This window comes from Paenibacillus amylolyticus, assembly GCF_051136285.1.
GTDB classification, from domain to species: domain Bacteria; phylum Bacillota; class Bacilli; order Paenibacillales; family Paenibacillaceae; genus Paenibacillus; species Paenibacillus amylolyticus_F.
In genome coordinates this window covers 1,614,803-1,730,145 of record NZ_CP194938.1, presented here as the reverse complement: position 1 = coordinate 1,730,145, position 115,343 = coordinate 1,614,803, and the positions used below count along the sequence as shown (strand labels likewise).

Annotated in this window: 105 protein-coding genes (2 of these 105 running past the window's edge); 77 read left to right on the top strand and 28 right to left on the bottom strand. The window is 45.3% G+C overall.

The genetic code is table 11. From position 1 onward, the window contains the following. Positions 1–176: the 3' end of an FMN-dependent NADH-azoreductase gene (locus tag ACR8BL_RS07630; RefSeq protein ID WP_434752047.1), read on the top strand. 490 nt of this gene lie to the left of the window's left edge; the window shows 176 of its 666 coding nt (coding positions 491–666); the start codon falls outside the window, past its left edge; it ends in the stop codon at positions 174–176. 152 nt (positions 177–328) lie between these two features. On the opposite strand, the gene ACR8BL_RS07625 is transcribed toward ACR8BL_RS07630, so the two are convergent. Continuing rightward, positions 329–1,114, bottom strand: coding sequence for a DUF2161 domain-containing phosphodiesterase (locus ACR8BL_RS07625; RefSeq protein WP_434752046.1), 786 nt, complete (start codon positions 1,112–1,114; stop codon positions 329–331). Positions 1,115–1,474: 360 nt separating this feature from the next. On the opposite strand from ACR8BL_RS07625, the gene ACR8BL_RS07620 reads away from it, so the two are divergent. The 5 genes from ACR8BL_RS07620 (at position 1,475) to ACR8BL_RS07600 (ending at position 12,191) form a co-directional block, all read left to right on the top strand. Continuing rightward, entirely contained in the window at positions 1,475–3,370 is a 1,896-nt protein-coding gene (locus ACR8BL_RS07620) for a PrkA family serine protein kinase (protein WP_434752045.1), read from the top strand. Positions 3,371–3,610: 240 nt separating this feature from the next. After that, positions 3,611–4,606, top strand: coding sequence for a protoglobin domain-containing protein (locus ACR8BL_RS07615; RefSeq protein WP_434752044.1), 996 nt, complete (start codon positions 3,611–3,613; stop codon positions 4,604–4,606). A gap of 140 nt (positions 4,607–4,746) precedes the next feature. Then, positions 4,747–5,778 (top strand): LacI family DNA-binding transcriptional regulator, encoded by a 1,032-nt coding sequence (locus tag ACR8BL_RS07610; RefSeq protein WP_434752043.1) that lies wholly within the window; start codon positions 4,747–4,749, stop codon positions 5,776–5,778. Positions 5,779–6,147: 369 nt separating this feature from the next. Further along, on the top strand, positions 6,148–9,414 hold the full coding sequence (locus tag ACR8BL_RS07605; protein WP_434756629.1) for an endo-1,4-beta-xylanase: 3,267 nt from the start codon (positions 6,148–6,150) through the stop codon (positions 9,412–9,414). A 293-nt stretch (positions 9,415–9,707) separates the two neighbouring features. Further along, positions 9,708–12,191: an EAL domain-containing protein gene (locus ACR8BL_RS07600; protein WP_434752040.1), complete on the top strand. Its 2,484-nt coding sequence runs from the start codon at positions 9,708–9,710 to the stop codon at positions 12,189–12,191. Between the two features lie 89 nt (positions 12,192–12,280). Here the strand turns inward: ACR8BL_RS07600 and ACR8BL_RS07595 are convergent, their stop codons facing one another. Together ACR8BL_RS07595 and yhbH are read right to left on the bottom strand one after the other, a co-directional pair. Next, positions 12,281–13,717, bottom strand: a complete 1,437-nt coding sequence (locus ACR8BL_RS07595; RefSeq protein ID WP_434752039.1) for a SpoVR family protein — start codon at positions 13,715–13,717, stop codon at positions 12,281–12,283. Next, on the bottom strand, positions 13,714–14,880 hold the full coding sequence (yhbH, locus tag ACR8BL_RS07590) for a sporulation protein YhbH (protein ID WP_434752038.1): 1,167 nt from the start codon (positions 14,878–14,880) through the stop codon (positions 13,714–13,716). Before yhbH ends, ACR8BL_RS07595 begins: the two co-directional genes overlap by 4 nt. 232 nt (positions 14,881–15,112) lie before the next feature. Here yhbH and ACR8BL_RS07585 point away from each other — a divergent pair, with 232 nt between their 5' ends. From ACR8BL_RS07585 to ACR8BL_RS07545, 9 genes are all read left to right on the top strand, one after another. Further along, entirely contained in the window at positions 15,113–16,477 is a 1,365-nt protein-coding gene (locus ACR8BL_RS07585) for an MFS transporter (RefSeq protein ID WP_434758339.1), read from the top strand. 291 nt (positions 16,478–16,768) lie between these two features. Further along, the gene (locus ACR8BL_RS07580; protein ID WP_434752036.1) at positions 16,769–18,037 is read left to right on the top strand and encodes a sulfotransferase family protein; all 1,269 of its coding nucleotides are present in this window, start codon (positions 16,769–16,771) and stop codon (positions 18,035–18,037) included. Next, complete coding sequence (locus ACR8BL_RS07575) at positions 18,034–19,965, top strand: asparagine synthase-related protein (RefSeq protein ID WP_434752035.1); 1,932 nt, start codon at positions 18,034–18,036, stop codon at positions 19,963–19,965. Before ACR8BL_RS07580 ends, ACR8BL_RS07575 begins: the two co-directional genes overlap by 4 nt. A 36-nt stretch (positions 19,966–20,001) precedes the next feature. Then, a complete protein-coding gene (locus ACR8BL_RS07570) occupies positions 20,002–20,139 on the top strand; it encodes a paeninodin family lasso peptide (RefSeq protein ID WP_251502676.1) in 138 nt (45 codons plus the stop codon). 138 nt (positions 20,140–20,277) lie between these two features. After that, a complete protein-coding gene (locus ACR8BL_RS07565; protein WP_434752034.1) occupies positions 20,278–21,225 on the top strand; it encodes an aldolase in 948 nt (315 codons plus the stop codon). Further along, the gene (locus tag ACR8BL_RS07560) at positions 21,222–21,521 is read left to right on the top strand and encodes a lasso peptide biosynthesis PqqD family chaperone (RefSeq protein WP_434752033.1); all 300 of its coding nucleotides are present in this window, start codon (positions 21,222–21,224) and stop codon (positions 21,519–21,521) included. Before ACR8BL_RS07565 ends, ACR8BL_RS07560 begins: the two co-directional genes overlap by 4 nt. 4 nt (positions 21,522–21,525) lie before the next feature. Beyond that, on the top strand, positions 21,526–22,008 hold the full coding sequence (locus ACR8BL_RS07555; protein ID WP_434752032.1) for a lasso peptide biosynthesis B2 protein: 483 nt from the start codon (positions 21,526–21,528) through the stop codon (positions 22,006–22,008). Beyond that, complete coding sequence (locus ACR8BL_RS07550) at positions 21,998–23,194, top strand: nucleotidyltransferase domain-containing protein (protein WP_434752031.1); 1,197 nt, start codon at positions 21,998–22,000, stop codon at positions 23,192–23,194. Before ACR8BL_RS07555 ends, ACR8BL_RS07550 begins: the two co-directional genes overlap by 11 nt. A gap of 20 nt (positions 23,195–23,214) precedes the next feature. Beyond that, entirely contained in the window at positions 23,215–25,032 is a 1,818-nt protein-coding gene (locus tag ACR8BL_RS07545) for an ABC transporter ATP-binding protein (protein WP_434752030.1), read from the top strand. A 120-nt stretch (positions 25,033–25,152) separates the two neighbouring features. Here the strand turns inward: ACR8BL_RS07545 and cysC are convergent, their stop codons facing one another. Further along, on the bottom strand, positions 25,153–25,791 hold the full coding sequence (cysC, locus tag ACR8BL_RS07540) for an adenylyl-sulfate kinase (RefSeq protein WP_434752029.1): 639 nt from the start codon (positions 25,789–25,791) through the stop codon (positions 25,153–25,155). Between the two features lie 148 nt (positions 25,792–25,939). On the opposite strand from cysC, the gene ACR8BL_RS07535 reads away from it, so the two are divergent. Further along, on the top strand, positions 25,940–26,347 hold the full coding sequence (locus ACR8BL_RS07535) for a hypothetical protein (protein ID WP_434752028.1): 408 nt from the start codon (positions 25,940–25,942) through the stop codon (positions 26,345–26,347). A 99-nt stretch (positions 26,348–26,446) separates the two neighbouring features. After that, positions 26,447–27,226 carry a delta-lactam-biosynthetic de-N-acetylase gene (gene pdaA, locus ACR8BL_RS07530; RefSeq protein ID WP_434752027.1) on the top strand — a complete coding sequence of 260 codons (780 nt, stop codon included), beginning with the start codon at positions 26,447–26,449 and terminating at the stop codon, positions 27,224–27,226. Positions 27,227–27,402: 176 nt separating this feature from the next. Here the strand turns inward: pdaA and ACR8BL_RS07525 are convergent, their stop codons facing one another. Next, entirely contained in the window at positions 27,403–28,251 is an 849-nt protein-coding gene (locus ACR8BL_RS07525) for a DegV family protein (RefSeq protein ID WP_434752026.1), read from the bottom strand. Positions 28,252–28,362: 111 nt separating this feature from the next. Next, positions 28,363–28,836 carry a hypothetical protein gene (locus ACR8BL_RS07520; protein ID WP_434752025.1) on the bottom strand — a complete coding sequence of 158 codons (474 nt, stop codon included), beginning with the start codon at positions 28,834–28,836 and terminating at the stop codon, positions 28,363–28,365. Positions 28,837–29,009: 173 nt separating this feature from the next. Between ACR8BL_RS07520 and ACR8BL_RS07515 the strand changes: the two genes are divergently transcribed. Further along, positions 29,010–29,396 carry a DUF423 domain-containing protein gene (locus ACR8BL_RS07515; RefSeq protein ID WP_434752024.1) on the top strand — a complete coding sequence of 129 codons (387 nt, stop codon included), beginning with the start codon at positions 29,010–29,012 and terminating at the stop codon, positions 29,394–29,396. Between the two features lie 125 nt (positions 29,397–29,521). On the opposite strand, the gene ACR8BL_RS07510 is transcribed toward ACR8BL_RS07515, so the two are convergent. Then, on the bottom strand, positions 29,522–30,118 hold the full coding sequence (locus tag ACR8BL_RS07510; RefSeq protein WP_434752023.1) for a hypothetical protein: 597 nt from the start codon (positions 30,116–30,118) through the stop codon (positions 29,522–29,524). Positions 30,119–30,361: 243 nt separating this feature from the next. Here ACR8BL_RS07510 and ACR8BL_RS07505 point away from each other — a divergent pair, with 243 nt between their 5' ends. From ACR8BL_RS07505 to ACR8BL_RS07455, 11 genes are all read left to right on the top strand, one after another. Further along, on the top strand, positions 30,362–31,435 hold the full coding sequence (locus tag ACR8BL_RS07505; RefSeq protein ID WP_434752022.1) for an RNA dependent RNA polymerase: 1,074 nt from the start codon (positions 30,362–30,364) through the stop codon (positions 31,433–31,435). A gap of 199 nt (positions 31,436–31,634) precedes the next feature. Next, complete coding sequence (locus ACR8BL_RS07500) at positions 31,635–32,177, top strand: hypothetical protein (RefSeq protein WP_434752021.1); 543 nt, start codon at positions 31,635–31,637, stop codon at positions 32,175–32,177. 79 nt (positions 32,178–32,256) lie between these two features. After that, positions 32,257–32,877: a hypothetical protein gene (locus tag ACR8BL_RS07495; RefSeq protein WP_434752020.1), complete on the top strand. Its 621-nt coding sequence runs from the start codon at positions 32,257–32,259 to the stop codon at positions 32,875–32,877. 31 nt (positions 32,878–32,908) lie between these two features. Continuing rightward, positions 32,909–33,481: a hypothetical protein gene (locus tag ACR8BL_RS07490; RefSeq protein ID WP_434752019.1), complete on the top strand. Its 573-nt coding sequence runs from the start codon at positions 32,909–32,911 to the stop codon at positions 33,479–33,481. Positions 33,482–33,485: 4 nt separating this feature from the next. Beyond that, the gene (locus ACR8BL_RS07485) at positions 33,486–34,202 is read left to right on the top strand and encodes a hypothetical protein (RefSeq protein ID WP_434752018.1); all 717 of its coding nucleotides are present in this window, start codon (positions 33,486–33,488) and stop codon (positions 34,200–34,202) included. Further along, entirely contained in the window at positions 34,202–36,457 is a 2,256-nt protein-coding gene (locus ACR8BL_RS07480) for a discoidin domain-containing protein (RefSeq protein WP_434752017.1), read from the top strand. The genes ACR8BL_RS07485 and ACR8BL_RS07480 overlap by 1 nt, the downstream gene beginning before the upstream one ends. Positions 36,458–36,513: 56 nt before the next feature. Continuing rightward, a complete protein-coding gene (locus tag ACR8BL_RS07475; protein ID WP_434752016.1) occupies positions 36,514–37,707 on the top strand; it encodes a discoidin domain-containing protein in 1,194 nt (397 codons plus the stop codon). A gap of 54 nt (positions 37,708–37,761) precedes the next feature. Then, positions 37,762–39,114: a LamG-like jellyroll fold domain-containing protein gene (locus tag ACR8BL_RS07470; RefSeq protein WP_434752015.1), complete on the top strand. Its 1,353-nt coding sequence runs from the start codon at positions 37,762–37,764 to the stop codon at positions 39,112–39,114. A gap of 61 nt (positions 39,115–39,175) precedes the next feature. Beyond that, positions 39,176–41,398, top strand: a complete 2,223-nt coding sequence (locus ACR8BL_RS07465) for a LamG domain-containing protein (protein WP_434752014.1) — start codon at positions 39,176–39,178, stop codon at positions 41,396–41,398. Positions 41,399–41,616: 218 nt separating this feature from the next. Continuing rightward, positions 41,617–43,368, top strand: a complete 1,752-nt coding sequence (locus ACR8BL_RS07460) for a CBM96 family carbohydrate-binding protein (protein WP_434752013.1) — start codon at positions 41,617–41,619, stop codon at positions 43,366–43,368. Positions 43,369–43,652: 284 nt separating this feature from the next. After that, positions 43,653–43,955 (top strand): YunC family protein, encoded by a 303-nt coding sequence (locus ACR8BL_RS07455; protein ID WP_434753045.1) that lies wholly within the window; start codon positions 43,653–43,655, stop codon positions 43,953–43,955. A gap of 149 nt (positions 43,956–44,104) precedes the next feature. On the opposite strand, the gene mtnA is transcribed toward ACR8BL_RS07455, so the two are convergent. Then, positions 44,105–45,169 (bottom strand): S-methyl-5-thioribose-1-phosphate isomerase, encoded by a 1,065-nt coding sequence (gene mtnA, locus ACR8BL_RS07450; RefSeq protein ID WP_434752012.1) that lies wholly within the window; start codon positions 45,167–45,169, stop codon positions 44,105–44,107. Between the two features lie 24 nt (positions 45,170–45,193). Then, a complete protein-coding gene (gene mtnK / locus ACR8BL_RS07445) occupies positions 45,194–46,411 on the bottom strand; it encodes an S-methyl-5-thioribose kinase (protein WP_434752011.1) in 1,218 nt (405 codons plus the stop codon). 298 nt (positions 46,412–46,709) lie between these two features. Here mtnK and ACR8BL_RS07440 point away from each other — a divergent pair, with 298 nt between their 5' ends. The 9 genes from ACR8BL_RS07440 (at position 46,710) to ACR8BL_RS07400 (ending at position 54,558) form a co-directional block, all read left to right on the top strand. Next, positions 46,710–47,171 carry a Dps family protein gene (locus tag ACR8BL_RS07440; protein WP_434752010.1) on the top strand — a complete coding sequence of 154 codons (462 nt, stop codon included), beginning with the start codon at positions 46,710–46,712 and terminating at the stop codon, positions 47,169–47,171. Positions 47,172–47,273: 102 nt separating this feature from the next. Beyond that, positions 47,274–47,852, top strand: coding sequence for a DUF1802 family protein (locus ACR8BL_RS07435; protein ID WP_434752009.1), 579 nt, complete (start codon positions 47,274–47,276; stop codon positions 47,850–47,852). Between the two features lie 391 nt (positions 47,853–48,243). Then, the gene (gene sufC, locus ACR8BL_RS07430; RefSeq protein WP_434752008.1) at positions 48,244–49,026 is read left to right on the top strand and encodes a Fe-S cluster assembly ATPase SufC; all 783 of its coding nucleotides are present in this window, start codon (positions 48,244–48,246) and stop codon (positions 49,024–49,026) included. 24 nt (positions 49,027–49,050) lie between these two features. Further along, positions 49,051–50,355, top strand: a complete 1,305-nt coding sequence (gene sufD / locus ACR8BL_RS07425) for a Fe-S cluster assembly protein SufD (RefSeq protein WP_434752007.1) — start codon at positions 49,051–49,053, stop codon at positions 50,353–50,355. Then, positions 50,352–51,572 (top strand): cysteine desulfurase, encoded by a 1,221-nt coding sequence (locus ACR8BL_RS07420; RefSeq protein WP_434752006.1) that lies wholly within the window; start codon positions 50,352–50,354, stop codon positions 51,570–51,572. Before sufD ends, ACR8BL_RS07420 begins: the two co-directional genes overlap by 4 nt. Beyond that, on the top strand, positions 51,562–51,993 hold the full coding sequence (gene sufU / locus ACR8BL_RS07415) for a Fe-S cluster assembly sulfur transfer protein SufU (RefSeq protein ID WP_434752005.1): 432 nt from the start codon (positions 51,562–51,564) through the stop codon (positions 51,991–51,993). Before ACR8BL_RS07420 ends, sufU begins: the two co-directional genes overlap by 11 nt. A gap of 20 nt (positions 51,994–52,013) precedes the next feature. Continuing rightward, positions 52,014–53,411: a Fe-S cluster assembly protein SufB gene (sufB, locus tag ACR8BL_RS07410; RefSeq protein WP_434752004.1), complete on the top strand. Its 1,398-nt coding sequence runs from the start codon at positions 52,014–52,016 to the stop codon at positions 53,409–53,411. Between the two features lie 152 nt (positions 53,412–53,563). Then, entirely contained in the window at positions 53,564–54,277 is a 714-nt protein-coding gene (locus ACR8BL_RS07405) for a M23 family metallopeptidase (protein WP_434752003.1), read from the top strand. A 140-nt stretch (positions 54,278–54,417) separates the two neighbouring features. Then, on the top strand, positions 54,418–54,558 hold the full coding sequence (locus ACR8BL_RS07400; protein WP_167375722.1) for a hypothetical protein: 141 nt from the start codon (positions 54,418–54,420) through the stop codon (positions 54,556–54,558). Between the two features lie 86 nt (positions 54,559–54,644). Here the strand turns inward: ACR8BL_RS07400 and ACR8BL_RS07395 are convergent, their stop codons facing one another. Then, the gene (locus ACR8BL_RS07395; protein ID WP_434752002.1) at positions 54,645–55,691 is read right to left on the bottom strand and encodes an HD-GYP domain-containing protein; all 1,047 of its coding nucleotides are present in this window, start codon (positions 55,689–55,691) and stop codon (positions 54,645–54,647) included. 125 nt (positions 55,692–55,816) lie between these two features. Then, positions 55,817–56,560: a molybdenum cofactor biosynthesis protein gene (locus tag ACR8BL_RS07390; protein ID WP_434752001.1), complete on the bottom strand. Its 744-nt coding sequence runs from the start codon at positions 56,558–56,560 to the stop codon at positions 55,817–55,819. A 119-nt stretch (positions 56,561–56,679) separates the two neighbouring features. Here ACR8BL_RS07390 and ACR8BL_RS07385 point away from each other — a divergent pair, with 119 nt between their 5' ends. The 7 genes from ACR8BL_RS07385 to ACR8BL_RS07355 all read left to right on the top strand — a co-directional run bounded on the left by ACR8BL_RS07385 (position 56,680) and on the right by ACR8BL_RS07355 (position 63,428). Next, the gene (locus ACR8BL_RS07385) at positions 56,680–58,110 is read left to right on the top strand and encodes a bifunctional metallophosphatase/5'-nucleotidase (RefSeq protein WP_434752000.1); all 1,431 of its coding nucleotides are present in this window, start codon (positions 56,680–56,682) and stop codon (positions 58,108–58,110) included. 69 nt (positions 58,111–58,179) lie between these two features. Further along, positions 58,180–59,301 (top strand): HD-GYP domain-containing protein, encoded by a 1,122-nt coding sequence (locus tag ACR8BL_RS07380; RefSeq protein ID WP_434751999.1) that lies wholly within the window; start codon positions 58,180–58,182, stop codon positions 59,299–59,301. A gap of 216 nt (positions 59,302–59,517) precedes the next feature. Next, positions 59,518–60,654 carry a radical SAM/CxCxxxxC motif protein YfkAB gene (yfkAB, locus tag ACR8BL_RS07375; RefSeq protein ID WP_434751998.1) on the top strand — a complete coding sequence of 379 codons (1,137 nt, stop codon included), beginning with the start codon at positions 59,518–59,520 and terminating at the stop codon, positions 60,652–60,654. Between the two features lie 54 nt (positions 60,655–60,708). Continuing rightward, complete coding sequence (locus ACR8BL_RS07370) at positions 60,709–62,055, top strand: hemolysin family protein (RefSeq protein ID WP_434751997.1); 1,347 nt, start codon at positions 60,709–60,711, stop codon at positions 62,053–62,055. 255 nt (positions 62,056–62,310) lie between these two features. Then, a complete protein-coding gene (locus tag ACR8BL_RS07365; protein WP_434751996.1) occupies positions 62,311–62,589 on the top strand; it encodes a spore coat associated protein CotJA in 279 nt (92 codons plus the stop codon). After that, positions 62,558–62,836, top strand: a complete 279-nt coding sequence (locus ACR8BL_RS07360) for a spore coat protein CotJB (protein WP_434751995.1) — start codon at positions 62,558–62,560, stop codon at positions 62,834–62,836. The genes ACR8BL_RS07365 and ACR8BL_RS07360 overlap by 32 nt, the downstream gene beginning before the upstream one ends. Before the next feature lie 22 nt (positions 62,837–62,858). After that, positions 62,859–63,428, top strand: a complete 570-nt coding sequence (locus ACR8BL_RS07355; protein ID WP_434751994.1) for a manganese catalase family protein — start codon at positions 62,859–62,861, stop codon at positions 63,426–63,428. An 80-nt stretch (positions 63,429–63,508) separates the two neighbouring features. Here ACR8BL_RS07355 and ACR8BL_RS07350 read toward each other — a convergent pair whose 3' ends face one another. The 3 genes from ACR8BL_RS07350 to ACR8BL_RS07340 are packed head-to-tail and all read right to left on the bottom strand — an operon-like array spanning position 63,509 to position 66,492. After that, on the bottom strand, positions 63,509–64,147 hold the full coding sequence (locus ACR8BL_RS07350) for an ABC transporter ATP-binding protein (RefSeq protein WP_434751993.1): 639 nt from the start codon (positions 64,145–64,147) through the stop codon (positions 63,509–63,511). Positions 64,148–64,177: 30 nt separating this feature from the next. Further along, positions 64,178–65,692, bottom strand: coding sequence for a hypothetical protein (locus tag ACR8BL_RS07345; RefSeq protein WP_434751992.1), 1,515 nt, complete (start codon positions 65,690–65,692; stop codon positions 64,178–64,180). Then, the gene (locus tag ACR8BL_RS07340; protein WP_434751991.1) at positions 65,692–66,492 is read right to left on the bottom strand and encodes a hypothetical protein; all 801 of its coding nucleotides are present in this window, start codon (positions 66,490–66,492) and stop codon (positions 65,692–65,694) included. The genes ACR8BL_RS07345 and ACR8BL_RS07340 overlap by 1 nt, the downstream gene beginning before the upstream one ends. 173 nt (positions 66,493–66,665) lie before the next feature. Between ACR8BL_RS07340 and ACR8BL_RS07335 the strand changes: the two genes are divergently transcribed. Next, the gene (locus tag ACR8BL_RS07335) at positions 66,666–66,809 is read left to right on the top strand and encodes a hypothetical protein (protein WP_434751990.1); all 144 of its coding nucleotides are present in this window, start codon (positions 66,666–66,668) and stop codon (positions 66,807–66,809) included. 16 nt (positions 66,810–66,825) lie between these two features. Beyond that, on the top strand, positions 66,826–67,041 hold the full coding sequence (locus tag ACR8BL_RS07330; protein WP_434751989.1) for a hypothetical protein: 216 nt from the start codon (positions 66,826–66,828) through the stop codon (positions 67,039–67,041). Positions 67,042–67,190: 149 nt separating this feature from the next. On the opposite strand, the gene ACR8BL_RS07325 is transcribed toward ACR8BL_RS07330, so the two are convergent. The 4 genes from ACR8BL_RS07325 to ACR8BL_RS07310 all read right to left on the bottom strand — a co-directional run bounded on the left by ACR8BL_RS07325 (position 67,191) and on the right by ACR8BL_RS07310 (position 70,793). After that, entirely contained in the window at positions 67,191–68,183 is a 993-nt protein-coding gene (locus ACR8BL_RS07325) for a 3-oxoacyl-[acyl-carrier-protein] synthase III C-terminal domain-containing protein (RefSeq protein WP_434758338.1), read from the bottom strand. 62 nt (positions 68,184–68,245) lie between these two features. Next, positions 68,246–68,587: a hypothetical protein gene (locus tag ACR8BL_RS07320; RefSeq protein ID WP_434751987.1), complete on the bottom strand. Its 342-nt coding sequence runs from the start codon at positions 68,585–68,587 to the stop codon at positions 68,246–68,248. Between the two features lie 188 nt (positions 68,588–68,775). Then, positions 68,776–69,144 carry a carboxymuconolactone decarboxylase family protein gene (locus tag ACR8BL_RS07315; protein WP_434751986.1) on the bottom strand — a complete coding sequence of 123 codons (369 nt, stop codon included), beginning with the start codon at positions 69,142–69,144 and terminating at the stop codon, positions 68,776–68,778. A gap of 11 nt (positions 69,145–69,155) precedes the next feature. Then, positions 69,156–70,793, bottom strand: coding sequence for a thiamine pyrophosphate-binding protein (locus tag ACR8BL_RS07310; RefSeq protein WP_434751985.1), 1,638 nt, complete (start codon positions 70,791–70,793; stop codon positions 69,156–69,158). Between the two features lie 404 nt (positions 70,794–71,197). Between ACR8BL_RS07310 and ACR8BL_RS07305 the strand changes: the two genes are divergently transcribed. From ACR8BL_RS07305 to ACR8BL_RS07265, 9 genes are all read left to right on the top strand, one after another. After that, complete coding sequence (locus tag ACR8BL_RS07305; protein ID WP_434751984.1) at positions 71,198–72,166, top strand: Gfo/Idh/MocA family protein; 969 nt, start codon at positions 71,198–71,200, stop codon at positions 72,164–72,166. Positions 72,167–72,199: 33 nt separating this feature from the next. After that, on the top strand, positions 72,200–72,886 hold the full coding sequence (locus tag ACR8BL_RS07300) for an HAD family hydrolase (protein ID WP_434751983.1): 687 nt from the start codon (positions 72,200–72,202) through the stop codon (positions 72,884–72,886). Between the two features lie 287 nt (positions 72,887–73,173). Then, positions 73,174–74,064 carry a carbohydrate ABC transporter permease gene (locus tag ACR8BL_RS07295; RefSeq protein WP_311279140.1) on the top strand — a complete coding sequence of 297 codons (891 nt, stop codon included), beginning with the start codon at positions 73,174–73,176 and terminating at the stop codon, positions 74,062–74,064. Positions 74,065–74,086: 22 nt separating this feature from the next. Further along, positions 74,087–74,968: a carbohydrate ABC transporter permease gene (locus ACR8BL_RS07290; protein WP_434753044.1), complete on the top strand. Its 882-nt coding sequence runs from the start codon at positions 74,087–74,089 to the stop codon at positions 74,966–74,968. Positions 74,969–75,085: 117 nt separating this feature from the next. Next, the gene (locus ACR8BL_RS07285) at positions 75,086–76,831 is read left to right on the top strand and encodes a cache domain-containing sensor histidine kinase (RefSeq protein WP_434751982.1); all 1,746 of its coding nucleotides are present in this window, start codon (positions 75,086–75,088) and stop codon (positions 76,829–76,831) included. Between the two features lie 14 nt (positions 76,832–76,845). Further along, positions 76,846–78,453: a response regulator gene (locus tag ACR8BL_RS07280; RefSeq protein WP_434751981.1), complete on the top strand. Its 1,608-nt coding sequence runs from the start codon at positions 76,846–76,848 to the stop codon at positions 78,451–78,453. A gap of 129 nt (positions 78,454–78,582) precedes the next feature. After that, on the top strand, positions 78,583–79,983 hold the full coding sequence (locus ACR8BL_RS07275; RefSeq protein WP_434751980.1) for an ABC transporter substrate-binding protein: 1,401 nt from the start codon (positions 78,583–78,585) through the stop codon (positions 79,981–79,983). Positions 79,984–80,075: 92 nt separating this feature from the next. Next, positions 80,076–80,411, top strand: coding sequence for a cupin domain-containing protein (locus ACR8BL_RS07270; RefSeq protein ID WP_434751979.1), 336 nt, complete (start codon positions 80,076–80,078; stop codon positions 80,409–80,411). Beyond that, complete coding sequence (locus ACR8BL_RS07265) at positions 80,408–82,318, top strand: alginate lyase family protein (RefSeq protein ID WP_434751978.1); 1,911 nt, start codon at positions 80,408–80,410, stop codon at positions 82,316–82,318. The genes ACR8BL_RS07270 and ACR8BL_RS07265 overlap by 4 nt, the downstream gene beginning before the upstream one ends. Before the next feature lie 118 nt (positions 82,319–82,436). On the opposite strand, the gene ACR8BL_RS07260 is transcribed toward ACR8BL_RS07265, so the two are convergent. Genes ACR8BL_RS07260 through ACR8BL_RS07240 form a run of 5 tightly spaced genes read right to left on the bottom strand, consistent with a single transcriptional unit; the run spans position 82,437 to position 88,781 of the window. Continuing rightward, the gene (locus ACR8BL_RS07260) at positions 82,437–83,615 is read right to left on the bottom strand and encodes a YheC/YheD family protein (RefSeq protein ID WP_434751977.1); all 1,179 of its coding nucleotides are present in this window, start codon (positions 83,613–83,615) and stop codon (positions 82,437–82,439) included. Positions 83,616–83,652: 37 nt separating this feature from the next. Beyond that, the gene (locus tag ACR8BL_RS07255) at positions 83,653–84,759 is read right to left on the bottom strand and encodes a YheC/YheD family protein (RefSeq protein ID WP_434751976.1); all 1,107 of its coding nucleotides are present in this window, start codon (positions 84,757–84,759) and stop codon (positions 83,653–83,655) included. After that, the gene (locus ACR8BL_RS07250) at positions 84,759–86,132 is read right to left on the bottom strand and encodes a YheC/YheD family protein (RefSeq protein WP_434751975.1); all 1,374 of its coding nucleotides are present in this window, start codon (positions 86,130–86,132) and stop codon (positions 84,759–84,761) included. The genes ACR8BL_RS07255 and ACR8BL_RS07250 overlap by 1 nt, the downstream gene beginning before the upstream one ends. A gap of 52 nt (positions 86,133–86,184) precedes the next feature. Further along, positions 86,185–87,384 (bottom strand): YheC/YheD family protein, encoded by a 1,200-nt coding sequence (locus tag ACR8BL_RS07245; RefSeq protein ID WP_434751974.1) that lies wholly within the window; start codon positions 87,382–87,384, stop codon positions 86,185–86,187. Positions 87,385–87,413: 29 nt separating this feature from the next. Beyond that, a complete protein-coding gene (locus tag ACR8BL_RS07240; RefSeq protein WP_434751973.1) occupies positions 87,414–88,781 on the bottom strand; it encodes a YheC/YheD family protein in 1,368 nt (455 codons plus the stop codon). Positions 88,782–89,014: 233 nt separating this feature from the next. Between ACR8BL_RS07240 and ACR8BL_RS07235 the strand changes: the two genes are divergently transcribed. From ACR8BL_RS07235 to ACR8BL_RS07225, 3 genes are all read left to right on the top strand, one after another. Continuing rightward, positions 89,015–89,362 carry a YlbF family regulator gene (locus ACR8BL_RS07235; protein ID WP_434751972.1) on the top strand — a complete coding sequence of 116 codons (348 nt, stop codon included), beginning with the start codon at positions 89,015–89,017 and terminating at the stop codon, positions 89,360–89,362. Between the two features lie 113 nt (positions 89,363–89,475). Next, the gene (locus tag ACR8BL_RS07230; RefSeq protein WP_434751971.1) at positions 89,476–89,763 is read left to right on the top strand and encodes a hypothetical protein; all 288 of its coding nucleotides are present in this window, start codon (positions 89,476–89,478) and stop codon (positions 89,761–89,763) included. A 202-nt stretch (positions 89,764–89,965) separates the two neighbouring features. Then, on the top strand, positions 89,966–91,300 hold the full coding sequence (locus tag ACR8BL_RS07225; protein ID WP_434751970.1) for a DRTGG domain-containing protein: 1,335 nt from the start codon (positions 89,966–89,968) through the stop codon (positions 91,298–91,300). 149 nt (positions 91,301–91,449) lie between these two features. Here the strand turns inward: ACR8BL_RS07225 and ACR8BL_RS07220 are convergent, their stop codons facing one another. The 3 genes from ACR8BL_RS07220 to ACR8BL_RS07210 all read right to left on the bottom strand — a co-directional run bounded on the left by ACR8BL_RS07220 (position 91,450) and on the right by ACR8BL_RS07210 (position 92,703). Further along, positions 91,450–91,770, bottom strand: a complete 321-nt coding sequence (locus ACR8BL_RS07220; protein ID WP_434751969.1) for a YtpI family protein — start codon at positions 91,768–91,770, stop codon at positions 91,450–91,452. Positions 91,771–91,858: 88 nt separating this feature from the next. Continuing rightward, positions 91,859–92,347, bottom strand: coding sequence for a hypothetical protein (locus ACR8BL_RS07215; protein ID WP_123067379.1), 489 nt, complete (start codon positions 92,345–92,347; stop codon positions 91,859–91,861). Positions 92,348–92,373: 26 nt separating this feature from the next. After that, positions 92,374–92,703, bottom strand: a complete 330-nt coding sequence (locus ACR8BL_RS07210; protein WP_090920214.1) for a YtrH family sporulation protein — start codon at positions 92,701–92,703, stop codon at positions 92,374–92,376. Between the two features lie 173 nt (positions 92,704–92,876). On the opposite strand from ACR8BL_RS07210, the gene ACR8BL_RS07205 reads away from it, so the two are divergent. The 10 genes from ACR8BL_RS07205 to ACR8BL_RS07160 all read left to right on the top strand — a co-directional run bounded on the left by ACR8BL_RS07205 (position 92,877) and on the right by ACR8BL_RS07160 (position 104,124). Continuing rightward, on the top strand, positions 92,877–93,104 hold the full coding sequence (locus ACR8BL_RS07205; protein ID WP_434751968.1) for a hypothetical protein: 228 nt from the start codon (positions 92,877–92,879) through the stop codon (positions 93,102–93,104). Further along, entirely contained in the window at positions 93,037–93,270 is a 234-nt protein-coding gene (locus tag ACR8BL_RS07200) for a hypothetical protein (protein WP_434751967.1), read from the top strand. The genes ACR8BL_RS07205 and ACR8BL_RS07200 overlap by 68 nt, the downstream gene beginning before the upstream one ends. 161 nt (positions 93,271–93,431) lie before the next feature. Further along, entirely contained in the window at positions 93,432–97,727 is a 4,296-nt protein-coding gene (locus ACR8BL_RS07195) for a DNA polymerase III subunit alpha (protein WP_434756627.1), read from the top strand. Between the two features lie 516 nt (positions 97,728–98,243). Continuing rightward, positions 98,244–98,732 (top strand): phosphatidylglycerophosphatase A family protein, encoded by a 489-nt coding sequence (locus ACR8BL_RS07190; protein ID WP_434751964.1) that lies wholly within the window; start codon positions 98,244–98,246, stop codon positions 98,730–98,732. Between the two features lie 284 nt (positions 98,733–99,016). Further along, positions 99,017–99,205 (top strand): glutamate decarboxylase, encoded by a 189-nt coding sequence (locus tag ACR8BL_RS07185; protein ID WP_090920220.1) that lies wholly within the window; start codon positions 99,017–99,019, stop codon positions 99,203–99,205. Between the two features lie 342 nt (positions 99,206–99,547). Next, the gene (accD, locus tag ACR8BL_RS07180) at positions 99,548–100,441 is read left to right on the top strand and encodes an acetyl-CoA carboxylase, carboxyltransferase subunit beta (RefSeq protein WP_434751963.1); all 894 of its coding nucleotides are present in this window, start codon (positions 99,548–99,550) and stop codon (positions 100,439–100,441) included. Then, positions 100,442–101,545 (top strand): acetyl-CoA carboxylase carboxyltransferase subunit alpha, encoded by a 1,104-nt coding sequence (locus tag ACR8BL_RS07175; protein ID WP_434751962.1) that lies wholly within the window; start codon positions 100,442–100,444, stop codon positions 101,543–101,545. It begins immediately after the preceding gene. 106 nt (positions 101,546–101,651) lie between these two features. Beyond that, positions 101,652–103,079: a pyruvate kinase gene (gene pyk / locus ACR8BL_RS07170; protein ID WP_434751961.1), complete on the top strand. Its 1,428-nt coding sequence runs from the start codon at positions 101,652–101,654 to the stop codon at positions 103,077–103,079. Positions 103,080–103,211: 132 nt separating this feature from the next. After that, positions 103,212–103,718 (top strand): acyl-CoA thioesterase, encoded by a 507-nt coding sequence (locus ACR8BL_RS07165; protein WP_434751960.1) that lies wholly within the window; start codon positions 103,212–103,214, stop codon positions 103,716–103,718. Between the two features lies 1 nt (position 103,719). Then, on the top strand, positions 103,720–104,124 hold the full coding sequence (locus ACR8BL_RS07160) for an FxsA family protein (protein WP_090920522.1): 405 nt from the start codon (positions 103,720–103,722) through the stop codon (positions 104,122–104,124). 124 nt (positions 104,125–104,248) lie between these two features. Here the strand turns inward: ACR8BL_RS07160 and ytvI are convergent, their stop codons facing one another. After that, entirely contained in the window at positions 104,249–105,367 is a 1,119-nt protein-coding gene (ytvI, locus tag ACR8BL_RS07155; protein ID WP_434751959.1) for a sporulation integral membrane protein YtvI, read from the bottom strand. 493 nt (positions 105,368–105,860) lie between these two features. On the opposite strand from ytvI, the gene citZ reads away from it, so the two are divergent. The 4 genes from citZ to ACR8BL_RS07135 all read left to right on the top strand — a co-directional run bounded on the left by citZ (position 105,861) and on the right by ACR8BL_RS07135 (position 109,931). Continuing rightward, positions 105,861–106,973 (top strand): citrate synthase, encoded by a 1,113-nt coding sequence (gene citZ, locus ACR8BL_RS07150; RefSeq protein WP_434751958.1) that lies wholly within the window; start codon positions 105,861–105,863, stop codon positions 106,971–106,973. A gap of 147 nt (positions 106,974–107,120) precedes the next feature. Then, positions 107,121–108,413 (top strand): NADP-dependent isocitrate dehydrogenase, encoded by a 1,293-nt coding sequence (gene icd, locus ACR8BL_RS07145; RefSeq protein ID WP_434751957.1) that lies wholly within the window; start codon positions 107,121–107,123, stop codon positions 108,411–108,413. A 15-nt stretch (positions 108,414–108,428) separates the two neighbouring features. After that, a complete protein-coding gene (gene mdh, locus ACR8BL_RS07140; protein WP_434751956.1) occupies positions 108,429–109,370 on the top strand; it encodes a malate dehydrogenase in 942 nt (313 codons plus the stop codon). Positions 109,371–109,505: 135 nt separating this feature from the next. Further along, entirely contained in the window at positions 109,506–109,931 is a 426-nt protein-coding gene (locus tag ACR8BL_RS07135) for a hypothetical protein (RefSeq protein ID WP_434751955.1), read from the top strand. A 292-nt stretch (positions 109,932–110,223) separates the two neighbouring features. Here ACR8BL_RS07135 and ACR8BL_RS07130 read toward each other — a convergent pair whose 3' ends face one another. Continuing rightward, on the bottom strand, positions 110,224–111,783 hold the full coding sequence (locus ACR8BL_RS07130; protein WP_434751954.1) for a histidine kinase N-terminal 7TM domain-containing protein: 1,560 nt from the start codon (positions 111,781–111,783) through the stop codon (positions 110,224–110,226). Between the two features lie 354 nt (positions 111,784–112,137). On the opposite strand from ACR8BL_RS07130, the gene ACR8BL_RS07125 reads away from it, so the two are divergent. From ACR8BL_RS07125 to pnpS, 4 genes are all read left to right on the top strand, one after another. Further along, positions 112,138–113,010: an SDR family oxidoreductase gene (locus tag ACR8BL_RS07125; protein WP_434751953.1), complete on the top strand. Its 873-nt coding sequence runs from the start codon at positions 112,138–112,140 to the stop codon at positions 113,008–113,010. 16 nt (positions 113,011–113,026) lie between these two features. Continuing rightward, positions 113,027–113,161, top strand: a complete 135-nt coding sequence (locus ACR8BL_RS07120) for a hypothetical protein (protein WP_434756625.1) — start codon at positions 113,027–113,029, stop codon at positions 113,159–113,161. Between the two features lie 275 nt (positions 113,162–113,436). Then, a complete protein-coding gene (locus tag ACR8BL_RS07115) occupies positions 113,437–113,538 on the top strand; it encodes a hypothetical protein (RefSeq protein WP_434751952.1) in 102 nt (33 codons plus the stop codon). A 133-nt stretch (positions 113,539–113,671) separates the two neighbouring features. Beyond that, a protein-coding gene (gene pnpS / locus ACR8BL_RS07110) for a two-component system histidine kinase PnpS (protein ID WP_434751951.1) crosses the window boundary here: on the top strand, positions 113,672–115,343 show its 5' portion. The gene runs 158 nt beyond the window's last position; only the first 1,672 of its 1,830 coding nucleotides appear in the window; the start codon lies at positions 113,672–113,674; the stop codon falls past the right edge of the window.

The following is a 115,343-nucleotide window of genomic DNA, read 5'->3' as shown; positions in this document are numbered from 1 at the left end:
AGCCTATGGCATCTGCTGAAATGTCCGTTCGTTATGTAACGAACGTACTTGGCTTCTGGGGTATCCAGAACCCTGAGGTTGTAGTTGTGGAAGGTCACAATGCTTCTCCTGATCGTTCCCAAGAAATCGTGGAAGCTGGTTTGAAATTGGCTAAAGAAGTAGCAGCAAGCTTCTAATTCAATTTCGATATCGGTTTAATTAAAACGCCTGTCGTCTCCAAGGAGATGACAGGCGTTTTTTTTCTATTTACGAATGCCGGCACACGGGCTGTACATTCATCTCGGACGAAGGTAAGCCCACAAGGGTTCCGGATCGTTCATCGGATCATTCAATTTTTGCTGATGTTAAGGAGATAACGTTCGGTGACCTCGGCAACCTGAGGTTGTTCATTAGTTGAATCCTGCAACATAAGTTCATGTTCGGTTAATGCCTCCATGCCTTTGATGGTGAGCATATACTTTCCGCGGGAAACACGTTCAAACCAGTTGTAATAGTTTTTTTGCAAAATAGCTGCCGCTGAGCCTACACCGGTCTGCCGGGCAAGAGTCGTTGGTGAAGACTCACCAATGGTTCTTAGCGCAGCTGCGACACGTATAGCTTTTTCCCTATAGGCTGTCATCAGCTGGCGGCCAGTACTTCCGCCTATGTTATAGTCTCCGCTTCGTTCATCAAATTCCTTAAGCAGACGCTGACGGCGTATACCGCTTTTTCGAGCTGCCGGGATGGATCTGCCAGTACCGGATATCACGGAGGGTTCGCATAATACTTCAATCAGAGGTGCTTTGGTTTTGAAAAAGGTGACCGTTAATAGCCCCAGACCAAGCTGACTGCACAGCGTAGTCAGTTCGCCCCAGCGCTGGTTGACGGCTCCACGTTTGCTCCGGTTACGCTCCACCGCCAGATATACGAGTGGGCTGAGTTTTAGGCGCTGCATGCCCTGCAATAACAAGGAGAGGTTAAACGTTTTTTTCATCTCCACAATAAGGGGTTCAGTTTGATCCGCTCTAACTCCGACGAGGTCACAATGTTTAACCTCTGCCTTGACATCAAAGCCGCGCTGTTCAAAAAAAGTTTTGACAGGGGAATATAGTTCCGTTTCATACTGCACAGCCATATATTCTGCTCCTTTCCTGAAGTTGTCTAGCCGTCTGCATTACGTTGTTCCGGTTTCCTTTAATAGAACCACATTATATCATATTCATGCTTTTTTTTCTGAGGTCACGAGATGTCTGAGAGGACTGCATATGCATAAAATTCAGGGTCAAGGTTTGAAAAAAAGAGGTCAACTTATCCAAGTTGCCGCATAGGTATGTAATACACTTTTCACATCCATACAAGATCATTGGAACAAGGGTAGCGGGACTAAGCCGGACCGCAGAAGGGTATTCAAGCAGGAGCTGCAATTCTATTGATTTCTTCATACCATTCGGAATGGTTGACAATCACACTAAAGGAGCCATGGGAGGTACCAAGCATGAATATTTTTGAACGCGTTGCTGAATATCGGGCAGAGAGTGACCGTTTGTCATGGAACGGAACATTTGAAGATTATATTGCACTGCTGAGAGAGGACCCGACTCCGGCAATGACGGCTCACGCGCGAGTGTATCAGATGATTGAATCGTTTGGGGTAGAAGAGGTCGGGGGACACAAGCGGTACAAATTTTTTGAGCAGGAGATCTTCGGACTAGATCGTTCCATTGAAAAACTGGTGGAGGAGTATTTTCATTCGGCTGCACGCCGTCTGGATGTACGCAAACGGATATTGCTGCTGATGGGGCCGGTCAGTGGAGGGAAATCCACGCTGGTGACACTATTGAAACGGGGCCTGGAACAATTTTCACGTACGGAAAAGGGAGCAGTATACGCTATTAAGGGATGTCCGATGCATGAGGAGCCGTTACATCTCATTCCGCTGGAGCTTCGGGCCGATGTGGAGAAAGAGATCGGTGTGCGCATTGAGGGCAATCTGTGCCCTTCCTGCCAAATGAGACTTCGCACCGAATTTGGCGGGGATATCAGCAAGGTTCCGGTGGAACGGGTCATCATCTCTGAAGATAACCGGGTAGGGATAGGTACATTCAGTCCGTCAGACCCGAAATCTCAGGATATCGCTGATCTTACAGGCAGCATCGATTTCTCCACGATTACCGAATTTGGATCAGAATCAGATCCACGGGCGTATCGTTTTGACGGGGAGTTGAATAAGGCTAATCGGGGGTTGATGGAATTCCAGGAGATGTTGAAATGTGATGAAAAATTTCTGTGGAACCTGTTATCTCTGACGCAGGAAGGTAATTTTAAGGCAGGGCGCTTCGCACTGATTAGTGCAGATGAGATGATTGTGGCACATACAAACGAGTCTGAGTATAAGTCTTTTATTTCGAACAAGAAAAACGAGGCTTTGCAGTCACGGATGATTGTCATGCCGATTCCGTATAACCTGAAGGTGTCGGAAGAAGAAAAAATATATGCGAAACTGATTCAACAAAGTGATATGAAACATGTGCACATCGCGCCGCATGCGCTACGTACAGCGGCTATATTTTCTATACTTACCCGATTGAAGGAAACGAAAAAACAAGGCATGGATCTGGTGAAAAAAATGCGGATGTACGACGGCGAAGAGGTTGAAGGTTATAAAGAAGCCGATCTGCGAGAAATGCAAAATGAATATTTGGACGAGGGCATGTCAGGTATTGACCCACGGTACGTCATTAACCGGATATCCAGCGCTTTGATTAAGCAAAATCTTCAGTGCATTAACGCGCTGGATATCTTGCGTGCCATTAAGGATGGGCTCGATCAGCATGCTTCAATTACCAAGGAGGAGCGTGAGCGGTATTTAAACTTTATCGCCCTGGCACGTAAAGAGTATGATGAACTTGCGAAGAAGGAAGTGCAGAAGGCTTTTGTTTATTCGTTCGAAGAATCTGCCAGAACATTGTTTGAAAATTATCTGGATAATATTGAAGCGTTCTGCAACTGGTCCAAAATCCGTGATCCGCTGACAGATGAGGAGATGGATCCGGATGAACGGCTGATGCGTTCCATTGAGGAGCAGATTGGGATCTCCGAAAATGCGAAGAAAGCATTCAGGGAAGAGATTCTCATTCGGATCTCGGCATACTCCCGTAAGGAGCGCAAGTTTGAATACAGCAGCCATGACCGTTTACGGGAAGCGATTGAGAAAAAGTTGTTCGCTGATCTCAAGGATATCGTCAAGATTACGACTTCTACGAAAACACCGGATGCTACACAATTAAAACGGATGAATGAAGTTATCAAACGTCTCATTGAAGAACATGGATATACAGCTGCAAGTGCCAATGAATTGTTAAGATACGTAGGAAGTTTGCTTAACCGTTAACCTGCAGCACCATTCCGAATTAGGTCCTGAAGATTTGTTGTGAGGCTCCTTCGCAACAGGTTCAGGGCCTTTTAATATTAAAATAATCCATTTAATATAAATATTTTACAATTTAATATAATTAATCCCACATTAAATAGTTCTTAGGGTATATGTGTGTTTAGGTATTTTAGTCTATAATCAATTAAAATTGTTTTAATTTTGGTTAAAAAAGTTATTGAGGAGTTGATCCGATCGGATATGAGCAGCATTTCGGCAGAAAGGCAAAAACAACTGGATTATGTGGGGTTAACTGCACAGGATTTGAAACTACTGGCTGATCATCGGCCTGTCTTCAAAAAAGTTGTTGAAGAAGTGGTGGATCACTTCTACAAGCATGTTGGGAAGTATCCTGAATTAATAGAATTGATCGCCCGGTTTTCCAATATTGAACGATTGAAGGAAACACAGCGGATGTATTGGCTATCCATGACAGACGGCATCGTGGATGATGCATATATTGAACAACGTATCACCATTGGATTAGTTCATTCGCGCATTGGACTGACAACCAACTATTATCTCGGTGCTTACATGGCCTATCTGGATATCGCTACCACTATATTTAAACAACTTATCCCTGATTCGTGGCACTACGTCATTCATGCATTAAGCAAAATGTTCAATCTGGATTCGCAGCTCGTTCTGGAAGCTTATGAAAAAAAAGAAAAAGAGCAGCTTCACCAGCTTGCTGCAGATCAGGAAGGTACACTGCAAGCGATCACACAGATTACACAGGAGCTTACCGGTATGATTACGGAGTTGAATGAAAATGCACTATCCATCTCCGCTGTAGCAAAGGAAACGGTTGTTTCCCAGGATCAGGCGCATGTGTTATTGGAAGAATTAACTGGAGGAATGCAGCAGATCGAAAAAATGGGTGAGCTGATTCGTGAAATTTCGGATCAAAGTCACCTTGTCGGTTTGAACGCTGCAATTGAAGCCGCGCATGCCGGAGAGTTCGGACGTGGATTTGAGGTGGTTGCAAGTGAAGTACGCAAGCTGGCGGCAAGCTCCAGAGATGCGCAAAGCAAAATCCAATCCAATCTGAATCAGATCATGGAAATCTTAAAAAGAGTGCAGCAGGAGTCTGATCGTACGTCGAGTGGGGCGCGAAGTCAGGCCTCGCGTTCATCAGAGCTTGCCGTGTTTGCGACAGCTATGGAGAAGCTTGCCACGGATTTGAGTAAATTGTAGAAGTCACAATAACCTCGGGTATGCTCGGAACTTCCATACCGTTTCTGGCTGTAATAAGCTATAATGGATAGACAAACCTGCTGATGTTATAGTTAATATAGCCGGAGACAGGCGATTTATAAAGAGGTCGAGGTGATGAGATGGCTTCTATCCATGATGTGGCCAAAGAAGCGGGAGTATCTGTTGCAACCGTTTCCAAAGTATTGAACGACTATCCGGATGTTAGTGAAAAAACACGTAAAAAAGTGAATATAGCTATCGAACTATTAAAATATCAACCCAACGTGGTTGCTCGTGGACTGGTTAAACGCCGTTCATGGACAGTGGGGGTACTGCTTACCGTTCCGTTTACGAATCCGTTTGTATCCGAGTTGCTTGAAGGTATCAAAACAGCCTTAGAAAATAGCGGTTATGATCTTGTTCGATTATCAACACGATTTGATGACCCTACATATTCATTCATCAAGCACTGCCGCAGCCGAAACGTGGATGGCGTTGTCGTTTTCGGGGAAGGGCGGGAAAATAAAAGCATTCAGGAACTGGTCTCAGCAGAGATTCCAACGATGTTCATTGATACTGATCTGTTTGGTAAACGTGCGGGCTACATTACGACAGACAATGTGAACGGCGTTGCTATGGGGGTTAAGCATCTTTATGAGCTTGGACATCGCAAAATTGCCTACATTTCAGGTACGCTTGGACCTGCTGTAGCTAACCTTCGTTTGGACGGATACAAAGAAGGGCTTCGTCAATGCGGTATTCCTTATGCGACAATTTATCTGGAAGTCTGTGACTATTCATTTGATGGCGGTGCCAAGGCAGCCCGGCGATTGATGGCTCTTCAGGAACAGCCTACAGGCATCATCTGTGCCTCGGACATGTCTGCTTTTGGCGCAATTCATGAGATTGAGAAGCATGGATTCCGTGTACCGGAGGATATTTCCGTGGTCGGATTTGACAATACGTATTATGCTGAAGTGTTCAAGCCGGGTCTAACAACGGTGAATCAGAATATCTTCACCATTGGCATTCGAGCTATAGAATATCTGATTGCAATGATTGAAAATCCATCGTATACTCCTCCTGTCGTGACGGAACCATCCAATTTGATTATCCGCCAGACAACAGCACCAGTTAATGAAATGGATCCAGAAGTACCCGCACAGCCTTAGCTGTGCTTTTTTTAACCGGATTTTTCTGAAACATTGGAACGAAAAGACAGAGATTGTGAACAAAAGTATAAAAAGAGGGGGGAGGACACTAAATTTCCATATTTACAGTAAAAGGCATCATAACATAAATTTGAATATGTAACCGCTTACTTATAATGTAAGGCAGGTTCCCCAGGGTGTAATCAGGCTCACTTAAGGAGGTTAAGGTCCGTGCATTGAATGTTCCTGATCCCATCCGTGCGACATGATTTTGTTGCCAGTTAACAGACCAGCAGAGGATATCCATGCATGCAGAAAGTGCGTTGTGAAATGCCCGATGTTTGACCGCGTTACAGGATGGATGACGAAATTCAAGAAGGAGGAGTTTACGTGCGGGGAAAATGGTTGAGATTATGCTTGGCAGCTGTTATGATCTTAAGTTTGCTGCCAGGTATCGGAGCAGGAGAACAGAAGGCAAGTGCAGCAAATGCGGGTGATATTCTGTTGACTCATTCGTTTGAGGACGGTACGACTCAAGGTTGGACAGCCCGGGGTGGAGTTACGGTTGCAGTGACTGGAGACCAAGCTTACCAGGGGACACATGCACTGAAAACAACGGGCCGTACTGAAAATTGGAACGGACCTTCACTGTCATTGACAGATGTGGTAAATAAGAATGCTGTCGTCGAAATCTCTGGCTATGTGAAACTGGTTGCAGGTTCAGCCCCCGCTAATCTGAAATTCACCGTGGAACGCCGCGATGGCAACGGGGATACGCAGTATGATCAGGTTAACGCAGCCGAGCAAGTAACTGATCAGAAATGGGTGAAGCTGCAAGGTCAATACAGCTATGAACAAGGCAGTGCCCTGCAGTTATATCTGGAAAGCGCGGATGCGACTTCTGCTTATTTGTTAGACGAGTTCCAGATCCGTCTTGTTACACCTGCCCCGGAGAATCCGGGTGTACCAGGAGAACCGGGCAAGAGTTTGTTCAAGGCTGATTTTGAAGATGGAAATATCGGAAAGTGGCGTGCACGTGTTAATGAAAAGCTGGAAGTCGTTAGCGGTATCGGACACAATAGTAACCGCAGTTTAAAAACCTCTTCTCGAACAGAGACATTTCATGGACCGCTGGTAGAGGTGCTTCCTTACTTGCAAAAGGGAAGTACAGTTCATGTCTCCTTCTGGGCGATGTATGATGAAGGGCCTGCAACACAGGTGATCAATGGCTCATTGGAGAAGGAATTTAACGGTGACTCCGCTAAACTTGAATATGCAACCTTTGCTTCCACTACGCTCAATAAAGGCCAGTGGAAGAAGATCGAAGCAGATGTCATTGTGCCGGCAGAAAGCACTGGTGTAAGTGGGTTCCGTATGTATGCCGAGACACCGTGGAAGCAGTCTTCCGAAGTCACAGAGACAGATACTATTCCGTTCTACATCGATGATGTGCAGATTACTGTAACGGAAGCGATCGCGATTGAGAAGGAAATACCGGATTTGGGGAAAAAGCTTGGTACATCCTATGCCCTAGGGGCTGCGATTGATCAGACGGCTCTGAACCCTCAGGACCCGCACTCTGAGCTGCTGAAGAAACATTTTAAAAGTATTACAGCGGGCAACTTCATGAAAATGGATGCAATGCAACCAACAGAAGGTAATTTTGTCTGGTCTGAAGCGGATCGACTGGTTAACTTTGCTGCAGCGAACAATATGGAAGTCAGAGGTCATACGCTGCTCTGGCACAGTCAAGTGCCGGATTGGTTCTTTACCGATCCAAATGATGCATCGAAGCCGGCTACGCGTGAGCAGCTTCTGAAACGCATGAAAACACATATCCAAACGATTGTGAGCCGTTACAAAGGCAAAGTGCATACGTGGGATGTGGTCAACGAAGTCATCTCGGACGGAGGCGGACTGCGTGATCAGGCGAGCAATTCGAAATGGCGGGATATCATTGGCGATGTAGACGGCGACGGAGATGACAGTGACTACATTGAACTGGCTTTCCGTTATGCACGTGAGGCTGATCCTGACGTGGTACTGGTGATCAATGATTACGGAATTGAAGGCAGTGTCAGCAAAATGAATGATATGGTCAAGCTTGTAGAAAAGCTGCTGGCTAAAGGAACACCGATTGATGCTATCGGTTTTCAAATGCATGTGTCGATGTATGGACCGGATGTAAAACAAATTCGTGAAGCATTCAACCGGGCTGTTGCTCTGGGCGTTCACATTCAAGTGACAGAGCTGGATATGTCCATTTACTCCGGAAATTCTGAGCAGGAGAAACCTGTAACGGATGAGATGATGCTGGAGCAGGCTTATCGTTACCGGGCGTTGTTTGATCTGTTCAAAGAGTTTGACGATCGTGGTGTCATGGACAGTGTAACGTTATGGGGACTTGCGGATGATGGCACATGGCTGGACGATTTCCCTGTCAAAGGTAGAAAGGATGCACCACTCTTATTTGATCGTAAGCTGAAAGCCAAACCGGCTTATTGGGCGTTGGTTGATCCGGCATCCCTGCCTGTGTATAGAAATGAATGGACAGCTGCACAATCCAAAGTGTCTTTGCCTGATCGTAAAGGGCAGGAAGATACTCTCTGGGGAGCTGTGAAGGCACAGCCGTTCTCACATGTAATCGAAGGTACGGCGGGCACTACAGGCGAAGTGAAAACAGTATGGGACGGAAAAAAACTGAATCTGCGTATTGAAGCCAAAGATGCCACACGTCTGAAGGGTGACCAGGTAGAGGTTTTTATCAGTCCGGAAGATCAGGCAGCTAGCAAGAAAAATAACACACCGAAAGATGGACAATACGTCTTTCATCGGGATGGCGGCAAAGGCAAAGGCAAAGATCAGAAGTTGTATCAAGTGAAGGAGAATAAAACAGGGTATATTGTTTACGCATCGTTGCCGTTCTCCTCAGCTGATCTGACCGAAGGCAAAGTATTATCTCTGGATTTCCGTATCACGGATAAACAGCCTACTGGTAAAACTTCCATTATTGTCTGGAATGATACAAATAATCAGCAACCACAGAAAAAGGAAAGTCGGGGCAAGCTCAAGCTGGGTCCTGCATTGAAACAAGTCAAAGTGTCGTACGGAACTCCTGTTGTAGATGGTAAGGAAGATAAGGTATGGAAAAAAGCGGTGACCATCACAACGGATGTTAAGGTTGCAGGAAATGCTGGTGCCAAGGCAAAGGCGAAATTGCTGTGGGATGAAAAATATCTTTATGTACTCGCAGATGTCAAAGATCCTTTACTGAGTAAAAAAAGTGCGAATGCACATGAGCAGGACTCCATTGAGCTATTCGTTGATCTGAATAAAAATCAGACCAGCAATTACGAGGATGACGATGCACAGTATCGGGTTAATTTCGACAATGAAGTTTCCTTCGGAGGCAATGCTCGCAAAGAGTTATTCAAGTCGAGTGCACGTCTGACCAAGGATGGATATGTAATTGAGGCAGCCATTCCATTGGAAAATGTTAGCTCCAAGCAAAGTAAATGGATTGGTTTCGATCTACAGGTGAATGATGACGGTGCAGGGGATGGCAAGCGCAGCAGTGTCTTCATGTGGAGTGATCCTTCGGGCAATTCGTACCGCGATACGTCCGGATTCGGCAGCCTGCTGCTGGTGAAAAAATAACGTTGCTGATCAAGCTTATGATCAGTATGTTTAATGAAGTGTGTAAAGGAGCGATTCCGGTATAAACGGACTGTGCTTCTGGAAATAAGTGTTGATTTTAGTGGCTGGGACGTTTAGACTATAGACATTCATCATAAACGGGTTTCAAATGTATGCCATTCGGTTTATGACTAAGTCGTTGGTCGCGAAGTCAAATGATACGGAGGGAGTGCCTGTCATCCAGACAGCGCACTCGCTTCTTTTTTTACATTTACATACATATGAGGATCAGCCCAGCTGAAAGGACAGAGTGAGTGGAGCACATACATGGCACGTACAACCTACAACTTGTTATTTTATCCTATATTATTGCATCGTTAGCTTCTTATGCAGCACTTGATCTTGCAGGCCGTGTATTTCTGACGAGCGGAAGGGCGCGTCACTTGTGGGTTGCTTGCGGGGCAATCTCCATGGGACTGGGTATCTGGTCGATGCACTTTGTCGGCATGATCGCTTTTGTGCTGCCTATGCATGTTTCCTATTCTATGGATAAAGTGATCTTGTCCGTTTTATTAGCAATTGTTGCCTCGGGGGTAGCATTGGAGTTTGCAGGTCGTCGCTCTAACCAGATGAGCAAACTTGTCATTGCTGGATTGCTGCTGACTGCAGGCATCACCTCGATGCATTATGTGGGGATGGCAGCGATGTCGATTCCGATTACATACCAGCCGGCCCTTGTAACGTTATCTGTTCTGATTGCTGCACTTGCTTCCTATGCAGCGCTGTGGCTGATGTTTTTTTTCAATCGCCCTGAATCCAAGCACCATTGGATCTATAAAATTGGTAGTGGACTTATTATGGGTTTAGCGATTACAGGTATGCATTATACCGGGATGGCCGCAGCTCATTTTCATCAAGCTCAAATGATTCCTGAGAGTTTAAGCAGACAGGTGGAGTCCGAAGTTCTTGCTTATCTGATTACAGCGGGTACATTTGTCACAATTGGACTAACGCTATTTGGTAATGTTATCAATCAACGGATGATCCAGAAAGATCAACGGATTCGTGAGAACGAACAGTGGTATCAAGCGTTATACCATAATCATTCGGATGCCATTATTTCCGTGGATCGAGAAGGTATTATTAAAGGTATCAATGCTGTAGTGACCACGATCACCGGATACCCGGAAAAAAAGGTGATTGACCATCCAATTAATCAGATTATTGAGCAGATCAATGTACAATGTGCAATTAATGATACGGTTCACGCATGGGACAATCAGGATCTGGAACAGCGGCATTACATGGCAAAAATGAAAAATACACGAAATGAACTTCTCGACCTGAGTATTGCAGTCATTCCGGTTATTATTGATGCAACCCATGTCGGCAGCCATATTCTGATTAAAGATATTACGGAAGAGAGACAAGCTCAGGAAAACATTCGTCACCAGGCCTTGCATGATCCGCTCACAGGGCTGCCTAATCGACGCAAGTTGGATGAAGTGCTTGCTTCTACTATATATACCTGTGAGGAACAACAGCATAAGTTTGCTGTGATGGTTATGGACATAGACCGCTTCAAAATAATCAATGACTCCCTGGGTCATTCCATCGGGGATGTATTTCTCAAGGAAGTTAGTAACCGGATCGTAGCAACAATCGAAGCTTCACATCCACAGGCGATGTCTAGTGTTACGCTGGCCCGGATGGGCGGCGATGAGTTCACGGTGGTGGTTACGGGGGAACAAGCCAATGAGAAGCATGTCGTTCAACTTGCAGAACAGATTGTTGAAGCAATCCAGCAGCCCTATCGTTTAAAAGAAAATGATTTTTACGTTACAGCCAGCATCGGCATTGCCATGTACCCTGAACATGGGGTTGGAACGGATGCCTTGATTAAACATGCGGACTCCGCCATGTATGAAGTGAAGAAAAATGGCAAGAACGGCTACCGGTTCTATACGGCTCAACTCGACTCTGAGCTCTATGAACGAATTGAACTGGAAGGTTATCTGCGGAAAGCACTGAAGCGGAATGAAATGGTGCTGTACTATCAACCGCAGATTCGTACCCTGGATAGCCGAATGATTGGAGTTGAGGCTCTAATTCGCTGGCAGCATCCGATTAAAGGGCTGCTAGCACCCAATGTGTTTATCCCGCTGGCCGAAGAGACCGGCATGATCTATGAGATCGGCAATTGGACGCTTCGTGAAGCCTGTAGACAGATGAAGCTGTGGCATGGCAGCGGCGGGCCGCTCATCCCGGTATCTGTGAATTTGTCCAGCCAGCAATTTCACCAGCCCGACCTGGTAGAGCAGGTCAAAAATGCTTTGATCGAGTCCGGGCTTGATGCCAAATATCTGGAGCTGGAAATTACGGAGAGTATGATGATGGATGCAACCATATCCACGGCTATTCTAAATGAACTTTCCGCTCTAGGTGTGAAGATCAGTTTGGATGATTTCGGGACGGGATACAGCTCATTAAGCTACCTGAAACATTTCCCGATTCACAAGCTCAAGATCGACCGGTCCTTTGTCACGGATATTACCGAGAGTCACAGCGATCAGGCGATCGTAGCCACGATTATCTCGATGGCCCAGAATCTCAAGATGGAAGTGATCGCGGAAGGCATTGAAACGAAAGGGCAACTCGATATTTTGATGCAAAATGATTGCCGGGAGATTCAGGGTTATTATTTCAGCCGACCTTTACCGGCAAGCGAAGTGGAGAACATTTTCTTTGTGCCGCTGCGTTTGCTTGGAGAAAGTAATACGGTGTTTCATTCTGTGTAAACGGCCAAGCGGCAAGTTCCCTACCTGTATCGGGAACTTGCCGCTTTTTTGATTTTTTTATGATATGACCGAATGCCCACCACTTCCGCCTATAAAAACTTGCGGTGGTGCTTTTTGCCGTCATAGGTGAACCAGATGGGTTTATCCTCCACACGGGTCTCCACATGCACCGTTCGTCCCCAGAGTCGATATAGATAGGGGAGTGTGCGCTCCATGTATTTCAGATCCAGTTCGATGCCCTCGTATTGATGTTTCAACACGAGTTCGCCGGTACGTAAGTAGTCTGCGTCCTGTACAACCAAATACGGGGAGCCACCGTTCACACGGGAGAATACAAGCTGGTCGCGGATGTTTTCCCAAGACTTGTCGGTGATTTTCCAGTCGGGCCCTTTTTTCTCGAACACATAGAGGTCGAGATCCTCGGTTAACTTTTTGGTCATGTAGTTGCGGATAAAGGAGGTGTCCGAATCAAACTCGCGCACCTCGAACATTTTGGCCCGGCCTTGACCAGACTGGCGTCCCCATCGCTCCTGCTCCTCACGGGTGGGGTGATCCCAGCGGCGTTCAATATCTTCAAAGATTTTCAGTCCCAGGTAATATGGATTCAAACTTTGCTTGGACGGCTGTACAACAGAAGAGTTTAGCTTGGCAAATTCGATCGTATCCTCACTGCTTAAGTCGAGTTCTCTTATAATACGTTGATGCCAGTAGGAGGCCCAGCCTTCGTTCATGATTTTGGTTTCCATCTGCGGCCAGAAATAGAGCATCTCTTCCCGCATCATACTCATAATATCCCGCTGCCAGTCGGTGAGGATCTCCGAGAACTCCTGAATGAACCACATAATATCCTTCTCCGGCTCCGGTGGGAAGTGATGCACCTGCAAGCTGTCCGTGGGCTTTTCCTCGGCCTGCAGATTGTCTAGCGACCATAGATCGTCATATTGACCTTCCGGTTTAGGTGGTTTCTCACCACGCTGTTCCCGGATTTTCATCTCCATGTAACGCTGTTTGTCAAGATGACGAGGTTTGATGAGCTGCGGGTCCACATGTTCCTGAATGGCGATCACCGCATCGATGAAGGATTCAACAGCCTCTGTGCCATATTCCATCTCATAGTTGCTGATCCGATCTGCCGTGGCAGCCATACTTTCCACCATATTGCGATTGGATTTGGAGAAGCGGGCGTTGTTTTTGAAAAAGTCGCAGTGTGCGAGCACATGGGCTACGATTAATTTGTTCTGAATCAGAGAGTTGCCATCCAGCAGGAAGGCGTAGCAAGGGTTGGAGTTGATGACGAGTTCATAGATTTTGCTCAGGCCAAAATCATATTGCATTTTCATCTTATGAAAGGTTTTGCCGAAGCTCCAGTGGCTGAACCTCGTTGGCATGCCGTAAGCACCAAAGGTGTAAATGATATCCGACGGGCAGATCTCGTAGCGCATCGGGTAATAGTCGAGGCCGAATCCATCGGCAATCTCCATAATTTCAGCAATCGCGTATTCCAGTTCGCGGATCTCATCGGTCATCCCAGGCTGCCTCCTTCTCTTTTTTGAAAAAAGCTGCGGAGCGCTTTGTATACTTCGCCTTTTTCCTTGATCACGTAATACATAAACTGATCGATCTTAATGTGGCGATAGGCCGACATGAGTGTACTACTGCGGTTGTATTGGTTCACTTCGCCATAACCAAACATGTTGCTACGCTTCATTAGTTCGCCGATTAACTTCACACACCGCTCATTATCCGAGGTCAGATTATCGCCGTCTGAGAAATGAAAAGGGTAGATATTGTAGCTGGCAGGTGGATAACGACTATCAATGATATCCAGTGCCTTCATATATACAGAGGAGCAGATTGTACCGCCGCTTTCGCCGCGAGTGAAAAATTCCTCTTCCGTCACTTCTTTGGCTTCCGTGTGGTGAGCCAGAAACACGATTTCGACTTTCTCATACTGACGGCGCAGGAAACGGGTCATCCAGAAAAAAAAGCTGCGAGCGCAATATTTTTCAAAGGATCCCATGGAGCCGGACGTATCCATCATGGCGATAATAACGGCATTGGACTGGGGAATGATTTTGTCTTCCCACGTCTTGTAACGCAGATCATCGGGACTGATGTGATGAATGCCCGGATTGCCTGTTGTTGCATTGCGGCGCAAATTCTCCAGTATCGTACGTTTCTTGTCAATGTTGGACTGCATGCCTTTTTTGCGAATATCGTTGAAGACCACCGTATGTGTCTCGATCAGATCCTTATCTTTTTGCTTCAAGTCCGGCAATTCAAGCTCTGCAAACAAAATATCTTCCAATTCCTCGATGCTGATCTCGGCTTCCACAATATCGTGACCAGGCTGATCACCAGCTTTTTCACCCTTGCCTGGCTTCTGGGAAGCAGGATCACGGCCAATGACATCACCGACCTGACTGTCGCCGTCCCCTTGACCGACATGTTTTTGCTTTTGGTAGTTATACACAAAACGGTACTCATCCAGACTGCGGATGGGGACCTTGATGATCTGTTTTCCATCGGACATGATAATATTTTCTTCGGTAATCAGATCGGGCAGATTTTGCTTAATGACATCTTTCACCTTTTGCTGATGGCGCTGCTGGTCCTGGTACCCTTTGCGGTGAAGCGACCAATCTTCCCGGGATACGACGAACGAGTAAGGCTGGTGTGAATTTGACATGTAGGCACCCCCCATTGATTACGCGGCACAGTTTGGCCTGTCGGTAATTAAGTATATTCACGGGCGGGGACGATATGTGATTCGATCTCAACTAAAATGAATGAATTGCACTGGATTCGCTTTGTGATAGGCTGGAGCAAGGTACATGTTAAATTTTACAAAGATCATGATCAAATGTGGTATCTTTCCTTTACAATAGAGAACAAAGACTGATTCTGAGCATCGAACTCTGATGCGTGTAAAGGAAGGATTACGTGTGGATAAACGTGCAGTAAAAGCCTGGATTATGTATGATTGGGCCAATTCAGCTTATGCAACAACCGTACTGGCTGCTGTACTGCCAGTCTTCTATGCTTCTGTGGCTGCGGCGACAGTCGATAAGGATACGGCGGCATCCTACCTGGCTTATACACATTCCATAGGAATGTTATGTGTGGCGCTGTTAACGCCGCTGCTGGGAACACTGGCTGATCTATCGGGACGAAAAGGGGACTTCCTACGAGTTTTTGCAATAACAGGCATTGTGGCGACGTTAGGTTTCAGCGTAATTGGGGAAGGCGACTGGCTGCTTGCGTCTGTCCTGCTGGTGTTATCCACGATTGGTTTTGCGGGCGGAAATACGTTCTATGATGCGATGCTACCAGATCTGGTTCCTGCGGAACGAAGAGATATGGTGTCCTCCAAAGGTTATGCGTATGGTTATATTGGCGGGGGACTCCTCCTTGCAACCAATCTGTTAATGATTCAACAGCCAGGCTGGTTTGGCATGCCGAATACCCTCGCAGGTACGCGACTTGCATTTATCTCGGTTTCGCTGTGGTGGCTGTTGTTCTCCCTTCCAATCTTCCGTTATGCTCCTAGACGGCCAGTCTCGCCTGAGTTTCCTGCATCCTGGACCGGTTACACAAAGGTTGGCGTACGCAGATTACGGCAAACCTTCGGGCAGATCCGACGTTTTCCACAGCTGCTTCGGATGCTGGTGGCATTCTGGTTTTTCAATGACGGGATCAACACTATTATTCTGATGGCAACGATTTATGGGACAAGCATTGGCATTGGCACATCAGATTTGATGCTGGCCCTGCTGCTTACGCAATTTATCGGTTTTCCATGTACACTGCTGCTGGGTGCATGGGCGCAACAGTGGGGAGCGAAGCGAGTTTTGCTGGTGAGTTTAAGCGTGTATATTTGTATCGTTATTCTTGGTTACTTTATGACTCAAGCTCTTCATTTTTATATCCTCGCAGGGCTAGTTGGCGTTGTGCAGGGCATAAGTCAATCAACGGCACGTTCTCTGTTTAGTAACCTGATGCCGGCTGGACGAACGGGTGAGTATTTCGGATTTGTTAATATTACGGGGAAATTCGCTTCGATCTTTGGGCCATTTGTATTTGGTTATGTTGGACAAATTACAGGGTCCACGCGTTGGGGCATTCTGTCACTGATCTTTTTCTTTGTAGCAGGCATCGCGGTATTGTTGACAGTACAGGTACAGAAAGGCTTGCAGGATGCTCGGTCAGCGGACCAGGAGGAGCTGGAACGTATTCAAAGTCATGGCACGGCGGGAAAAGGGAACGGAGTCACATTTAGCAGTTAAGTATGGTCTGATTTTATCTTCTTGTCTTACCTGGGCTTTCAGGCACTGTTCACGACTGAACAGATGTCTGGGGGTTTTTTATGTTGTTCCGATTCAGAACTCAGGCAGCAAATAAATTATGAAAAAGTGAAAATAAAAGATTGACACGATACATTTTGTATCATAGAGTAAAAGCATGAATACATATTGTATCTTTGAATGTCGAAATCCCCTGTCATAACCAGGCAAAGATTACACGGTCGATCCGATCCCACCGCATATTCTTATAAATATACAGAGGAGAGGCTGCCATTGATAGATACGCAAGGAAACGGACTGATTTTTTTACTATGCATTCCCCGTAGCGGCAGTTCGTTATCCACCGTTATGTTGCAAAATCATAGTCGCATATTTGCCACTCAGGAGATGTGGTTTCTGATGAATCTCGTAGATTTGTCCAAGGCTGACTCTCGCGCTTACGGTGGCAGTTCCATTATCCGTCAATTTTATCAAGCGATGGTGTCCGAAGATGTTTTCGAAAAGGCATGCAGAGGCTTTGCTCTTGAAATATATAATGGATTCCTGGAAGGGAGCGGAGCAGACTTCATCGTTGATAAATCTCCGCGTTATTATTATATGCTGGAATGGCTGGATCGGTTGTTTCCGCAATCCAGACGCATTCATCTTCAGCGTAACCCCCTTTCTGTAGCGGCATCCTTTAAAAAAGTAAATCGCCATACCGGCGAAAGTTTTGATCTGATTCAGAGTTTAAATCATTCGAAACTGAATATGAAAGCTATAGATCTGACGCTTGGGCTAACTCGATTAAATGAATATTTTGCCGAGCCTCATCCATTGGCCTACGAATTGAAATATGAGCAGTTGGTCATGAAACCACAAGAAGAACTTGAGAAGTTATGTGCTTTTCTAGGTATCACTTATGAACAAGGGATGGAGCGCTATGGACAATTTGTTCATGGTAGCAAAGCTGATATGTTCTACAGCATGGGGGTGGGGGATCCGTTCCTTTCATCACATCAGGAGGCTCATCAAGATTCTGTTAACAACTGGAAAGAAATACTCAACCCACAAGAAGTTGAATTGTATTGCCGTGTGCTCGGAGCCAATCTGTTCCACCGGATGGGGTACAGTGAACAGCTGCAAGCAGCCGAACAATGGACGGGAGTCCGCTTTCAGGCGGAGCCGGATCAGGAGGTGCTAGAGCGGCTTGGGCAGCAACTGGTGGTGGCAACAGAGTGTCGTTGGCAGCCAAATTACCGGATGAAAGCGTTAATGGATAGCACGGAAAATGGGTCTCCATTCCAGATCGACAGTCAGGGACATGAACTGGCGAAGATTGACCCGGCGCTTGCGGCCATGGCCACGATCAGACAGCTACAGGCAGCTCTTCGAGCAGCAGATCAGCGGCTGGAACGTGGATATACGGAACGTGAACGTTTGAAGAAGCAGCTTGACGCTGTCCAAAGTAAACTACAACGAATCAAATCATGGATACCATTTGGTCATCAAATCAGCGCTTGGGCATCCCAGCGCAAGATCGTTCGGGGAGGAAAGTCATGAGTGCCATAGCTGGAATCGTACATACAGATGGTCAGCAAGCGCTATGGGAGGACAGCTGGCGGCTATATGGAAGTCTTGGGCATATTCCGGTAGATACAACGGGAGTATGGAAAGGGGATCAAGTGTTCCTCAGTTGTCATGCCCAGTGGATCACGCTGGAATCTGTGAACGAGAAATTACCTCTCCATGATGAAGATAGTCGATTGACCATCACCGCAGATGCCATTCTGGATAACCGGGAGCAGCTGGCTGATCAGTTGCAGATTTCACGAGCAGAGCTGGCTGGACTGGCGGACAGCGAACTGATTCTGCGAGCGTATCAGCGTTGGGGAGAAGGTGTGGCTGGTCATCTGCTCGGGGACTTTGTATTTACGATCTGGGATGAACAACGCCGCATGTTGTTTGCCGCGAGAGATATTACGGGCATGAGATCATTTTATTACCGTCATGACGGTTCCCGGTTTGCCTTCTGTACATTAATGAAACCCTTGCTTGAGCTTGGAGGTGTACAGAAGTCACTCGACGAAAACTGGTTATCTGAATTTCTTGCCATTCCTGACATGCATGACTCAGCGGATATCCATTCCACAGTGTATCGAGGAGTGAATCAGCTGCCCTCTGCGCACACGTTGACGTTTCGAAACGGGAAGGTTGAACTGAGGCAATATCATCGCTGGGATGATGTCGAACCGCTTCGGCTTAAATCGGATGATGACTATGTGGAAGCTTTTCGCGATGTGTTTAGCCAAGCCGTAGGCTCGCGCTTGCGGACTCATAGACAGGTTGCAGCGGCATTAAGTGGTGGATTGGATTCAGGGGCTGTTGTGGGTTTTGCTTCCGGAACGCTCCGAAGCCAAGGGAAACAGCTTCATGCATACAGCTATGTGCCTGTCCCGGACTTTACGGATTACACGTCGAAAACGTTACTGGCTGACGAGCGACCCTTTATCCGTTCCACCATTAATCATGTAGGCAATATCTCGGAAAACTATCTGGACTTCGAGGGACGAAGTCCACTCAGTGAAGTGGATACGTGGCTGAACATGATGGAGATGCCTTACAAATATTTTGAAAATTCATTCTGGATTCGCGGATTTTATGAAAAAGCGAGTGAACAGGATGCGGGTATTTTGCTGACAGGTGCGCGTGGCAATTTCACGATATCATGGGGACCTGCACTCGACTATTACGCCAGTTTGCTAAAAAGCGGTCGATATTTTCGCTGGTTTCGCGAGATGCAGCAATACAGCGAACGAACAGGCATGGCATTCACACGTATCGCCCGGATTACAGGCCGTAAGGCTTTTCCTGACTGGTTCAAAGGAAATAACAAAGGGACAGCACAGCCAGCAGGTGCTCAATTGATTCATCCCGAGTTTGCCAAAAGAACAGGCGTGCTGGATCGGCTCAAATCCATCCTGGTGTTACAGGGTGGTGCGCGAGCTGATGCACTTCAAGTGCGCGCTGATAAGTTTAACAATTTAGCTATTGCCAATAAAAATGGGGCCGTCGCCACCAAGTGTTCCCTCCGTTACCGGGCTTGGGAACGTGATCCAACGAGTGATCCACGAGTGATCCGATTTTGTCTCTCTGTACCGATTGAGCAATATGTGCGTCAAGGAACGGATCGTTCTCTGATTCGCCGTGCTACATCACCGGAATTGCCGGACAAGGTGAGGCTCAATCAGCGTGTGCGAGGCGTACAGCCTGCGGACTGGCTGCATCGTATTCTGCCTGACTGGCAGGCATTTACTTCGGAGCTGCGAACCATGTGTTCTGACAGTCAAGTTGCCGGCATATTAAACACCGACCGGATTAAATCAGCACTGGATAATTTTCCAAGTCCCAAACCCGAACTGGCGTCTCATCCAGATCTGCGTTTAATGATGCACAGTTTGATTGTATACCGCTTTATTCAGAAGTTTTGATCTACAGTATACAGCTCTTGAGAGGAGGTGAATACAATGCAAAATGAGAAAAAGGAATGGCAAGCACCCGTTCTTGAAGTGCTGGACGTGAATGAAACAATGGCAGGAGTAGGATACAGACAAATTGACTGGATCACTGTTCACGATGCCGACTTGTACGATCCAACGTCTTAATTTAATTGTTTCCCAAGCTATTTCATACTTAAAAGGGCGGAAATGCAATCTATCCTGCTTTTTCGCCTCCGCCCTAATATTGAGCTAATGAATATCAGGGCTTTTTTCATATCTAGAACAAGAAGGAGGTGTCCCTCATTGTTGCCAATGTACTACGAAGCTTATGGACTGCTCTGGTTGAGTCACATTCTGATGCCTGAATTGCAAATAGCACCTCTAGATGTTAAGGAGAAGCCGGATGCTGCTGAAGTGCAGATTGAGTCTCATGATCTGACAGAGTTATGGGAGAAATGGGATGTTGGCAGCGACAACTTTGTGGCGCGGGACGGTTGTCTTTTTTTCAGAATCGAAGATACGGGTCTGTTTTTAATGGAGCACGGCCAAAGGATCGTTGTCTCTCCAGTGTTTGGAGCCGATGAAAAAAAAGTCAGGCTGTTTATCCTGGGGACATGTATGTCCGTGATTATGATGCAACGTGGTATTCTTCCACTGCATGGAAGTGCTGTAGTTATTGATGGTTGGGCTTACGCGTTCGTGGGGCATTCTGGCGCAGGAAAGTCCACATTGTCAGCGGCTCTGGCAGCACAGGGATACCCGCTTCTCACTGATGATGTGGTTGCTTTGAGCTGGGATGCCGGAGGTAGAGCCATTGTGTCGCCCGGATATCCCCAGCAGAAATTATGGCAACCTAGTCTGGAAGGTTTCGGGATGAAGCAGCAGGATTATGCAACGGTGCATGCTGAAATTACGAAGTATGCCATACCGGTTCAACATTACTTTCACCAGAGCGCTGTGCCGCTAGCAGGAATTTATGAACTTGTGCCACAGCCAGATCATGAACCTGGGCCAGTACAGTTGAAAGAGGTTAGTGGGCTGGAACGTCTTCATTTGATCTGCTCTCACACTTTTCGAAGTGGACTGGTGAGACGCCAGGGGCTCGCGCAATGGTTGTTTGAAACAGCTTCGAGACTCTCAGCCAGTGTAGAGTTCAGTAGACTAAGCCGAACGGGCTCAAATTTTACAGCTTTTGAAATGGTAGAACGGATCATCCATCATATACGCAAAGGAGTGCATACAGGAATATGACAGCAATTACACCCATCCATGTGAATGACGTGGTAACCCGGAAGGAAGGACATCTGGTCAGTGATATGGGCGGTGAAAAGGTGATGATGAGTATCAGTTCCGGCAAATATTACAATCTGGGCAGCACAGGCGGACAAATCTGGGAACTCATTGCAGAAGGCCGAACGCTGGACGAACTAATCGAAACTCTTGCTGCAGAATATGACATTGCGCCGGATCAATGCCGCGAACAGGTTGTGCCTTTTTTGGAGCACCTTTTGCGTGAAGGTTTAATCGATATTTCCCGCGGAGAGTAAGCAGATGTTTCGTAAAGTGAAGGCGTACTTCTCACTCTCAAGTACGATGCGACGTTTAATATGGGAGGCTTATCTCTTGCTTGGATGGGCACGTATCCAGAAGGCAAGACCGTTTGCTAAAATAGCTCCGAGGCTAGGTACGGCTATGGTTGAGACACCTGTCACAGGACTCAGCCGCAATCAAGTGATTGAAATCAGGAACATATCAAAAGCCGTTATGCTGGCCAGCAAATATACATTATGGGAGAGTCAATGCCTTGTCATGGCAATAGCTGCAATGAATATGCTGGAACGGCGTAATATCGCAAGTACGTTATACATGGGGACCGCACGGAATAAGCAAGGACAACTGATGGCACACGCCTGGCTGCGAAGTGGCAAGTTGATTGTGACTGGAGCAGATACGATGGACCAATATACGGTTGTCGGCGTGTTTGGCAAACAATGTCCTGAGAAGGGATCTGGAGAGATTGTCTATGACTCATGAAACTGAACTGTATTCCAAAGAGTTTCCGAAGGAACTCAAGCTGATCTTGAGTATGCTTAGAGGTGATCTGACAACTCTAACTTCAGAGGAGATTGTGGGCCGTCTGCGCGATGTCAATTGGTCTCTTTTTGTACAGCTTGTAAACCATCATCGTCTGTATTCCGTCATTTATGTGAATCTGAAAAGGATGAATCTCCCTATTGTTCCTGAGGCAGTGATGGAGAGGCTGAAACAGCAGTATACGATCAATACCTTTCGCATGTTGCAGCTAACGGCTGAAATGGAACAAGTATGTAGAGCGTTTCGAGAACGGGGCATACGTACGATCACATTGAAAGGGCCAGCTTTGGCTCATGATCTTTATGGAGATGTATCCATGCGAACGTCCAAAGACCTGGATATTCTGATTCCAGTTCAAGAGGTCGAGGCAGCTGAACGTATTCTCACCGAGCTTGGGTATCAGCGTAAGGAGGGCGAGAGAGAACTTACCGTTCGCAGCTGGAAGTGGAGGGAACATCACATTTGTTATATTCACCCCAACAAGCGTACTCAAGTGGAGATTCATTGGCGGCTTAATCCCGACTCTGGTCGAGAAACTGATTTTGAGTTGTTGTGGAAACGTAGTCGGTTCAGCTCATATACACAGACTCCTGTACGTATGCTGGAAAGAGAAGATTTGTGGGTCTATCTGGTGACACATGGTGCAAGGCATGGCTGGTTCAGATTGCGGTGGTTACTAGACATTGATCAGATGATTCGCACGATACCTATGGATATGGCAAAGGTTGAGCGGCGTTTAAGAGCAGAGGGGCGATTATCGATTGGCTCCCAGGCATTACATCTCACTTCGGATTTACTGCATACACCTCTGAATGAGTCTTGCACATCAATTATGGCTATACGTGAGCGCACAGGAAAACGACTAGCTCAAGAAGGCACGCTGTTTATGAATGACATGTTGGCAAGTCCAGCAGAGCTTAAACATTATCAATCCTATTTATTTTCCCTCCGCAGCACGAGGCAGAAGTGGTTCTTCTTTGTTGAACGTTTATATCCAAGCATCTGGGACGTGCACCAATTGCCGCTCCCACGTTCTTTGTTTTTTCTGTATTTCCCATTACGTCCGTTTCTCTGGTTCTGGCGACGCTTGAAACGAAGCACGATGACAGAGAGGGGAAAAGTATGATCTCCGAATTAAACTATTTTATGAAAAAACTGCATCAGGTTGCCGGTCCCATTTTATATTGGAATTTGCTCGCTATGATCTGTATCGGTTTAATGGAAGGGATCGGCATATACATGCTTGTTCCCATGCTTAGTCTGATCGGTGTTTTTGAGATGGGGACGTCTGGCATACATATCCCTTGGTTAACCGGAACACTCAACCAGTTTTCAAGTCATAGTCAATTGATTCTTGTTCTATTCTCTTTTGTGCTTATCGTCTCTGGACAGGCGTGGATGCAGCGTCTTCAGACCATCCGCAGTACTCGTATACAGCAGCAATTTATACGAACGCTGCGCATAGAAACCTATAGTGCACTTCTAAGGGCACAGTGGTCTTTTTTTCTCCCCAAACGAAAATCCGATTTTAATCATATATTAACGACAGAGCTCGCACGTGTTAGTCAGGGAACAAGCCTGTTGTTACAGATGGCTGCTTCTCTCATTTTTACGGGGATTCAGATCGGTCTGGCTTTTTGGTTATCCGCCAAGTTGACAACGCTTGTACTCATCAGTGGGTTACTGTTATTTATTCTATTGAGGAAGTTTGTTAAACGTGCCAAACAGATTGGGGATCAGACTTCGGAATTCTCACAGAGCTATTATTACGGGATCACCGAACATTTTAACGGGATAAAAGACATCAAGAGTAATATGCTGGAGAATTCACATATCCGTTGGTTTGACCGTATGTGCAGAAAGATTGAGCATAATGTAGTGCAGTTTAGTCAATTGAACACGGGTACACAGTTGATTCACCGGTTGTCGGCAGCTTTGATTATTGCGGCGTTTATCTACCTATCTCTACAAGTGATGTCTGTGCCTCCGGCCAATCTGTTATTGATTATTTTAATTTTTTCAAGGTTATGGCCCAGGTTTACTGCGATTCAGTCTACTCTGGAGTACATCAGCTCGATGCTACCTGCATTCCGAATGGTGAGAGAACTGCAGGTGCAGACGGAGAACAGTCGTGAGATCAGTGAAACAGATTCAATGGGGGAAAAACAGCCTAATGGTCCTGTGTCCACTGCTGATCAGCCTATCGCTCCAATGGATCTGGTGCAATCTATCGTTTGTGAAGATGTGAATTACCGCTACGAGGGAAGTGACACGTATGCATTGAAGGGCGTGAAAGCCTTTATCCCAGCCCAAGGTATGACTGCTATCGTTGGGAAGTCCGGGGCGGGGAAAAGCACACTGATCGATCTGATCATGGGTCTCGTGAAGCCAGAAAGTGGAGGTATTCTGATTGACGGAGAACCATTGACCGAGGAACAGTTATTGAACTGGCGGAGTTCGATCGGATATGTGTCACAAGATCCTTTTTTGTTCCATACGAGCATTCGTGAAAATTTACGTCTGGTTGATCCGGATGCAAGTGAGGAGCAGATGTGGCGTGCACTTCAATTTTCCTCTTCCGCTTCATTCGTTCGCAGGCTTCCCCAAGGTTTGGATACGATTATAGGTGACCGTGGCATACGCCTGTCGGGCGGTGAGCGTCAACGTCTTGTGCTTGCCCGAACCATGCTACGAAATCCTTCTGTGCTGGTGTTGGATGAAGCAACGAGTGCACTGGACAGTGAAAATGAGCAGCACATTCATGAAGCAATCGAACGATTGAAAGGCCATGTCACCATTATTGTCATTGCACATCGATTATCTACGATTCGAACGGCAGACCGGGTAATCGTTCTGGAGGAAGGACGTGTCATCCAGGAAGGAGCCTATCAGCAATTGTCTATGGATTCTTCGGGCATGTTCAGCAAACTGCTCCATATGCAAGCTGGTGCTGCCGGACAGTAAACCTGGAGTAACATAAATCTGGTCAATAAGGAAGCATGGATATCAAGAAGTGAAAATGAAAAGAGGCGTGCCGTTAAGGGACGCCTTTCCTATTTCGATATTTTCTTTTGCTTGAAATAACTAATAAGTCAGGCTTGATTGGGTCTGTACAGGAAGATGTAAAGCACCGATTTGTTGCAGATGATCTACAATTTCTTGAACGGCTTCTTCAATCGTACAATGTTCGGTATCCATGATGAATGAAGGCGATGTGGGGATATCATAGGGGGCAGAGATGCCGGTGAAATGAGGAATTTCACCTTTGCGAGCTTTTCTGTAAAGTCCCTTGGGGTCACGTCGCTCACACTCTTCAATGGAACAACGGACATAGATTTCGATAAAATCTTCCGGTTCAAATAGCTGCCGAACCATTTCACGGTCCTGCGCGCTCGGGGAGATAAATGCCGAAAGCACAAGTAGTCCTGCGTCAACCATCAGCTTGGATACTTCCCCGATGCGCCGCAGATTTTCCTGCCGATCCGCTGCAGCAAAACCAAGATCCCGATTCAATCCATGCCGTACGTTATCACCGTCAAGTACATAACAACGTACACCTTGTTCATGCAAGTACCTTTCTAGTGCAAAGGCAATGGAGGACTTACCCGCCCCGGATAAACCTGTAAACCATATCGTACGACTGCGGTGTCCGTGGTTGTTCTCCCGATCCTGCCTGGTTAGGCTTGATGCTTGCCAGGTAATATTGCGTTCTTCTTTCGACATGTTATCCCGCCTCTTTTCACTTCATTATATTTATTATATTTTAACATATTTGCTAGATTATAGCTCATGTAAATTCTCTGCAAAATCAGCGTGAACCTTATGTATATCGGGTATAGATGTTATACATAGAGAGCAGGAGGACAATATCATGAGTGACAACATTCAAAATATTCAAGTAGGATTCAAATGCCCTGATTGCGGGCAAGAAGTGAGCACCCATTTTATGCAACAACAAGTCAATATGGTTCGTTGCGAGGGATGCAATCGGGCATATACACTCATGAAACCGACGATTGGAGATGAAATTTTGCTGGATTGGGAGCAGGAAGCACTATATCACAAGCTGCGTGCTGAACGCTCGGAAGAGGACAACCATCATATGTCCGCATTAATCATCAAAGTGATTGAACTCCTAACCTGGCGGGATCAAGGAGATGGTCAGACACGTGCAATTCAGACGGTAAAAGAATGGCTGGCTACCAGTGGTAAACCTCAGACTTTACTTGAGCTTTTTCATCAACCCACTCCGTCCACACGTGATAATAAACGGGTATAATACTAATGATTACATAATATAGGCGCTCCTGCGGCATATTACCTGAAGGTGTTTGTAGAATAGAAACAAACCGAATATTTAGGAACAGGAGCGGATAACATGAAACGAACGGTCCTATATCTGCTGCTTGGCTTGTTAACCATTAGCATGCTGGCATCACAGGCAGAAGCATCTCCGATTAACGGTGCATATCACTTTGGTTTTAAGAAAAGTCAGAACGGACAGCTACCTTCCATTGATCAGGAAGGTTTTAAGTCTATTTTAGAGCATAATCATGCCATTTTTCTGGGAGATACGAAACAAAAAGAATTGTATCTGACTTTTGATAATGGCTACGAGAATGGGTTCACACCTGCAATACTGGATGTGTTGCGCGCGAAGAAGGTGCCTGCCGCTTTCTTTGTTACTGGACATTATCTGAAGGATCAGCCTGATCTTGTCAAACGTATGGCTGCCGAAGGGCACATTGTGGGAAACCATTCCTGGAGTCACCCTGACATGACCCGGATTTCCAACACACAGATTAAAGAGGAACTGGAGAAGGTGAAATCCGAGGTACAACGTCTCACAGGGCAACAGGCTACCTTTTTACGTCCCCCTCGCGGTATTTTCAACAATCGGACACTTGCTGAGAGTTATGCGCAGGGATATGTCAATGTGTTCTGGTCTGTAGCGTATAAGGATTGGGATACCAATGTACAGCGTGGTGCACAATATGCTCATCAGCAAGTGCTGAAGCAGCTTCATCCAGGGGCGGTTATTTTGCTTCATTCTGTGTCTAAGGACAATACAGAGGCACTTGGAGCCATTATTGATGAGGCCCGCAAACAAGGGTATGCATTTAAAAGTCTGGATGATTTAAAAACCAGAACCTACTAAATGACAAGATATTAAGGATGCAGACGAATTTGGATAGGTGAGTGATGAAGGGAATGTTTATCTGATTTGATGAGATGACATCTCTTAATCACCACCAGTAAACTGGCAAGGAATAGGTAAGGGCATGCCTGGCGATTCCGCTGAGCATGCCCTTTTTGAGCTGGTTTTATTCAAACCTAGTGTATGGTGTTATAGATGATACCCGTTGTTTTGGGGCCGCAATGACTGCAGACGACGCAACCCGCAGTTGTTAATTCTACGCGCGCTCCGATCTGTTCTTGCAGCGTCTTTTTCAGGTTCATGGCATCTTCCTCAGCCATGGTATGAACAACAATCATTAAATCCCGATCAATATGTTCCTTGTTGTTAAGCGTATTCTGCAACATTTGTTCCAGTGCCTTTTCGCGTTTGCCGCGTACTTTGTAGGCAGGAGCCATCTTACCATCGGTTACCCGAATGACGGGACGAATTTTAAGGAGGCTGCCGATCAAATTTTGCATGCCGGAGCAGCGTCCACCCTTATACAAGTATTCCAGTGTATCAATAACAAACTCTGTACGCACCGTTGGTTTCATGGTTTCGATCCGTGTTGTAATCTCAGCCAGGCTTTGCCCTTGTTCTGCTGCATGAACAGCTTTCATAACCATCAAGCCAATTCCTGAGGAGAGATTTTTTGAATCCACGACGGAGATGCGTCCCTCCGGAAATTCAGAACTGGCGAGCAGAGCATTCTGATATGTTGAAGAAAGCTCAGAGGATAAGGAGATGTAGAAAATATCATCCCCTTGTTCTATGTAAGGTTGAAATGCGGTCATGAAATCAGCGGGTGAAGGTGCTGCTGTTTTGGGTAGAGAACCATAGCGGCTTACACGTTCGTACAGTTGCTCTGGTTTAATCTCTTCACCGTCCTTTAGTGATTCTTCACCAAACACCACATACAAAGGAATAATTCCGATTTCGTACCGCTGGATCCACTCAGGAGCCAGATCACTGGTGCTGTCCGCAAAAATTTTGATTCGTGACATGTCAATCTCCTTTAGAGTACAAATATTGGTCAGACATAAGTTACGTGTGACGGGGCTAAGTACAGGCCGCCTAAGTTTAATTATAATGAACCTGGACTCTCATGGAAAGCATTACGTCAAGTATATTCCGCCAAGTACAAGCACTACGAATAATAGAATAAAAAATCCATTCAAAATCGTACCTATGATGGCAAAGACCTTCCTGCGATTTTGGAGCACCAATCCAATAATACCGAGAATGATTCCAGCCAGATTAAGGATCAGGCAGACGAGAAAAGCTAATGAACCCAGGACTACTGCTGGATGGGTGGCGAGTTCCTCTCTGCTTATTGATGAGCCAAGGAGTTCAATAGAACTGCTGAGTGCAAGGGTGAGCAACACAAATGTCAAGACATGACCCAGGAGCCCGACCAACCCAACAATGAAACTGGATATTCCTGGGCCTGAATGTTTGAGGTGCTTTTCAGAATTTTTCTCGGAATCTGGGGACGGATAGTCACTATCACTCGTGTTGTAGGGGGTTGAATAATCGGAATGGGATGATGTGTTATTTTCGTTTGAATTTTGAGAATTGTAATGATCCATTAGCACAGGCCGCCTCCTTAAAAAAAATCGTAAGTCAAATAGATATTTCGTTTATTACCCTGTTTCGTGTCCAGCGATTCGGAAGCAGATCTGCATAAGGCATTTCTTTTACTTTAGGGCTTGAATTCGCTACAATAAATGGAGTCCAAAATGAATCAAGGGAGAGAATGGATATGCAGCGAAGATGGATGATGATTGGAGCCATATTAACGATGCTGTCTGTGGCAATTGGTGCATTCGGTGCACATATGCTTAAGGACAAAATTGGTGCAAGTGCAATTGCTACATACGAAACAGGCGTACAGTACCATATGATTCATGCGCTGGCTTTGCTGATTGTTGGATTAACCGCAGGGCAATTGGGAGCGTCAACGAAGCTGAGATGGGCCGCTCGTTTGCTCTTCGCCGGAATCATCATTTTCTCAGGAAGCCTGTACGTACTCAGCATATCGGGTATCAAAATATTGGGAGCTATCACACCCATTGGTGGCGTAGCTTTTATTGCCGGCTGGTTACTACTGGCCATGGATGTTTGGCAACGGAGTAAGAAAGATATGTAACAGTACTTGTTACAAGAAGATAGTTGAAATAAAAGCAACCTGGGTTGGATGTTTGGCATTCCAGTTCAGGTTGCTTTTTGGGTTTGAATTAAGTTCGTGTTAAGTATTAGTTTACATCTAAAGGTTTACAGCAAAAACTCGTCGATTTCGTTAGTTCGGAACGTGTAGACTTGTTTTTCATCCACATGGTAAATGGTTATCACATTGTTATCCCGGTCAAAATTCAGAATACGACAAGGAATGCTTTGGTGTTTGCCATGTTTGTTGTTTACGACAATTCGAGTGAGGCGATTTTCTTTGATTAAGGATTCGATCCAGGCATCGAACGAATTAGAATCTGCAACATGTGAGGTGTCTGCAGAAGGCTTTTTCTTATCGGCCTTAGTAACGGTTTCTTTAGTGACTGATTCTTGATGTGATTCGGACAAAACAGAATGAACTGTTTGGTCTGACTTACTGGAGTTTAACTGCTCAATAGGTACTTGTGGTGACTCCAGATTGGTCTGATCGGAGTCAGGGGAGTTTGTCTCGGCCTGAAGCATAGCTTCAATCATTTTTCCAAGCTCTATTCCGGAGTGAATCCGAAAGTCCGCAATTTGTTCTTCTTTGTTTATGAACTCGATCAGGGACTGCATTGCCAATGCATTTGAGCGGCTCTTAATAAGTATATCGACATTGAATAAATAGCCGACGTCATCTTGATTGGATAAGGTTTGTTTCATTCATCCCAGCCCCGTTAAATAATGTGTAAGCACATATGTACTCCAATATACTATAGCATTAATATGATGGAAATCATAGTACCAAAGGCTTAGAAAAAGGCTAATTGTAAAACTTGGAATTCTCCTTTGCTTTTGCTTATATTCTTCTTTTTTCAGCCTATGAACATCCCTTTTACAGACTTCATTAACCTGAGTCCCAGCTATAATTTAGTAATCAGGTTAGGAAGCAATAGGGGGAATACAATGGACAATTCATATCAGAATCGTTTGAGATACGTATACAAGGTCACCTCTTCACGGATTCAAAAAGCGAATTATCAACTGTCTCTAACCTATCAAGAGGCTTCAATAAACGGAGAATTAGCAGTAATTGGTAACCATCAAGTCTTCCGGTTCATTGATCAGCTTCGTTCACAGAAGAAAATGGAAGAACAGTGGCAGGAGATTCGGCAAGAACTCAAGCGCATCAAAGCGTTGAAGACGACGGTTCAGCATAAACGAACAATTAAAAAGCTGCATGAGAATCAAAATAAACTTAAGTTTGTTGCAGATTATCTACTGGTCATCATCGAAAATAATAAAGATTATGATCGCTTAAACTCATCCAAAGGATTTGAACTGAATGGTAAAAAATACAAGCGCTTGATGGCTACCATCGGTAGTGCCGAGAGTTCAACTGTGATCTACGTGAGTGAGGATATTCACGCGCCACTGGAACGCAGACTGAATAATGGCAGAAATCCAAATATGGAGATGATTCCTGCCCAATTGGAGGCATACAAAGCTCTTGCTTGTAGTACCAGTACTCCAGTATCTCATCCTGAGCTTGTGTTGGTTGTGCCGGACTGTATCACCGAATTTTGTGCCGATATTATTCAAATTGATGATGCCGAGAGCGAATATCCCCAGGTTGAGAAGAAACAAGATCAGTCTATTCAATTGAATAGGAGTGATGGATTCGGTTTGATCTCACCAGCGCTGAGTAACTTATGGGCAAAAGAACTTGGTCATGATTATATCCCTCGTGGTTTTTGTATCCGCAACAGCTTCTGCAAAGGCATGGTGTTCACGTTTGATTATCATGAGTTTGCTGATCGGATCGCGCGTCAATATATGGTCATGGATGCTTGGGGCGAGTCGGTAGATATACGTGAAGTGGATCTGATTATAACGACGTCTATGCTCAAGCTTTGGCAAGCGTACAACGGAATAAACGACTACTTGTTATGTTGTGGTTATCATGGATACACTTTCAGCGTAACCAAAGTAACACCGGAAAAATTAGAGAATGAACCACATCTGAATTATGCCAAATGATTTAACTTTAGCACAAGTAGAAGCCTTGATTAGAGAAGCTATAAAAACGGGTGTATCCAGAGATGATTGGAGTTTGAGCCCCTTTTCTAATTCAAGGGAAAACTCTAAATGTGAAAGGTTATTTTTCTGTAGGGGTAGTCCCTGGAGTCGTTACCATTCAATTCGCTATTAGAACTTAACACAAAGGAGAATGATTAGTATGACACAACCGATTATTTCATGGATGGACGCAACACATAACAAGGAAATAGTAGCTCCGTTTGATTATCAAGTTATTGATGCTGATGATAAAAGTGACATTTTTATTTTCAATGTTTGGAACAACAAAGGGGGTGCTGCGGATGTATCCAAAATGGAGGATTGCACCATTACTACACGAGACCTGGATGGAGGCAATGGGGATACTGAAAAATTCAATATTGAAGCTGTAAGGAACAACTGGTTTCATGTGCAGGTGGACTCCCTTGGAGAAAATGATCTGGATGAAGAGAGCTCGCGTGTAGGTAGAGACTTTTCGAAGCCGATTGGAACGACAGGTAAAACAACACTGGATTATTCGGGTACACCTCATGCCACACCATTGGTGCCAGGAGCAAAAGAAATTTTGGGAGTTAACAATAATGGCAAACCGCAAGATGCCGCAGGTAACTATGTGACACTTTCCATTCAATGTGAAGTTCCTTTGAACGCTCGCAGCGGTAAACAGGAATTCAAGAAACGTATCTCCTATCGTTATGTGTAAGGTTAGTTGATGAAAGAAAGAGACAGGCTATTCGGTCTGTCTCTTTCAATTTTTATACCGTAGTTGAGGAGGCAAAATTGTGATTTTAGGTCAGAAGCAGTATGTTCGTTCACCGGTACCGCAAGCTTATGTATGGATTGCTGATTATTACGATGGAACCTTTTTGAGCGAATATGATCTGCAGACAAAACGTTCAACGAATTTTTATGATATTCAAAAAGATAAGCTCGTATACTTCGGAGTCATTGGGCAAGGTTCGCAGGCGTATTACAACGTTGCCAACGGAGTTTTCCATATAAACATGGATCGTTATTCGATCGCTTATGAATGTGAAGGGCAAGAGTATCCGCTAACGGGAAGAACATTTGTATACAATGATATTATCCAATACAAGAATGGAGCTTCCGAAACAAGCATGAGAGAGTTCACTGGTCGAAATAAATCGGGAGCTTTCAAAAATGCGATTGAGTGTTTTAATTTTGGCTACAAAAAAACAATGGATCTGCACGATGCGATTATCAACTTTCAATGTGTGTGCTCTTTACCAATGAATCAAAGTGCATTCTTTCAAATTAAGATCACTTCGAATATAGATCTGCCCGGTCAATTAATCATTCGTAAAAATGGGTTGATCATAGATCGGGTCGTAGCTTCGTTAAAAGCTAACCATGCGGGAATCATAAACTGGGATCTTCGCTAATGAGATTTCGACAAGATAAGGGTGTGTGGATATGGCGATTCAGGAGATTGATTTGGACATTGATTTGTCCATTGGTACGTTTAACAATACGATTTACCAGGATCAAAAGTTAAGACTTGAAGAACAGGGGAGAGATGCGGATGGAAATGTAATTTATGTATCCTCGGGTTTCTGGGAGTCAGACGCTATTCTAATTCGGGATAAGTTTGCTTCTTTCAATGGAGTATCTGCCCACATTAGTAGCTCGGCTGGTTCAGTATATAAGATCTATTGGAGTACCTCGGATGACGGATTTCAGTGGACTGAATACGAGGATGTGCAGGAGCAAGTTGCTGTTCCCAAAGCTCAGGCAAAATATGCCAAGGTGAGAATTGAGATCACTGCCGAGAAGCAGGAATCGACCTTTTACACAGACAGTTTCATGGAGAAGGGGACGTATAGCAATCCCTACGTAGAGAGTGATTCTGGTGCACTTAGGTTAAGGGCCAAATACTCATTAAAAATGGATCAGACAGCGGTCACTTCATCAGGAGCGTTCTATCAACAAAAGGTTGAGCGTACGAAATTCAAAAAGATAGATCAGATCAGAGTAGGGAAAGGGTGATTCGATGGCAGTTCCAGCAACGACCGGACAGTTGAGAGAACGTGTAGAGGATATGGTGATTGGAGATTATATTGTCTGGAAATACGATAGCACCATTACTGGATATATTTTTGGGGGAAGTACAAGTGCTTATACCGAAATTGCAGTAACAGGACATCCATTAGCTAATATGCCGTCCAAATATTTTTGGTATGCCATTAAGGTGGATAAAGGATTACTTATTTCTGACAGAGTAGTCAGCAATACTGTTTCATGGGATAAATTAAATAGTCTAAAACTTATACAAGGAATAAGTATAACTATAAGTGGGAATTATGGGAAGCTTCGATCTCTTACAGGAGCGATTTCATATACTGATGTAAATGGAAATCCAAGATTAACTAACAATGGTAGCGGATTTTTTCCTGAAAATAGCGAATGGGATAAATATATCATTGGTTTTTTAGACGAAAAAATTCAAGTAGGTAAAACACTGAATGAAGTGTTCCATCACAAAGAAAACGCAGTTACTTGGTGTCAAGATGTACCTATCATTGGGATTAATCATCCAATTCCTGGCGGTGCGCCAAATCCATCTACCAATGTGGCAAGGGTTCATCGTGGCATTATAACATACTCAGGTAGTACAGCAGACTTTAACTTTGCAACATCTAGTTGGGATTTAGTGTGGAACGGTATTACTCAAGGGTTTCGTCCTGTATTTGAATATAAAGAGGTGTAATGATGGCTACAATAGGTCAACAATTAACAGCGCCAGAAAGTGGCTGGAAAAGATATGATGATAGGGATTTTAGAATGAAATTCAATGCACCTACAGCGTTTAGACAGTCGTATACTCAATATGGTACTTACTTGGGAACATTATCATACATTGACAGTAATCATCAAAGTACAACCGACACGATTTCGTTCAAATTTACAGGAAAGAAATTAATTGTAGGTGTTCTATATTTCAATACGAATGAGCATTCAGGTTTTACGATTGAAGTTGATGGAGTGAATTTAGGTAATTATGTAACTGGATTGAAAAGAGCAATCACTTCCAGCACTGTTGGATTTGTAAAAACGGATTTTTCTGAAGGAGAGCATTCTGTTGTTATAAGAAATTTAGATAAAAGTACATCAAATTCAGTAAATAGTACTTTCGCACTTGATTATATTGATATTGATGTTGCAGGAAACCTTAAAGTAGAAGTAGGGGAACCATTAACTTCACCAGATTCAGGTTGGAAACGTATAGACGATACAGACCCAAGATTGGTATATACTCCATCATTCACATATTCAAGCAACTCCAATTGTTACAATGGAGGAGCACATCAAGTAGTGCCAAACGCTAGTGAGCAAACATGTAAGTTTAGATTCTATGGTACGAAGCTTAGATTAATTAGCTTATTCTACGATCCATATCCTTCTTCTGGCGTTTTCATCAAAATTGATGGAAAAGCAGAAGAACCTATTGTGATCAATAAGCCTTTGGCTTATCAAGTTCTTGCATATGAGGTGATAGGTTTAGAGTTGGGATATCATGAAGTTGTTATAGGTCAACATGTAGTAAGCGGATCATCTGGAGGCTTAATTATTGATGCCATTGATATTGATTTTTCTGGACGCCTGTTTCATCCAGATGAAGTAACCAATGTTGCAAATCTTGAGGTTGGCAAGCGTATCAGATGTCATTACCAGTCTTCAATAGCAAATACAATTGGATCATTCAGCGGATTAGGAGAACAAACTTCTGTTTTTCTTCCTCCATCAGGCTCCGCAACTCCAAATGGTGATTTTTACTTCATCATGGTGGAGAATTGGAATGGTCGAAAATTACTGGTAGCTGATCGCAACATTCAGAATGCTATCAGCTGGGATGTTATTAATGCAAATGGTATGGTTGGTGGGTTGTCAGTTTCATTCGCAGGACCTAAAGAGGCAGCAACTTTAATTCGGCTCCTTACAGGTGGTATCAACGCATCAGATAAAGATAATGAATGGGATAAGTACATTGTAAACTCCACTTTGAATGGAAAGGTCAACGCTGGAGATAACCATGTATGGAATTATAATGGTGGTGCTTCTTGGACTTCAACGACCAACGCTGCTGGAACAGGAAACAGAACAGGTCGGGGGGCAAATGGAAACGTAGGGGCAAGCGGATACAATCCATCAGCCTATATAGCGGGGGCAACTGCTACTGGATTCAGACCAGTAATGGAAGTTACTATTCTTCCTGTGTATAGGTCGTTAATTAAGCATGATGAGATTTATAAGAAATATAATAAAACTGTGAAAGTAACTAAAGAAAATGTTATCCCTGCAATGACCTCAAATACTACGCCTAGTGGAGTTGCAAGTGCAAGTAGTGTATATAATACAACTTTTTACGAACCATTTAAATCATTTGATAGAGCAACCAATCAAGGATGGTTATCATCGAATGGACAGAAGACAGGGTGGTTGGCGTATGAATTTCCAGCCACTAAGAATATTACTTTGTACAAGGTCAAATCCACTGGAACACCTGTAAATATAGAGTTTTCAGCTCATCCAAAAAATTGGACATTTGAAGGAAGTAATGATGGTACTAATTGGACAATACTAGATACTCAAAGTAATCATGTTTGGACAACTGCATCCGAGGTAAAGAGTTTTAGTATGGATAATGCCGATGCATACAAAAAATACAGGCTTAACATTTCATTAAATAATGGTCATGCTAATTATGTAGGTTTAGGAGATGTTGAGATGTATGAGCCTATTACTCCTCCGACTCCATCTGCGTGGAGTACAATCTCTACAACATTACCATCAGTAAACACTTTTATTAAAGAAGCAATGAATGATTTATCTGTCCTTGATAGGAAATCAACAGATTTCACTCAGGGAATGAGTGTAGAGGGAGCATTAGGTTCGGGACATTTATTCAAAGCAAGTATTGATTTGAATAAATATTCGAGAATTATGAATTTAATTGTGAAGTGAAGATATCTATGCTTTACTTCATTTATTTGATCATATAAGAAAGGGGTTAGGATCTGATGGCTATAAAGAAAGTAAGACTCATACTACAGAAATCAAGTTATCAATATACCGCTTTCGGTGGAGTGAGGTTTTATAAGAGTGAAAGTGAAATCGTGAGCTCTGGAACACAAATTTCGGCTAACCCAACCAGCGGAGAAACACAGAACTTTTTAACTACCGCGACTGTTGGATACTTATCGAATAATTATTATTACATGCCATTTGCTTTCGATGTAAATAAACTACAACGTGGGACGTACACAGATAATTGTTACTGGCTTACGGATAGCGCTGCTTCTGTTTACACACTGACTGTTGAATTTAAAGTTCCCTTAAGTACATTATATAAAATTGAGTTTGTGGCACGTCCTGATGGTGCATTCACTAATAGGGGAATAGATAAGCCTGTTACAGTTGAACTTGTAGATGAAAATGAGAAAGTTCTAGTCCAAACTATTATCACGCCAACGAGTCAGGTTAATACTGTACAGACACTTTTTGTTCCTGCAATTATTTCAAGCAAGATCTTACTTGTATCTGGTGAAAAGTCTTTTAGGGTAGAAAAGACTTCATACACAGCGAGTTACATTCCTCAGTTGACGAGCAATGTTTCATCTGTTGGGACTGCTAGTGCTTCTCAGGCTAATTCTGGTGGAGAGGTTTACAAAGCATTTGATAGAAGCGACTCTACCTCTTGGTATTCTGGTACAAACACTCCCTGGTGGATTCAATATGCTTTCGTTACTCCCAAAAAAATTAATAGGTATGGGATTAAACAACTATCTTCACAGGAACCCTATTATCCTAAAAGTTGGACTTTTGAAGGCTCTAATGATGGAGTAAGTTGGATTGTGCTAAATGAAGTTAAAAACTTCTCTACATGGAAAGCAGGAGACTACGATTATTTTGATTTTGAAAACGAAACTTCATATGTTATTTATCGTTTGAGTATAACTCTTCCATATCAAAATGCCAGGGGTATGCTAATAAGTGAATTAACAATGCATGAAAAAATCGAACCCTTAATTATACAATTAGATAGGTGTCGAGAAAATGAATTTATTAAGTATGGTATGGAAGATGTAACTAGTGAGATATACTCGAAATTGAAAGACGTAGTTAGCGTCGAACATACGCTAGAATCAGGAAAAACCTTTGAACATACAGTTGATATGTCAAAGCGTAGAGTAGATAAAATTAAACTAGGATAGCTCCAGGACACACCAATTCGGTGTGTTTATTTGGTTGTGAAAGGAGATGCTGATGTGTCAAATTATAATCCTACACATACAACGTATTTAATGAATAGGTATGGAGTTGCATGGTATAAGTTTGATGAAACAGTTGCAACATCTGTAGTGGATAGTAAGGGAACAAGCGTAGCAACAGTAAATGGAACGACGATTATTCCTGGAATTACAGGGAAAGCAAGGTCTTTTAACGGAACAAGTGATTTTATTAAATTTAATGGGAATCCTGTCATACCTATGGGAGCAAAGAGTATTCGTTTAAGAATGCGTTTTCCGACAACACTCCCCTCTAGTAATGCGTACCCATTTATGTCTGTTGAAAGTTATGCTTCTCAGCACGGTCTTGGATGTGGGGTGGAATTCACAACTGGAAGACTATGGTTTAACGCTGGGCAAGCACAAAGCACATTAAGATTTCAAGTTTTTACTCCAAATAATATTTGTGATGGTCAATGGCACGATTATCTATTTACGTGGGATGGAACGACAAATAAAAATGCAGTTAAGTTATATATGGATAATATGAAAACTCCTGTATCCCAAGCAACATCGTTATCTGAAGAGAAGACACCTTATTATACAGGTGGATTGACCATCGGACGGGCGGTATCAGCTTCATTGTATGCAAAATTCGACTTAGATTCTTTCGAAATCTATAATTCTGTAATTGATCCAATTGCTAATAAATTTTTAGTTTCATCAGAAAATACAACATACTCCTTTTACCAAAAGGTTGGCATGCCGCTAATTCCATTGATGGATGGATTTGATAATGAAATTGGCAGTGCTATCGGATCGGCAAGCTATTCAACGGGTTACACATGGAAGGCATTTGATAATGATGAGACTACATATTATGGAACTAACTTCATACCTGATTCATCAAAACCAGTATATATAGGTTATAAATTCAATGAACCTGTGTGTGTGAAAAGATATTCTTTTTTAGCTGGATTGAGAACATTTAAATTTATGGCATCTAATAATGGAACTTCTTGGGACATACTTGATACAAAAACATCATTGATATCAAATACATCTGCAATACAAACCTTCGATGTGCAAAATGAAAAAAATTATAGTTACTATAAATTAAAAGCAACATTGGTGACCAGTGGAAATGCTTGGATTACCATTTATTTCGTTCAATTCTATGGATTAATGCCCCCTATTTTATTAGAAATTCCCTTGAATGAAATTAATTATATTCAAAAGGGAATGGACAAAGGGTTTCAGATTGATATAAATGAAGAATTGAATATTCGAGAATATAACAAACATGACTCAATACAGCTTGAATCAGGTAAAGTCTTCAAACAAAAGATCGACACATCTCAATTACCAATCAAAAGCGTATCAATTACATAAGTTTATGAAATGATTATTTGACAGGTATCATAGAGAGTTAGGAGAGGAGCTGGAGGAATACATGGCTAACACAAGGTACAATATGGATAAGCATGGGGTAGCTTGGTTCAAATTGGATGAGACAATTCCTACGAGTGTCATTGACAGCAGAGGAGCGAACACTACTACTGTTACAGGTACATCAATTGTTTCTGGATTTAAAGGAAATGCTAGATCCTTTGATGGATCAAGTCTTATTCAATTTAATAGTCAAGTTATACCCATAGGAAAAAAGAGCATTAGATTTAAATTGAAACGCAATGGTATTCCATCAGGCAATGAGTTTTTAGTCTCTAATGAGCTTGGAAGTTCGGATAGGCATGGAAACAGGATAGCTATACTTAACACTGGTCAGATTGGTTGGACGAGCTGTAAGGGGACCGCTGGTTCATTTCGATTTGGAGTTTGGTCACCTGATTCAGTATGTGACAATCAATGGCACGATGTCTTATTTACATGGGATGGGACTACATCGGTTAATGCTGTTAAATTATACGTTGATGATATGAAAAATCCAGTAACAAAGACAACGGCTACTGCAACTGAAACTTTGTCTGCAAGTGCCAATCTTGTAATAGGTGCTTCCAGCTTATCAGCGGCAAGATTATTCTATTCTGGTCAAATGGATGAAGTGGAAATATATAATGATGTAATATCTGGAGTGGAGAACAGATTCCTTGTTTATCACGATGGAAACTATAAATATTTAAATAACGAAAAGTGGATAAACATTTCACCGACCATAACAGAGCAAAATTTTGTAAAATATGGCATAGTCGATTTATCTAACATTTCTGAATCTGTATGGTCAAAACTAGAAGGTGAAGTGGATCTATGCTATTACACTGACGAGCAAGAGAGATTGGAAGTATCCTTCAACATCGAAACGGAACCCTTCACCCTCGCGGAAGAGTGGGAAGACAAAGAGATCAAAATCATTGAATATACCGATGACCCAAATCAGACGGAATCAACAATCACAATTGAAACCGAACCATTCACCCTCTACGACGAGTTAGGCGACAGTGTGGACGTGCTTTATTATACCGATGATCCGGCGAAAACATCGGCAGAATTGAATTTTACTGCGAACTACTCCCCATTGGATGAACTTGAGGGAGATTTTGACGTGGTGACATGGACCAATGATGAAGAGGTTATTGCTGGCAATCGAGATATGTCACTAATTTATGATGCGCTACCGTTCGAGCAGATTATTGTACAGCCAACCGATCTGGTATTATACGGGGATCTCAAAAAGCTGGTGGCTACTAAAATCGTTGACAGTCACACCGAGGGGACATTAAGATTCGCTGCTTCGTTTGATTCTGGGCTGACGTGGAAAACGTATCGCTTCGATAGGTGGGTCAGTCTGGACATTCAGAACACGACATTGTTCAAAAGAAAAGGAATGAATGTTGAAACGCTAAACACGATTCCTGAACAAGATCTGGAAGGACTTACTCGGGTTGCGTATTATCTGGATAACAGTGAGCATTATGAGAACAGCTATGCTTTGAATCAGATGAAGATGGTTGTGGATGCTCCCCGTCATACGGTGGAAATTCAGCAGATGGCGTTACAAATACTGAATACAATCGCGACGATAAACCTGAATTTCTCCGGGAATAAACTTCAAGGTGTACTGGAAGATGCGGACAAGGGCAAAGTGAGATATCGTGTGCTTTTGAACGGCCAATCGTATTATCCAGCAGATGGACAGTTTACACGTTTACTGCCTTCGCCGTTTAATATTGAGATTAACATCAATGAACGGAAGTTCCTCTTTGGCAAGGAAAATTCATTAAGAGTTGAATTCCAGGATTATTGGGGTGCGGTAGATTCCAGGGAGTTTAGTTTTATTGGAACTTATTCAGGACTAATGTTTATGGACGAATCAGGAGATTACTTATCGGATACGTTTGGAGGCATTTTGAAGCAGCTTGATTATGAAGTGATTATTGCTGGTCAAACAACATTAACCAAAAAAGTTAAACTGATCAATCAACTTGGATACGCTGTAGATCATGTTTATCTCGAAATGGACAAGAGATTCCAAACGAGTGGAGTTGAAGTTCAATTATCCCGACAGGCGGATCCATTTCTGCCGATGGATTACTTGACTTATGGGCTCATCAAGCCGGAAGAAAGCATTGATTTTTATATTCGGATTGCAACTGATATTCATGCCAAGCCTGATCCGAATGGCATTTTTGAGATGATTGTCAAGGCCGATCGAGTGTAGCTCTCAATACAATGAGACAGGAAGTGAGTGGAATTAACAACGGGGAGACGTCATTAAACAGCTATATACACCTTAAAAGTCCGGATAATCGTTTCCGAGCGAAATACGTTTTATACAATCAGATAGACACAGATTTGCCCTCAACATTGACATCTGCTATAAGGAAAAATAGTGAGAGGTTTTCCCAAGTCTCTGCTCGTGTTAAAAAATTCAAAGAAATGCGAAGTTCGTTATCCGTGGTGTATGCAACGCAATCTGATTTGCATGGCTTCATCCAAGCATCACCCAAAAATGATCTGGAAAGTGCATTTTATGTAAGAGAACATAATCGTGCACAAGGTAAATATGAGCTTCTGGAAGCACCAAGAGTCACGATGAACTTAAAACCTGTGGCAGATGCAACCACTCGTAGTCTGCCCCGCCTACAAACGATCAATTTTGGTGATACACAGCGTATGATGATAGGTCGGGATGAATTGGAGCAATTCGAATCATTCATCGATTTTGGAGACATAGATACACGAATACCTGATCTGATGTATCTGGAAGAAGCCAAGCTAAAATTATATTACACAGGAACGATCTCGCCAGGAGCATCTATTGAACTACATCAGCCGGATACATTGTTGAGTGAGTATGGGATTACTTACGCGAACAAGCCTCATTCGATTCAACGCTTAACATCAAGCTATCGAATCAATACAAGCGAGCGTTATGTTGAATTTGATATGATGGACATATTGAAGATGCTCAGGAACGGTGGACTCCAGAATATTGGCATGATGATTCAATCTAATGGTTTAACTCCAATCTATTTCAACACCCGTGAGTCTGCCAAGCCACCTGTATTACAGATCAAGTATATTACTTCGCAGATTTATTCCATTGGACGTACGGAAAAACAAAGTGAACTTTTTGTCTATGGAGCAGGACGTAAGGAACTCAAAACGACGTTAATTGTGCATAGTGATATCGATTTTGCTTGGCTGCAATCTAATTTATATGTACATCGTTATGAAGATCATATGCATCATGATGCACCTACCATTGTAGCTGTGAATCGTCCAGATCTGAACGCATATATGGGCGTAGGACATCGAACGGAAGCAGATTTAGATTCAATCCTTTGGATCGTTGAAAGCGCGGTGAGTGAGCGAGAGGCATCCATTCGTATCTCCAAGCCTGAAGCTCCAGCCAAGATTACAGTTTCGATAAGCACAGAGTCAGATAGGGATAGCGAATTAGCAGTTAGGCAAAGCACCGATGATGAAAAAGTGGCGGAACTTGCTGTATCTCATCCTGATTTATTTTCAGCCATAACGATTGATCCGAAGATGTCTCTAGTCAGTGAGTTGACCGTATCCAGGCCTTTCGATGCAGATTTATTGAACGTTTTGTACATATCTAAACCTGAATTACCTTCGGTCGTAGAAGTTTCTAATTACACCAAAGCAAGAAAAACACTGGATTCGGTGTTAACGGTTATACGCAGTGATGAAGCTGCAATAACTTCGGAACTTGCGTTGAGTAGACCTGATCTTGGCGGTGTGTTGTGGACGAGAGTAACTGATGAAGATGAAAAGCATAGTATTATAGAGATTCCTTTTGTCGAAGAGATGATTTCGCACTTGATTGTATCCAGACCGGATGTTCTTTCAAGCCTGGAAGTTAAATATTCGAATGATCTGGAAGTACATATTGGCGTCAAGGAAAGAGAATACTTGGAGAGTTTTGTTCAGGTTCGAGAATGGAAAGATCTCCAGTCCGTGGTTGATGTTAGACAAATTGCAGATCTGCACACGGAGATGATCGTTTCTAAACCTGATCTGTATACCTGGGTTCAACCGAGAGTCGTTGCTGATGAGGAATTAAATGTCGTTGCAAGCGTTCGTAAGCGGGCTGCAAGTGATCGAATCACGACATTGATTGTAAAAGAGCGGGGAGATTATGAATATGTCTATATCCTATAAAATGTATTCCAGGGCTAAGTAAGACAATAAAATATATAGATATGGGAGGGCAGCGATGCCCTCTTCTTTGTTTAATTTTCTAATCATATAGTTCATTTTTATAAATATCTAGTTGGGTTACAGGCATTTTTCTTCCATCTGGGAACGTAAACACGTAAGTACTCCCCCACTTTAGCCATTTTCAGTTTTAGTTTTTCTTCGTTCACGGCAGGTGTCCACACGTCGATTCGCCAAGAGGCATACAATTATCGTGATCTGTTGAAGAGGAGGTGGATCGTGAGATTATGGTGACGATGGAGCCGATTGTGGTGGGAGAGCATGTGCTCGTTGGGGTAGAAGTGAAACTTCCCAAAACGACGCTGTTAACGATTAATACATCCAAAGGATATATCATGTGCGGCGCTCTTGATGTGGGTTTACTGAATGATAAGCTGGGCGATCGCAAGATTGTGGCCGCGCGTGCGGTTGGTGTACGAACACTGGAGCAACTGCTTCATGCACCTATGGAATCGGTAACGACTGAGGCAGAAGCCATGGGGATTACGGTAGGTATGACAGGTGTAGAAGCATTGTTAAAAATGATCTAAAACAAGTGCTGGGAACAGCTTTGCACACTACACTACAGAAATAGAAACTGAGAAAAGGGACGAAGTCGGATTTATCCTTCTTGTCCCTTTTCTTTAAAAACCCTCAGCAATGGTTGCTATGTTGGGAGATTTTACATGTTCACCGTCTTTTATTCTGCAAATAAAGCAGCCAGGTTCTCCTGAAAAGGAGCACGAACAATACCTTTTTCCGTAATTATGGCAGTAACGTATTCGTTTGGAGTTACGTCAAAGGCTGGATTAAATACCTTCACACCCTGTGGTGCAGTACGCTTGCCGAATCCTTCGGTAACTTCCTCTGCAGCACGTTCCTCGATGGGAATCAAATCGCCGGACGATGTGGACAAATCGATGGTTGATAATGGGCTGGCTACATAGAACGGAATGTTGTGCGCCTTGGCTAGCACAGCGAGGCTGTACGTACCAATTTTGTTGGCGACATCACCGTTTGCTGCTACCCGATCTGTACCCACGATGACAGCTTGTATCCATCCTTTGGACATGACCATGCCAGCCATGTTATCACATAGCAGAGTGACATCAATTCCTGCTTGTTGCAGCTCAAATGCTGTCAAACGCGCACCTTGGAGGACGGGACGTGTCTCGTCAGCAAAAACCTTGAGATGAATGCCGCGCTCCTGTGCGAGATACATCGGAGCCGTTGCCGTGCCGTATTTGGCTGTAGCCAAACCGCCAGCATTACAATGGGTTAGTACACCCATCCCATCCGCAAAGAGAGGTAAGGCATTTTCGCCGATCATGCGGCACACTTCTTCATCTTCCTTCTGAATCAATAGTGCTTCCGCTTCAAGTTCATCCGTGCTTTTTTCCAGGCTCAATCCAGTTTCTGCCACTTGGTTAGCCTTTTGCATCATGCGATCTAACGCCCAGAACAGATTTACCGCTGTTGGGCGAGATGTCGCCAAGTGTGCACAGACAGACTTCACATGATCGAGCCAGCCTTGGATGGAGATACCATCATAAGCTTTGGCTCCAAGCACAACGCCAAACGCTGCAGCGATACCAATGGCAGGTGCTCCGCGCACTTTCATGGAATGGATGGATTCCCATACTTCCTCAGGGGTATAAAGTTTCACCATCAGAATAGTTTCAGGCAGCAGACGCTGGTCGAGCATTTCAAGCTTGTCCTTTTTCCAGTTTAGCGAAGACAGAGGCTGATGTTCAGGGGTTGTCATAGATAGTTCCTCCGTTCAATAATCTTAGAGTTTAACTGTAGTAAGGGTAGAAGATACCAAATCCAGCACCTCACCGATTGTATTTACATGCCGATTGTTCATGATCAGGGCTTTACCAATTGCCAGTGCCTTGCGCTGTGCGCGTTCACGATCAGCAGCGTCCGTAATGGTGTCTATGTCAGCAACGTGGGCAAGTCCCACGATGCGGCGTACCATTTTCGCTCCACTGAAACCAATCGTATCTCGAAATAACTGCTGTACATACAGGTCCTGATAACCCTGCGTTTTAGCCATTGGATCAATGAGATCAGAAGCCCAGAGTGCGCGGAAACGAGTTTCGAATTCAGTCCATACATCACGTACCATACCCAATAACTCCGTTTCACGTTCATTCCGTGCGGACTGATCCTGAAAACGGCCAGACAGCGAAACATAATGAAGCAGCAGGTTCGCCAGTACGGCGCCTACATCGAAACCCATCGGTCCATAGAAAGCAAATTCAGGATCGATTACTTTGGTCGACTCGCTTGTGACAAAAATACTGCCTGTATGCAAATCAGCGTGAAGCAGTGCCTGGCCGTGGGTCAAAAACTTTTCTCGTAGCAAAGCAATTTCCAAATGCAGTGATTCGTCCGTACGAAGCGTTTCAGCTTCATCCTCGATCGCTGCTTCATAGTTGTTATTTTGTGCAATTCGATACGGTTCATCAAAGATCAGGTCTTCTGTTATTTTACATTGGTCAGGGTTGACGAATCTTCCCTGCTGTTCTTTTTTCTGTTGTTGGTTCATGCCGAGGTCGGAAGTGAAGAAGAGGGTTCTCGCCATAAACTCCCCAATGTGCTGGGCAAAAAGAGGGTAGGAAGCTCCGTCAATCAGACCTTTGCGCATAATGACGTGGTCACTTAAATCCTCCATTACCGTTAATGCAAGATCATCGTCATAATGATACACTTCGGGCACCATTCCTGGGCATAATCGATATTCTTCCTGCAAGATTTCACGTTCAATGCGGGCACGTACAAGGGAAAGCGGCCAGGATTCGCCCACCACTTTCGCATAAGGAAGCGCCTGTTTGATAATGATACTTTTATCGGAGTTCTGATCCGTAATATGAAAAACGAGATTCAGGTTACCGTCACCGATCTCACGACAATCCAGATTCGCATCTGCCGTAAATGGACCCGGTAAAGTTTTGGCTAATTCGATCGCTTCTTGTGGGGTTAAAGGATGATATTGAGTCAAAGGTGCCACCTCCATATATATGAAGAAACAGGAAAACCCACTTCTTTGCTTGGTTTATGACAGTATATCGGATAAAGCGCGGTTTTTGAACTTTTTTTTGAGACAAGTAAGAGTTGTTGTGATTCGAAGAGCGGGCTGAAGGGTAAAAAAGAATAGGCCGGACGGTTGAATAAAACCGCGCCGCACAACACTTTTATGAACCCACCGGGTTCTAACATTTACTCTCTGTCTTGCGTGCAGGGTCACTTGAAAATGACGTTGGACAGACTACATTTTAAATTAAAGGATGGGATAGAATATGGCTACAAAAAACAAAACAGATCAAGCGAAATCCGTGGAACAAGTACTTAATCGTCAGGTGGCTAACCTGAACGTGTTGTATGTCAAAATCCATAATTATCACTGGTATGTAAAAGGCCCGAACTTCTTCACACTGCATGTGAAATTTGAAGAATTTTATAATGAAATCACCGTTCAAATGGATGAGATCGCAGAGCGTCTGCTTACTCTGAAAGGCAGCCCGGCAGCAACAATGAAAGAGTATCTGGAGATGGCCTCGATTCAGGAAGCTTCCGGTAAAGAAGATGCTAATGCTATGGTACAAAACTTGATTGAAGACTTCGCGACACTTTCCAATGAGTATCAAGAAGGAATTGATATGGCCGATGCGGCTGAAGATCAGCCAACTGCAGATATGCTGACAGGATTTAAAGCAGATCTGGAGAAACATATGTGGATGCTTCGTTCATACTTGGGCTAAATGTTATCATCCCTAAAGTGTCCGGTACCGCCTGCTGAAAGTTGTCAGAAGAGTGTTGAACGTCTATACTGCTGTCAAGAGTGACAGGGGAGGGCTAGCACAATGTCAGACACTACAGCGGTACCGGCATTAAAGGAATGGGCTTCTGCCATCAAAGCGCTGGAAAACGGTCGGCAGATCATGGTGATGCGCAAAGGCGGGATTGTAGAGGAAACAAAACATTTTGAGTTGAAAAGTCTGGCATTTTACTTGTATCCGACTTATGAGCATCAGCGTAAAGAACTGATCAAGTCCTCGGATCAATCCTATGTTGAAGAATCGCTGGCCGAATGGGTGCCTGAAGCTTCAACCGTCCGCATTACAGCGTATGCTGAAGTAACGCAGGATTTGGAGATTCGAGATCAGGAGATGCTGGATCGACTTCTGGAATATCATATGTGGACTGCGGATTTTGCCGAATCCCGTTTGAAGTGGAAAAAGAAAGATCCGCTCCACGTTTTGATTTTACGTGTGTACCGTTTGCAGGAACCGATGGAGATTTCCGTATTGCCTGAGTATAATGGCTGCCGTTCTTGGATTTCCATTCCGAATGGTTTGGTGCCGCGCGATATGACGCCGGTGCTGGACGTTGCGGATTTTGCCGAACAGGTACAGAAGATTAACGAGACACTCAGAATGTAATCTGTTTATTTATAAGAACTTAATGATGTTACAGTGGAGGACTTGTCCAGGAATGGATAAGTCCTTTTTCATTCGGCGCAGAAGCTGAACAAATTGTGAAATTTGTGATTTATATCACTGTCTAATGATGGAGAAGATGTTTTCTCATTTGATTCAAATCAGCATTTATTATAGAATCAGAAGGAATGAAGTTTCCTGTGAAGGATAACAATTGATAGGAAATGACTTGATAATCATTGAGAATCAGTTTAGAATTATTCTAAAGTGATTACTGCTTTACAGATGTATGATGAAACAGAGAAAGTCAGGGGAAGCCCTGTTCAGATATAATAGGCGCTTTTTCGTTTTCGACAGCAAACATCAATTTAATCAATGGAGGGAAACAATACACATGACTACGAATTTCGTCATTGAAGGTCTGAAAGCGACCATTGAAGGTAAAGAAATCCTGAAGGGAATTAACCTGGAGATGAAAGGTGGAGAAATCCACGCAATCATGGGACCGAACGGAACAGGTAAATCCACGTTGGCTTCTGCCCTGATGGGACATCCTAAATATGAAGTAACAGATGGTACAGTAACACTTGATGGTGAAGATGTACTGGATATGGCTGTAGATGAGCGTGCACGTGCGGGTCTATTCCTGGCAATGCAATACCCGAGCGAAATTGCGGGCGTAACAAACTCCGACTTCTTGCGTAGTGCAATCAATGCTCGCCGCGGCGAAGGTAACGAAATCTCCCTGATCAAGTTCATTCGTCAAATGGAAGGTAAAATGAAAGAACTCGATATGAACCCTGAGTTTGCGCATCGTTACCTGAACGAAGGATTCTCGGGCGGTGAGAAGAAACGGAATGAAATTCTGCAAATGATGCTGCTTGATCCTAAAATTGTAGTCCTTGACGAGATCGACTCCGGTCTTGACATCGATGCATTGAAAATTGTCGCAGACGGTGTAAATGCAATGAAGAGCGAAGAGCGTGGTTTCTTGATTATTACCCACTACCAACGCTTGCTTAACTACATCACTCCTGACTACGTTCACGTTATGATGCAAGGTCGTATCGTGAAATCTGGCGGACCTGAACTGGCTCAACGTCTGGAAGCAGAAGGTTATGATTGGGTAAAAGCAGAACTGGGAATCACAGATGAAACTGTAGGTCAAGAAGCGTAAAGACAAAACGGAGGAGGATAATAGATGACTACACAAACAATTCTTCCGGTTGAATCTGAAGCGCTTCGCGCCTTGTCGGAAAGCAATAATGAACCCGGCTGGTTGACTGAGCAGCGGCTCGAAGCTTTGAAGCTTGCGGGCGAGCTGGCGCTTCCCAAACTGGAAAAACAAAAAATCGAACGCTGGAATGTCAGCGAGTACGGCACATATAAAGAAGGTGCGAAGATTTCTTCCCTGGAAGAAGTTCCTGCATCGATCAAAGAACTGGTTCAGGACCAGGCAGAAGGCAGTCTGGTGATCCAGCGCAACTCTGGTGCAGTATATTCCAAGTTGTCTGCTGATCTGGCAGCACAAGGTGTTATCTTCACGGATCTGGCAACTGCTGTTCGTGAACATGGCGATCTGGTCAAATCTTACCTGAACACAGCAGTCAAAGCTGATGAACATTCCATTGCCGCATTACATGCAGCTTTGTGGAATGGCGGGGTGTTCCTGTACGTACCGAAAAATGTAAACATTGAAGTTCCACTGCAAGCTGTGTTGCTTACAGACGATGCTTCTGCAACCTTTGCACCTCATGTACTGGTTATTGCTGAAGCGAACAGTTCGGTTACTTACGTAGATAACTATGTATCTGGCGAACTCTCTTCACCGGTATTCCATAACGGCGTTGTGGAAGTTTTCGTAAAATCGGGTGCGAAAGTACGTTTTGCAACGGTACACCAATTGAATGTCAACGTAACGGATGTATCTTTCCGCCGTGCTGTTCTGGAAAATGACAGCTCGATTGAATGGATTGTCGGTGAGATGAACAATGGTGATACAGCAAGCAACACGATGAGTGTCTTGAAAGGCAATGGATCCACTTCAGACTCCAAAGTGATTGCTGTTGGTTCCGGTTCACAGAAGATTAACTATACAACCGAAGCACGTCACTTCGGTAAAAATACGCCAAGTCAGATGATTACACGGGCGGTTATGCGTGAAGAGGCTTCGGCAATCATCAACGGTATCACCAAGATCGAGAAAGGCGCTACAAGAGCCGATGGACAGCAAACCGAGAAAGTATTGATGCTGAGCCCTAAAGCACGCGGAGATGCCAATCCGATCCTGCTGATTGATGAGGATGATGTAACAGCAGGTCACGCAGCTTCTGTAGGCCAGGTGAACGCGGAGCAGATCCATTACTTGATGTCGCGCGGGATTAACCGTACGGATGCGGAACGCCTGATCATTTATGGCTTCCTCGCACCGGTGGTGGCGGATATTCCTTTGGAAGCACTGCGTACCCAATTGCAGTCCCTGATTGAGAAGAAGCTGGGACAATGAACCCATCTATTCGCGAGCAGTTCCCGATCCTCCACCAGGAAATCAATGGACATCCGCTCGTATATCTAGATAGTGCCGCGACTTCGCAAAAGCCTCGTGCTGTGATTGACGCGGTTAAACATTATTATGAGTATGAAAACTCCAACGTACATCGCGGTGTGCATACACTCGGAAGCCGTGCAACGGACGCTTATGAAGGCGCTCGTGAGAAGGTTGCCAAGTTTATCAATGCTCGTCGTACGCAGGAGATCATCTTCACTCGTGGCACAACGACAGCTCTTAATCTGGTGGCTTCGTCTTATGCCCGCGCCAACTGTAAAGAAGGCGATGAAATTGTTCTTACACAGATGGAGCATCATAGCAACCTGATTCCTTGGCAGCAAGTGGCCAAGGAGACAGGTGCCACATTGAAGTACATTCCGCTTCAGCCTGACGGTCATATTGAACTGGCCGATGTGGAGCAGACGATTACGAACAAAACCAAAGTTGTCGCGATTGCATATGTATCCAATGTGATGGGGCTGGTGCATCCCGTTAAACAAATCGCTGAAATCGCCCATCGCAACGGTGCAGTTATCGTTGTGGATGGCGCACAAAGCTCACCGCATATGAAGGTGGATGTGCAAGATCTGGACTGTGATTTCTATGCGCTGTCCGGTCACAAGATGTGCGCTCCGACCGGTATCGGTGCACTCTACGGCAAAAAGGCGCTGCTGGAGTCCATGGAACCGATCGAATTCGGTGGTGAAATGATTAATGACGTGGGACTGTACGACTCCAACTGGAAAGAACTGCCGTGGAAATTCGAAGGTGGAACCCCCATTATTGCAGGAGCAGTAGGGTTGGGCGCTGCCATTGATTTCCTGGAGCAGATCGGTATGGATGAAATTGCTCATCATGAAGGTGTACTGGCCGCATATGCAACGGAACGCCTATCAGAGATTGATGGACTAACGATCTATGGTCCGGCTAAACGTCATGTTGGTGTCGTAACCTTTAATCTGGGAGATGTTCATCCCCATGATGTGGCTACCGTCCTGGATGCCAGTGGTATAGCAATTCGTGCAGGGCACCACTGCTGTCAGCCGCTTATGCGCTGGCTTGAAGTAAGTTCAACGGCTCGTGCGAGCTTTTATCTATACAACAATGAGCAAGATGTAGATCGGCTTGTCAGCGCCTTAATCCAGACAAAGGAGTATTTTGGCGATGCAACTTGATGATCTGTACCGACGTGTTATAATGGACCATTACAAAAATCCGCGTAACCGCGGAACGTTTGAGAATGACGTCGTAACGGTGAATTTAAACAATCCAACGTGCGGCGACCGGATTTCACTGCAGCTGATGCTGAATGACGGAATCGTTCAGGAGGCCAAGTATACGGGGGAAGGTTGTTCTATCAGCATGTCTTCGGCATCGATGATGACGGAGGCTGTCAAAGGCAAGACGATAGAGCAGGCACTCGATCTGGCTAACCGTTTCTCCTCATTGATGCAAGGGGGAGAAGTCGATTTCGACGATTATGAAGATCTCGAAGCCCTATCCGGTGTGAACAAGTTCCCTGCACGCATCAAATGTGCCACTCTGGCCTGGAATGCATTACGCAAAGGAATTGACGAAGAGGACAATGTACAATAACGATAGGGAGGTCGAGCAAGATGGCTAAAAAAGCACCAGAAATGGAAGAGTACAAATATGGTTTTCGCGATGAGCATAAATCCATCTTTCAAACCGGCAAAGGTCTGACAGCGGAAGTTGTAACGGAAATTTCCAAAATCAAGAACGAACCTGAATGGATGCTGGAATTCCGTTTGAAATCCTTGAAACAGTTTGAGAAAATGGCAATGCCTAAATGGGGCGGCGATCTGGACGGACTGGACTTCAACGAAATTCAATACTATGTTCGCCCTTCAGAAAAGCAAGGGAAAACATGGGAAGAGGTTCCTTCCGAAATCAAAGAAACGTTTGATAAACTGGGTATTCCGGAAGCAGAGCAAAAGTTCTTGGCAGGGGTATCGGCTCAGTATGAATCAGAGGTTGTATACCACAATATGCAAAAGGAACTGGAAGACCAAGGCGTAATCTTCATGGATACGGATACGGCTCTCAGAGAGCACCCGGAAATCCTGCGTGAATATTTCGCTACCGTTATTCCGCCAGCAGATAACAAATTTGCTGCCCTGAACAGTGCGGTATGGTCTGGAGGAAGCTTCATCTACGTACCTAAAGGCGTAAAATGTGAAGTGCCTCTGCAAGCGTATTTCCGTATTAACTCCGAAAACATGGGTCAATTCGAGCGTACATTGATCATTGCAGACGAAGACAGCTTTGTTCACTACGTTGAGGGCTGTACAGCTCCGATCTACAGCACGAACTCTCTGCACAGTGCGGTAGTTGAGATCATCTGTAAGAAAAATGCTCGTGTTCGTTACACAACGATCCAAAACTGGGCACCAAACATCTACAACCTCGTTACGAAACGTGCGGTTGCTGAAGAGAACGCAACGATGGAATGGGTCGATGGTAACATCGGTTCCAAACTGACGATGAAATACCCAGCGGTTGTGCTGAAAGGCCGTGGTGCTAAAGGTTCCGTTCTGTCCATCGCTGTTGCAGGTAAAAACCAGCACCAGGATGCAGGCGCGAAAATGATTCACCTCGCACCGGATACAACTTCCACGATCGTATCCAAGTCGATCAGTAAACATGGTGGTAAAGTAACGTACCGTGGTCTGGCTTCCTTTGGACGTCAAGCTGAGGGCGCGAAATCCAACATCAAATGTGATACACTCATTCTCGATAATGAGTCCACATCGGATACGATTCCTTACAACGAAATCATGAATGATAACATCATGCTGGAGCATGAAGCAACGGTGTCCAAAGTGTCTGAGGATCAACTCTTCTACCTGATGAGCCGTGGTCTGACCGAAGCGGAAGCAACACAGATGATCATCATGGGCTTCATTGAGCCGTTCACAAAAGAATTGCCGATGGAGTATGCCGTTGAGATGAATAGATTGATCAAATTCGAGATGGAAGGTTCCATCGGTTAAGATATATGAAATGGGAAAAGACGAACTGTCATGGTTCGTCTTTTTTTTTGCCATAAAGTGAGTAATCTTTGATTTGAATTGTAAAAATAAGACTAATAGCACAGGCCAATTCATAGAGTTAAGCATTAAATGATAGAAAAGGATGTGATGCTATGAATGCAAACCCTTTCGAAGGGTATCGAATTACAAGTTCATTCGGTTATCGAATTCATCCTATACATGGAGGCCAGACGTTTCATCGAGGGGTAGACCTGGTCACCGAACCCTGGAATGGCCCTGTATACGCTTTTCTTGAAGGAAAGGTACGTTTTGCAGCGGAAGGACGCACAGGCTCCGGCTTTGGGGGATACGGGCTCACCGTAGCCTTGGAGGATCATCGTGAATACCTGCATTGTTATGCTCATCTTTCACGTATTGCTGTCCGTGTAGGCCAGCAGGTGAAGCGAGGTCAGCTTATTGGATATCAAGGCAGTACAGGGCAGAGCACAGGTCCCCATGTGCATTATGAGATTCGAAAAACAAGCTCACCTTCGTACGGATACACCGCAAGTGAACATGGAGTCGTTGAACCAACAGCCTATTTGTTAAAAGAACATGGAACGATCTCTCAGGAAGAGGAGGGTTCGCCGATGACAAGTGAGGAAAAGCAATTGGTAACGCTTATGCAGAAGCAACTGGAGCTTCAGGGCAGCTGGATTCAAGAACAGAAGCAATTATCGAATATGAGCTGCCCTGACTGGGCACAAGAGGCACTGGCTTATTATCGTCCCTATATTCAGGATCACACGGGAAGTTATGACTTTTGGAGAACACTTGTGATCATGTATCGGAAGGAAAAAGGAATACAGGTACAACAAGCGGATTAAAGCTGGAAGGTCAGTATAAGAAACATATGTGGGTCTTCTATGGGCTATGAACCAAATCGGGAAGATTGCCGTTTCGCCCGGTTCCTCCAGCAGGGAAGTGTCATATGTTAGGGTATACCTGATAAAGAGGAGGCAATCACATGAGCGAAGTAGGTTATGGCTGTAAAGGTAACGTTGGTGGTGTAGGTGGTGTAGGTGGATACAACCCATGTACATCGGTTGGCGCAATTTTGGTACTGTTCATCCTGTTGGTTATCATCACAAAAGCATTCTGTGTATAACTTAATCCATTGAATATACGTAAGACAGATTAAAGGGAAGCTCGGTCGAGCTTCCCTTTGATTTTATGTTTTTCTGAAAACTCGACTTATTGCACATAAATCTCAACGATTGCGATATCTCTTTCTTTTGCTAAATCGATAAAGGCCGTAGAGGTTTGAACGAGTGGGCGGAAGTAGTCAGCCGGATTATTCATGACAATGACACCCGTCTGTCCTGTTGTGAGGAGTACTTTTTTGCCTATAAAATTCGGAAGCATATGTTTGATCAGTTCCTGAGTAGCTTCGCCATTCAACTGACCGAAACTGAGGCTGTACAGTTCGCACAGAACAGAAATCAGCTCTTGTTTGGTCTGATAGACCCGATTCGTTGTCATCGCACTGTACACGTCAGCTACAGCTGTTATACGAGCATAGGGATGAATTTCATCTCCTCGCAAACCATGCGGATAACCACTCCCATCTTCACGCTCATGATGTTGAAGGGCAACCATGGCAATGATTTCATCCTCTGTGGAAGCTTTAATAATATCGTAACCGTAAAAGGTGTGTTTTTTCATTTCTGCGAATTCTTCTGTGGTTAGTTTGCCTGGTTTATGTAAAATTTCAGAAGGAATTTTGGACTTACCAATATCATGTAGATACCCTGCTTTGGCTACTGTAAGACATTCATCGGCATCGTAGCCCATCCAGCCGGCAATATAAAAAGCAAGCATACCAACTTGCAAGGAGTGATTATAAGTGTAGTCACTGTCTCCATCCAACATTAGGAGCAGGGAGACAACATCTTTTTGTTTTTCGAGCTGTCCCGTTAAGGTGCCCAAAATTTCATCAACCTGCGACTCATCAATAAAGCCTTTTTCTATGGCTTGTTGGAACAGGGATTCTGTACCTTTGATCGTGTCGTTAAACAGATTGGTTAACAGACGGGTCTGATCGGAAGGCAAGTTTTGTTCATCAGAGTGAAGGTTGGATGTATGTTCTACATCTGCGAAATCAATTCCATGATGCAGCAGTTTAGATATATCATCTTCACTGAGAACGGAACCTTTCATCAGCATGTGGAGACCTGAAGTGTTGTAGATATCATTTTTTAGCAGGTCGCCGGGTTTAAGATCTGTAACATGCACTCTCACGTATAAACCACCTTTTCCTCGACTAATATCGACACATATTATTATAATAGCAAGAAAAAAATGGGTTGACAACGACTTATTTACTGTTCATTTAACTCCGTAAACAGCGAATAGACCCACTTTTTCTAATTCATAGGGTTCCACGGTCCTAGTTGATGACCTTTCCATTCCGAACCGTCTTCCCAAATTTCTTTTTTCCAGATCGGTACGGTTTGTTTGAGCCTTTCAATAGCATAACGGCTTGCATCATAACAGTCGCTGCGATGAGGTGAGGATACCGCAATAACGACACTAATCTCTGCCACGTCTACTTTGCCAATTCGATGACTGATCGCACAGCGTACACCAGGCCAGCGTTCAGCAATTTCCGTGCCGATCGCAGCCATATGGGACAGAGCCATGGGTACATAGGCTTCATATTCCAGATGTACCGTGCGTTGTTCGCCGGTCATTTCACGTGTCGTACCTACAAAAGTTAAAGCGGCACCATGATTGGCGGTAATCACCAAATTTGTGGTGTCCTCAACAGACAACGGAGCATGGGTAATCATATACAGGCCATCCTCTGTGCGATGCTCTTGGGTATGTGGCTGTTTATCATCATGAGGTCTAACAGTGCCATCCCCTCCGGATACAGGAGGAATCAAAGCCAGTTCGTCTTCCACCTTAAGTGGTGTATCGGCGGGAGCATAATTCTGGTTTACTGCCAGAAAGGAGGAACGAATCTGTGAGGCAGCTTCAGGATAAGCCTGGCCTAATTGTTCTTTGAGCTTGGAAGCCGTGGGCGCGTCACCGTCATACTCAAATTCTATTTGGGATGTATTTAAACGTTCTGCAATACCTGCAAATAGTTGAATTGTAAATTTCATGGAATGAATCGCTCCTTTTTGATCTCTAAACCCTATAAATATATCATAACGACGTAGAAAATGTTATGCTTGTCCATTAGAAGAATGTACGTTTAATGAACGGCAGGGGAGGCAATGTAATGCGCAGCAGCGAGATGCAAACATTAACCATTCTGCACACCAATGATATTCACAGTCATTTCGGCTCCATGAGCGCGATCGCTGCCATGATTAGTGAGGAACGTGCTCAAGCAGGGCATCTGCTTGTTCTTGATATTGGTGATCATATGGATCGAATGGCTGTTGAAACGGAAGGTACCTTGGGCATGGCTAATGTGGACGTGCTCAATCTCACAGGCTATGACGCCATTACGATTGGTAATAATGAGGGGTTAACCTTTACGCCAGACCAGCTCGCCCAGTCCTATACCGGACTCCTTTGTCCGATTGTATGTGGCAATGTGCTCGAACAGGATACAGGACATCCCCCAGCTTGGATGAAACCTTGGAGTATTATTGAAAAGGGACCATTTCGCATTGGTCTATTGGGAGCAACGGCCCCATTTAATACCTTCTATGAACTCATGGGCTGGCAAGTGACGGATCCTGTAGAGACGTTACAAGATCAGGTGAAGACGCTTCGGGAAGACGTAGATATCATTATTGTTTTGTCCCATCTAGGTCTTTCAACGGATAAAAGACTGGCGGAACAGGTGTCTGGTATTGATATTATCCTGGGTGGACATACCCATCATGTACTGGAAGAGCCTTTGATGATCGGCAAGACTGTGCTGGGAGCCGCCGGGAAATTTGGACAATGGCTTGGGAAGGTTGTGTTGGAAAGAGCAGGCGAAGCAGAGCCTATACAGTTGGTACGCAGCGGTTGTGTGCCGGTACAAAGTAATATGCTCGATGAGCAGGTGTCTTTGGCTATCGCTACAAACGGTGTAGAAGCTGAAAGAATGCTGGATCAAACAGCCGTAATCACAGATCGTACGTTGCCTGTTCATTACGAGCGGGAATCTCCTTTTGCTACCTTGCTTGCACAAGCCGTCCTGCATTTTACGGGAGCAGAACTATCACTTGTGAATGCGGGGCAGTTGCTCGGAAACCTCCCGCAGGGGGACATTACCAAAGGAATGTTACATTCCCTATGTCCATCTCCTATAAATGCTTGTACAATATGCTTGAATGGTTATCAGATTCGTGAAGCTCTGGAGCAGTCACTGCTGGAAGAGTTCATCTCTAGATCCATTGTGGGTTTTGGTTTTCGGGGGCGAATTCTAGGGACGTTATGCGTGGATGGAATGGAAGTTCGTTATGATCCCAGTGCGCCAGCCTATGATAAGATTCAATCCATTCATGTGAACGGTATACCTATAGAAGAGCAACGTAAATATATTGTTGGAACGCTTGACATGTTTACGTTTAATGTAGGATATCCTTCTTTGGCTCAAGGAAGCAACATCCAATATTACCTTCCGGAATTCATACGTGATTTGCTGGAAAGGGAATTAAAACGACCAGGGGCACTGGAGGAGAGCCTGCGTAGCCGCTGGATTCAAAGTTAGAACATGACTGCCTTCTGCTGATGCGGCGGCTAGTGATCATTACATCTACGGAGCGGGAGAGGATAGGCTGTGCGTTTAGTACATATAAACTTATTGCAGCCTGGCATGAAGCTGGGGAAACGAATTTTTAGTGAGGAAGGCCTGGTTTTACTCAGTGAGGATGTAGAACTGACGAGCCGGTTAATCGAGCGGTTGAAAGATCTTGGGATTGGATATGTCTATATTCAGGATGCTGCGACAGAAGACATTATCGTGCCCGACATGTTACAGGAAGATACCAAGCGAAGGGCACTTGTGGAGATCAAACAGCAATTTCAACATATGTCCGGTTTCAAAAGTAAAAACCGAATCACACACTTTGGGAAAGCGCTTAGCGGTGTAATGAACAGCATTCTGGAGGATATCGGCAGTCAAAAAGAAGCGATGATCATGTTAATGGACATGAACTCCAGCGATTTTGACCTCTATAATCACTCACTCAATGTTTGTGTGTATACGCTTGTACTCGGTGTAGCCTCAGGTTATACACGCCAGCAGCTTATGGAGATTGGTCTGGGCGCTCTGCTGCATGATATCGGAAAAACACAGATTTCCTCGGACATTTTACATAAGCCTTCACGTCTTAGTGATGAAGAATACAAGATAATTCAGCAGCATACGACGTATGGGCACCGTATTCTCAAGGATGAACCCGGCATTCCCTTACTTGCAGCACACTGCGCACTGCAGCACCATGAACGAATTGATGGCAGTGGTTATCCTTTTGGTTTGAAAGGCAATGAAATTCATGAATATGCGAAGTGGATTGCTCTTGCCGATTCATATGATGCCATGACGACCAATCGGGTCTATCGTCAAGCGTTGTTACCTCATCAAGCGGTAGAAGTACTGTACACAGGCTCGGGAATCCTTTATGAGCAGCGAATGCTTGAAAAGTTCAGAGACTGTGTGGCGATCTATCCCGTAGGTATTTCCGTAACGCTGAGCACTGGGGAAGTTGGCGTCGTAGCCGCGATTCAACCTCGCGTGCCACAGCGGCCGCTAATTCGTGTTCTCAAGGATGCAGAAGGTCAGGTGCTCAGTGCACCATACGAGATAAACCTTGCAACGAAGCTTTCCGTCATGATTACAGGAGTGGAGGGAGCGGAAAATTCTGCTTCGCTTCTGAAACATGAGCAGTTGAATAGTTAGCCAACGAAATATAGTGCAAGCGCTCAGGTGGTCATATGGGATATATGAAGCTAATTCCCGAAGATGCTGAGCGTTTTTGTCATGTAATGGACAGGGTTTGGCTGTGCAGGGAGATTCGTAATTGTGCTATGATAAAAGATAACTCCCAAAAAAGGTATCTAAGATATGATGTAAATAAAACTTTTTAGGTTAATAAAAGGAATAAGGTGAAGAACTATGACCATGCTAAACTCAGGATCGGTACAACCGATGCCTTTATCGCCAACAAATGATCCGTGGGATCCGATTGGCTCTCTGCGTACATATGGCCGCCATGTGCTGACCAGTGTAGAAATGACAGTGACACATCTGTGCAACATGCGCTGTGAGCACTGTGCCGTAGGGGATATGCTTACGATGCAAGAGGCACCTGCACTTCCGCTCTCACTTATGTTGAAGCGACTGGATGAGGTAGAACATCTTCAGACGATTAGTCTGACGGGCGGCGAACCCAGTTTTAGCCAAAAGACGGTGGATGAAATGATCATTCCACTGCTTAAATATGCCAAAGAACGCGGGATTCGTTCTCAGATTAATTCCAATCTGACGCTGGATATCAGCCGATATGAGAAGCTGCTTCCATACCTGGATGTGATGCACATTTCATTCAATTACCTGAATGCGGATGATTTCCATCAGGTCGGGTTTGCCAACAGTGGCAGATCAGTGAAGCGTGAAGTTGCTGTGAAAATGTATGAAAAGATGATTGAGAACTCCCGTAAGTTGAGTGAAGCCGGCATGTTTATCTCTGCGGAGTCGATGATTAATTATCGTACGCACGATAAGCTGGATGGCATCCATCAATTAATACGGGAGATGGGTTGCGTTCGGCACGAAATACATCCGATGTATAGCTCTAACTTTGCAACCTCTCTGCCAGTACTCTCGCTGGATCATATGAGAGCTGCCATTCACAAGTTGCTTGATGTCCGTGATAAAGACATGTGGATGCTCTTCGGAACGCTGCCGTTCTTCGCATGCAGTGCGGCCGAGCAGGATCGTGAGCTGATTAATCGTTTGTACAGTGAACCTAATGTGACGGTTCGTAATGATCCGGATGGACGCAACCGTGTGAATGTCAACATGTTTACCGGTAACGTATACGTCACTGATTTTGCAGATATCCCTGCATTCGGTAATATTCATGATCGTAAACTGGATGATGTCTTCCACGAATGGTCTGCGGAGCATCCACTCAATCAGACGGTAAACTGCCATTGCGATGCTGCATCGTGTTGCGGGCCGAACCTGCTTGTGGCTGACATGTACTATAAAGGTGTGGACTTCAAATCAAGAAAAGCAATTACACGTTAAATGTTAATTATTCCAGGTGCATTCCTGAAATAGACAGAGAAGGGGAGTTACATCTTGGGCATTCATACCGAATTTCATCTTGGACAACTGGTATATAATCTGGTCTGTGTCTTTTTGCTCGTATTTTTGAATGGCGTATTTGTGGCAGCGGAGTTTTCTCTCGTCAAAGTAAGACAGACACGCCTGACACAATTGCAGAGTGAGGGAAACCGCCTAGCTGGTTATGCATTAAAGGTGAACGGTAAACTGGATGCCTATCTGTCGGCAACGCAGTTCGGGATTACGCTCACATCTCTCGGACTGGGATGGTTAGGTGAACCTGCAATCTCCAAACTGCTTGTGGAACCGCTGATGTTTAAGCTGGGTGTTTCCGATACAAGCCTGATTACAACAGTATCCGTTATTATCGGATTCTGTATCATCACGTTTCTGCACATTGTGCTTGGTGAGCTGGCTCCTAAATCGCTGGCGATTCAAAAAACAGATGGGGTAGCATTGCTTTTATCGGCACCGTTGCTGTTATTTTATAAAATTTTCTTTCCGTTCATCTGGGTTCTTAATGCATCGGCGAATGCTTTATTACGTCTGGCTGGTATTGAACCGGCGAGTGAAAGTGAAGCACATTCCGAGGATGAGCTTCGCATTCTGATGAAGCAGAGTGCCAAAAGTGGTGTTATCGACAAGGATGAGATCAAGCTGATGGATAATATCTTTGATTTCTCTGACATGCTGGCTCGTGAGGTTATGTTGCCTCGTACAGATATGAACTGTTTGTATACCCATCTGTCGCTGGAGGAAAATCTAAAGATCATCAACGCAACGAAGCATTCCCGTTACCCGGTAGCGGTGGAGGATAAGGACGAGATTATCGGGTTTATCCATATCACCGATCTGCTGCTGGCGGAACCGGAGCAGCAACAGGATCTAGCTTCACTTGTGCGTCCAATTCTGAACGTACCCGAGTCGATGGAGATCAGCCATGTGTTACGACTGATGCAGAAAAAACATTCCCAGATGACTCTTGTCGTCGATGAATATGGGGGTACTGCAGGACTGCTGACGGCCGAAGAAATTCTGGAAGAGATCGTTGGAGATCTGTATGATGAGTTCGAGGATGAGCGTCCACATATGGAACGGATTGGTGATGCGTTTTCGATCGACGGACGTTCGCTGATTGAAGAAGTGCATGAATGGACTGGAGCGATCATCGAGGACGAAGAGGTAGATACCATTGGCGGATGGTTGTTCAAAGAGCTGGAAGGTAGTCCAGCCAAGGGCAAAACACGTGAGCGGAACGGTTATGTCTTTGAAGTGGAAGAGTCTGCACGTTTACGAATTAACCGGGTCAAAGTGTACAAGCAAACGAAAGCAGAAGATACAGACCTGGAAGAGGAACAGTGAACTACTATTACTTAGATTGATGATACATGATAAACAATAGAAAACAGACAAGACCTTTGAAGTGGTGCACCGGCACCTTTTGAAGGTCTTTTTGCATAGCAGTAGAAAGTAAGCTTGCTCTGCAAAAAGCAAAATTTAGCTCATAGTTTTGTAAAAAGGGATTATCTTGCCCAGTGCGACATATGGTTATAAGGACAGGAAATGATGGGAATGTACTGCATGCCTTGTGAAGGAATGCAGAATGCATGTCTTTGGATGATAAAGGAGGCGTTTCGATTGAAAGATCCTCAGGTACGGGCTTATGTTCCTTTTGTGGGGCCATTTGATCCGTGTAAACCTCTAGGTGTTCGTACGTATCTGGTTCCACCGCAATTATTTATTCCCTTTCAGCCCATGGGTTGGCCGCAATACAGCCCAGCTGAAGCCTTAAGACTGGGCACGTTGTGGCCAGCACTGTATAGTCCGTATACCTCAAAAAAAATGAAGGAAAGGGCGGTGGAGAATGATGGAGAAGGAACAGCCGAAGCCTTGTGACGCCCAATATTACGAACTGTTGGAGGAGTTGCAGGCGCTGGATTTTGTTCTGGTCGAGCTGAATCTTTATCTGGATACACATCCGGGAGATTTTCAAAGCATTGAGCAGTACAACAAATTTAGTCAGGAACGTATGCGTGTTGCACATGAATTTCAGCAATTATACGGTCCGTTGACGAATTTTGGTCATGCCTTTTCCAAATATCCGTGGGAGTGGTCCCAGACACCTTGGCCTTGGCAAGTATAAAATCAAAGGAGGCGTCCGGTACATGTGGGTTTATGAAAAGAAATTGCAATACCCGGTTCGGGTGAGTAAATGTGATCCTCATATGGCAAAGCTGTTGATGGAACAATATGGTGGTGCGGACGGAGAACTCGCGGCGGCCTTACGCTATCTGAATCAGCGTTATACCATCCCTGACAAAATTATCGGTCTGTTAAATGATATCGCGACGGAGGAATTTTCTCATCTCGAAATGATTGCAACGATGATCTATAAACTCACCAAGGATGCCACGATGGAGCAGCTGGAGCAGGCCGGTTTGGATGCTCACTATGCAGGACATGATCGGGCACTTTTCTATAACAACGCTGCTGGTGTACCCTTCACGGCCTCCTATATTCAAGCGAAGGGCGACCCCATCGCCGATTTGTACGAGGATATCGCAGCTGAAGAGAAAGCTAGGGCTACATATCAATGGTTAATTGATTTAACAGATGACGTGGACTTGCAGGATAGTCTGAAATTTCTGCGGGAACGTGAGATTGTGCACTCGCTACGGTTCAGAGAGGCTGTTGAGATTCTGAAGGATGATCGGGAGACGAAAAAAATATTTTGATATTTAAAACAGGGGATCCAATCTTTGTTTTAGATTGAATCCCTTGTTATATTAGTTGTATTTACAATTTTGAAAATGGATTATCTTATTTTTTTTAAAGTATTTTGATTAATTTGGAACACTGTATCACAAAGAATATCTATGTCCTCCTGCTGATGGCTGGTAAGTAAGATTGTTCTCCCTTCTTCTTTAAAGAGTTTAAGTAGTGTTCTGATTTTCTGGACACTATCAGCATCTAATGCATTGAAAGGCTCGTCAAGAATAAGAATCTGTTGATTCTCCATAATAGCTTGTGCTAAAGCAATTTTTTGCTTCATACCTAAAGAGTAATTTTTCATTTTTTGTTTTAAATTTGGATCAAGTCCAACTTGTTTCATGGAAGAATAAATATCTTGATCAGAGATGCGATTCTGGATCTGTGCCCAGCGTTTAAGGTTCTGATAACCAGTTAAACCAGCAATGTAGCCTGGACGGTCGATTATAATACCAAACTGTTGTGGAAAGTCAGTTCCTTTTCTCATAAATTCAGGATGTATATACACAGCTCCAGAGTCTGGCTTGATAAACTTGCATATAAGTTTAAACAAAACAGATTTACCTGCTCCGTTGGGGCCAGTAATTCCGTAAATCTTACCCTTCTCAAATATTGCATTAACATTTTCAAAAAGTGAGATTCCTTTGTATGATTTACTTACATTTTCAAGTCGAATAACATTCATTTAAACAACCTCTTTCGTAAGGAATAATATTTAAAGTGCAAACATCCAATGTTTTTTTCTGAATAGATAACCAATACATCCTAACATCAAAATGATCCAAGCCGTAAGAACACAGGTTATTTGCAGAGTCTCTTTCCATGACTGAGTTAAATAACCCATTGCATTTAATCCAGCAGGTAGCCACCCATTATTTAAGGTTGGTATTGAGATGGTAATGATAAGTATGACAGCACCGATTCGAACAGAGGGGCGAGAAGAAATCCAGAAAATAACAAAAACCATGAGTTGATAGTTTACAAGCTGCAGCCATCCATTGACAAGCATATGGTAGAGTAAATGTGTAACCGATACTTGTGGGAGGAAAGTAATTGTAGGGAGTGACGATAATCCAGACAGAGTTCCTATCAATATCGTTACAGCAGTAATACTAGATATAAAAATGAAAGTTATACCCCAAGTTCGGATAACATAAGCCAAGAACCAACGCCAGTAGCTCTTATAGCGTATAAGAGAATAATAAAAACGGTTCACAAGAATATTATTGACTAGTAGTGCTTGAATATATGTAAATCCTATAAATACTATAAAGTAGTATAGCATTATGGATAATACTGCTTCTCCGTTTCTGTCAAAACCATAGAACCGTGAATAAACAAGATCCCATATTGTCTGATCATTAGTACTGTTAATCGGGCTTAAGAGGCCAAGCAGTAAAATGAAAGAATAAAGTATATATCCAAAATAACCCTTGAGGTGGCTAATTGTTAATTTTATGGGTGTCTTATTCAAATAAATTGTTCCCACAACAATAATAAAAATAAGAGATAGTAGGAGAATCATTGCGTGATAGACGGAAGGATACAAAAATTTACTTGCAGCAACAGACATATAACGGAATAAAGTTAAAGATGTATCAGGGAAATAACGTAAACTTAATGCCCCATAAAGAAATACCAAAAATCCCATGCCCATCAAGAAATAGATATGAGGAAATAAAACATAGCAACAACTTAAAAAAACATGCAGAAGGATCTGAAATATTAACAATTGGATAACATTGAGCACAAGGAACCAATATGGAGTTAATCCGCTCTCATATCCAATAGAGCTAATCCAATTGAATGAAGTAACTGGCAACATACTGAATGGACTCCATACTGTTTCAAGTTGTGATCCCGTTGTCATTATCCAAGAAGTTACCACAAAGTATGTCAATATGGATAACGAATTAGGTATATTTGAATTGAAGGAAAAAAGGATCCAACGGAACCAACTTCTTGTACGTACTAAAATTGGATAAGTATAGTTATTTTGGATGCTTAATACTGATGAAAGGATTACAACTGGTAAGAAAATATAAATAAGAAAAGTTGCATTCATTTGCTGACTGAGCCATATATCCCAAATATTAATTTTAACTTGATGAGTTACAGAATTTTGTACAACAATCTGTCTATTTATCCAGCCGAAGAGAACGAATGCAGTTATAAGAAAGAGCCATTTCAATGAAAAAAGTTCATTGGCGGAATTTTTAAACATTCTCATTATGACTCATCCCCACGCAAGTATTTTTGCTTAGTTAGATTATTTAGGACGATAAGAATACTTAATAAGATTGTAATATAGAGTAGAGATGTCCAAATTGGCTCCTGTGAATGCCCCAAAGGAAAAACGACTTGATTGGGTTGAAAAGCTTGAAGTTTGAGAGCGCTTAAAGTAAAGCTACCTACAACATATGCTATAAACGGAATTGACAATGCGAGCAAAGTGTTCCGAGTTAATAGAACTAATTGAAAAGTGATAGCTGCATATAAACAGGCATTAATGCCCACCCATGTCGAATAAGTTAGTCCAAATATCAATTTTCCGTATTCAAGAAAATTAGTAAATGTATGACGATTATACGTATCCTGTGTAATATTTTCTTTTGTTAGATTGTAGTACTCAGGATAAAAAACTGTTTTCCCCATCATAGGATCTATATAGAACACATAAATAAATGGAATAAATATCATCAGAAAAAAAACTATGAATGTAATTATGATATTTGCTTGCTGTTTGATTTTTAGTGTTTCAAGTATTGGTCTGCGAGTACGAGTATAAACTAAAAAACGGTGCTTAATTTCTCCAGCGAATGAGGTAACAAAAATCAACACTACTAAAGCAGGAAAGAATAACGGTAATATAGATTCAATGATCAACCCGTAATAATCTAAAGAATCTCGTAGGGTGTAGGACTTGCTTCGATAGATACCAAAGCCCAACATAAATGCTGTAAATATAACTGTTAAGAGTAGGTTTGGGAGACGATATGAATTTGAAATTTCAATCAATCTTTTTCTCATAGAGTTACTCCTTTTCTGTAATGGGGAATTTAAAATTGATTCTGTATAAAAAACCATATTAATTCTTTGAAGATATAATTTAACATATTTTTTCTCGAAAAAAAAAGGATGTATTTTTATAATTAATTATATTATGATTTACATTGTATTCCAATATAAGGAGATGATTTAGAGTGCGTAAGAAGAAAATAATTGTTGGAAGTATGATTGCCAGTATGTTATTTGCAAGTGCCGTTTCTGCGGGAGCAGATTGGGAATCAATAAGCGATGTAGTTCCAGGACTTACATGGAAGTCTTTATTCGAGTTCCCAAACTAAATTAAAGACAGGGGCGTTGGCAGGATTACAAATGCATTCAACAGGTGGGGCGGAACTAGATGCACGAACTGAATCCAGCGGAGGAAATGGTTCTTGGTTAAGAGATGTAAAAGGAGGAAATACATATACTGTAAATAGTCCTCAGGCAAAGTCTCAAAGTGTTCGCATGGAATTAAATACCGATTTCTTCCAAGTGGATGTTCCTGTAAATGCGGATTGGAGAAGTAATTAGTTTTTAATTTTGAAATTATTTTGATTTATACTACATCTTCATATTAAAAATACTCACCCCTGAATTAAAAGTTAACCCAAAAAGGTTGGCTAATGATATTCAGGGGTGAATTTAATTTTATAAGAAGTGAATTCGAATTAAACGCGCTCTTAGTATTCAACGACCATGGCAACATTTTGCCATCCAGCTCCAACGGTCCAGAACAACACTTTGTCACCACGCTGTATCTTGCCGGAGGTTATCGCTCGATGCAGTGCAATAAACGGACTGCTGGTGGAGGTGTAACCGAACTCATCTCCAATATAGACAGCGATGGTATCATCAATGCCGATATTTTTGGATACCGCACGAATGTTGGCAATCGACAGTTGGGAGAAACAGGCAGCTTTGACCTCATCTGGTCTGATTTCATTGCGTGTTAGTAACGTACGAATGGATTCTGAAGCGGCATCGACACAGATCGAGTCGTCAAACGGTGTGAATTTTACATGGAAAGCTCCTGCATCCACACCGGTGCTTCCGAGCTTGGCAAGCCCCTCCGCCGGAAATAGTGAATTTTGATATACGCAGGGATCCGTCTGATAGATTGAATCGATAAATCCAACAGCATGTTCATCCCGTTCGACAATTACGGCTGCTGCTGCATCTCCGAAATTTGCAAAATAAACCGGATCATCCGGACTGGCATGTGGGGCCACATAATCTGAGCCGATGATTAAAGCACGTTTAATCCTTGGATTACCAAGCATCTGCCGACTGACCTGTTCAAAAGCCGCAGTCATACCTGCACAGTTGGCATTGCTATCAATACAAATGGTGTGAGATGCTCCATGGATCAGATGATGAATCATTAAGGAATTCGTAGGGAAAATATATTCAGGTGTCTGGCTTGCATAAGCAATCAAGTCGATATCCTGGCCGGTTAATCCGGTTTTAGCCAGCAGATTTCGGGTCGCTTCGAAGGCCATTGTCAGTGAGTTTTCGTCAGCATGATCAATTTTGTAACGTGATTCACGCCCGAGTGCTTTTAACAAACCACGGATATCCACCCCTCTTGCATCAAAGTGTTCAATATAAAAGTCGTTGTGCACCTTGGTTTCCGGGTGATACATATCGATATCGACAATACGAATTCCAGCCATCGTCATCCTCCTCTTAAGTGGAAAGGCAGAGCTGTGATGAAAACACCAGGCAATCTAAGGAGTTACGCCGAAATAATTTCCAGATTGTTGAGCCCTACGGTCCGACCCAGTCTGGCAAGTTGCATTTTTAAAATGGCGTTGTTCTCCAGGGTTAACACTACTTTTTTGTATTCGTCTTTTTTGAACATGGCCAGGCATCCCTCAAGAAGAGGTACGATCTCAGGGGCGGTAACATTTAGCTTTTTGCAGTCAATGTCCAGGTTGAATTCCTGGGTGTTAATGGAAGAAATCGTATCCTGATACGCCGAGATCGAACGAAGACCATCCTCTTGAGAAAAAGAACCTTCCAATTCAATGTACAACACCTTGTTTGAAGCATCCGTCTTTAGAATAAATTTTCCCATTACGTGTTCTCTCCCCTTTGTAATATGAGTGAAAGCTATCCTCTATGGAATGATGCCGTCCATTAGACCCTAAAGAGAGGGGTACCAGGTTGTTAAGCCGGAAGGATAATTTACCCATATTATAAAGGTAATAATGTAAAAAGATCAATAAAAAGGTCGAATAGTGTATAAAAATGTAGAATGTTGAATTACTGGATTTCCTCAAGAGTGGCAAGTAATACCTTAAAAGCGCTGATAATACGTGGAGCGCCTACGCATGGCGCCAGATGGAGTAATATTCCCTTAAGTTCATCGAAGGTAACTCCTACGCTTAGAGCCATGGCATAATGGACACCGAGTTGCTCGAACTGTCCCTGCGTGATTAACGACGAGATTATAGCGACTTCTTTCCACTGGTCCGTAATCGTTGTCCGCTGAAAAATATCACCATATACTGTTCCCATAATGAACTCGGATAGCTCGGGAAAATGTTCCTTAATCGGTGCAAATGCCTTCGCACCATATTCTCCGGAAAGCTTGCTAAAGCGTTCTAAACCTTGCGTCACCTGTTCACTCATGACTTTGCCTCCTAATTCAAATTGACAACCCGGTGTGCCGTTGGCGGGATTTCGTCCCGATCAGTCAGCAGCTCGATTACAGCGACCTGTTTTAACTTCAAAGCAGCCTCCAGCGCGTCAGAGAACTGCGCCAACGTTTCTGTACGGAAAGCCGTGGCTCCCAGTGACTCGGCAAATTTGACGGCATCCATGGGAATTTCGAAGAGTGTACCATCGATGCGTCCCGTCGTTTTTTCCATACCTTTCAGGGCCATGTCCAGCTGTTTGTTGTTGACAACGATAAAAATGACAGGAATATTTTTGCATACAGCCGTATTGATTTCCGTGCCCAGCATCATAAAACATCCGTCTCCAGTGATACAGATCACCGTCTCTTCGGGTGAAGCAGCTTTGGCGCCAATAGCCATACCGATGGCATTCCCCATACAGGCAAAGTAGGCATCAAATATGAAACTGCCCGGCTTTTTCACTTTATAGCGCTGGACGGCGTGAAAGCCATGGCTGCCATCATCAACGAACAATTTATGATCATAGGGTAGCAGGTCGCTCATTTGATCCAGCACGGAAGCAAGAGACAGATGTGGCAACTCCGGTAAAGGGGACTGATATTGAACTGGCTCAGTGACTGCTTCGGAAACAGATGCTGTAGCAGACGGCAGGGTACTGAGCAGATATTGCAGATTATTCTTGATATCCCCTGTAATATGTAAGGTCTGAGATTGTAGAATTTTGCCTACAAAGGTTGGGTCGGTGTCCATTTGAATCAGTTGTGCCGGATGATGATCTGGTTTGAGATTACACAGCGTCATATCGCTAAGTCTGGAGCCGAGAACAATATACAGATCACTTTGATTCAGCATCTCGTCGCCATGTGAGAAACCGCCTACACCGCAAGGGCCGTGATACAAAGGGTGATTCCATGCTATGGCTCCTTTGCCACCGGGAGTTGTCACAACCGGAATTTTTAACGTTTCAGCTAGTTGCTGCAGTTCCTTATGTGCCCCGGAACGAGTTACGCCTTTACCGGCAATAATCAGTGGACGCTGTGCTTGTTGGATTAAAGGCAGTATTTGATTCAGATTAGAGATGCTGAGCAATGGCTCAGATTCAGGAATAACAATGCGGCAGGATGCAAGCTGTTCGGTTTGCACGTCAAAAGGAAGACAAAGATGCACGGGGCCTTTGTTTGGGCCAAGTGCAATGGAAATGGCATGATTCAGAATAGTTCCGAAGTGATCTCCGCGCTCAACCAGTTTGCTGAACAGTGTAGCAGGCTTGAACATTTCAGCCAGATCGGCCAGATAAGAAGAGGAATCCTGACACTGGGGGATGCCCAGTTCCTGAATGGATTGATGACCGGTAAGGAATAACACAGGAAGATTGTTTGCTTTGGCATGAGCCGCAGCTGTGAGCAGATTGCTTCCTCCAGGGCCTGAGGTGGCAACAGCGACACCCAAGCGGCCTGTCTGCAATGCGTAACCCGATGCGGCGAAGCCTGAACTGGCTTCATGGCGGCCAGGGATAAATTCCAGACCGTAATCTACCATTTTCAGAAGAGCAGGACAGATGGATTTGCCGATAATACCAAATACATGAGTGACACCCAGATTGCGCAACGTTTCTGCTAAATAGTCTGCAACAGTTCTCACGCGTGGACACCTCATTTCGAGTAGTAGGTTTTTAGAACCAGGAGGTTTATCCGATTGTGCATGTTGGTGTTTGTCTAAGGTTGTAAGAAGAAGGATTCCTTGGTATTAGAAATGGTATCTTTTTTTGTGGTTTTTTGTCAATCTTTTTCCTGATCCAAATTTCCTAAGCCTTAAGTTGTGAACGTTTAATTTTTTATGAACCTGTCTTCACATATGCAATTTATGTTATGCAACTTATTACCTAGTCGCATTACCGCAATGATGCAACAGCGTGATAGTTGAACATCGTGTCTATAAGTTGATCGATTCTTTACAAGTTAATGGAGTGGATTGGACAAAATCATGAGTTCAACTTAAATAACCGAGGATTTCTGCTATACTGAAAATGAATTGGAGGGAAGGCAATGACATCATTGAAAATGGCTGTAATCGGCCTGGGTAAGATGGGTTTACATATGATTCATCAAGCGGAGAATACATCAATGGATATACCCGTGGAGATTATTGCAGTGTGTGATGCGAATGAGCATGGGTTACAGGCTTTTGCATCAACCCATCCATCGGTGAAAACATATCTTGACTACAAGCAGCTGCTGGATGAACAGCAGATTGATCTCGTGTATATTGCTGTACCACCTAGATATCATTATCCGGTCGTTATGGAAGTGCTGGAGCGCCGTATTCATGTGTTCTGTGAGAAGCCGCTGGCGAACAGTCTAGACGAAGCACGCAGAATGGTGGAAGCTGCGGAGCAGGCTGGCGTGGTACACGCTGTTCATTTCTCGATGCCGCATGAATCTGCCGTGTTAAAGCTGGGAGAGATGGTTAAACAACATGAAGTGGGTGACATTCGCAAAATCGACCTGATTCTGCAATTCCCGCAGTGGCCACGCTCATGGCAGCAGAATGACTGGATTACAAGCCGTGAACAGGGAGGATTCATCCTCGAAGTTGGCATTCACTGGATTCATATGATCCAGAATGTATTCGGACGCCTCCGTGTACTGAACGCTCAAGTGACTTATCCGGCAGATCAACCGGATGCGTGTGAACAGGAAGTACAGGCTGTGCTTGAAGTGCAGGACGGAACCCGTGTTCATCTACAGGGGATTTCTCATTTTGCCGGTGAAGAGAGAGTATCTATGGTTGTGTACGGCACCGAAGGTACCATTGCGCTGGAAAACTGGGAGGAACTGATGAGTGGGCAGATCGGACAGCCGCTTTCTCCAGTTGAAGTGTTGGAATCCTCCAGTGAGTTGCCTGTCCTGAAACATGTAATCGCAAGGATTCAGGGCAAACCTGGAAGAATTTATACGTTCCACGACGGATATGAGGCACAACAAGTGCTTGAAGCACTTCGGAACAGCCATTAAATCAATCTTACTCCGAAAGGAAGTTACTTGAATATGACTACAAAAAATGCTTTGCGTAAACCGGAAGCAATGATTTTTGACATGGATGGTACGCTGTTTCAGACAGAGACCTTGCTTTTGCCTGCCTACCAGCAGTTATTTGATACCTTGCGTGCTGAGGGACATTTTGAAGGAGAAACCCCGCCAGAAGAGCGGATGCTTGGAAGTCTGGGTATGCTGCTTGAAGATATCTGGAAAGTGGTTATGCCTGAGGCATCCGAAGCGGCTCATCGCCGTGCAGATGAATTATTGCTGCAACTCGAGATTGAAGGACTGGATGGGGGCGATTCCAAACTGTATCCCGGTGTGAAAGAAACGCTGGAAGCACTGAAAGCCCAAGGTATTCGTTTGTTTGTTGCGAGTAATGGTCTGGAGGATTATGTAAAAGGTGTTGCGTTTGCACATGAAATTATGCCGCTGTTCGAAGGGGTTTACAGTGCGGGTCAGTACAAAACACCTTCCAAGATCAATTTGGTGCAGATTCTGCTAGAGAAACACCGGATTCAAGATGCATGGATGGTAGGGGATCGTTCTTCGGACGTCGAAGCGGGCAAAATGAACAACCAGACCGTCATTGGCTGTGCTTATGCCGGATTTGGCCGGGACGAGGAGCTTGCCGGATCAGATGCGCTGATCTCAGATTTCACCGATTTGCTCCGCCTATATGAAGAAGCAGAATAAGTGTTTTAACATAACATGATCATGTCAGCTACTCCTGACAAATACAAAGCTACCTTGCTTCCGCAGGGGATGTCTGATTGTCGGTAAACAGCGCATGAGCAGCAGCTTTATCAACGATTTACAGTTTTCTTCCGCACACCTGTATGGGCTTTTTTTGCGCCTATGCAGGTTTTTTTGCTTTTAGCACGCAGTTACATCCTCCCCTGTAGAAAGTTGATTTCCCTATCCCGCATATGTTGTAAATCCCACTATACTTTCATTCAAAAGCTATAGGGGGTCTGATTCTGATGAAACCATCCAAACTGAACGCCTACATCTTCATCATCCCGAGTCTCTTTCTCACACTGGTATTCGGAATCTATCCGTTGTTATGGGCTCTGCGCTACATGTTCTATGATTATCAGGGCATTGGAAAGCCGATCTTCATCGGACTTGATAACTTTGCACGTATTATGCGTGATGGACAGTTCTGGGACTCGGTCAAAAATACGGGGGTATACGCACTGGGTAAACTCGTCATCACCATTCCGCTATCCCTTATTCTGGCCATTATCCTGAATCGCAAGTGGCGTGGACGCTCCTTGTTCAGGGCCGTTTTTTATCTTCCGACAATCTTCAGTGCATCCGTTATGGCGATTGTTTTTTTTATCATTTTCAATTCATATAACGGCATTTTGAATCAACTGCTGCTCAAATATCACATCATTTCCTCACCGATTGGTTGGCTGGATGCGAATCATGCGATGCTGACTACGATCATAATTGCCATCTGGGGCGCTGTGGGGAACTACATGTTATTGTTCATTGCAGGTCTGCAAAGCATCCCCGAGGAGCTGTACGAGGCGGCATCACTAGACGGAGCGAGTGAGTTTCAGAAATTGCGCAATGTAACGATTCCATTACTTGGACCTGTGATGCAGATGATTATTATGCTTGCGATCACCACAGCACTTAAAGGATACGAGAGCATTATGGTATTAACCGAGGGTGGGCCTTATGGCAAGACAGAGGTCATGTATCTGTACCTGTTCAAACTGTTGTTCCCTGTTTCAGCAGACACACAGTCCCTGCAACAGCTCGGTTACGGAAGTGCAGTCGGCTTCACGACAGCTCTCATTGTAGGGGCGGTTACGCTCATTTACTTCCAAATTTCCAAAAAACTTAATGATGTCTACTAATCACGAACAGGAGGAAACGATGATGACTCAAACCGTGCTTGCACCTGCATCTTCCGATTCAAGTTCATTCCGCTGGACTCGCTGGACGAAGCGAACAATCCTCTTCATCTTTCTGCTGATTATTGCACTTTTGTCCCTGTTCCCGATTATCCTGGTGTTACTAGGCTCGTTCAAAACCAACCAGGAACTTACCGGAGGAGCAACGATCTGGCCGAAGATATGGCAATTTACGAACTACGCTCAGGCTTGGAAGACCGCGAATTTTTCCGGCTTTACGATCAACAGCGTCTTTGTAAGTATTGTTACAACTGTAGGTACACTGCTGATATCTTCGATGGCAGCTTATGCGGTAGATCGGGTTCATTTTAAAGGGAAAAAGGCATACACCCTGCTTATGGCATCCACGTTATTTATTTCGATTGGTGCCGTTGTACTCAGACCGCAATTTGATCTTATGGTCAAACTGGGTCTGAATAATTCGTTATGGGGTGTCATCATCATATTAATCAGTGCACATGCGGCTACGTATTTTATTCTGGTCGGGTTCTTCAAGAGTATTCCCCGTGAACTGGATGAGGCTGCGATGATTGACGGCTGTAATTTCTTCACAACCTATTGGCGGATTATCCTGCCACTTCTGCGTCCCGGTCTGGCCGTTGCTGGTTTGGGTGTGTTCCAGAATTCATGGAATGAATATATTCTTCCGTTCGTATTCACGATGAGCAATCCCAAGCTGCAGACATTGCCGGTTGGTCTGGCGAACCTTCGTTACGGAATCGGGGCTGCAGCTGAGGTTCAATTAATGATGGCTGGCGCATGTCTGTCCATTTTGCCACTGTTAGTTGTATACATTTTTGCGAATAAATCATTCATGCAAGTTACGCTGGGGGCTGTCAAAGGTTAGGGTGGTAAAGCTGAGGCAGAGATATTTGGGGAACGGTATTCCGTGCAGATTCCGCTGTGCTATACTCTTTTTAATTACAGCGGACAGGGCAAGTCCTTGTTCAAGGAGCGACCGCCTATGATGTCTTATTTCTACAAAATGTCTCTGAAAAAACGAATACAACTCATCTATATTTTTCTCGTTGTTTTGTGTATTAGTGTGACGGGCATCTGCTCATATCTTTTTGCTGCAAAAAGCATAGAGCGGAATGCCCTTGAGTTAAAGAAAAGCATTCTGAACAAGTCGGTACAGGTGATGGATGAACATCTGCGTCACATCGTGGTGTCATCCTACTCGTTCATGCTGAGTGACACGTTCACACAGGTGATGCGGGATGTTCGTAATCATAATGATAAACGTTATTATCAGAATCTCTCTCTGCTTCAGACAACGTTTGCTCAGTTGAAGCTGGTAGAGCCGTTGATTGATACGGCTTACTTGAAGACACCGATCGGAAGTTTTTTCTCAACCAAAGACTTCCCGAATCAAAGCACTGCATTTGACAAGGAGTATGGAGAGGTTGTAAAACAAACCGGCTGGAATACGATGTGGTTTGGTTCGCACCCCAGTGAATTGTTCCAATCCCGTGGCAATGTGTTATCTCTATTGCTCAAACCGATTGTGGTTGATAACCACACTTTTACGGAAGTCTACATGGTCGTCAACATGAGGGAAGCCGCGATGCGGGACATTCTGAACCAGGATCTGATGAACAGCCAGGTGCAATTATTTTTATTACACAAAAACGGAAGTGAAGTCATTCGTCCGGAGGCAGGCACATTTGATCTGGTAACGGAGCCTGGATTTGCACAACGTTTAAATCGGGGAGCAGGTGACTTCACCTATACGAACGGACAGGGGCAAGACATGCTGGTGAACTACTCGGCTCTATCCATGAATGAGGACTGGGTCATGGTCAGTGTGCAATCCAAAGCCGATTTGTTATCTCCGCTGAAGAAGATTCGCTGGCTGGTCATTCTGATTATGTTGTTCTGCATCTTGCTTGCGCTCGCGCTGTCCGACTTGTTATCCTCGGCACTCTTGAAACCGCTGAACAAATTGCGGCGTCTCATGGTTGAGGTGGAGTACAATGACCTGGACGTGCGGTTTCGCAGCAAATATGACGATGAAGTCAGTGCCGTAGGCCATCGCTTCAACCGAATGCTGGATCAGATTCAGATTTTGTTTGAAGAGGTGCGCGACACGGAACAGGACAAGCGGCGACTGGAAGTGAAGGCGCTTCAAGCTCAGGTTGATCCTCATTTTCTGTATAACACATTAAATACGATGTTCTGGAAAAGCGAGAGTGGAGAGAAGAAGGATGTCAGCGCCATGATTGTCTCTCTCTCCCTGCTGTTCAGGCTTGGCTTGAATGATGGGAAAGACATGACCACCGTAGAGCAGGAGATCAAACACGTCGAGCAATATATGCAGCTGCAGCAGCAATGCTACGAGGACTTGTTTGAATACCGGATTGAGGCAGAGGAGTCGTGCAGGAGTATCGAAATTTTGAAAATTCTGCTCCAGCCTCTGGTTGAAAATGCGATCCTGCATGGTTTTCATGACAAGGAAGATCTGGGATGCATTCTCATCCGCATTGATCGTCATGAAGACACACTCCGATTGGAGGTCACGGACAATGGATGCGGCATGGATGTGGCGAAAGTTCATGCAGAAGAAATATCTGGAGGTGAACGGAAGGGGTATGCCATATCCAATCTGGTTGACCGATTAAGCCTGCAGTACGGTGAGCAAGCTTCGCTTGTATTTGATAGTGAAATAAACGTGGGGACTACGGTGGTCATCACCATTCCGATTAGCTAGGAGGGAGCGTACGTATGGAGCAATTAACGATGTGTGTTATGGATGATATCCAGGCTGTGGTCAAGGGCATAGCTTCCACCATTCCCTGGGCGGAGCATGAGGTTCGGATTGTCGGCACAGCGAACAATGGAGAACAAGGCTGGTCCCTTCTGGTTGAACAGCAGCCAGACATTGTGATCACGGATATCAAAATGCCTCGGCTCAGCGGACTCGAGCTCATGAAGCGGGCAATGGATGCCGGACTGAGAACCAAATTTATTTTTATCAGTGGATACTCCGATTTTCAATATGCTCAGGAAGCGATCAAACTGGGAGCCTTCGATTATCTGCTCAAACCGTTTACTCCCGAAGAAATACTGGGTGCGGTGCTCAAAGTGAGACAAGTCATTGAGAACGAACAAGCGAAGTCGAAGCAACTTCAGAAGCTGAAACAAAAAGCAGTTAGTAGCAGCGAGTACGAACGTCAAAGTTATCTACTCGGTCTGCTGCGGCATGAGATTGGAGGGTTCCTGAATGAAAGCCGGTGGAATGAGCTAAACATTGAACTGGATTCATCCAATCTGAATGTGATGGTCATCGAGGTGGACGGGTATACACGATACGGCTCCACGATGCATCTGGATGCAGAGATTGTCCCATTTGCAGTGCAAAATATTGTCAGCGAAACATTAAATCGTTATACGAGAAGTATTGTACTTCGTGAAAACCGATATCGGCTGGCAGCTATATTTGATTCATCCGACCAGATTGAGGTATCCGAGCTTATGGAGCAATGTCGTCACAATGTGGAACAATACAGCAAAAAGACGATCTCCATTGGTCTGGGCACCATTGCCCGGAGACCACAGGAAATCTGGATATCCTATGCCAATGCAGATAAGGCGATATCCTATCGCTTTTACAGTGAGGGGAACTGTATTTTCAACTATGCAGACCTGGAGAATCAGGAAGTGAGCGCTCCTGTCTATCCTTTGGAAAAGGAAAAGGAACTGTTTTACGCACTAAAATGCGGTAATGAGAGTTCCTGTCACCGGATCATCGATGAGATTCTGGAAGTATGGCAGAGCTCCAAAGGTTTCCCCGAGCCGCTGACGATGATTCGTCTGTTGTCAGGACTGGCATTTGCCATCTACCGGGCATTCTGTGACGAAATCACAGAAGAAGAGCGTCTTCGTCTGGAAGCAGATCTGACCGTGCTTGAAGCCATGCGCTCGTTGACCTTTGACGGCTGGGGAGCATACATCAAGCATTTTAGCAGCATGGGCTGTGAGATCATGGATAAGAAACGGCTTACAGATGTCAAACAGGCGATCAGCAAATCAAAAGAGTATATCAGTATGAATCTGTCCGAAAATCTTACCCTGCAGACGTGTGCGCAGTCCGTTCACTTAAGCCCGAGTTACTTTGCGAATGCGTTCAAGAAAGAGATGGGCATGACGCTTATCCAATATATTACGAAGTTAAGGATGGAGAAGGCGAAGGAACTACTGGTGGCGGGTGTGCAGGTACAGGAAATATGCCAGATGCTGGGGTATGAGGACAGACCTTATTTCAGTGGACTTTTCAAGAAATACTGTGGGATGACCCCGACACACTTCCGGCAGATGTATGAGAACGGATAAGTCAGAGATCGTCATTTTTCCCACCATGCATAGTCAGAATGTCCCTCACTTCGACTGAAGCGGAACGTTTATCATTACGGTAACGGGGAACCAAACAGGTTGTCCAGACAAGCATAAGGGGGCATTTCAATGGTTAAAAAGTGGATGATGACTACACTAAGTGCTGTGCTTGCATTAACCGTAGCTGGTTGTTCAACAGACAGTGGTACGACAACAGACAGCGGAGCTGCAGCTGGCGGTGGAGATCAGAACAGCGGTAAAACGAAAGTGGTCTATTGGACTCCGGACCGCCACGATGCTGATTTCATGAAATCCAAGATTGAGCAGTTTAATCAGACAAACAAAGATAACATTGAAGTCGAAATGACCGTCATGGGTGACAATTATCCGCAGGCCGTTGATATTGCTTTTGCGAGTAAACAAGCTCCCGATGTGTTTCAAATTGACGATTTCCAAACGTATTTTCAGAAGGGGTATCTTGCTCCAATCGACGGATACATGAGCGATGCGATGAAGGCCACGTTCAAAGACAGCATGATCGAAAACAAAAACACGATTGATGGAAAAGTCTATACACTTCCGAATACAGGCCAGATCTGGAGACTGGTGTACAATAAGGATGTTTTCAAAAAAGCAGGTATTGCTTCTCCGCCTAAAACCATTGCCGAAATGGTAGCGGATGCGAAGAAAATTACGGAAGCAGGCAAAAGCGAAGGAATCTATGGCTTCGCCAGCCCGTTCAAAAGTGGTAGTGGTTTCTGGAGAGCGGCGAACACGATTGCTGGTGCAAGCACGAACGAAGGAATTGACGGCTTTAACTACAAGACAGGTCAGTTTGACTTCAACATGTACAAGTCGATTGCCGAGGCACTTCGTCAAATGAATCAAGATGGCAGCATGCTTCCGGGTGTGGAAAGTTTGGATATCGACCCGCTGAGAGCTCAGTTTGCACAAGGCAAAATCGGTATGTACATCAATCACTCCGGTGAGCCGGGCGTGTATAAAGATCAGTTCCCAACCAAAGAAAATTGGGGTGCTGCTCCTGTACCAACGGATGATGGTACGATTAAAGGTGCTTCACAAGTCATTGGTGGTTCTTATATCGGCATCAATGCTGACTCGAAAAACAAAGAAGCAGCTTGGAAGTTCATGGAGTACGTATACAGCACGGATCTGCAAAGCGAGTATTATGAAAAAGGTTACGGTATCTCTCTGATTCCTGCTGTACTCAGCTCCGATAAAAAACCTAGCATTCCAGGTATCGAAGGTTTCTTACCTAAGAAGTATGACGCGATCTTCCCTGCCAATCCAAGTGTGATTACAGAGAGCTCGCTGGAAGGCATGAAATGGGCCGAAGCCTTCTCCGCTTATGTATTCACTGGTGGTGATCTGGATGGCGTAATTAAGGATCTGAACACACGCTACAATGCAGCACTTGAGAAAAGCAAAGCGGCAGGCCTGACTAAAATTGCAGCTGATCCATCGTTTGATTCATCCAAGCTTCAAGGTAAACTGTCCAAAGAAGAGTAAAACCTAAACATGGCGGCCGTCGTATTTATACTTCGGTCGCTTCACTTTACTGAGACTATTAAATCATTTTACCTGGGAGAGGGGAATATCCAATGATTATTGACACGAATTCCGTAAAACCACATATCATTAACGAAACAAGTTCACGTAAAATTTTGGGAATGGGTGGAACGCTCATGATGGTGGAAGTTACCTTTGCCAAAGGCGGGATCGGCGAAGTCCACTCTCATGATGCACACGAGCAAGTCAGTTATATTGTAAAGGGTAGCTTTGAGGTTCAAGTAGGCGAAGAGACCAAAGTTCTCAAAGCGGGAGACAGTTTCTATGCAGGCTTGAATGTGCCACACGGGGTAAAAGCGCTGGAAGATGCGATTATACTGGATGTGTTTACGCCATTCCGTCAGGATTTTCTTGAGGCAGACCAATGAGTGACTTTTACCTTTCAGCAAACGAACTGCAGCAGGTAGCGCTATACTATCAGGAGCATTTTCCAGAGGAAGCCCGAAATTCAGTGACGATTGCCAACCGTGCCATTCTGAATGAATTTATTGTGCCATATACGAATGATCTAACCAACTGGATTCCACTGGGTACGCCGGTGGACTGGCTTCACAATCCGACCAATGATCTGGAGTTCACGTGGGGCATTAACAGGCACTGGCATATGCTTGATTTGGGCAAAGCTTATCTGATGAAAAGCAACCCGTTATATGTGACTACATTTATAGATCACTATCGCACGTGGAGAGAACAGAATCCGGTGCCTGTTGATCTGGCGTATGACGAGGCTGTTTTTTTTCAGAAACCAGGTCCTTGGCGTTTGCTTGAAACAGGTCTTCGTGTGCAATCCTGGATTGCCGCGTACAAATATATGGAATCCAGTCCGCAACTGGACGATGCCTTTCGGGCCGAATTTCTGCAAGGACTGGAGGAGCATGCGGAATTCCTGACGCATTATCTCGGCAGTACGGAGATCAATCACGCCATTATGCATATGCAGGGTTTGTTTATGATTGCAGCTTTCTACAAGGAGCATCCACGCAGTCCATTCTGGCGTCAAGTGGCTACCGAACGGCTGGAGCTGTGTCTGCTACATCAGTTGAATGAAGAGGGAATCCAGGTCGAATTGAACACCCACTATCATAACGCGAGTATTGAGATGTTTGGTACACCGTATCTGCTGGCAGGTATTTCGGGACATCCGTTCTCGGCGTGGTATGGGGAATGTTTACGGAATATGGCCGCGTTCACCGAAGCCATGATCAGACCCGATCATCAATCGACGGGCATTGGAGATTCGGACTGGCTTAGTGATGGACGACAGCGGTTGACACTGTTAGGTGCGATTCTGGGAGACGAGGATCTCATGGCTCGCGGAACCGACAGTTCAGAATGCCTATGGCTGGTGGGTGTGGCAAAATACGAGCAGTGTGTCAGGCTGCAGGCTGGTGCATCCCGTTCATTGACGAGCCGCATTTTTCCACAGACCGGATACTATGTGATGAGGGATGAGCAACAATACCTGTTTTTTGATGCAGCTTCTATGGGTGGTGCTCACGGTCATGCGGATGCCTTAAACATCGAATGGATGTGGAAAAATCGACTGTTTTTCACGGATACCGGACGTTATACCTACGAAGAAGGGCACTGGCGTCATTATTTCAAAAGCACGCGGGCACATAATACGATTACCATAGACGGGACAGATCAGACACCTTATGTATCCACTCAGCAATGGGGTGAGCCTGAGGCAGAAGCGACAACACATCGCTATGAGAGTCACGACAGCTATCACTTTATGGATGCTTCACAAGATGGATATACACATCTTCCCGATCCAGTTAGCCATCGTCGGTGGGTGCTTGCAGGCAAAAGCGTACCTCTGCTTCTGGTGGTGGACTGGCTGGATGCTGAAAAGACACACACGTTGGAGCAACGGTTCCATTTGCATCCGGATGCACTGCTTGTATTACGCAAGGAAGATCAAGCGAAACAGCGAGCAGGTATTCGATTTGACGATTCCTCCACTAAGCTGTGCATTAAATTTTTGATGGCGGGAGAAGGCAGTGACACATTTGAGGTAACAGAGCAGGTAGGCTGGGTATCGGAAATCTACGGCTCGAAGTCCGAAACAACGGTTATTCAGGGTCAAGCTGAGTTCTCGGGCAAAGCGGGAGTTGTGGCTATATGCCTGCCGGCTGATGAATCAGAAGAGGTTGTGAAAGTTACGGGAGTTACGCTTGAGCCGGATCAGATGAGGTTCACGCTATCTTATGAGTATCTTGGTGAGGAAGCCCGGATTGTTATCGACGAACATCTGGTGAACTGGAGGTAATTAGAACCGGAATGCAAAATTGGATAAGACAGAAAAAGGATTGAAGGGTTCAATATGCAGAACCTTCAATCCTTTTTTTGTTCAGCTTGGAAGTTATACTTTATGATCATCGAGTTGCTTATTTCACCCTGCGGCTACGCTTTACTCTCGCTGCTTTAGAAGTAACGGGTCTGGGAGAAAGAGGTTTTCTGACCACTTCAGCAGGGCGATTTCGGTACACCCACAAGGCATATTCCAGTGGCTGGGTGATCGCTTTATAATAGATGCTACGTTCACCAATTCGGGCAAAGACCTCACGAGCAGGCTTGGGATTCACCTCCAGCAGGTAGATATGCCCGCTCTTGTCTATCGCCAAATCCAGAGCAAGCTCGCACAGATCCCCGTAGGTATCCTCCAAGAACGTGGCCACATCAATGCCAAATTTCTCTGCCGTTAATGTTACTTCTTCCCGGAGGTCTTCCTCAAGAATCCACTGTTTCATCAATCGTTGCATGGCAACGGCCTGACCACCGCCATGAAGGTTTGAAGTTACACTTTTCTCTGCGCCCATACGCCCCGCACAGCCTGTGAGCTCCCACTCGCCTTCTCCATTCTTCTGAACCAGCATGCGGTAGTCATGTACCCTTCCGTTAGGGAGTTGGAGCTGAATTCCTTTTTGCACGAGATATTTATCTTTCATATTCCAGTGCTGGAGCAAGGGGCCGAGCCTTGACAGATGGACTTTGCGCGGTGTAATAATGCGGCGTTTCTGATCCCGCCCCTGTACAAGCACTGTACTGGGTTCCTTGCTACTGCGTTCTACGCGCAGAATGCCGCGGCCGCCCGTACCGTTGATCGGTTTCAGATAGATTAGCGGGGAAGACTTCAGCATACGGTTTACATCGGACATATCCTGAAATAGTATCGTTTCTGGCAAATGTTGCCGAAACGCGGTTTTCTCGGAGAGTGTCTGATGAATCGTCCATTTATTGCGTAAAGGCCTGTTCAGGAAGCGCAGATGTCCATATTTTTCACGAAATGCAAGCAGTTGCTGGAAACGGTGGTTGCGCTGAATGCGACATCGGTCAAAGATCAGATCCGGGAATGCGCGCCATTCCCTGGACCAGCCTTTCTTTTCCTCATATACCATTGCTTCGATCTGCCTGCCGCCAGAATGTACATCAGCAGGTGTGAATACGTAAATATCGAGTCCCCGTTTGCGCCCCTCCAGAATCATTCGGCGGTAAATGCTTCGTTCTTCCAGAGCGCGGTGTTCATTCAGATACAACGTCATAATGCCCAGAACAGGTGAGGACACAAACAATCACCTTCTTTGTATTCAGTATTCCTGTCCGTCATCGTACAGACTGGCGGGCAAGATAAGCGCTGTACTGGAAAATGCGTTCCAGTGAACGCCGTCTGATCTGTGGTTCATCAAATTTCATCGGTTTGGCATTGGCTTCAAAAAACCAGAGCTCGCCCAGATCATCCACGCCGAGATCCATGGACATTTCACCCAGCGTATGTCCCGAGCCACGCTCAACCTGTCTTGCAATCGTCAGTGATGTGGATTTCACCCTCTTCATCAGAGCCGTGGCTACCTCTTCTCCAAACAGTTCGGTGAGCAGCTTCTCCGGGTCTTCTACACTGCCGCCGCGAGGTACATGAGTTGTAATGCTGCGCGAGCCTGCGAGCCTTGCTCCGATTCCAGTCACGCTCCACTGTCCCTTGCCATTCTTCTGCACAAGCACACGAAGGTCAAAAGGGCGCTTGTGAGAGGAAGCCAGCTCAATGCCTTGCTGCATGATATAGGGCGTGTGTCCGGTTTCCTTTCGAATACGTGCCCATAACTTGGATAACGTGGCCGCTTTGTACGTCATACTCTTCCGGGTATTCTGTATTTTAAGCCGGTAAGGCAGTTTTTCTTTTTCCTGAAATTTGAGCATCATAATGCCTTTTCCTGCTTTTCCGCTCTCTGGCTTGAGATAAAGATAAGGGTATGTTTGCAGTACCTTGCCGAGTGAAGAGGCACTGCGCATCCGCCGAGTGTGAGGAATCAGCGGCTGGGTGGACTTGGATTTTTTCAGCCATTCGAACAGATTCCATTTATTGAAAAAAAACGGATTATACAGCTCAATGCCGGATTGCAAACATTCTTCTATTTTTCGCTGAACCGAAGGCTTGCGCTCATCTTCCCGGTTAGGAATACGGTTATACAACACATGAGGGAGGGGGAACGGCTGCGAAGTCCATTTGCCGCTCCCTTTGTTGTACGTATATCCTTTCACGGTAGGTCCAGTCACATTAAAATCCCGAACGGTAACGATATAAACGACATACCCCATGCTTTCACCCGTTTGCAGAATATCCTGAAAATTTTGATGATTCCCTCTAAACATACGCTGTTGATCATGCATGGTGAGCACGGCGATCACAGGTTTGAAATCATCGTGAAGGCTCATCAAATGCCTTCCCTCTTCCGGAATTTGCTCAAATACAGGCAATGCTCCAAAATGTGTTCCACCGACGATTTGCCCTCCACCCGGAGTGAAGGGTGACGGAAGATGGAGCGTCCGGGTTTGGCGTTCGCTTCGAACATCCATACATGTTCCTCCTGATCAATGCCCAGATCAAAGCCAATCTCACCAATCAGATGCTGGTGCTGGGATTCAATCGCCTGGGCCAGTGTAATAGCGACAGATTTCGCCTGCTGCAGAACCTCGCCCGCTCGTTCCCCGAAATTGCGGCTAAGTGCCTGTTCAGGGGTCATTAGAGAGCCGCCATTTTTGATGTGGGTTGTGACACTTCCTCGTCCTGCCTTTTTGGCGCCAATGCCGACAACGACCCACTGATTGTTCCCATTTTTGTGCATATGGAAACGAAAATCAATAGGGCAATCGTCAATTTCGATCAGTCGTATTCCCTGTTGAACGACATAGCCGCGTAACTGTTTGCCATGTCTGCCTTGAAGCATGCGCATCAGACTATTGAAAGAACCGAAGCGCAGCAAGGCGTTACCACCTTTTTTGCGATAACGTGCAAAATATCCACGTTTGGGCGAATAGGTCAAACGGTAGATCCCGTTTCCGAGGCTGCCTGCGGTTGGTTTATAATAAACGAACTGATGCCGCTCAAGCATTTCCTTCATCTGTTCGATCGTAGGGTTGGTGATGGATTCAGGGATGTAACGCCCTGCGGTCGGCTCGTTCTCCAGCAATTTGTAAATATCCGATTTGTTGAAGAAACTCCAGTTGAAGAAGGGAATTTTGCGGCGAATAAAACGTTCCCGAAGCTGATTGATTGCCGGTGAGAAGTCGGAGCGCCGGCTGGGCAAACGGTTGTAAACAACATCGGGCAGCGGAACCGTCCTGCGGATGAAACTTCCGCTCTCATTGAGAAAGTAACCGGAAACCGTCTCGTTCTGCCAGTTGATATCCCGCGGAGTGAAGGCATAGATATAGGATTTGCGGCTTCCTTCACGAAGCAACTGCTTGATGAAACCTGTACGTGAGCCAAAAGGGTTGGAGCTTGATGATGAACCGTCGGATAGCACTCCGATGAGTGGACCCAGCTGCACTTCATCATTCTGGAGGTTACGAAGATAAATGCTACCCCGTTTGGGAACGTTCATTAAATTACGGATGCCTGATGCCAGATACAGATGTTTCCCGGCTTTGCGAATGGGTTTGATGGTGGCTGGCACGCGATCACGCCCGAAACGCAGATGTATCGTCTTTTTGCCGGACAGATTGAGACTTTTCATTAAAGCATTAGATACGTACACCACTTTTTCGGGTTTTTGGGTGAAATGCAGATTACAAAAGGTCAAACTCATGATTTATCCTCCTATCCTGAAAAAGATCCTTGTGCTCCATGGCAAACGGGCATTACAGGCCTTCGCCGCCTGGAATCGGGATGCGTTTCAGGCCAGCTTTGCTGGATGAATTCGGCATTTTCAATGGACGTGAGACGTCCGCGAGAACATGTTGTTGCAACAGATAACGGGCGTAAGCAAGCGGTTGTGTATACGTCAGGGCATGCATGCGTGTGTCATCTGATTTGGCAAATGAGGTGCGGCCTGGTTTTGAATTCACTTCAATCAGCCACAACCTGCCACCTGAATCCGTTCCAAAATCTAGACCAAGTTCTGCAAGTCTGCCGAAACGGCTCTCCAGCAGCGGAGGAATGAGTGCGGCAGAATGCCTGATTTGCTGCAGCAACGAAGCTGCCTGTTTCTTACCATATCGTTCAGTGAGGTATGCATCAGCAGGATAAGCATGACCCCCGCCGTGAAGATTCGAGGTTAGAGAGCCTTCGGCTCCTTCCCGAACCATGCATCCGGTCAGCGTCCAGTGGCCTTGCCCGTTTTTTTGAACCAGCGCCCGGATATCAAATGCTCTTCCAAGGTGGCTAAGCTCCAGATAAGGCTGCACAATCAACTTTTGTACAGCCTGATGTGATTCCAGCCAGGAAGATACGTCCGTCGCTTGATGAAATGTCATATTAAAGTGTTCGTTGCCTGTATTACGGCCTTCCGCGATCCAGACAGATGGCTTATCTCCCATGGATAGACGAAAGGTGTTTTTGCCATGAGTTCCTGCTGCGGGTTTGAAAAAAAGACCTTTGGGCCAGCGGGCAAGCCATATTTCCCAGGGAATAGACGAGCTGACCCGGGAGGTTGGGGCAAGAAGTCCCCGAAGCGTATTTGACTTGGATAACACGCGATGGACTTCCCATTTGCCAGGAAGTGCGGTGGACCATGAACGCTGTCGAAGACTACTGACATGAGGTAAATATTGTTCCAACTGTTGCCTTGTATTTCTGGAGAGCGGTCGCAGGCACCGATTCATCACCAGACCAATCGTTGGAATACGAACAGCTTTCCATTTCTTCTGATGATAGGTATATCCTCTGATAATGCTGCCCTCACCAAATGGGGACGGTATCGGGATGACGATGATTCGCAGTCCATACCTGGGACTTTCCACACAGAGCTGGCGGCAGAAGTGTTCATCTGCAAAGGGAGGTGAGCCTTCTGCTTCACGAACCAGAATAGCGATGGTGAAGTTCTGCGACGATGTAAACATGTTGCTGCACCTCCTTCTTGGGATAAACTTCAGAATCCGGCCAGATATGTGGAGTATTCAAGCATAGCTTTGACCGAAGGGCGAATCTTGCTTTCGCTCAATGGTGTATTATCATTTTTGGATGGTTTTGAATTCACCTCAAGCAGCCACACACGTCCACTCGTGTCTAGTGCCAGATCGATACCGAGTTCGCCAAAATGGGCTGGAATGGCACTCTCAATGCCTTTGGCGATATCCAGCGCAGCTGTGTGCAGTCCTGCATATGCCGAAGCTTTGGCAGCACTGGATAGCTGTGTTTTGGCTACGGCTTCTTTGACGGTGCTGAGGCTTCCGCCTCGCGCCAGATTGGAGACGTAATGACTCCCGCCTGCGATACGAGCGACGATGGAGGTTACGCTCCACTTGCCCGTTTTGTTCTTCTGCACAAGCGCACGGAAATCAACGGGTCTGCCGCTGTTATCAATCAGGGTCAGCCCCTGCTGGATCTGGTAACGCGTTGTTTTCATTTTTCCAGACATACTGGCATACAGTTTATCCAGGGAAGCATACGTTTGTTTGCGAGTACCTCCGACACTTGTCGCCAGCGTCAGATAACCTCCTTCTGGCTGACGGGAAACCCGGATAATGCCTTTGCCAAGTGAACCACGCACCGGCTTCAAAAAGATGACTGGATAACGTTGGCACATGGTCTTAAGGGTCGCTGATGTTTTGAGCAGATGGGACTCGGGCAGCACCCGTTTGAGTGTCGTGATGGACTTAAGTGCGTCAAACACCTCATTTTTGTCCAGAAACTTTTCATTAAAGGTGTGTGTGCCGTAGAGCGATTTTACTTCTTTCATAAAATGCTGTACGCTAGGTTTGTTCTCGAGTTTGCGGGACGTCAGCCGGTTATTGACAACATCTGCAATAGGCAGAATGGTCTTTTTCCAGCCGTCATCATACACCCAGCCTTTCATGTAGCCGGTTACTGCTCCGATGTCCTCCGGTGTGAAAAAGGATACATAGGCGCCCTGCTTTCGGCAGGCATGCACTAATTCCTGGCAGAACATTGTAATCGAGCCAAAGGGCCGATCGGGCTGATCGGGGTAATCCTGGCTGACCATAACGCTGATATAGGGTCCCAGGCGAAGCGTATGACTGGAAGCACGGTAAGATACCCTCAGGACCGAACGGGGGACAAGGCCGGTTTTGCTGGCTACCGTCTGATTGAGTCTTAATCCGTCATACCGGGGAACCGGAATTACAGTAACTTCACGGCGGTACGAACCGAATTGCAGCTGAAGAGGTCTTCCTGAAGGAATCTTAAGTGCTTTGAGAACCCCTTCGCCCAGCATGATGACGTCGTCCTGCAGGATGCCCGAGCCGGTAACCTGTATCGTTACTTTTTTAGTGGACATCACGGATCTCCTTCCGGGCGGCAGCTTGATGTCTGATCTTGAAGTTGAACGGCATCTGAACATGGCATGTGCTTCATCATATGAGGACATATACCCCTTGGTGATTGACCTACCCGGAATTAAATGTGTTTGATTTGGGGCGTTTTTGGGCGGCCTGATCCAGAACCTTTTGTTTAAGAGCATAGAATGCGTGTTCTTGCAGGGATGAACAACCAATTAGAGGAGGAATTATAATGATTATTTATGACAAAGCGAATGATCTGGCAAAAGCACTAAGAGAGAGCAGTGAGGTAGAGGAGATTACCTCTGCAATGAAATTGATTGAAGCTGATCCGGAGGCCAAAGCGATGCTGGACAACTTCCGTAACCAGCAGATGGAATTACAACAACGCATGATGAGCGGAGATATGCCGGCGCCAGACGAGATGGAAAAAATGGAAAAGGTGTTTGAGGTATTAAGTCTGAACCTGAACATCCGCCGCCTGTTTGATGCAGAACGTCGCCTGAGTGTAATCATTGAGGATGTAAATAAAATTATTGCAGACAGCCTTGCTCATCTGTACGGCGGAGCAGAAGCTTAAGGTATTAGCTCAATAAGCATGAGTACTGACTTGTCCTGTTTTTTTCTCTAAACCTCTCATATTACCTCTGAATCGTTCATAGACTAGCTATATATGGAACGAAGGAGCTGTGAATGGTGAAGAGGTTGAAAAAGACAAAACATGTCATCTACCTGTTGATTGCATTGTCGATGCTGGTGATTGCGCTCCCGCGCATTTCCTTTGCTGGCGGAATGGACTGGGTTAATATTTTTGGCATCGTGTGGGTGCTGTTCTCCCTGTTAATTGTAGGTGCTCACCTGCATTTCATTCTGGGTGTGGACGAGGAGAAGAAACGTGCGCTGGAAGCGATACGCCGGGCGAAGCTGCGGCAGTGGGAGATGAAGCTGCTGGACAAGCAGGAGCGGAGCAAATCGGTGTGAACTGGGTAAGACCGGAATCCTTGAATCAAGGGGTTTCGGTCTTATTTGTGTATTTCAGCAGAGCACCCATGATCGGATTCTTCATGATAGAAGTGAGATGTTTTTTTGCCTGACAAGTTCAGGTGCCAGATGGGGTTATTTTCCTTAGGTCGTGTTATAATAGATACAGTATAGTACAGATGCAACCTCGGGGGTGGTACAGATGGACGGACAGGAAGAGAATGTCACGAAGCATGAACAGCTTCTACAGCATATTGAACAATTGAAGGTAGGCAGCAAAATTTCGGTGCGCGGGCTTGCGCGTGAACTGGGAGTAAGTGAGGGAACAGCATATCGTGCTGTCAAAGAGGCGGAGAACTTCGGACTGGTCGTGACGAAAGAGAGAATCGGGACGGTGCGGATCGAGAAAAGACCTCGGGGCATGTCGGAGCAGCTGACCTTTGCAGATGTTGTTACTATAGTAGAAGGACATGTGCTGGGCGGTAATGAAGGACTAGGGAAACCATTGCACAAGTATGTGATCGGGGCGATGAAGGAGCAGGCGATGGCACGTTACATTGATGCCGGAAGTTTACTTATTGTTGGTAACAGGGAAGATGCCCACTCCTTGGCACTGGAACAGGGTGCAGGCGTATTGATTACGGGTGGTTTTGGTACAAGTAGGGATGTGAGGATTATGGCAGATGAACTGGGACTGCCGATTATATCCTCCAGACATGATACCTTTACGGTAGCCTCCATGATTAACCGTGCCATCTTTGACCGGCTGATCAAGAAAAAAATTATGCTGGTGGAGGATATTATCGGTCAGAAACCTCGCCTGCAGGTGCTGAAAGTGACGAGCTCCGCGTCGGATTTTCATATGTTAGTGTCAGAGACGGGGGAGCACCGCTTTCCGGTTGTGGATGAATGGAATCGAGTTATCGGGATTGTGAGTCTAAAGGATGTCAGTGAGTTGCAGGCGGAACAAAGTATTGAAAAGTGTGTTGTTCGTCGCCCGATTACAGCATCGCTGCAGACCTCTCTCGCTTCCGCCGCGCAGATCATGACTTGGGAAGGAATTGACTTCCTGCCGATCGTCGATCGCAACCGCAAGCTTATTGCTTCGGTTACACGCAAGGAAGTGTTGCAGGCTATGCGTGATGCACAGAAGCAACCCCAACTTGGAGAAACATTTGACCATCTGATCTGGAACGGATTTGCGGAGGAACGCGGAGATCAGAATGAACTACTGTTTCATGGCTTCATTATTCCTCAGATGGCGACGGATCTGGGGACGATCTCGGAAGGTGTGCTGCTGAATGTCATGACACAAGCTGCACGTAGAGCAGCATGGGACGTCACGGGCAACGACCATGTGGTCGATAACGTAACGACTTATTTTGTCCGCCCAGTGCAGATTGAGGATCAGATTATGGTGCGCCCCATGATTCTGGAGACAAGCCGCCGGACATGTAAAATGGATATCGTCATTACTCGCGAGGGCAGTGTGGTATGCAAAGCCGTCATGACGCTGCAATCCATAGACCACGCTTAGAATAAATGCGTATATGTTGTGCAAACCGATCGTTTGAAAACCATAGCCACGCACATCAAAAAAAGAGAGCTTATCGCTCTCTTTTTTTGCCAATATGTTGTCCAAATCTGATTTGTAACGAAATCCTTAGGATTGTGCGAAGATTCAGACTAAGCAGGTGAGTCGCTGGAATGTTGTTTAAGCCTTGCATAGTAACTGCGATTACGAAGCCCGGCAAATACGTTATAGGCACCCATGACCAGGAAAAGCGCTTCCACAATGACAGATAACGTAGAACCAGTGAAAACAAACATCAGGATCAGTGCGAGAATGATGAGCATGCAGCCCATCCAGATATTCGTCCAGGAACGATACAAACCCGCAACATGGTTGTCGTGAGCCCGGCGTGAACGAATGCTGTTCAGCGCAGAATAGATCATAGCGATGGCGAAGAAGGCGATCAGTACATACTTGAATACTTCGATCAACACGCAGAAGCAACTCCTTTTCTGAAAAAAGACTCCCCTTATTGTATCATGTGCACATGCAGACAAGGGCAGTTTTTTGCAGTTTTCGGAATTATGCGGGAACATGCATGCGAATCTGCACCCAGACTTGCAAAACGCCTTCCATGACAAGCATCGTTTTGACCTGAACGGAGTACTCTTTTTCTCTGACTTTGTAAATTTTCTGGTTAAGCATAATGCGTGTCATTTTGCTGTATTCGTCGATGTTAAAAACATCTCTGCCTCGCAGGACTTCAAGCTCGTCCCCGAGTTTTTGCAGCATTAACTTCAGCGAAGCCTCGTCTGGGCCTTTGTCCGATTCTTCGGCACGAACTTTGATCTCTTTGATGACCGTTTGGCGTTTACTGTATTTTTTCAGTGTTTTGATATCTTCCTCATTCTGGTGCAGCTGAAGCTGCAGCTCCTGATTATTCAGCCACAGTTTGTTGTAACTAAGATGAAAAACACCGTTATAAACGACACATCCAGCGATCATTCCCAGCACAAATACGGCAGTCATGCGCATCAGCGGGCGGTAACGGGAGAAGGGAGGCAGTCTCATGCGGGGTCATCACGGGTCATCTTCATCTACCCCCGGCCTCCACCGCACACCCATTTCACCAGTTCGGTTCCCATATGTGCACCCATAAAGGCTGAGATCAGATACAGGATTTGTTTGACTGCCGGTGACAGGTTCCCATCCAGAAAATTACTCTCAATCACACGCATCGGGTCGATCGTACCGCCTACAGCGGCAGCGAGTGCCCATATTTTGATCTTGCCGGAAATATCGAGCATCGTTTGGGTGGGAGGCTGGAGAGAGATAACGGCCCCTATACCTCCAATCATCGCGCCGCCCAGCACGATTCCGAATGCAATAAAAAAGTCAAGAATGGCTTTGGATAAAAAAGTGCTCACCCGTAACACCCCTTTCAGACCCAGCAGTTTACCTCCTGTCTTTGCTTAGCAACAGGGGAAGCAGCTTGTACTTCTAATGTATGGGCGAGCCCCCTGACGTTATGATAAAATGTCGATAAAAAAGTGTAGTGAACGAGGGCAACACGTTACGGGTATAACAGGGGGACAGAGCTATGGAGTTTGAAGCGCAATACGGATTGTTATTCAGGGATTGGACGCTGGTGCTGCAACATGCCAAACAGATTCGTTTATTGACAGATGAGCAGTATGCCATAAGAAGTGTGGATACAATCGGTAGACCTACGGAGAACACAGATATACAATTTATTCTTGGTGTTAGCGGTGAAGGGGAAGTTGCTGGCGTGGGAAGAGCGAATTGGACTGGTATGGAAAACAAATGAATATAACCGGGACGAGGATTTTGCTCGCCTTATCGGTCTCAGTTCAGATGAGAGGCTTGCTGGTACGCTACATCTCGGATATCTTCCAGATGACGCAATCTCTCGTTCCGTGAGCAGAAAACCGGCACAGCAACTCATTACCTGGATTCGTCAGGATGACATATAAGAAGTACACCGGACTTGTATTAAGAGATGTGCAGATATTATGATATATCTGTTACCTCTCTTTTTTTTTGTTTTTTGTCAGAAGTCTTGGATTATTATCGTACATCTTTTATGTATACACTTTTAATAGAATGTTTCTAGCGGGAAAGGAAGTAAAAAAACATGAGTTCTTTTGTGCATTTGCATGTTCACAGTGAATATAGTTTGCTGGACGGCGCTGCGCGTATTCCGGATCTCGTGGATAAAGCCGCAGATCTGGGAATGACGACACTTGCGCTGACCGATCATGGCGTGATGTATGGTGCTATTCCATTTTATAAAGCCTGCATAGCACGGGGAATTAAACCGATTATCGGCTGTGAAGCATATATGACGGCGGGTTCTCGTAAAGAACGGGGGAGCCGGAAGGATCAACCGATTCATCATTTGATTTTGCTGGCGAAGAATATGACCGGTTATCGTAACCTGATGAAGCTGTGTTCCATTGGACATCTGGAGGGTTTCCATTACAAACCGCGTATCGACATGGAGAGTCTGGCAGCGCATCATGAAGGGATTATCTGTCTAAGCGCCTGTTTGGGCGGCGAAGTTCCCCAACATCTGTTACATGGACGTGAGGAAGAGGCACGCCGTGCGGCAATGCGTTACAAAAACATCTTTGGCTCCGATTTTTATCTGGAACTGCAGGATCACGGGCTGGCTGAGCAAAAAAGAGTCAACCCCCAACTGATCAAACTCGCAGCTGAACTGGAAATTCCACTTGTGGCAACGAATGATGCCCATTATTTATCGGAAGACGATGCAGAGTTGCAGGACGTGCTGATCTGTATCGGAACAGGTAAAACCGTTGACGACGAGACACGTTTGCAGATCGGAACGAACCAACTGTTCTTGAAGAGCGGAGAGCAAATGGCTCGCCTGTTCCCTCATGTGCCGGAGGCCATCACCAACACGGTGCGTATCGCAGATTCTTGTGAACTGGAACTGGAGTTTGGCAAATCTATTTTGCCGGAATATCGTCCGTTGCCTGAAGGTCTAAGTCCATCGGAATATCTGCGTCAATTGTGTGAGGAAGGCATGAACGCACGTTATGCCAATTCTGATCGCTGGAACGATGAGGTGCTCCGAACAGAGCTGGATCAACGGCTGGACTATGAGCTGCGTGTTATCGACAGTATGGGGTTCTCGGATTATTTCCTGATTGTGTGGGATTTTATCGCTTATGCGCACAAGCAAGGCATTGTTACCGGGCCAGGTCGGGGTTCATCGGCAGGAAGTCTGGTTGCGTATACGCTGCGTATTACGGATGTGGACCCGATGAAATACAACCTGCTCTTCGAACGGTTCCTGAATCCGGAGCGGATATCCATGCCCGATATTGATATCGATTTCAGTGATGAGCGGCGTGATGAGGTTATCGATTATGTGGCAGAAAAGTACGGCAAAGCCCATGTTGCACAAATTATTACATTTGGTACGATGGCCGCTCGGGCAGCTGTTCGTGATGTTGGGCGGGCACTGAATGTACCCTATGGCGAAGTGGACAAGGCTGCGAAGCTGATTCCTGCACAGCTGGGTATCAACATTGAGCGTGCAATGGAAGCTACGCCTGAGCTGAAGATGCTCTATGAAACGAAACCCAAGACACGTGAGCTGCTGGATATGGCGATGAAGGTTGAAGGCATGCCGCGTCATGCTTCCACGCATGCTGCGGGTGTTGTCATTTCCAGGGACCCTCTGACAGATGCTGTACCCCTGCAAGAAGGTAGTGAGGGCACAGCGTTAACGCAGTACTCTATGGAGAATCTAGAGTCCATTGGGCTGCTTAAGATGGATTTTCTCGGTCTGCGCACGCTCTCCATTATTGAACGATGCTTGCGTTGGATTGGGGAGCGAGCAGAAGTCCCCGATTTTACACAGATTGCTGACGACGACCCACTTACGTATGAGATGCTGGGACGCGGTGATACGATGGGGATATTTCAGCTGGAATCTGCCGGAGTACGCCGTGTGTTGAAGGAAATGAAGCCAAGTGTGTTCGAAGATATTATCTCCGTACTGGCGTTGTATCGTCCAGGTCCAATGGAGTTTATCTCCAAATACATTCAGGGTAAGCATGGTCAGATTGAAGTGGAATATCCACATGATGATCTGGAGTCGATTCTGAAAGATACGTACGGCATCATTGTGTATCAGGAGCAGATCATGCAGATTGCATCCCGTATGGCGGGCTTTTCCTTGGGAGAAGCGGATTTGCTTCGCCGAGCTGTTTCCAAGAAAAAACGGGAAGTGCTCGATCTGGAACGAGGCCACTTTGTCCAGGGCAGTCTGAAACAGGGATATAGCGAAGCAGAAGCAGACCTCGTCTACGATATGATCGTCAAGTTTGCGAACTACGGTTTTCCGCGTGCTCACGCAGCCGCATATGGCGTGCTTGCGTTCCAAACGGCATATCTGAAGGCCCATTATCCCATCCATTTCATGGCCTCCATGCTTACTGCTGTTATGGGCAGCCATCGCAAGGTAGCCGAATATGTAGTTGAATGCCGTCACATGCAGATTGATGTGCTTCCGCCAGATGTGAATGAAAGTGGCATTTTGTTTACGCCTGTTTTTACTTCATCTGCTGTGCAGGAGAAGGGTGAAGTGGGGGAATCGGGCAGTATTGAACAAGATAGTCGGAACAAGCTTGGAGAACCAGCAGAGCATCCTGAAACACATGAAGCTAGCCAAACCCGCGATGATGTTTCTCATGATAACTATGGTGAACATGCGGAATACGAGGATGCTCCGTTACCGGATGATCCTGGGCCTCTGCCGGATGATCCAGAAGTTATAACGAAATTCGAGGGGAATGGATACGGGAACGATTGGCAGGCTGTGTCCGTTATGCCTGACTCGGAAGGATCCGGGCATCGGTTAGATCCGGGTCTGGTACGTGTTTCCGCATCGGATTCTGTGCAGGATCAGGAAGAAACACAGGTTCCTGATGGGGTGCATCAGACCGAGTATGCTCAATCTGATGATGAGGTACACAACGAGAAGCGCGATCAGATGCAAGATGATGTGAACGACCAGAAACCTGATCAGGTACATGGAGAGTTTGAGGTAAGGGCATCTGGACATTCCTCAGGTACGGATCAGAATGCAACTTCTGCTCAATTGAAAGCGACTGAATTAAGCGGTAAAGACAGCGAAGCGGTCACCCTATGGTCGTCGGGAGCCATTCGTTTTGGACTGGCTGCGGTGAAAAATGTAGGTACACAGGCCATGGAAAGCATTATGGCTGTTCGGCAGGAAAAACCGTTCGATAGCCTGCTCGATTTTTGTCGCCGTGTTGACCTGAGGGTGTGCAACAAACGTGTCATTGAATCGCTGATTCAGGCGGGGGCGTTTGACAGCTTGCCAGGACACCGTGCTCAATTGCTGGCGATGTTAGATGAGACGGTTGAAGCGGCTCTGAAATGGCGTAAAGAGCGTGAAGACCTGCAGATTCAGTTATTCGACTTTGTGGAGACACCAAACTGGGAGATTGAGTATCCTGAGATTCCCCCGTTTTCGACGAGTCAGCAGTTGGAACTGGAACGTGAGCTGCTCGGTCTGTATCTCTCCGGTCATCCACTGGATGATTACGAAGATGTGCTCGCATCGAGTGGAGCTGACCGGATCATGGAATTAACGGAGGCGGCGGACGATACGATGGCCGTCGCCGCAGGTATGGTGGTGTCTGTGAAGTCGATTACGACGAAACAGGGCAAGGCTATGGCGTTCATGGAGCTGGAAGACCAGGTGGAACGCTGTGAAGTCGTCCTCTTTCCCGAGGTATGGCGGCGGAGCCATCAGCATGTCGGGAAAGGTGAACTTCTCGTCGTGCGTGCCAAGGTGCAGCAGCAGGACGAGGGTTTTAAGCTGCTGGCTGAGGAAGTGTCGCCGCTGACACCGGCGGCACTGGAACAGCAGCTGCGCAGCCGCGACCGCCGCGGTAAGCCCGGCAGCGGCAGCGCTCCGCGCCCGGCGCAGGCGGCTTCGCCGCAGCGGCCGGCGGGCGCGGGAGCCACAGCGCAGCGCAGCAGCGCAGGCGGTGACGCTTCCGCAGCGCGCGCAAGCGGAAGCCGTGCCCCTGCCGCGACGCGCAGCGGGGCAGGCACAGGCGCCGCAGCCAGCGCAAGCGCGGGCAGTGCAGCGCCAGCGGCTAGCGCGGCGGAGCAGGGCCGCGCGCCGCGTGGGGCCGAGCAGCGGGTGTTCGTGAAGCTCACCCCGCAGGCCGAACAGCCCGAACTGCTGGCGCGCCTCAAAGAGCTGCTCCAGCAGCACCCCGGCCCGGTGGCGACCGTGCTTTTCTACGAGCAGCAGCAGAAGCTGCTCGCCCTGAGCGACGCCTACCGGATCAAACCTTCACCGGCACTGTTCTCCGAAATGGAGAAGATGCTTGGTGAAGGCACAGTCAAAATCAAATAAAAGCTGAAGCGGTTATCTCCACCTTCAGCAGGGGATGTTCGCAGTTCACATCATAGAACTGCGGACATCCTTTTTTTCTATATAAAGGCTCTATTTGTAGGATCTTATTCCTGTATCCCTTCTATTCAAGCGTAGACGATCACCAGGCGGTGTATGTTGCGCAAATATACATTTCTTCAATTGGAACGATCGTGAGAACCATTATTACGGTGAAAAACAGCAAAATACGGCAAAAAAACTTATGTTATGAGGGATTATCGTCACATTGGTACGTTAGAATCTGATGATGATTTGGAAGGGAAAAGCATGGCTATGTTTCGTTAGCTATTCTATTCAATTTTGTACAACTGTGTATGTACACACGAACGAAGGGAGTATGGGTACTGGGGGACAAGGCAGCTTGCACTCAACCTGTACATTCGCACAATTTATGAACATTTTGGAAGTTCTCTGCATACACTTGAGAACACCGAAGAACCTTGAGGTTCTCGGGGGATTGATGCGGGAGGTCGAGATATGTCATATGAGATCGCGGAAGCTATGCTGGCCCGGCGGGGTGTACAGATTGATGCTATCGCAGAAATTGTATATCGTTTGCAAAAAGGGTACCATCCGGAATTGACCATGGACGACTGTGTAACCAGCGTGAAATCCGTTTTGCAAAAAAGAGAGGTACAGTATACACTGTACACCGGTATTGCGCTTGACGAACTGGCTGAAAAGAAACTTCTGCCCCAACCGCTGCAAGCCATTATGGAAGCGGATGAGTCCTTATACGGAGTGGACGAGACTCTCGCTTTAGGAATAACACATGTGTATGGCATGATCGGTCTGACCAGTTTTGGATATCTCGACAAAGAAAAAATGGGTGTTATTCATGATCTGAACGAACAAAGGTCGGCGGTTCATGTGTTCCTGGATGATCTGGTCGCAGGTCTTGCGGCTGCTGCCTCCGCTCGGATTGCACACAAAAATATTAAAGCCAAGAAATACACTTCTGACTGATAAAATCCATTATTTCCATGTAGATCGTTCGGTTGTTTCTTCAACCCGTTTCAGAGAATCAGGGGCGGCTATGGCTGCCCTGGAAGGTTTTGTCCTATTTAAAAAGTCTGCGAATTTTATCACATCCCTATGACCTTCTCGCTTGCCAAACAGGGATCAATGTCCCGAATCATCCGATTTTCTCCCCAAAGGTCTTGAACCCTTCCTTGCAGAAAAAAACGGAGGTATGGTATCATTAGTCCAATATACGGGCTCTGAACATTAGCTTAGGGGGCGGACATGGCATGTGGACGGTGATTTACATTGCGCCGACAGCAAAGGTTGCGGACAAGATCAAGACCAAGCTTTCGGAAGAAGGTTTTCTGGTACAGACCCGTCCCATTAGTTTATCCAAGCAGCAATATGAGATTCGCGTCCCTTCTGGGGAATTGGAAGAGGTTCAGGAAGTATTGAATTCCATTCTGCATTCCTGATTCACTCGATATTGAAGTGCCTTGGCAGATAACAAAAAGTACCACCGGTACATAAGGGACTGACCGCGGAAGCGGAAAGAGGAATCGACTTGCATGTGTGTTATGCTGCTGTCCTTCCTTCTTTTTTTGTTAATTGGTTATTGCAGGTAACATCAATCGTGCAGGAGAAACCATTGATTCTTACCTTGTATCGGCGGATTTTTTGTTGTGAATGCTGGTCAAGGTCTAAGGCTTTGCATGAGTTATAAGCGTAAGCGGTTTACCGCAGCATGCAGATCAAGCTGATTGATACAGCGGACTGTGGCCTGCGGCCATCAAATCATTGGCTGGAGAGGTGTAGTTGTGTTCAAAGATATATTCCAAAAGAAACGGAAGTACGCTACCATACCTTCCGAGCGTGCAATTCCAGGTGAACGTCAGGAAATCATTGAGCGCCCAAAACGTGAAATACCTGAAGGGCTCATGAACAAGTGCAGCAAGTGTGGCACCATTCAATATAGCAAGGAACTGGAGAAAAACCTGAAAGTATGTCCGGCCTGCGGTTACCATATGCGTCTTAACGCCATGGAGCGAATTGCAATGGTACTGGATGAAGAAGGTTTTATTGAGTATGATGCCGATATGGTTTCGGTTGATCCGCTCGGATTTCCCGGTTATAGTAGCAAACTGGAGCAGCAGCGTCTGAAATCTGGTTTGAAGGAAGCCGTTATAACAGGAGAAGGCACGATTGAGGGTCTACCTGTTGTGGTTGCTGTAATGAGCTTTGATTTCTTCACAGGCAGTATGGGTTCTGTAGTCGGAGAGAAAATCACCCGTGCGGTTGAACACGCCATTGAGAAGAAGCTGCCTTTAATTGTTTTCTCTACTTCAGGTGGTGCACGGATGCAGGAGAGTATTCTGAGTCTGATGCAGATGGCTAAAACAAGTGCGGCTTTAGCACGTTTGGACGAGCAAGGCGGGCTCTACATTTCCGTGATTACTGATCCGACGACGGGCGGGGTTTCGGCTAGTTTCGCGAGCCTTGGCGATATTATTATCGCTGAACCTGGCGCTGTATTTGGTTTTGCGGGCAGAATTGTTATCGAGCAAACGATCCGTCAGAAGCTGCCGGATGATTTCCAGACCGCCGAATTCAACCTGCAGCATGGCCAACTGGACATGGTCGTTCACCGGAAAGAGCTTCGGTCAACCCTCGGTAAGCTTCTCGATATGCACAGTGAAAAGGGAGGGGTCTAAATGGCGGGTAGTTTGCCATATGAAGCGCCTCTGATTGAGATGCGCAAAAAAATTGAAGAACTCGTTCAATTTGGACAGGAAAAGGGTATTGATTTTACCGAAGAGATTGCCCGTTTGGAAGAACGTTATCATAGACTGGAAGAAGAGATTTATACCGGCATTACAGCGGCTCAGAAGATGCATCTGGCACGTCACCAGCAGCGGCCAACAGCGCTGGATTTGATCCAGCTTATTTTTACCGATTTCACCGAATTGCACGGTGATCGGATGTTTGGTGACGATCTTGCGGTTGTAGGCGGACTGGCCAAGCTGAACGGACAAACGGTAACGGTTCTTGGGCAACAGCGCGGAAAAGACACAAAGGACAACATCGCCCGCTTTTTTGGAAGTGCTCACCCGGAAGGGTTCCGTAAAGGGCTGCGTCTGATGAAGCAGGCTGACAAATTTGGCCGCCCGATTATTACGTTTATAGATACTAAAGGAGCGTATCCGGGTAATACTGCGGAAGAGAGAGGTCAATCGGAAGCGATTGCTCGCAATTTGATGGAAATGGCTAAGTTATCGGTTCCTGTCATTGTCGTTGTCATTGGTGAAGGTGGAAGTGGCGGTGCTCTCGCTATGGCTGTAGGTAACCGGGTACTCATGCTCGAACATGCCATATATTCGGCGATTTCTCCGAATGGTGCGGCTTCAATTCTCTGGAAGGACGCATCCAAGGCAGATCAGGCGGCTGAAGCGATGAAAATTACTGCGAAAGACCTGCTGGAGATGGAAGTGATCGAAGAGATCATCTCTGAACCACGTGGCGGGGCTCACCAGGATTACGATACAGCTGCGGCAGCGATATCAGAAGCTCTCATTCGTCATTTGGATGAGATGAAAGGCTGGAGTGCGGAGAAGCTCAAGCAGGATCGTTACGATAAATTCCGGAAAATTGGCTCAGTAACCTTTGAAGCGCCAGCAGCTGAGGTAGAACCTGCTCGAGAAAGTGAATCTCTAGTTGAATTAGAATCACAATCCGGGTCAGAATCATTCGAGGCAGAAGCATCGGAAGAGCCGTTAAAGGCAGAGCCTGTGAAAAATTTGTCGGGAAATGCAGAATGATGTGACGAATTTCCTATACAAATGATCAAAAGTATAGTAAATTTAATAGTTGGAAAAAGAAAAATAGAGATATAAAGTTAGACCTTAAAATCGGAGGAAACCCAAAATGCGCAAAACGAAAATTGTATGTACGATTGGCCCATCCAGTGAATCCCTGGAGAATACCAAGAAACTGATTATGGCTGGCATGAACGTAGCCCGTCTGAACTTCTCCCACGGTGATTTCGATGAGCACGGCGGACGGATCGTAGCGATTCGCCAAGCATGTGAAGAGCTGAACAAAACCGTAGCAATCCTGCTGGATACCAAAGGACCGGAAATTCGGACAGGTAAACTCGAAGTTGAGCCAATTGAATTGGTTCAGGACGAGTACATCACTTTGACAACAGAAGAAATTCTGGGAACCAAAGATCGTCTTTCCATTACGTATGCAGACCTTCCTAAGGATGTTGAAGCAGGATCTACAATTCTGATCGACGACGGTCTGATCGGACTGACTGTGGTAGAAGTACAAGGTACTGAAATCAAATGCCGTATCGTTAACGGTGGTTCAATCAAAAGTAAAAAAGGTGTTAACGTTCCAGGCGTTGCGATTTCCCTGCCAGGTATCACTGAAAAAGATGCTAACGATATCGTATTTGGTATTGAGCAAGGTGTGGACTTCATCGCAGCTTCTTTCGTTCGTAAAGCAAGTGACGTACTTGAAATTCGTGAATTGCTCGAGAAACATAACGCAGGTCACATCCAAATCATCTCCAAAATCGAAAACCAACAAGGTGTTGACAACCTGGACGAAATCCTTGAAGTGTCTGACGGTCTGATGGTTGCTCGTGGAGACCTGGGTGTAGAGATTCCTGCAGAAGAAGTGCCACTGGTTCAAAAGCGCATGATCGAAAAATGTAATGTTGCAGGTAAACCGGTTATTACAGCTACACAGATGCTGGATTCCATGCAACGTAACCCGCGTCCGACTCGTGCGGAAGCAAGTGACGTAGCCAATGCGATCTTTGACGGTACAGATGCAATCATGTTGTCTGGTGAGACAGCTGCCGGTAAATATCCGGTAGAATCCGTACTGACGATGTCCCGTATTGCAGAAAAAGCAGAATCTGCTCTGCCTTACCAAGAGCTGTATCTGAAACAACGTGTTGCACAACAGACAACCGTTACTGAAGCGATCAGCCAATCCGTTGCTCTGTCCGCTCAAGATTTGAACGCAAAAGCGATCATCACTTCGACGGAATCCGGACACACGGCACGTATGATCTCCAAATATCGTCCAGAAGCTCCAATCATCGCGGTGACTACAGAAGACAGAACTTCCCGTCGTCTGGCACTGGCATGGGGTGTAACTCCAGTCAAAGGCAGATTGGTAGATTCTACGGATGCACTGTTCGAAAATGCTATTGAAGGTGGCGTGAAGTCCGGTCTGGTTAAAGAAGGAGACTTGGTTGTGATTACAGCCGGTGTTCCTCTGGGCCGCTCCGGTTCGACGAACCTGATCAAAGTAAGCCAAATTCCGAACAACGCTTAAATCTAGTGCATAATTCGGAAAGCAACAGGAAAGAAGCAATGGGGCCTTATGTCCCGTTGCTTTTTTTCCATCTTCATGACACGATTCTGCCATTTCATGCGTATGAATGGTAGAGCCAAGGAGGCTGAGTACGTGCAAAAAGAAAGTAATAGTAACTGGTATACAGCCCGTCTTCGTGTACGTTACCAGGAGAGCGATCAGATGGGGGTTGTCTATCATGCGAACTACCTGAACTGGTTCGAGATCGGCCGTACCGAGATGATTCGCCAAATGGGGTATACATATCGTAAAATGGAAGAACAGGCACTGTTGCTTCCTGTAACCGGTCTGGATGTGAAGTATCATAAACCGGCGCGGTACGATGACGAGATCATCATTTTCACTCGAATCACTGCTTTTAGCGGCCTGCGCCTGAATTACGAGTACGACATAAGACGTATGCCTGCGGAACATGATGTTTCACTTGCTATCGGTGAACGGGTTTGGGCACATGATGAATCACTCCCAGGTGAACGATTGGTGACAGGCTCTACCCAGCATGTGTGGGTGAATACAGACTGGAAGCCAGTTAGACTGGATAAGGTCTCCTCGGAGCTATACAGCGCGCTTGAAAAGGTGTGGTTTTCAGGAAAGGAGTAACATATCAATGCGAAAATGGATGTGGGCTTTACTTTTATTAATTCCGGTGATTGAGCTGTTTGGTTTCATTCTGATGAGTGATTGGATCGGGGCCGGAAAAACATTGCTTCTTATGATTCTCACGTCCTTGATTGGTATAGCCATGTTGCAGTTTGAAGGGCGAAAGGTATTGATGGATGCCAAGCAGGAGATGGAGCGCGGTAAGGTGCCTGGGCGGAAAATGGTCGATGGTCTTTTTGTTTTTGTCGGCGGATTCCTGCTGTTGATCCCTGGTTTTGTTACCGATCTCATCGGTTTTACGTTAGTATTTCCATTAACACGTCCAGTATATCGGTTATTCTTCCTGGGCTGGTTGGAGAAAAAGATGAGAAATGGCAGCATTACATTTTATCGCCGTCCGAAATAAGAGAGCATCTATCTCGTTTAAACCAAAAGTCTCCGTTCCTGCAGGCACCTTCTGCTTGGAACGGAGACTTTTTTTGTATTAGTTTAATCCGAACACGATGGCCATTAATGCTCTTCAATCAGACTCATCGGACTCTGCCATTGATGATATATGTCCTCAGATCACGCAGTACATTCGCTCGATTAAAGGCATCGAGGATAACGAGACTGACTGGACCTATAATGAGACCGAGCACGCCAAACAACTTCAAACCAACAAACATGCCTACTAACGTTGCAAGAGGATCCAGCCCCACACTACTCGCAAGAACCTTCGGTTCAATGATCTGCCGGGCAATGAGCAGGATGAGATAGATCACACTAATGCCGATGCCAAGATAGATATCCCCGTTCATGAACAAATAAGCCGCCCATGGCACCATAACGAGACCTACACCGAGATAAGGAAGCAGGTCAACCAGACCAATCAGCAGGGCAATTGTAAAAGCTGACTTGACTTGAAGAATGAGCAGTCCGATCATGACGAAGAGTGCTGTAATCGAGATCATGATAAGCTGTGCGCGTACATAACCGAAGAGTGCTTTTTTGAGATCAAGCCATATGTCGGAGATTGGCTTGCGAACAGAGGAGGGAACCCAGCCAGATACCGTAATGCTGTGGCGCGTCCAGCCTTTGCTAATGAAAAAGGTAGACAGCAACACAACGATAAGAACTGCACCTATATTAGGCAAGGAAGTCAGCAGGTTAAGGATCATATTGAAAAAACCTGTGACAAGATCGGTCACAGCTGTTCCTACTGTCTCTGTGGTTTTACTAATATTACTGTTGATGGTTTCCTGGTAATTCGGGTTTTCCTTATAAAAATCGTTAATCTGCGCAATTAAACTTTGGATCGTATCGTTCTGTGTCCAGCGGACAAATGTTTCCTTGATTTCGTCCACATGCAGATCAAAACTGGTTGTTAGTGATATGACTTCCTTAACCATGCGGGTGACGGCCGCAGACAAGATTACAGCGATTGCACCAAAATACAATATGAGTGACAGGGTTACTGCAAGCCAGCGTGGGAAACGGAGTCTGTTCTGGAGCAACTTCACGAGCGGATTCATGGCGTATGCAATAATCCAGGCGATGACAAAAGGATATAACAGCGGGAACAACAGATATATTGCTATAGCAATCAGAAGGGTAGCTACAATGACCCATAGACCGCGAAGCAGACGTTTGAGAATGATTCGATCCAAGGCTCACCTCTCCTTTGTTCACTCAAGAGCTTATCTTATTAATATAGAGCAATCGTAAGCTTTTGAAACGTAAAAAGAACAGTCTGCAAACGTGTGCCGGAATTCTGCTTTGCACATCGTCTGCCTAAATCATGCCCGAAGTTACCAAATTATAGCAATACATTTTTTGATTATATTTTTGTTAACATTCGCTAATGACTTGAATTGTTTAGCACACATTAAATGTAAACCTTGCTTGTGTAAAGGCTTTCAAAAATGCTTTATCACTCCGATAAATATGTTTGATGTGCGAATGAACTCTCATCATGTTCACATAAACGACAAAATCCAGTATGATGATATAAGTAAATACCGATTGACAGATAATAAAACCGTATTTTGAAAACTTAGGTCATTTTTAAAATGAAACGGTTTACAAAAGAGGTTAAGTGCATTCTGGCACTGATATGACTCTGAATGATTCCTGATTTGCTTATTAAAGGAGAGATGTAATATGACAGCTACCAAAGGTCTGGAAGGCATCGTTGCAACAACCTCTTCGATCAGCTCTATTGTAGACGGTGTGCTTACATACCGTGGATACGATATCGATGACTTGGCTGAACATGCGAGTTTTGAAGAAGTTGCTTATCTGCTCTGGTTTGGCAAATTGCCAACAACAGATGAATTGAAGTCACTTCGTAAAAGTCTTAGCGATTACGCGCCAATTCCGAGCGAATTGATTGCACAAATTAAATTGTATCCAAAAAACATCAGCACGATGGCGGCTCTCCGTTCTGCAGTCTCCGCACTTGCGCTCTATGATGAACAAGCGGATGAGATGACAGAGGCAGCAAACGAAAACAAAGCAGTCAAGTTACAAGCTCAACTGCCAACGATTGTGGCAGCAATCTCACGTATTCGCAAGGGGCAAGAGCCTGTGGCACCAAAAGAAGGCGCTTCCATTGCTGAGAACTTTTTATACATGATGACAGGAGAAGAGCCGTCCGAAACGGCGGTAAAAGCACTTGATCAGGCACTCGTTCTGCATGCAGATCACGAACTGAATGCTTCGACTTTTGCTGCCCGCGTTACTGTGGCAACTCTGTCTGATATTTACTCAGGCGTTACTTCTGCTATTGGTGCACTTAAAGGGCCACTGCACGGTGGTGCAAATGAAGCCGTAATGAAGATGCTGGACGAGATTGGTACACCGGATCGTCTGGAAGCGGCTATTCAGGAGAAACTGAACAACCGCGAGAAAATCATGGGCTTTGGACACCGCGTCTACAAAAACGGTGACCCGCGTGCAAAACATCTGCAGAAGATGTCCAAAGAACTGGGTGAGATGAACAACGATACACGCTTGTATGACATGTCCGTGAAGATTGAAGAAATCGTGACAGGTCAAAAAGGATTGAAGCCGAATGTCGACTTCTACTCCGCTTCAGTTTACACTCAACTGAAAATTGATCAGGAATTGTTCACACCGATCTTTGCAATCAGCCGTGTGTCTGGTTGGACAGCTCACATTCTGGAGCAGCTTGCAGACAACCGCATTATTCGTCCACGTGCCGAGTACACTGGCCCAACAGATCAAAAGTACGTTTCCATTGATCTTCGCTAAACGTTAACAAAAACAGTATAATCATATAGATGAGGTGAGGGGCTTGTGAATATGAGGCTGTATTGCCGAGTAGAGACGGCCCTTCCTTCCTGCAAAAATGTGGTATGCTTCATACTGTGAAACCAAAACTTAGGAGGAATTGTAATTATGAAATTAGAAAAATTTGCACTCCCAACTGAAGGCGAAAAAATTCAAATTGACAACGGTACGCTTCAAGTACCTAATAATCCAATCATTCCATTCATCGAAGGTGACGGTACTGGCCGTGACATCTGGAAAGCTGCTGTACGGGTTTTGGATGCAGCCGTTGAAAAAGCATATGATGGCAAGAAAAAAATCGCTTGGTATGAGGTGTTTGCTGGCGAGAAAGCATTCAATACATACGGAGAGTGGCTGCCGAATGATACGCTTGAAGCAATTCGTGAGTATATTGTAGCAATCAAAGGACCTCTGACTACGCCAATCGGCGGCGGTATCCGTTCCCTGAACGTGGCACTGCGTCAAGAACTGGATCTGTACACTTGCCTGCGTCCTGTTCGTTATTTCGATGGTGTACCTTCCCCGGTTAAACGTCCTGAGCTGGTAGACATGGTTATTTTCCGTGAAAATACAGAGGATATCTATGCAGGGATCGAGTACGCTGAAGGTTCGGATGAAGTGAAAAAAGTGATCCAGTTCCTGCAACAGGAAATGGGCGTTAACAAAATTCGTTTCCCTGAAACTTCCGGTATCGGTATCAAACCTGTATCTGAAGAAGGTTCGAAACGTTTGGTTCGTGCAGCGGTACAATACGCTGTTGATCACAACCGCAAGACCGTTACATTGGTACACAAAGGTAATATTATGAAATTCACTGAAGGTGCCTTCAAAAACTGGGGTTACGAAGTGGCTGAAGCAGAATTTGGCGACAAAGTATTCACATGGGCACAATATGATCTGATCAAAGAAAAAGATGGCACAGATGCGGCAAATGCAGCACAAAAAGCAGCAGAAGATGCTGGCAAAATCATCGTAAAAGATGCTATCGCCGATATCGCTTTGCAACAAGTATTGACTCGTCCGGGTGAGTTTGATGTTATCGCAACATTGAACCTGAACGGTGACTATCTGTCTGATGCTCTTGCAGCACAAGTTGGCGGAATTGGTATCGCACCAGGTGCGAACATCAACTACGTAACTGGACATGCTATCTTCGAAGCAACACATGGTACTGCACCGAAATACGCGGATAAAGATCTCGTGAACCCTGGTTCCGTAATCCTCTCCGGCGTAATGTTGCTTGAGCACCTGGGCTGGCAGGAAGCAGCTAACCTGATCTACAAAGGTATGGAAACATCCATTAACAATAAAACTGTAACGTATGACTTTGCACGTCTGATGGATGGCGCAACTGAAGTGAAATGTTCCGAATTCGCTAACCAAATCATTAAAAACCTGTAAGGGGAGATGTGAATCGTGACTATTCAGCGCAAAAAAATCACAGTTGTTGGTGCCGGTTTTACCGGTGCCACAACTGCACTGATGCTTGCCCAGAAGGAACTTGGAGATGTTGTACTGGTTGATATTCCTCAACTGGAGAATCCGACCAAGGGTAAAGCACTCGATCTGCTGGAGGCCAGTCCTGTGCAAGGGTTCGACAGTCATATCGTGGGGACTTCCAACTATGAGGATACAGCTGGTTCGGAGATTGTGATCATTACAGCCGGAATTGCCCGCAAGCCGGGCATGAGCCGTGACGATCTGGTGAATACGAATGCAGGTATCGTGAAGTCCGTGTGTGAAAATGTGAAAAAATATTGCCCTGATTCCATTGTCATTATTCTGAGCAACCCGGTAGATGCAATGACGTATGCAGCATACCAGACACTCGGTTTTCCGAAAAACCGCGTAATTGGACAGTCGGGGGTTCTCGACACTGCACGTTACTGCACGTTTATTGCACAGGAGTTAAATGTATCGGTAGAGGACGTACGCGGCTTTGTGCTTGGTGGTCACGGTGACGATATGGTACCGCTCGTTCGTTATTCGAGTGTAGGTGGTATTCCAATCGATACTCTGATTCCGGCAGAGCGCATTGAAGCCATCGTGCAGCGCACCCGTGTAGGCGGCGGAGAGATTGTAAACCTGCTGGGCAACGGCAGTGCTTATTATGCTCCGGCAGCTTCACTGGTCCAGATGACCGAGGCTATTTTGAAGGACAAAAAACGTATTATTCCGGTTATCGCCTATCTTGAAGGCGAGTATGGATATCATGATCTGTTCCTGGGTGTGCCAACCGTTCTGGGTGGTAACGGAATCGAGAAGATCTTCGAACTCGAGTTGACTGCGGAAGAAAAATCAGCGCTTGATACGTCCGCAGATTCAGTACGTAATGTCATTTCCATCGTAAATATCTAAGTTTGAAGACTATTCTAACTTGGGAATTGAGAAAAACCTCCGTAAAAGCGGGGGTTTTCTTTTCTTTGGATAAGTTCCCCAGTATAATGAGATGTGATATACAGCACAGCGAAAATGTTGAGGAGGATGAAAATTTTGACAATGATTATGTATCTGCTCCATATCGTCGGAGCACTGGCCATGGGATTTTATCTGATCCTGCCATTCGTGGTTGGAAAAATCCGTACAATGAGCTTGCCAGCACAGGAGGGAGCATTTGCGTCACTTCGTTCATTAAACAAAATTGCGCAGTATGCACTTGTTATCCAGCTTCTTACAGGTGGTTATCTGATGACCAAGGGTAGTTACTCCCATATCTGGATGGCTGTTGTCGTAGTACTGCTTCTGGCTATTGCAGCCATTGGCGGAATTATGGGTAAACCGCTGCGTCTTGCAGCAGAAGGTGTAAAAAATAATAAGGATGTCACAGCATACCAAAGCAAAATTCGTATGTTCAGCTCGCTGCTTGCAGTGTTCTTGCTCATCATGGTGTATCTGATGGTAGAAAGATCCATTTTCTAAATCAACTTATATAGATCCATAGATCCCGAATGGTCTATGATCTTAAGGTGAAGCATTTGCACCTGTTCAGGACAAGCGGTTAGAGCCAAGCTAAGGCGGTGGCTCAGGAAACGAGCTTGCCTTCGAAAGCTGTGGCGTAAGTACCCACGTCATGAACTTAATTGAATAGTTCAAACTGATAAAACTAAACAGACAGCCTCTAGTAGGGGCTGTCTGTTGTTTTGTTTATACCTTTCCCAGGTATTAGAACGTAATACAACGGCATAGACATGCCCGCAATTACAATGCTCAATTAACTAATACTTCCAGCGTGCACGCGCACCGCATTACGACCATTCCGCTTGGACTCATACAGGGCATGATCGGCATTACGGAGTAATGATTCCAGCGTATCCGACTCACTGCCGGATTGGGATACGCCAAAGCTGGATGTGAGATAAACGGACTCGCCTTCTACGTCGAGCGGTTGATTCAACAATGCAATTCGCAACTTTTCCGCGAGATTATAAGCTTGTTGGAGCGTATTGTTTGGCAAGGCAATAACGAATTCTTCTCCTCCATAACGGGCAAATGACATCCCACTGTTCAGATAGCTATTGCACACAGTTACAACGTGAATGAGAGCCTGATCTCCGACATCATGTCCGTAGGTATCGTTGATTCGTTTAAAGTGGTCAACATCAAACAATATAAAGGAGATTGGACGATGGTTAAGCAGGGCTTCCTGCAGCAATGCCCTGCCTTTGTTCAAAAATTGAGTCCGATTGTAAATCTTGGTTAATCCATCGAAATAAGCTAGCTGCTTCAGCTGTTCCTGTAAAAAGCGTTGTTCGGTGATATCAATTAACATAATAAGAATACCTACAACCGCATTACTATTATTAAAGACATAAGACGTTCTGACTTGGTAACAGACCGTTTCACCATTCAACTGCCAGTAAAGGTCGGTTTGCAGTCCTTCTCTGCCGTATTCAACAGGGAATGTTTCTCCTGCGAGACCAAGCCAGATCTCATTCAGGGGTTGTCCAACCATCGTTGTTTGAATATCAGGCAACATAAGCCGGAGCGATCGGTTGAAATCAACGAGACGATATGAACTGTCCAGCACGAGAACCCCTTCACGCATGCTCTCAAAAATGCTATCTTTCGCAATCGGAACAATGGTTAGCAGACGTGAGGATAGAATAGCCCAAATATACATGGCAGATGTGACACACATCAGAACAGGAACAGGGTCTAAACCAGACGGGGTCACGCCGAGCAGGTACACAAATGCAGCAACCATCGGAATAACTTGCGAAACAATCAGCGTAAGCAGTTGACGACGATACATCTTTTTGGTGTGCCGCCATTGTGCGATTAATATAAGGCCAGCACATAATAGACAGGAGAAGGTGAATGCACCGTGCACAACATACCATTGTCCGATATCCATCGCCATGACAGGGATTGTGCTGTCCTCACGCAGCCACACTCTTTTGTAATAAAGGTGGTGCCAATCATTCGTAGAAACGAGAAAAACTGTGATGGAAGGAATGATGAACAGCGCTGTCGTCAGCCATTTGGACAATTTTTTCCCGGTGTATCGAATCATTAAAATCAGACCAAGTGGAGCCGAGACAGGCATGCCAATATACTGAACGATATTCCAGAACTTCATCTGTTCAAGTGTATTACTGGCGAGACCGATTGCGTATCCGAAAGTGTAGACCGAAAGGGAAGCAGTGTACAGTATGAAGATACTGGCATTTGGAAAATGCGCTCTTCTGAGATACGTATACATACACAGAAACAAGTTCAGTACCGCTGAAGTGGTCACAAGTGTAATGTATGAATTAATATGCGATTCCATGTTCAGATCTCCATGTCAATTAAATTATGTTTATACCTGTATATTTTCCATTGTACATCAGCCCCAGCTACTTAGGAATCACTTTGAATCATGAAAAAGGTGGAATCAAAAAAAATAAACATTCCTGACATGCCGATGTTTAGATTCTGCTGATTTATTTTCCATAAAAGTGGTAAATAACGAGTAGAAGCAGCTTATGGAACAAGCGCTGCTCCTGAGCTGCAGAAGAATAATCTGGTCGGTTCATGCCATCCTACAGAGTGAAACTTATGAAGAACGAAAGACAAGGAAACCTGTTGTTGGTGTCCGAGTCTTTTTCATTCCAGCATGTTCATTTTGAAAGGAGAATGTAAAATGTCTAGCACTACCCAGCAAAATCAAAAAACGATGCCTGCACAGCATCAGGATCAGCGTCCAGGGATCGAGTCCGAGATGACCCCAAAACCGGAATTTGAGAAACCCGAGTACAAGGCGGCTGGTAAACTAATGGGTAAGGTGGCTCTGATCACTGGAGGGGACAGCGGCATTGGACGGGCTGTTGCCGTGACATATGCGAAGGAAGGCGTCGATGTGGCGATTGTATATTTGAGCGAGCATGAGGATGCGAAGGAAACGAAACGTCAGGTGGAACAGGAGGGACGCAAGTGTATCCTCATTGCGGGTGACATCGGTGATGTGAATTTCGCGAAGAAAAGTGTTCAGCAGACGGTGAATGAGCTCGGACAACTTGATATTGTGGTTAACAATGCGGCCGAACAGCATCCGCAGCAGAATCTGGAGGACATTACGCCAAAGCAACTGGAGAAAACGTTCCGCACCAACATCTTCGGTATGTTTTATGTTACACAGGCTGCGATGCCACATCTGAAACAAGGAAGTACAATCATTAATACGACATCGATTACTGCTTATCGAGGAAGCCCAACACTGCTGGATTATTCCTCTACCAAGGGGGCCATTACGTCATTTACCCGCTCGTTATCGATGAATCTGATTGAAAAAGGGATTCGTGTGAACGCCGTAGCCCCTGGTCCGATCTGGACACCACTCATTCCTTCGACATTCGATGAGAAGAAAGTAAGTGAATTCGGAGCAACGCAGCCGATGAAACGTCCAGGACAGCCGGATGAATTGGCACCAGCTTATGTGTATCTTGCTTCCGATGACTCCTCTTATGTAAGTGGACAGGTTATACATGTGAACGGCGGCGAGGTTGTTAACGGTTAAGTTATAGTCCGTAGAAATGAAGTTGATGAACGGGCAGATGTATGCAGGTATTTCAGAAACGGGACGCTTACAGGATCGTAGCGTTCCGTTTTTTGCTTTCTATTTTTCTGTAAAGAAGAGGGAAGTTTGGGGAGTGTCAGCTGTATTGTAAGAAACGATTTACAAAAATTTGTATCTGCGCTGATCTATCTATGATATTTTATACAAGGTGTGACCCTGGGTGGATGAAGTGAGGAATAGAAGAAGCTGTGCTCTTTGCTAATTTACAAGGCAAGATATCTGACCATATGTGATATGATAGACCGGATAATATATTCGGGGGTCACTCATATGAAACATGAGCGAATGCCCGCAGGTACGACTTAAACAAGACATTTACATACTTAGAGCCGTCAGTTATTTTTTGTTCTTAGCGGTGAGGCATATATGGAGCTTGATGGAGAAATCGTAATATTGGAAGCACGCGAAGGTATTGGGATTCCACCGGGTGCCCCCATTAGATGCAAAATCGAAATGCGGCAGATATAGAATTTCTTGTCATTTCACAGCCAACTACACCCGGTGACCGCACCGAGCAGTGATTGGAAGGTTATTCGGTCATCGAAGTGGTTATGTAATTTTCTTGTTCAACGGATTAAAATATACCAGAAGGAAGAGATCAATGAGACCGTTTCGCATTCGCCTGGCACTGATTATGATGGTGCTCATTGGCATTTCCGTCATTGTAGCCGGATATACGATGGGCAGAGTTTTCAAGACCACTCACATCGCCGCATTGGAACAAACGATGGTGCGCGAGATTAATTTGCTAAAAGCAACGTTCCCGTTTCATGATGCTTCGAATCCGACATCAGCAGAGACACGGAAGTATTACTCGGATCGGGCGCTGGAACTGGATCGTCTGACAGACTCACGGGTGACCTTTATTAATAAAGACGGAATTGTCATCGGGGATTCGGAGAGCGATCCTGCAACGATGGATAATCACCTGAATCGGGAAGAGATCCGGACGGCTACCCAAGGGACTTTTGGACAGTCGATTCGATATAGTGAGACATTAGGACAAGACATGCTGTATGTGGCACTGCCTGTGAATTCGGAACAAAGTGACATGATTGAGATGCCAAGCGGCAAATTCGACGGTTATATTCGCTTATCGATGAGTTTGCAAGCGGTGGATCAGGGGCTTCAACGCGGATGGATGATTATGTTTGCCGCGCTGGGATTACTCTTTCTGATTGTGGCATTTGTCAGTTATCGTGTAGCCAGAGGGTTAACGTCGCCAATTGAGCATATCACCAAAGTTGCACACCGAATTACAAAGCTGGAGTACGATGCCAGAGTAAAAGTTACACGCAGGGACGAGATTGGCCAGTTGGGTCTTGCGATTAACGGAATGGCGGACAGTTTGCAGTCCCAGCTCAAAACCATTCGAGACAATGAAGCACTGCTTCAAAGTGTCTTGGCGAATATGACGGGCGGGATCGTCATGATTGATGCGACGCAATCGATTGCACTGGTCAATCGGGAAGCAGAGCGTATACTTGGCATCCAGGCCACGAAAGTTACAGGCAAACCTTATACTGAACTGAAGCGTCATTATGAGCTGACACGCACGATTGAAGAGAGTGTGGCTTTACAGGAACGTATGCACGAAGAAGTAAGTGTATTTAACCCGGAAGAACGGCTGATTCGACTTGATGGCGTACCGATGTCGGAAGACAATGGCGGATATCGGGGGATGTTATTCCTTTTGCAGGATGTAACCGCGATTCGTCGCTTGGAATCCATGCGCAGTGAGTTCGTTGCCAATGTCTCTCATGAACTCAAAACACCTGTGGCAGCGGTTAAGGGGTTCGCAGAAACCTTGCTCAGCGGCGGTGTGCAGGATAAGGAAACGGAACGTTCTTTCCTGCAGATTATCTATGATGAAGGTGACAGACTAAATCGGTTAATTGGAGATATTCTGGAGTTATCCAAGATTGAATCCAAACGTGCACCTCTGGAATGCTCTCCTGTACATGTGCACTCCTTCTTCGAGATGGTGCTGGGAACCTTGTCCAAGGTTGCGGAGAAAAAGCAGATTCGTCTGGAAATGAATGTACCTGAGGAATTGTATATCGAAGCGGATGAGGATAAAATGAAGCAGATTTTCATTAATCTTTTATCCAATGGCATTAACTATACGCCTGAGGGTGGAAGAGTGAAACTCCAAGTGAAGATGGATCAGACGAGTGAGGAAGAACAGGTTATTTTCTCGGTGTCTGATACAGGAATCGGCATACCCAAGAAGGATTTGCCGCGAATCTTTGAACGTTTTTACCGTGTGGACA

Coding starts and splice junctions, on each gene's coding strand:
- ACR8BL_RS07545 (WP_434752030.1), top strand. CDS start 23,215: ATGAAAAAACTGCATCAGGTTGCCGGTCCCATTTTATATTGGAATTTG.
- mtnA (WP_434752012.1), bottom strand. CDS start 45,169: ATGACAACCCCTGAACATCAGCCTCTGTCTTCGCTAAACTGGAAAAAG.
- sufU (WP_434752005.1), top strand. CDS start 51,562: ATGCAACTTGATGATCTGTACCGACGTGTTATAATGGACCATTACAAA.
- ACR8BL_RS07315 (WP_434751986.1), bottom strand. CDS start 69,144: ATGAGTGAACAGGTGACGCAAGGTTTAGAACGCTTTAGCAAGCTTTCC.
- ACR8BL_RS07285 (WP_434751982.1), top strand. CDS start 75,086: ATGATGTCTTATTTCTACAAAATGTCTCTGAAAAAACGAATACAACTC.
- ACR8BL_RS07305 (WP_434751984.1), top strand. CDS start 71,198: ATGACATCATTGAAAATGGCTGTAATCGGCCTGGGTAAGATGGGTTTA.
- ACR8BL_RS07515 (WP_434752024.1), top strand. CDS start 29,010: ATGCAGCGAAGATGGATGATGATTGGAGCCATATTAACGATGCTGTCT.
- icd (WP_434751957.1), top strand. CDS start 107,121: ATGAAATTAGAAAAATTTGCACTCCCAACTGAAGGCGAAAAAATTCAA.
- ACR8BL_RS07440 (WP_434752010.1), top strand. CDS start 46,710: ATGGCTACAAAAAACAAAACAGATCAAGCGAAATCCGTGGAACAAGTA.
- ACR8BL_RS07610 (WP_434752043.1), top strand. CDS start 4,747: ATGGCTTCTATCCATGATGTGGCCAAAGAAGCGGGAGTATCTGTTGCA.
- ACR8BL_RS07625 (WP_434752046.1), bottom strand. CDS start 1,114: ATGGCTGTGCAGTATGAAACGGAACTATATTCCCCTGTCAAAACTTTT.
- sufC (WP_434752008.1), top strand. CDS start 48,244: ATGACTACGAATTTCGTCATTGAAGGTCTGAAAGCGACCATTGAAGGT.
- ACR8BL_RS07275 (WP_434751980.1), top strand. CDS start 78,583: ATGGTTAAAAAGTGGATGATGACTACACTAAGTGCTGTGCTTGCATTA.
- ACR8BL_RS07255 (WP_434751976.1), bottom strand. CDS start 84,759: ATGAGCCTTCACGATGATTTCAAACCTGTGATCGCCGTGCTCACCATG.
- ACR8BL_RS07325 (WP_434758338.1), bottom strand. CDS start 68,183: ATGGCTGGAATTCGTATTGTCGATATCGATATGTATCACCCGGAAACC.
- ACR8BL_RS07300 (WP_434751983.1), top strand. CDS start 72,200: ATGACTACAAAAAATGCTTTGCGTAAACCGGAAGCAATGATTTTTGAC.
- ACR8BL_RS07130 (WP_434751954.1), bottom strand. CDS start 111,783: ATGGAATCGCATATTAATTCATACATTACACTTGTGACCACTTCAGCG.
- pdaA (WP_434752027.1), top strand. CDS start 26,447: ATGAAACGAACGGTCCTATATCTGCTGCTTGGCTTGTTAACCATTAGC.
- ACR8BL_RS07525 (WP_434752026.1), bottom strand. CDS start 28,251: ATGTCACGAATCAAAATTTTTGCGGACAGCACCAGTGATCTGGCTCCT.
- sufD (WP_434752007.1), top strand. CDS start 49,051: ATGACTACACAAACAATTCTTCCGGTTGAATCTGAAGCGCTTCGCGCC.
- ACR8BL_RS07535 (WP_434752028.1), top strand. CDS start 25,940: ATGAGTGACAACATTCAAAATATTCAAGTAGGATTCAAATGCCCTGAT.
- ACR8BL_RS07360 (WP_434751995.1), top strand. CDS start 62,558: ATGATGGAGAAGGAACAGCCGAAGCCTTGTGACGCCCAATATTACGAA.
- ACR8BL_RS07185 (WP_090920220.1), top strand. CDS start 99,017: ATGTGGACGGTGATTTACATTGCGCCGACAGCAAAGGTTGCGGACAAG.
- ACR8BL_RS07320 (WP_434751987.1), bottom strand. CDS start 68,587: ATGGGAAAATTTATTCTAAAGACGGATGCTTCAAACAAGGTGTTGTAC.
- ACR8BL_RS07560 (WP_434752033.1), top strand. CDS start 21,222: ATGACAGCAATTACACCCATCCATGTGAATGACGTGGTAACCCGGAAG.
- ACR8BL_RS07390 (WP_434752001.1), bottom strand. CDS start 56,560: ATGAAATTTACAATTCAACTATTTGCAGGTATTGCAGAACGTTTAAAT.
- ACR8BL_RS07455 (WP_434753045.1), top strand. CDS start 43,653: ATGGTGACGATGGAGCCGATTGTGGTGGGAGAGCATGTGCTCGTTGGG.
- ACR8BL_RS07550 (WP_434752031.1), top strand. CDS start 21,998: ATGACTCATGAAACTGAACTGTATTCCAAAGAGTTTCCGAAGGAACTC.
- ACR8BL_RS07385 (WP_434752000.1), top strand. CDS start 56,680: ATGCGCAGCAGCGAGATGCAAACATTAACCATTCTGCACACCAATGAT.
- ACR8BL_RS07270 (WP_434751979.1), top strand. CDS start 80,076: ATGATTATTGACACGAATTCCGTAAAACCACATATCATTAACGAAACA.
- ACR8BL_RS07420 (WP_434752006.1), top strand. CDS start 50,352: ATGAACCCATCTATTCGCGAGCAGTTCCCGATCCTCCACCAGGAAATC.
- ACR8BL_RS07190 (WP_434751964.1), top strand. CDS start 98,244: ATGTCATATGAGATCGCGGAAGCTATGCTGGCCCGGCGGGGTGTACAG.
- ACR8BL_RS07405 (WP_434752003.1), top strand. CDS start 53,564: ATGAATGCAAACCCTTTCGAAGGGTATCGAATTACAAGTTCATTCGGT.
- ACR8BL_RS07235 (WP_434751972.1), top strand. CDS start 89,015: ATGATTATTTATGACAAAGCGAATGATCTGGCAAAAGCACTAAGAGAG.
- cysC (WP_434752029.1), bottom strand. CDS start 25,791: ATGTCGAAAGAAGAACGCAATATTACCTGGCAAGCATCAAGCCTAACC.
- ACR8BL_RS07265 (WP_434751978.1), top strand. CDS start 80,408: ATGAGTGACTTTTACCTTTCAGCAAACGAACTGCAGCAGGTAGCGCTA.
- ACR8BL_RS07250 (WP_434751975.1), bottom strand. CDS start 86,132: ATGAGTTTGACCTTTTGTAATCTGCATTTCACCCAAAAACCCGAAAAA.
- ACR8BL_RS07225 (WP_434751970.1), top strand. CDS start 89,966: ATGGACGGACAGGAAGAGAATGTCACGAAGCATGAACAGCTTCTACAG.
- yfkAB (WP_434751998.1), top strand. CDS start 59,518: ATGACCATGCTAAACTCAGGATCGGTACAACCGATGCCTTTATCGCCA.
- citZ (WP_434751958.1), top strand. CDS start 105,861: ATGACAGCTACCAAAGGTCTGGAAGGCATCGTTGCAACAACCTCTTCG.
- ACR8BL_RS07340 (WP_434751991.1), bottom strand. CDS start 66,492: ATGAGAAAAAGATTGATTGAAATTTCAAATTCATATCGTCTCCCAAAC.
- ACR8BL_RS07460 (WP_434752013.1), top strand. CDS start 41,617: ATGCGAAGTTCGTTATCCGTGGTGTATGCAACGCAATCTGATTTGCAT.
- ACR8BL_RS07355 (WP_434751994.1), top strand. CDS start 62,859: ATGTGGGTTTATGAAAAGAAATTGCAATACCCGGTTCGGGTGAGTAAA.
- pyk (WP_434751961.1), top strand. CDS start 101,652: ATGCGCAAAACGAAAATTGTATGTACGATTGGCCCATCCAGTGAATCC.
- ACR8BL_RS07175 (WP_434751962.1), top strand. CDS start 100,442: ATGGCGGGTAGTTTGCCATATGAAGCGCCTCTGATTGAGATGCGCAAA.
- ACR8BL_RS07555 (WP_434752032.1), top strand. CDS start 21,526: ATGTTTCGTAAAGTGAAGGCGTACTTCTCACTCTCAAGTACGATGCGA.
- ACR8BL_RS07215 (WP_123067379.1), bottom strand. CDS start 92,347: ATGAGACTGCCTCCCTTCTCCCGTTACCGCCCGCTGATGCGCATGACT.
- ACR8BL_RS07475 (WP_434752016.1), top strand. CDS start 36,514: ATGGCTATAAAGAAAGTAAGACTCATACTACAGAAATCAAGTTATCAA.
- ACR8BL_RS07345 (WP_434751992.1), bottom strand. CDS start 65,692: ATGAGAATGTTTAAAAATTCCGCCAATGAACTTTTTTCATTGAAATGG.
- ACR8BL_RS07510 (WP_434752023.1), bottom strand. CDS start 30,118: ATGAAACAAACCTTATCCAATCAAGATGACGTCGGCTATTTATTCAAT.
- ACR8BL_RS07240 (WP_434751973.1), bottom strand. CDS start 88,781: ATGTCCACTAAAAAAGTAACGATACAGGTTACCGGCTCGGGCATCCTG.
- ACR8BL_RS07400 (WP_167375722.1), top strand. CDS start 54,418: ATGAGCGAAGTAGGTTATGGCTGTAAAGGTAACGTTGGTGGTGTAGGT.
- ACR8BL_RS07295 (WP_311279140.1), top strand. CDS start 73,174: ATGAAACCATCCAAACTGAACGCCTACATCTTCATCATCCCGAGTCTC.
- ACR8BL_RS07280 (WP_434751981.1), top strand. CDS start 76,846: ATGGAGCAATTAACGATGTGTGTTATGGATGATATCCAGGCTGTGGTC.
- ACR8BL_RS07115 (WP_434751952.1), top strand. CDS start 113,437: ATGGAGCTTGATGGAGAAATCGTAATATTGGAAGCACGCGAAGGTATT.
- ACR8BL_RS07350 (WP_434751993.1), bottom strand. CDS start 64,147: ATGAATGTTATTCGACTTGAAAATGTAAGTAAATCATACAAAGGAATC.
- ACR8BL_RS07570 (WP_251502676.1), top strand. CDS start 20,002: ATGCAAAATGAGAAAAAGGAATGGCAAGCACCCGTTCTTGAAGTGCTG.
- ACR8BL_RS07465 (WP_434752014.1), top strand. CDS start 39,176: ATGGCTAACACAAGGTACAATATGGATAAGCATGGGGTAGCTTGGTTC.
- ACR8BL_RS07230 (WP_434751971.1), top strand. CDS start 89,476: ATGGTGAAGAGGTTGAAAAAGACAAAACATGTCATCTACCTGTTGATT.
- ACR8BL_RS07620 (WP_434752045.1), top strand. CDS start 1,475: ATGAATATTTTTGAACGCGTTGCTGAATATCGGGCAGAGAGTGACCGT.
- ACR8BL_RS07290 (WP_434753044.1), top strand. CDS start 74,087: ATGACTCAAACCGTGCTTGCACCTGCATCTTCCGATTCAAGTTCATTC.
- ACR8BL_RS07485 (WP_434752018.1), top strand. CDS start 33,486: ATGGCAGTTCCAGCAACGACCGGACAGTTGAGAGAACGTGTAGAGGAT.
- ACR8BL_RS07505 (WP_434752022.1), top strand. CDS start 30,362: ATGGACAATTCATATCAGAATCGTTTGAGATACGTATACAAGGTCACC.
- ACR8BL_RS07615 (WP_434752044.1), top strand. CDS start 3,611: ATGAGCAGCATTTCGGCAGAAAGGCAAAAACAACTGGATTATGTGGGG.
- ACR8BL_RS07575 (WP_434752035.1), top strand. CDS start 18,034: ATGAGTGCCATAGCTGGAATCGTACATACAGATGGTCAGCAAGCGCTA.
- ACR8BL_RS07595 (WP_434752039.1), bottom strand. CDS start 13,717: ATGACCGATGAGATCCGCGAACTGGAATACGCGATTGCTGAAATTATG.
- sufB (WP_434752004.1), top strand. CDS start 52,014: ATGGCTAAAAAAGCACCAGAAATGGAAGAGTACAAATATGGTTTTCGC.
- ACR8BL_RS07205 (WP_434751968.1), top strand. CDS start 92,877: ATGGAGTTTGAAGCGCAATACGGATTGTTATTCAGGGATTGGACGCTG.
- ACR8BL_RS07480 (WP_434752017.1), top strand. CDS start 34,202: ATGATGGCTACAATAGGTCAACAATTAACAGCGCCAGAAAGTGGCTGG.
- ACR8BL_RS07500 (WP_434752021.1), top strand. CDS start 31,635: ATGACACAACCGATTATTTCATGGATGGACGCAACACATAACAAGGAA.
- ACR8BL_RS07125 (WP_434751953.1), top strand. CDS start 112,138: ATGTCTAGCACTACCCAGCAAAATCAAAAAACGATGCCTGCACAGCAT.
- ACR8BL_RS07245 (WP_434751974.1), bottom strand. CDS start 87,384: ATGTTTACATCGTCGCAGAACTTCACCATCGCTATTCTGGTTCGTGAA.
- ACR8BL_RS07490 (WP_434752019.1), top strand. CDS start 32,909: ATGGCGATTCAGGAGATTGATTTGGACATTGATTTGTCCATTGGTACG.
- yhbH (WP_434752038.1), bottom strand. CDS start 14,880: ATGTCAAATTCACACCAGCCTTACTCGTTCGTCGTATCCCGGGAAGAT.
- ACR8BL_RS07120 (WP_434756625.1), top strand. CDS start 113,027: ATGAAGTTGATGAACGGGCAGATGTATGCAGGTATTTCAGAAACGGGA.
- ACR8BL_RS07585 (WP_434758339.1), top strand. CDS start 15,113: ATGCGTGTAAAGGAAGGATTACGTGTGGATAAACGTGCAGTAAAAGCC.
- ACR8BL_RS07435 (WP_434752009.1), top strand. CDS start 47,274: ATGTCAGACACTACAGCGGTACCGGCATTAAAGGAATGGGCTTCTGCC.
- ACR8BL_RS07195 (WP_434756627.1), top strand. CDS start 93,432: ATGAGTTCTTTTGTGCATTTGCATGTTCACAGTGAATATAGTTTGCTG.
- ACR8BL_RS07365 (WP_434751996.1), top strand. CDS start 62,311: ATGATAAAGGAGGCGTTTCGATTGAAAGATCCTCAGGTACGGGCTTAT.
- ACR8BL_RS07520 (WP_434752025.1), bottom strand. CDS start 28,836: ATGGATCATTACAATTCTCAAAATTCAAACGAAAATAACACATCATCC.